The sequence below is a fragment of the Selenomonas sp. oral taxon 136 genome (genome assembly GCF_001554015.1).
GTDB lineage: Bacteria > Bacillota > Negativicutes > Selenomonadales > Selenomonadaceae > Centipeda > Centipeda felix.
Map to the genome: position 1 here is coordinate 230,687 of NZ_CP014239.1, position 115,343 is coordinate 346,029.

The window sequence follows — 115,343 nt, forward strand, 5'->3', positions numbered from 1 at the left end:
CGCATCCGCCACGAGCATATCGCTCGCCATCTTGTAGCTGATGCCGAAGAACACAAAAAATCCGATGAGCATCACAGGCAAGATAGATACTAAAAACTTTGTTCGAATTGATTTGAATTGCATAATGACCCCCCCCCATTCATAACCCCGCTATAGAAATATTACCACGAGCTTTAATCCTTTGCAAACATTTTTCAGAGGCAAAGTGCTCCTATTACGGAAAAAATGGTTTCTTTTCGGCTTACTATGACAGAGTGAGCGAGTTGTGTTATAATGTGCTCGTGTATTTTCCCTTTTAAGAAGCGATACGACGAAACGAAAGGATTAGCTATATGGCTGTTCACGTCATTAACGAGTCGCGGCGCTGCCTTCAGTGCAAAAAGCCGCTGTGCCGCCTACAGGGCTGCCCCGTGCAGACGAATGTTCCTGAGATGATCCGCCTCTTCCTCGACGGGAAGATCAACGAGGCGGGTGCGATGCTCTACGACAACAACCCCATGAGTGTGTTCTGCTCCCTGGTCTGCGATCATGATGCCCAGTGTGAAGGGCACTGCATTCAGGGACGGCGCGGCGCGCCCATTCAGATCTCGAGCATCGAGCACTACATTTCGGATACCTATCTCGATAAGCTTGTCCTCGCACGCAAGTCCTACAACGGACACAATGTCGCTGTCATCGGGGCAGGACCTGCAGGCATTGTTGTCGCGGTCAAGCTGGCACAGGAGGGATACGGTGTCACCATCTTCGAGCGGATGCAGAAAATCGGCGGCATGCTGCGCTACGGCATTCCGGATTTTCGCCTGCCGCCCTCGACGATTGACCGCTATGCCGAGAAGCTCCTGACGCTCGGCATCCACATCCGCCCGAATACAACCATCGGCGGTGCAATCAGCGTGGATGACCTCTTCCGCGACGGCTATGAGGCAATCTTTATGGGCACAGGCGCATGGCGCGCCAAGAGTCTCGGCATTCATGGCGAGACGCTCGGCAACTGCCACTTTGCCGTCAACTATCTCCAAAACCCCGACGTATACCATCTTGGCGACCGCGTCGCTGTCATCGGCTCGGGCAACTCCGCGATGGATGTTGCGCGTACAGCAATCCGCAAGGGGAGCCGCTATGTCACGATCTACGCACGGCGCAACGGCATCTCCGCGAGTGAACGCGAGCTGGAATACGCACTCATGGACGGCTGTGAGATCCAGTATGCAAAGGGCATTCACTCCGTCACCCCCGAGGGTCCCATGATGTACGACCGCGTCTTTGATGAGAACCAGAAGCTTATCAGCGAGGGGGAGCCATATCTCATCCCTGCCGACAGCACAGTGATTGCGGCAAGTCAGGCAGCGAAGGATAAAATTGTACGTTCGACGACCGGCATCAAGCTCAACGAAAAAGGACTGGTCATTGTCGATGAGGACGGCATGACCGGCCGCGACGGTGTATTCTCGGCGGGCGACGTTGTGTTCGGCCCATGGAATGTCGTGCAGGTCGTCAAGGAGGCGAAACATACCGCCGACGCCATGATCCGGTACCTGAAAGCGCGCGAAGCCAACGTGTAACCGCCAAGAACGCCCGTATTTCCCCAAGAAGAAAGGAAGAGTGCCATGAGCATGAACGATCACGAGATCACTGACCTCGTCCGTCAGATGGCAAAGCCCCCCGCGCCCCCCACCTACACCGATGCTGATGTGGAGGAACTGGTGCGGATGCATGCAGGCGGACGCCACAAAATGCGCAGTGAGGCGGAGATCCTCGCACGCTATAATCTCGGCCGCAAGCAGTACAAGCAGCTAAAACACAGCCGCGAGAACAACCGCGAGCAGCAGCAGATGCTCTACGCAGAGCTGAAGGTGCTCGGCTGGATTCTCGGACGTAAGGAGCGCGAGGTCGTCACGGAGATCAATCAATGAAGCTGAGCCATACAAAAGAGGATTTTATCAGAGCGGCAAAAACAGCAAATCTCGTCACCGTCTCCACGGAGCTGACGATGGATCTCGACACGCCCGTCTCCATCTACTATAAGCTGGTCGGCGAAAAAAAAGGCTACATCATGGAGTCCGTCGATACGACACAGCAGCAGTTCGGGCGCTACTCCTTCATCGGCGGCGAGCCATTCGTGCGCGTGCAGGTCTTTGCTGACAAGCTGCTCATCAACGAAAACGGCCTGATGAAGAGCATCTCGGGTGCACCGCATGATACGATGAAGAAATACGCGGCGCACTTTACCCCTGCGGAGGACAAGGAACAGCTGCCGCTCGTCCACGGCGGACTGGCAGGCTACTTTTCATACGAAATGGCTGCGACATTTGACCGCGTACGCGGCGTTCATCTCGGCGGTGAGCATCTGCTCGGACAATTCATGATGTGCCGCTATCTCGTCGTCTACGATGCTCTGCGCAACAGTGCACGTCTGCATTACCTTGCCGACATCAAGGAGGGGGATGATGCGGGCGATCTGTATGACGTGATTGCCGACCGCCTCTCTGCCATGCGCAGCCGTCTTGCCGCCCCCTGTACCCTGCCCACAGCACCGCCGAGCAAACGGTCAGCGCCCATTGACTTTATGTCACGCTATGGGACGGCACCGACGGAGTTTCTGGAGACGGTCAAAGCGGTCAAGGAGCATATCTATGCCGGCGACATCTTTCAGGCAGTGCCCTCCTTCCGCTTCCGTGCCAAGATCACGCGCCCGCCGTTCCTCTTCTATCGACGGCTGCGGCAGGTCAACCCTTCCCCCTATATGTTCTACTACAACTTCGGCGCAGTTAAACTCGTCGGAGCATCCCCTGAGATGCTGATCAAGGTGGCGGGCAGCACTGTCTATACCTACCCCATCGCAGGAACGCGAAAACGCGGTGCAAGCGACGAGGAGGATGCGCGTCTCGCTGCTGATCTGCGTGCAGACGAAAAGGAATGTGCCGAGCACGCCATGCTCGTCGACCTCGCACGCAACGACCTCGGCCGCATCAGCGTCCCGGGCACGGTGCGCGTGCCAAAGCTGATGGCGGTCGAACGGTTCTCCCACGTCTCCCACATGGTGAGCAGTGTCGTCGGTGAAATCGCCCCGCATTACGCACCCATGGACGTCCTGCGTGCCACATTCCCTGCCGGCACGGTCAGTGGTGCGCCGAAGCTGCGCGCCATGGAGATCATCCACGAGCTCGAGCCGCAGGAACGCGGCTTTTACGCAGGAACGGTCGGCTACGTGGACTTCCGGGGCAATATGGATATGTGCATCACCCTGCGCACCATGTGCATTGAACACGACGATACGGCAATCATCCAGGCGGGGGCCGGCATTGTCAAGGATTCCGTGCCCGAAAAGGAATACCTCGAGATCCTGCAGAAGGCAAAGGCTCTCTTCGAGGTGGTAGAGGAGGTCGAGAACAATGCTGCTTTTGCTTGATAACTACGACTCCTTTACCTATAACATCTATCAGCTGTTCAGCGACATCGGCGCGCAGGTCGAGGTCGTCCGCAGCGACAAAATTTCCATCGATGAGATTCGCGCGAAAGACTACCGCGGCGTCATCATATCGCCTGGTCCGGGTATTCCGCAGGACGCGGGCATCTCCGAGGAGGTCATTCGTCAGCTCGGCGGCGAGATCCCGATTCTCGGCATCTGTCTCGGACATCAGGCCATCGGCGAGGTCTTCGGCGGACGCATCGTCCGTGCGGGAGAAATCGTCCACGGCAAGGCATCTCCCATCTGCCACTGCGGCACAGGGCTCTATCAAGGTATTCCTGAACATACGCAAGTCGCCCGCTACCACTCTCTCATTATCGAGCGTGAAAGCCTGCCCGATGTGCTGGAGGTGACGAGTCAGCTGGATAACGGCACCATCATGGGCGTACGCCACAAGACCTTCCCCATCGAGGGCATCCAGTTCCATCCCGAATCCATTCTTACGCCTGATGGGCGTGCGATGATGAAAAACTATCTAAAAGACATCGGTGCAGTATGAGCGAAAAACGATATGACGACATCCTCCTCATCAGCGACCTCGATGGGACACTGATCCCGCGCCATGAAGCAATCGCCCTCGAAAATCGCACGGCGCTCAACGCATTTACAGCAGCAGGGGGTGCCTTTGCCGCTGCGACAGGACGTACCCCCGAGGCAGCACGCCCCTATTTGGACGGCATTATGGTCAACGCCCCGAGCATCTTTTTCAATGGTGCAATGCTGAAAGATCTGACGAAAAATCATGTACTCGAGGTACGCACCTTGGACGGCGACCTCTGGCGCACGTTCGCCGCGCGCATCCTCTACCAGTTTCCGCGTGCCTGCGTCGAAGTCTACACGGAGGGACACTGCCACATCATCAGCCCCGAGGCCAATGATGACCCGCGCCTCACGAATGAGTTCTACAACGTCAACCATACGGAACTCCGTGCCGTGGAAGACGAGGCATGGCTCAAGTTCTTCATCTGCGACGCCCCCATCAATCTCAAATTTGTCGAGCGGCTCGCAAAGGAACTTGGCATCGACAAATGCTCCACATCGTTCTACTCGGAGGCGAACTACCTCGAATTTGTCCCGCCCGGTACGAGTAAAGGCGCGATGGCAGAGGTGCTGCGGACGATGCCGCAGTATGCGGGACGCCGCATCATTGCCTGCGGTGATTACGAAAACGACGTTGAACTTTTACGTATGGCAGACATCGGCATCGCCCCCGAGGACGCAGCCGACGTGGCAAAGGAGGCGGCAGACCGCATCGCACCGCCCTGCCGCACACCGCTTATCCCATGGATTCTGCGCGAGGTACTATAAAAATTAAGAGCAAACGAATGGGACAGATGCAGAAAGAACTCCTGCACCTGTCCCATTCTTTTACTCTTATGTGCTTCGCAGCGTCTTCTCCGTCCAGAAGTACGCGATCGCGACGGGAATACCAGCACCGATCCATGCGAGGGGATTGGCGAGACACGCGCCGAGAAAGCCGAGATGGGCGCAGAGGAAGATCGCCGCACCGGCACGCATGACAAGCTCCATCGCCCCCGCGATCGTCGGGACAACGCTCTGCCCGAGCCCCTGCAGGACGTTGCGGTAGACGAGCAGGACGGCGAGAATAATGTACGTCGAACCGTTGACAGTGAGGAAGGTCTGCCCATAGGCAATGACCTCCTCTGCCCCCTGTGCATCTGCGCCGACAAAGAGTGCGAGCAGATGCGTCCCAAAGACGATAAGCAGAATACCGATGGCGACGGCAAAGGCGGCAGACATCTTGAGACAGGCGTGCACACCCGCACGGATGCGCACATACTGCTGTGCGCCGTAGTTCTGTGCCGTATACGCCGCCATGGCATAGCCAAAGGAGAGCATGGGCATGACGGCGACGGCGTCGATCTTCTGTGTTGCCGCGTATGCCGCCACGGGCAGTGCGCCGAGGTTGTTGAGGGCAACTTGGAGGATGATGGCACCAAGGGCAATCACGGAGGACTGCAGCCCCATCGGAAGCCCCAGCCGCAGATGCGCAGCGAGGAGCGAGACATTGGGCTTCCAATCCTGCCACGCGGGGCAGAGTGCAGGGATGCGCCGCCGTATGTAGCGGAAAAAAACAAGCATGCCGATCGCCTGTGCAGCGACCGTCGCACCCGCCGCGCCTCGGATGCCCAAATCCAGCAACAGAATGGCAATCGGCTCAAAAACGACATTGATGGCAAGGGTAATGCCCAGAATGACTGTCGGTGTCGTACTGTCCCCAAGGGCACGGATAAGACAGTTCTGCAAATAGAGCAAAAGAAATACCATCAGCCCCGCAAAGATAATGGAGAGAAAGTCCACCGCCCCGTCTAGAATCTCAGGCGGGGTCTCCATAAGAATGAGCAGTGTCCGTGTCAGCGGCAGGACGAATGCGGTCAGGAGAAGCGCTGTCAATATGCCGAGCAGGATACACGTCGCCGCACTGCAGCGCACGCCCGCCGCATCGTCCGCGCCGAACCGCTGTCCCGTATAGATGGTGATCCCCGTGCAGAATCCCATAATGAAGCCGAGCGCGAGGAACATGAGACTGCCCGTACAGCCAACGGCGGCAAGTGCATTCACCCCAAGGAATCGCCCGACGATGAGCGTATCGACAAAGGAATAGAGCTGCTGCATCATATTTCCTGCAATCAGAGGCAGCGCAAAGAAAAAGATCAGCCGTGCGGGGTCACCCGCCGTCATATTCTTCGTCATTCGAGATACCTCGTCACAATGGTACGCAGTTTCTCTTGAAAGTACACAGTATTCGTATAGAGCACCCCTGCGTTTGGCGCAAACTTGATGAGATATAGCTGCGGACCACCGCTCACCCAGAAGTCCGTGGGGTACGGGGTCACCGTGATGCCCTGTTTTTCAAAGTTGAGCACGGCGCGCGGCAGGTGGAACGCCGAGGTCACGAGAATCGGGTGCACAAAGCCCTCACGCTGCAGGATCTCCGCTGTATAGCGTGCGTTCTGCCCCGTCGTGAGGCTGCGCGTCTCCACATAGATCATATCATCCGGCACATTGAGTGAGCGCAGGACGCGCCGCGCAATCTCTGCCTCAGAACCCGTATCACTGAACACCTGCCCGCCCGAGAGCAGGATCGGCAGATGTGTGCGCAGATGAAGGCGATACACCGCGAGAAGGCGCGAGGACGGGCTCTGCGCGAGCATCCCCATGCCGTCCACATCCTGCACATCTGCGATTGCTCCGCCGCCGAGCATGATGATGACATCGCCCTGCGGCGCCTCGGGCACGGGATACGTCCGCTCGAGCTCCCCCATCAGGCGATCCGATACAGCACCGATGGAAGCCAGATAGAGCACAAGTGAAAGGGCGGCAAGCAGCCCCGCTGCACGATGTTGATTTCGTTTTTTCCATAAATAGACGGCGATTCCAATCATCGCGAGAATAAAGATCCCCGGCGGCAAAATCCACGCCGCCCCAAATTTTAAAATGTAAATCATAAAAAGGAAAACACGCCTCCACCGCGAATATTTAGAATATAGCACGTTCTTCTGCGTGCTTTATCGTTCATTGTATCAAATTTTATGTGTAATGACAAAGGAGAGATTCACTTATGGCAATCATCGCATCCGAGCACATTGATGCCGAGAAGCGCTTTGGCGGCAACGGTACGATCCACATTCAGAAGCTCCTCACGCCGAAGGAACTGGACGGCAAGTGCGCCATGTTCGCGCGTGTGACGATCCCGCCCCATGCGTCGATGGGCGCACACAAGCACGAGGGCAATACGGAGACGTATCACATTCTCTCGGGGCGTGCCCGCTACAACGATAATGGCAAGGAGATCGAGATTGGTCCCGGCACGACGACGTTCTGCGGCGACGGCGAGATACATGCCATCGCCAACGCCTCCGAAACCGAGGATCTCGTCTTTATGGCGCTGATTATCAATAAATAATTTCCGTAGAAAAGCGACTGCTGTACGTAGTTCCCCTTCGTACAGCAGTCGCTTTTGTATTGTATGGATTCACTCATACCGCAGTGCATCGATCGGGTCAAGGCGGGCAGCTTTGCGGGCAGGATAGATGCCGAAGAAGAGACCGATCCCAACAGCAAAGGAAAAGGAGACGAGGATCGGCAGTATCTCAATGGAGGTCTTGAGTTCACCAAAGCTGCCAATGAGCTTCGAGAGAGAAATGCCGAGCGTAATGCCGATTACGCCGCCGACGATTCCGATGACCATGGACTCAATCATGAACTGCATGAGGACGTTTGACGAGGTAGCGCCAAGTGCCTTGCGGATGCCGATCTCGCGTGTGCGCTCCGTGACGGAGACCATCATGATGTTCATGATGCCGATGCCGCCGACGAGCAGCGAGATGCCCGCGATCGAGCCGAGGAGGAGCGTCAGCATATTCGTGTTTTCGGTAAAGCTCTCCATGAGGCTGGTCATGTTGCGGACGTTGAAGTCATCCTCCGCACCCGTGCGGATGTGATGCCGCTGACGCAGGAGTGTCTCAATGTCCGCCTGTACCTCATCCATTTTATCAGGCGAGGAAACCTGTATGTTGATGGAGTGCACATACGTAATGGCAAGCATGCGCTCCTGCGCCGTCGTCAGGGGGATGTAGATCACATCATCCTGATCCTGTCCGATGGACTGCCCCTTGCTCGCCGTAATGCCGATGACCTTGAACGGCTGATTGTTGATGCGGATATTCTTTCCGACAGGATTCTCCGTGCCAAAGAGATTGGACGCAACCGTCGGACCAATCACGGCGATACGACTGCGTTTCTGCATATCACTCGTCGTGATGAATGTCCCATTCTCCACCTTCAGCGAACGGATCTGCATCAGTTCCGGGGTGACTCCCTCCACCTGCGTATTCCAGTTGAGGTTGCCGTTCACGACCTGATAGGAGCTCGAGACGGTGGGCGATACATAGTCAATGCCTTTGATCTTGCTCCGAATCGCCTTCGCATCGTCGTATTTCAGAGACTTTCGCGTGCCCGCCTTGCCGCGCACACCGCCCTGATTGGACGAGCCCGGCATGACGATGAGCATATTCGACCCGAGACTCGCGAAGGAGTCCGAGACACTCGTGCGCACGCCCATGCCGATAGAGACCATCGCGATGACCGCGCCCACGCCGATGATGATGCCAAGCATCGTGAGGAGGGAGCGCAGCTTGTTGGCGAGCAGTGCATTCACCGCCATGCCGAAGCATTCCTTAAACAACATCCATCACGACCCCCTTCCCCTCATCACGCGTGATCTTCCCATCACGCACGAGAAGCTGCCGGCTCGCGCGCAGGGCGATCTCCGGTTCATGGGTGACGAGGATGATCGTATGTCCCTTTTCGTGCATTCGCTCAAAGATATCCATGATCTCCGTCGTGGACTTCGTATCGAGGTTGCCCGTCGGCTCATCCGCCATGATGATATGCGGATCGTTGACGAGAGCACGGGCTATGGCGACGCGCTGCCGCTGTCCGCCCGAGAGCTCGTTCGGCAGATGCTGTCCGCGATCGCCAAGCCCCACGGCGGCGAGCATCTCCTGTGCGCGCTCCGTCCGCTCGTGCCGTCCCCAGCCCGCATAGACGAGCGGCAGAGCGACATTGTCGAGTGCCGAGATGCGCGGCAGCAGGTTGAAGTTCTGAAAGACGAACCCAATCTTCTTGTTGCGTGTCATGGCAAGTGCATCGTCGTCGAGGCCCGCTACCTCATCGCCATCGAGCCGATACGATCCCTCCGAGGGACGGTCAAGGCAGCCGAGGATGTTCATGAGCGTGGATTTGCCCGAGCCGGAAGGTCCCATGAGCGCAGCGAACTCCCCGCGCCGGATATCGAGGTCGATGCCGTCCAGTGCGGCCAGCATCTCACCGCCGATGCGGTAGACCTTGCGGATGCCGCGCAGGCGAATGGTGCTCGTCTCTTTGCTTTGCATCATGACCTCCGATCACATCGGCGGCGGTCCGCCATGATCCTTCGTACTGCTCGTCGATTTCTTCGCCGTATAGCTGTTGACGATGCGCTCGCCCTCGCTCAGCCCCGACAGGATCTCGACATACTCGTCGCTGTAGATCCCCGTTTCGACATACCGCTGTTCCTGTGTCCCGTCATCGTTCAGCACGAATACATACGGCCCTGCCGCATCTGTCTTGAGCACAGAGAGCGGCACGACGAGAGCGTTATCCTTATCTGCCGTGTCGATGACGACGCGCGCCGTCATCGCCGGGAGGAGCAGATTGTCTGGATCATCCACATCCAGTGTGACATAGTAGTAGATGACGCTCGCACTCGACGTGGCGGAGGAAGAACTCGACGAGCTCGTATCCCAACTGTTTGTCACATCCGTCTGCGAGATCTTGGAGACGCGTGCCGAAAATGTCTTATCCGTAAAGGCATCCACACTGAATGTCGCGCTTTGGCCGATGCGAATGTTGCCGATGTCCGTCTCGTCCACCTTCGCCTTGATCTGCTTCTTTGAGAGGTCTGCAATGCGCATGATGACCGTCGGATTATCCGAGCCCTGCACCGCCATCGTCCCTGCATTCTTCGGTTCGCCGACAACCACGCCCGAGATCGGTGCGGTGATGATCGTCTCATTCGCGTCGGAGTTCGCCTCCTCGAGTGTGGACTGCGCCGTATCGTAGTTATACTCTGCATCCTCAAGATCGGATTTCGACTTTGCGCCGATGCTCTCGAGATAGCTCATACGGTTGTACTTCGCACGCGTATTCGTTACGCGGTACTGTGCCTGATCACGCTTTGCCTCGTAGTCTTTGCCGTCGAGGGTGGCGACGATCTGCCCCGCCGTCACGGTATCGTTCTCTTTGACGAGCACGGAACTGATGCGCGCCGTGATCTTCGAGCTGACCTCAACGGAGTCCACGGGGCGAATCGTTCCTGTCGCCTCGACGGTGGACTTGATGTTCATGCGCTCGGCAACGACGGTCGAGACCGCCTTCGCCGCTTCCTGTGCTGCACTCTGCGTGTAATACCAGTAACTGCCGCCGACAATCAACGCCATTGTCAAAGCACCGATGCCGATGATCGTTCGTTTCCTCATGGCTGTGCTCCCCTCGCTGCCGTATCCGTCCCCTCAGCGTAAGCCGCCTGTGCCGCCGTACGCTCCTCATCCGTCACAGCAGGCAGTCCCTCTGCCGCTTTGTGCTCCTCTGCTGTGAGCTCCTTCCCCATCAGGCTCTCCACCTGCGCACGATAACGCGCATAGTCATATCGTGCACTAAGCGCATTCTGCCGTGCTGTTGTGAGGGCCGTCTGTGCGTCAAGAATATCAAGGAGTATGCCCTCGCCCGCACGATAGCGTTCCGAGGCGATACGGTAATCCTCCTCTGCCTGACGCACGGCATCCCCCGTCGAGGTAAAGCGCTGCTCCGCCTCTCGCATATTGAGATACGCCTGCCGCAGATTCAGATCAATGCTCTCCTCTGTTTTCTTGACATTCAAGAGGGCAATGTCACGCTCCGCCTCCGCCGCGTCGATGGCACCGCGCGTCACGCCACTGTCGAAGATGTTCCAGTTCACACCGACCGAGGCAGACACATCAGAGGACGTATCGCTGTACGGACGAAACTGGCTCGTCAATCCCGTGCCGAGGGTCAGATTCACCGTCGGTTTCTTCCCCGCGCGCGCGATGTCAACCGCCAGCTCGCGCTGCTGCAGCGTCTCACGCTGTGCCACGAGGTCAAGCCGCGTGCGCTGTGCGTAGGAAATGCAGTCCGTCAGTGCCGTGCCAAATGGCTCGTAGGTGACCTCTGTCGTCAACTGCAGTGGCTCGGATCGGTCAATGTTGAGCAGATTGCGTAGGGTCGCGAGGTTCACCTCGTAGTTGCTCTCGGCACGGATGAGCTCCTGCCGTGCATTCGACAGCTCCACCGAGGAACGGATCACGTCGATTTTGGCCTGTGCTCCTGCCTCGTAGAGTGCGCTGACATTCCGCAGATGAGCATCGTACTTGTCCACGCTGTCGCGTTGGACGTCGATCTTCTTCGCTGCCTCTGCCGCGTTCCAGTAGGCGGCAATCACCTCGTATTTCAGCTCCTCACGCGCACGCTCCGTTGTCAGGCGCGCCGCATGTGCACCGATCTCCCCCGCACGAATCCGCGCCTCATTCGCTCCGCCGCTGTAAAGGGGCAGACTTGCCGAGAGGCTGATCCCGTTGCTCGCCTGCTCACTCGCGTCGCTCGCCTTCGACGTACGCAGACTATCGCTCGCTCCGACCGAGATGCTGTTCTTGCCGCGTGCCTGACGCAGTGTGGCATCGGCCGAGCGTTCCCCCTCGCGCGTGATGCGCAGTCCCGTATTCGCCGAAAGTGCCGTGTCGATCGCATCTTCGAGGCTGAGCCGCATCGCATCCGCAGACAGCGGGAATGTCAGTACTGTGCCCACGAGAAGCGCAGCAAGAGCACGCTGGCGCCTGTTCTTCATCATAACCACCTCAACGTATGGAATTCCTTTTCATCCCGATAAGAATGCGCCCATGCTACAGCAAGGGCGCTATATTCAGCTTAGCATACGGTTAGTTTTTTCTTAAGGAATCACAGATAAAATGAACTCTATCGAATTGACGCAGCTTTTTCGCCGAAGTGCGGGCAAAAATACGTCAAGATGATAACGATGAATTTATTTGTGCTTCATTAAAAACTCGGATGCTCCTCCAGATACTTCTTCGCCGCCTCGAACTGGACATCCGTCGTGTCCTGCGGCGAACGCTCGACGACAATATCCGGTGTAATGCCCGTGCCGTCGATGGAGCGCCCATTCGGCGTAATGTACTTGGCAATCGTCAGTTTCAGCCCATCATCGTGGAAGAGCGGCATCACTGCCTGCACTGACCCTTTCCCATAGGAAGTCGTGCCGATGATGGTCGCCGCGCCCGTATCCTGCAATGCCCCCGCCAGAATCTCCGATGCGCTCGCACTGTTCTCATCGATGAGCACAACAATCGGATACTTGCGTGCTTCGAGATGCGAGCGGTAAACCTCCGTATCTCCGTCACGGTTGATGACGGAGACAATCGGCCCTGCCGGTACAATCTGCTCGGCGACGGCAACACAGCTCGTAATCAATCCGCCCGGATTCTCACGCAGATCGATGATGAACGAGGTCATGCCCGCCTCACCGAGACGCGCCATCTCTGCGGCGAACTCATCGCCCGTGTGCTCTGCAAATGAAGCGATGCGGATGTAGCCGATCGTCGTCCCGTCGAGCATCACACCGCGCACGGAGTGTACCTGTATCACATCGCGCGTGATCGTCACATCCTGCTCTGCGCCGTCATGCAGGATGCGCAGTGTCACCTGCGTCCCAACCTCACCGCGGATACGGAGCGCGACCTCCTCGCTCGGCAGCTCGCTCGTCGGCACACCGTCCACAGCGAGGATCTCATCGCCCGCGCGCAGTCCCGCGGCCTCACCGGGCGTTCCGTCAAGCACGGAGATGATCTTTACCGTCCCATCCTTAAAGCCCATCGTCACGCCGATCCCGCCAAACGAGCCCTCCGTCTGCTGACGCAGCGTCCGGAACATCTCGGGCGGCATATAGACCGAATGCGGATCGCCGAGAGAGGCAACCATCCCGTCGATGGCACCATCCACGAGTGTACTGGTGTCGGGCGCGTCCACGTAACGCGACTGGATGAACTTCATCACGCCGAACAGACGGATAACATCATCGCCATAGATGCCCATCGAGCGCAGGAATACCCCCGCCGCAAGCACCGTCAACATACTGCCGCACAGAACCGAGATCATGGCGGTCAGAACAATCTTTTTTTTGCTCATATCCTCTTCAATTCATTGATGAGCGGCGTTACGCCTGCTTACAAATACGACAGCGGATTGACCGGCTCACCGTTTTCACGTACCTCAAAGTGGCAGTGCGGACCCGTCGAGTTGCCCGTAGACCCGCAGTAGGCGATCACGTCGCCCTGCGAAACGCTTTCACCCACACTGACATTCAGTGACTGACAGTGTCCATACAGCGTTGATATGCCGCCGCCGTGATTGATGATGACGGCGTTGCCATAGCCCGAGATCCAGCCAGCATACTCCACTGTTCCCGCCTGTGCCGCACAGATTGCATCGCCGTAGTCGCCGCCGATGTCGATGCCGCTGTGGAAGCGCTGTGCGCCCGTGATCGGATGAACCCGCCAGCCAAAATCCGACGTGATCGGTCCGCCCAGCGGCCAGATCATCGCGCCCGAGCCCTGCACGGGGAGGTTGCGCAGACCGCTGCGCTGCAGCATCCGCGTGATGCGCTCTGACGCCGCGCGTGCCTCGTCCTGCTTGCGCTCGATGGTCGCCTTATCGTACTTCATCTGCTCGATGATTGCACGCTGTTTCTCGACCTTATCCTCCATCGCGAGACGTGCCTCGCGCGCCTCCTTCTCGAGCGGCTCCTGTGCCGCCCGATCCTTCTCCAGCTCCTCCTTGAGCGCACGCATCGCATCGCGGTCGGCAAGCACGGCATGAACGAGATCATAATCCTGCTTGATGACACGCTTCAGAAGATCCATGCGCGTGAGGAAATCGGAGAAGTCCTTTGCCCCGAACAGCACATCGATATAGGAAATCTGCCCGTTGATGTAGATATCGCGGACACGCTTCCCGAGTGCCGCACTCTTGCGGTCATACTCGCGTTCTGTGACAGCGAGCTTCTCCTCGTTCTCCTCAAGGCGTTCAAGCGTCTTGTTCAGCTCCGCACGACGTTCTTTATGCGTCGCGATTGCCGCATTTGCTTCCTCATCCAGAACCCGCTTCTGCTCCGAGAGCGAGTTGATCTTTCCCGCCAGCTCATCGCTCTGGCGTCCCAGATCCTCTGCCTGTGCATCGTAGCTGTCGCGCTCCTCCTCGAGGCTCGCCGCCCACCCCTGCCCCGCCGTAAGGACGGAGACAGCAAGAGAGGCACAGAGGATACGTTTTGTCACTGCATTCATCGCTTACACCTTCAGGAAACGCTTCAGCGACACCCACGCACCTGCCGCGCCGATCGCCATGCCGAGCAGGACGATCACAATCCCCACATACGTCATAAACGGCGACTGCGGAATGAGCGGGAAGAACGCCAGTGTATCGTATACCTTGTTGACGACGCCTGCGTAGAAACTGCGCAGGACAAGAGCGGAAATCACACCGCCGATGAAGCCAAGCACAATGCCCTCCAATACGAACGGCCAGCGGATGAACTCATCCGTCGCACCGACATACTTCATGATGGCGATTTCGCGCCGCCGCGCAAAGACCGTCAGGCGGATCGTATTCGCGATGATAAAGATCGTCGCACCGCCGAGCAGGAGGATCAGGAGAACGCCGAAGAGACGCACCAAACGCGTGATATCAAAGAGATGCTCCACCACATCCTGCCCGTATTTCGCGGACTCGACGCCACCCATGCGCTCAATCTGCTTTGCCGCCGTCTCTACCATATCCGGCTGACGCACAGTCACTTCGTAGGCATTCGGCAGCGGGTTCTTGTCACCGAGCGCATCGAGCAGATACTTCTGCTCTCCCAGCCGCTCGGAGAGACGCTCCTTTGCCTCGTCACGTCCGACGTACTTCACGGACTCGATGCCCTGGAGCGCCTTGATCTTGGCACCGACATCCTGCTCTGCGTCCTCGCTCAGATCGTCCTTTAGATAGACGCTGATCTGCACCTGCGACTCGAGCATCGACGCCGCGCGGTTCATATTGAGGGCAAGGATGAGGAATACGCCTAGGATAAAAAGAGAGACAGCGACCGTACCGACCGCCGCAAACGTCATCCAGTTGTTGCGGCGCAGGGAGCGCAGAACCTCCTGCACATAGTACTCCGCCGTCCTAATTTTCATATCCGTACCCCCCGCGCTGCTCATCGCGCACGATCTTGCCGTCCTCAATGGCGACAACACGGCGCTGCATCGTATCGACAATGTTCTTATCGTGCGTTGCCATGACAATCGTCGTCCCTGCCGCATTGATGCGCTTGAAAATATCCATAATATCCCAACTCGTCTCCGGGTCAAGATTTCCTGTTGGCTCATCGGCAATGAGGATTGCAGGATCGTTGACGATAGCGCGGGCAATCGCCACGCGCTGCTGCTCACCGCCCGAGAGCTGTGAGGGGAAATCGCGGTACTTGTCACGCAGTCCGACGACGTCGAGCACAGCGTTAACGCGCCGCTGAATCATTTGGCGCGGTGCCTCGATAACACGCATAGCGAAGGCCACGTTCTCATAGACCGTCTTATCCGACAGGAGGCGGTAGTCCTGAAAGATGACCCCAAGACCGCGCCGCAGATACGGTACGTCAGTCATATCCATGTGCACTACATCATGTCCGTTGACGAAGAGCTCGCCCTCCGTCGGCAGCTCCTCACGAAGCAGCATCTTGATGAACGTGGATTTCCCCGCACCGCTCACCCCGACGACAAAGACAAACTCCCCCTTGACAATCTCAATGCTCACATGGTCCAGTGCCACAGCACCATTCTCATATACCTTCGAGACATTTTTCATTCGAATCATGCGGTTCGTCTCATTCCTCTCCAATGCCAGCGCATGCATCCCAGCATATACGCTAAAAAAACATTTTTCATTATAGCACAAATTGAAGAAACCACAAAATATTGCGTTGTCTTTTTCTCGCGCACATGATATCCTCTTGCTCATGAGAATTCATTTCATTGATAGGGATACTACACCATGATCCTGAAAAAAATCTTTTTCTCTATTCTCGGATTTCTCAGCTTTGGGCTCGGCATTCTCGGGGCATTTCTCCCCATTCTCCCGACCGTTCCCTTCATCCTGCTCGCTGCGTACTGCTTCGCGCGCAGCTCCCGCCGCCTCGAGAACTGGCTGGCTACGACGCGCATCTACCGCACAACACTGCTTCTCATGCGCCAAGGGCGGCGCGGCATGACGCCGATGGAAAAACTCCGCATCATGCTTCCAGTCACTACACTCATGGGGATCTCCTTTCTTCTCGCCGATCACCTGCACGCACGCATCGCCATCGGCGTTGTATGGACGGCGCACGTTCTCTTCTTCCTCTTTCGCGTGCCGAACAGATAGTATCCTTCATTTATCATGATAACTTTTATCTTTTTCTAATATATACTTGACAAAAAGTCGAAGATTCGATAGCCTATACTTATCATATGATAATTTTTTCAGTGATTGGACGAGGGCAATGATATGAATTTCATCTTTGTATCTCCGCAGTTCCCACACGTCTACTGGAACTTCTGTGACCGCTTGAAGAAAAAGGGGGTAAACGTTCTCGGCATCGGCGATACACCCTACGACCAGCTCACGCGCGAGATGCGCGAGGCACTGACCGAGTACTACTTTGTCCCCGCACTCGACGACTATGACCAGATGCTGCGCGCCGTCGGCTTCTTCACGTTCAAGTACGGACGCATTGACTGGCTCGAGTCCAACAATGAGCACTGGCTCATGAATGACGCCCGTCTGCGCACGGACTTCAACATCCGCACGGGCTGGCAGAGTGCAGACATGGAGCACATCAAGAGCAAGTCCGCCATGAAGGCATACTACCAAAAAGCGGGCATCCCGACGGCACGCCTCGTCCGTGCGACCACCCTTTCTGCCGCCGAGGAGTTTCTCGATACTGTCGGATACCCCGTCATCGTCAAGCCAGATATCGGTGCAGATGCGACGGGCGCTTACCGCATCGACACGCATGACGAGCTGCGGCATTTCTTCGCGTCAAAGCCCGACGTCCCCTATGTCATCGAGGAATTTGTCGCAGGCGATATCTGCTCCTACGACGCCATCGTCGATGCAGATGCGAACCCGATCTTTGAGTCCATGACCGTCTGGCCGCCGACCGTTATGGACATCGTTCTCTATCAACTCGACCTCTCCTACTATACGGTACCCACTGTCCCAGACACGGTAAAGCAGATGGGACGCGCTGCACTGAAGGCGTTCCGCGTACACAGCCGTTTCGTCCACTTTGAATTCTTCCGCCTGACCGAGGCAAAAGCAGGGCTCGGCGCCGTCGGCGACTACGTCGGGCTCGAGGTCAATATGCGCCCGGCGGGCGGCTACACGACGGATATGACGAATTTCGCACACTCCACCGATGTCTATGAAATCTGGGCAGACATGATTACGGCAAACCGCCGCCTCCTCCCCGACTGCGGCGTACACTGCTGCTGTGCCTACGCGGGACGGCGTGATTTCCACCGTTATGTACACACACGAGGAAATCCTCAGCCGCTACGCGGACAGCATCGTCATGTGCGAGCGTCTGCCCGAGGTCATGTGGCCACAGATGGGCAATCAGATGTATATGGCAAAACTCCGCGATCAGGAGGAAACGGATGCGTTCATCCGATTCGTGCAGGAACGCGTGAGAAAATGAACTGCTGCACGTCTCCCTATCGCTTCGCAGCGCCCCTTCCCCCTAAGCAGCAAAAGAATCACAAAAATAGCCTATGGTACGAAGTTTATTGTTTCGTGCAATAGACTTTATTTCTCATTCAATTTCGCACCCAGCCGTACTGCGTGAGATTCGAGGTATAGTGCAGGCGGTCGACAAAATCCTCGTTTGTCGCCCCCGTACGGAAGATCGGTACGCGCTCGAGGGCGAAGACGTTGCTGTTGCGGTCAACGTTGCTGTACTTGACCGTAAAGCCTGCCTTGTACCCTGCCTCCTTCGCGAGCTCTGCGATATGCAGATCGTGGACGCCCGTCGGATAGGCAATGAACTCGACGGGATGTCCCAATTCGCTCTCCGCCTGCCGCTTGGACTCCACAAGCTCCTCACGAATACGATCATCTGACAGCTCCGGCAAAGCCGCGTGCGTCACCGTATGCGACTCAATCGTGACACCGCTCTTTTCCATCTCACGCACCTGATCCCATGTGAGATAGCCCTTGCGCTTGCTCAGGAAACCCGTGACGACAAAGACCGTCGCCTTGAGGTGATACTTTTTCAGAATGGGAAACGCATTGGTATAGTTATCAACGTAGCCATCGTCAAACGTGATGAGCACAGGACGCTCGGGCAGAGACTCCGTGCCTGCCAGATAGTCGTAGAGCTCATCGGGGCTGATCGTGTGATAGCCATGATCGACGAGATACTTCATCTGCCAGTCAAAATCCGATGGCTCAACCGCAAGAGAGAGGAACCGCGAGTTGATCATGTGGTAGTTGAGCACGGTCACCTTCACATCGTCCTCGGGGGGCGGCGGAGGTGAGGGCGCAGGCGTTTCCTTCGGATGTCCAATAATGAGCAGGACGCCGAGAAGAATGGCAAGGACAGCAAGCAGCGACCAGAACTGCCGTCCGCCGATCATCTGTTTTATGTTCACGCCATCCCCCCGTCAGAAAATTATTCTCTTGACATTTTACTTGGATTTTGACGGGAAATCAACACGGGCACAAAAAAAAACTGCCAGACCGGCAGTCTTCATAGTGTCGCTCAGAATCACAATACCGCCGAAATGCGGGAAACGTATCGAGTCAGCATGACTGAGATTTATTTTTTCGCCCAGACCACTGCCATGAGATCCTCATACACGGTCTCGAGCTGCTGCACGAGAATCGGCAGGAGCGTCTGAATCATGCGGCTGTCGAAGGTCTCATCGACAAACGGGATACAGACATCGAGATAGATATTGCCATCTTCGCGGAGATAATATTTGAATATCTTGTACTCCGCGTTGAGCATATTGAGGTGGCTCTTGATGCTGTCGATGTTCTTCTCGTTGATGCCCGTCGCAACCTGCGTGCGGATGATCGTAAAGATGCTGTCGTCGATGAAGATCGCCATCGGCAGAATCTGCCCCTTCGCCTCGATGCGCGAGCGGAAGATCGTCGTGTGGAACTCATCGGAAAGTGCCTGCGACTCAAAGAAATTGATGTCATTCTCCTTGAGGAATGCTTGGAACTTTTCCGCCTTTGTCGCACCCTCTGCGGCAGCAGCTTCCTTCTTCTCAATCAGCTTCTCTGCCTGCTTTTCGAGCTTCGGCTCTTTCTCCGTGCTCTTTTCCATGTAAATATGCCTCCCTTATCCGTTATGAGTAAATACTCCTATGACTATTTTACCATAGTTTTTCATCTATTTGCAAGAAAAAACCGCTGCCACGCGGTTTTTCTTCAAAAGCCGTATGCAGCGGTATCGTTCATGTCAGGCCGTTCTTTTGCGCAGAATGAACGCACGCACGAAGAGTGCCGTAAAGAGTATAGCGAAGCCGATGCCCGCCGGATAGGTAATGTTCGTCGGCAGACCAAACCCCTCCGGTGCCTGCAGGAGGTATGTTGTCGTCACCGCCGACATAAAGATCGCAGGCACGAGTGCAATCACGTATGCATATGAGCCCGGTTTATTGAGGTAGAGGTATGCCGTGCCCGTCCAAAGCATAATCATCGCGAGTGTCTGGTTTGCCCACGAGAAGTAACGCCAGATGATGGAGAAGTCCATCTGCGAAAGAATCAAGCCGATGGCGAGCATCGGCACAGCGATCACGAGACGCTTCGACGCTTTCTTCTGTGGAATATCCATCCAGTCGGCAAGCGTCAGACGTGCCGAGCGGAAGGCCGTATCGCCCGAGGTGATCGGGCAGGCGATAACGCCCAGCATGGCAAGAATGGCCCCGATGCTGACCCCGCCGACACCGATTGCCCCCATGAAGCCGTTGCAGACCTCGTAGACAACGCCGCCGGGGCCGGCCTCCTTGAGTGCCGCGCCAAGTCCCGGTGTACCATCGTAGAACGTCGCGCCTGCCGCCGCCCAGCAGAGCGCGATGATGCCCTCAGCGACCATTGCACCGTAAAACACGGGGCGTCCCATTCGCTCGTCCTTCAGACACCGTGACATAATCGGCGACTGCGTCGCGTGGAATCCCGAAACCGCACCGCAGGCAACGGTGATGAAGAGCAGCGGCCAAATCGGGAGGTGCTGCGGATGCAGGTTCTCCAGCGTCATCTCGGGCATCGTATGTCCGCCGACTCCGAAGAGCATTCCGCCCATGATGCCGAGTGCCATGACGATAAGGCAAATGCCAAAAAGTGGGTAGAACCGAGCGATGATCTTGTCAATCGGGAGCAGGGTTGCCAGCGTATAATAGATGAAGACGACCGCGAGCCAGAAGAGCACCGCCTGCCCCGTCAGCTTGGAAAGCAGCATCGCGGGTCCCGTCATGAATACAACACCGACGAGAACAAGGAGAACAATCGAAAAGATACGCATGATCTGAAGCATGATATGCCCCAGATTCTTACCGACAATCTCCGAAAGGCTCTTGCCGTCCTCACGGAACGAAATCATGCCCGAAAGATAGTCATGCACACCGCCCGCAAAGATCGTACCGAAGACGATCCAGAGGTAGACGCTGGGCCCCCAGAGCGCTCCTGCAAGCGCACCGAAAATTGGACCAAGTCCTGCAATATTGAGGAGCTGGATGAGGAACACCTTCCACGTCGGCAGCGGGATATAGTCCACACCGTCCTCCAAACGAATCGCAGGCGCTACCTCCCCCGTACGCCCGAATGCCCGATCGACGATTGCTCCATAGACGAGGTATCCAACGATAAGCGTTGCGAGCGCGCCAAGAAATGTAACCATTGCTTGTCACTTCTTCCTAAAATAAATACATGATATGCCGGTGTGCACCGGCCCCCCCCCCCCATGTCTGCCCTCCTTCCGTACAATGATAAAGAAGCCCCTTAAAATCAGTCCCAAAGAATTATCGGCTTCTTGGCAATTATCATATCATAACTCTCTTCTCTTGTCTAATCCTTTCGATGTGCTATAATCAAGAATACACTGTGTATGTGTTTCTACTTATAGGGGAGGGGTTTCTATGGGACTTGATATTCTTCTATTCCTTCTGCTGGGGCTCTTCGTGGGCACGTTCGGCACGCTGGTCGGCATCGGCGGCGGACTGATCTGCGTGCCGATCTTCATCTTCTTTCTGTCGGACGGTGGAATCTATCCATACTTTCACACGGCGGCTCAGATCACGGGCACATCGCTCGTCATCGTCTGCGCCAATGCGCTCTCGGGGACATTTGCCTACATCCGTCAAAAACGCGTCTACTTCGCCGCAGCAGTCCCCTTTGCTCTTGCGACACTGCCCGGCGCGTTCCTCGGCTCATACATCGTCGATGACTTCACGGGGCCGATGCTCTACATCTCCTATGGTTCGTTCCTCCTGCTCATGGCTCTTATGATGTACTGGAATGCCATGAATAAGAAGCACGCGGATGTGCACACCCTGCCTGCAGACTTCACCTTCAACCGTTCCCTCGGCGTTGGGGCAAGTGCAGGTGTCGGCTTTATCTCGAGCATCTTCGGTATCGGCGGCGGCGTGATTCACGTCCCCCTCATGGTCTACCTGCTCGGCTTCCCCGTCCACGTCGCAACGGCGACCTCGCATTTCGTCCTCGCCTGCTCCGCGACCTTCGGCGTCATCAGCCATGTCTGGCTCGGTCATGTCATCTGGACGCCCGCCATCTGCATCTCCATCGGTGCCGCCATCGGCGCACAGATCGGAGCCGCCCTCTCGAAAAAGACAAAATCCAAGGTCATCCTCGTTCTGCTTGCTCTCGCCATGTTCGGGCTCGGACTCCGTCTGATCTGGATGAGCGGTATGCTCTGATCTGTCCATCAAAAAAGAATCGCCTCGGCATGAGGCGATTCTTTTTTTCCGCTCTGTCTATTTCGATCAGATCGGCTTGATCCCATACTGTGCAGCCTGTGCGGACTCGACTGCCTGATGTGCTAGGTCAATCGAGAGCCCGAGGGTGCGCATGATCTTGTCGGGGTTGTGGAAGCCCATGCCGTTCTCGGCAGCGACCCAATCCCAATACCACTGTGCTTCGCGGAGCTTCGCACGGGCATCTTCGAGCGATGCGTCGGGCACGCCCGCATCCATCGCAGCCTTGATCGTAAGATGTGCCTTTGCGACCGACTGTCCCGCGATGCGCTGAACCTTAAAGGTATTGTCATGGATGGTCTTGACGCGGGCGACGAGGGTCTCCTCGCTCTCATCATGACACTTCAGACATGCTTCCTTCGTGTACTTCAGCGGACTCGACATCCAGTGCGATGTGTACTTCTTGCCTCCGTCACGCATATAGGGCATGTGGCAGTCCACGCAGGTAACACCGGCGTCGGCATGAACGCTCGTCGCCCACGTCTCGAATTCCGGATGCTGCGCCTTGAGCATCATCGTCTTGGAGTCGGGATGCATCCAGTCACCCTTGAATCCGCCTGCCTGTCCGGTCTGATAGAACTTGTACTCGGACTCGGCATCAAGGCCGTTGTCGTACGGGTGGTTCACACGTCCGTCCTCAGCGGTGAAGTAGTACTCCGTATGGCACTGCGCACAGACATAGGCGCGCATATCATTATGTGATGCGGCATTGACGTCAACACCACGGCGTGCCATTGCCTCGACGAAGCCCTGCTGATAGACGCGCAGCTGCATCGTATCGGGATCGTGGCAGGTGGAGCAGCCAAACCACTCATCGTCGGTGATGGGAGCCGCAACTTCATCAAACGGCTTCGATGCATACGCCCATCCACCTTCTTTGAAGTACACATCATAAACATACGAACCCTTGCACTGTAGACAACTCCCCTTCTGTCCCGGAAGCCTCTTCGTATGCAGGAGATCGTAGCCCGCATACGTATGCCCGCGGTCATCGTCATACTGAAGGGCAAATTTGTAGCCCTTGAAGTTCTCGAGCATCTCGGGCTGGTGCTCCAGATGACTGTTGCCCTCCATGCTGCCGCCGTAGCCCGTGGGCGACGGGGTTTCCTCATTGTTTTTCATGAAGGAATTGTACTGGAGCGGATAGGCATCCTTATACGCCTCTTTGCCGATCTTGGCTTCCGTTCCGCCTTGGATGGCGACCAGCTTTACGCTGTCGTCATTCGGCTGCGCACCGATACGAACGGCAACGAATCCAAAGAACAGGGCACAGACGCCGGCAACACCCGCAATGATTTTCTTTCTGTTACTCAACTCTTATCCCCCCTTCTAAAGGATTGGAACCATGTGGAATCCGGCTGTGACACTTCGTGCAGGTCGCACTTCCGTCCTTGCCCTTATCCACGCATACATTGCCCATTGTCGAGCTGTGACAGCGCAGGCAGTTGCTGTTGACGATATCCCGCCCATGATCCGAGATCTTGATGTGCACGGGGTAGTCGTTCAGCACCTGATGCAGCGTATCGTGCATACCGGTCTGCCCTTTTTCCATATAGTAAATGGCAACATTCTCGTGCGGCAGATGGCACTCCACACAGGCAACGTCCGCATGGGTCGACATGGCATGTGTCGCCGCTTCGTGCTTCATGGCGTGACAGGTTCCGCAGAATTTCGGTGATGCCGACGCCTTGTCCATGACCATACCGCCCGCAACGACGATGATGCCCAGAACAAATGCGCCGATGACGCAGCGGAGTGTGTTCTGCTGCACGAACTCCTTCAAATTCATGTGTCCTTCCTCCCTTCTATGATTTCTTACCGAGCGGATCTTCCGCGTCACCCCCTTTGGCAGGACTTACCGTCTGCCGTGCCGCGACGAGACCGCCGATTGTCACGAGCACACAGGCGAGCCACAGGAGCGATATACCAGGCTTCGTACTGATGGAAGCCGTCACCGGCATCGCCATCTCCTCCGCCAAGGAGGGCAGAATCTCCAACCGTATATCACGCTCATCCGCAGATACACCCGTAAGGCGTATGCGGAATTTGCCATTCATCACATCGACCGGGCGGGATGTCCCTCCCGTATCGGTGGCAAGTATCGTTGGTTCGGCCGTATCCACTGCCTCTCCGTCCGTCAGCTCGATCTGCGCTGTGACGAGAGTCTTTCCGCCGCCCTGCGGTTCAAAGGATACGCCCTCATAGCGGTAGGCATAGTCGTTGATGCCCATAACCGTCCTGCCGCGCCGCAGGATCATCTCATCGTGCTCTGCCGTTGTCGGCGTTGGAGCGATGTAGAGATCCCCCGCAAGACTTCTGGCAATCGCAGGCTCACGTGCCGCATCCTCACCGCTCCCGCGCAGTTTCGTGACTGCTTCGGTGGGCGTTCCGTCCACCTCGTAGCGATAGGACTTTTCCTTGCCGCTGTCGGCAAAGTTCTGTCCGCGATAGACCACTGTGTGTCCATAGACCTCCTGCGGAACATCCGGCGTCAGATCGACGGAGGTCGTCTGACTGCCGCTGCCCGAGAGGATAAAGGCGAGAAGTGCCATGCCTGTACCAACGTGAGCAAGCAGTCCCCCGACACCGATCTGATGCCGACGATAGGTCTCAGCAGCCGCAGCTGCAGCAAAGAGCGCAAAGGATGCGAGAAGGACGGAGGGGATGTCCGTGACGCCGACTGCCCCCGCTGCGACACCGCCGAGCACGGTGAGTGCGAAGATCCAGTAGGGACGCTTCCCCATCTTTCCGCTCCACGACATGAGTGTGCCGAGCCCCATCAATAGGGCAAGCACAATGGCAATCGGCAGGGTCGTCCTCACGTAGTAGCTCGTATCCACCGCCGCACTCTCGCCCATGAGCCCCGAGATCAGCGGCATCGACATACCGAAGAACACGAGAACCGTGATGAATACGAGGAGCAGCATGCCGAGCAGGATGAGGAAGCTGCGGCTGCGATGTTCGCTGTAGATTGCTCCCTGCGGAAGACGATCCATCTGACGCACAAGGACGATGAGTCCAAAGAGCAGGATGATGCCATTCGCAAGGGCGATGTAAAAGCCGATGTCCGACCCTGCAAAGGAGTGTACGGAGAAGTCTCCGAGAATACCGCTGCGGGTCAGGAACGTCCCATAGAGGACGAACGCGTAGGAGAATACCGCAGCGAGATGGACGAGATAGAACGCGCCGCGCCGCGTACGTGCGACGGCAATCAGATGGAGCAGGATACAGGAGAGCAGCCACGGTACGAGCGAGGAGTTCTCCACGGGATCCCAGCCCCAGTAGCCGCCCCAGCCGAGCACCTTGTATGCCCAGTAGCCGCCGATAAAGATGCCTGCGCCGAGAAACGACCACGCGATGAGCGTCCAGCGGCGCATCGGTGCGAGAAAGCCCCCGTCGGCAGGGCTGCGCATCATGCTCTCAAGCGAGTAAACAAAGGGAACAGCGAGGAGTGCATAGCCGATGAAGATGATCGGCGGATGCACGGCCATCCACGGATCCTGCAGCAGCGGGTTCATCCCGTACCCGTCGGGCATAATATGCTCGGCGGGAGCAAAGGGACTCTTGATGAATACGAGAATGACGAGCATCGCCGTCAGGAGATGATAGATGATCCGCCCCGTCGCCGTCAGACGGTTGGTGCAGACCATATACGTACCAACAAGTGTGTGAATGAGGAGCCAGAGGAGGAACGAGCCCTGCTGCCCTGCCCAGAATGCCGAGATCTTGTAGACCAGCGGCAGATCGATGGAGGAGTAGCTCGCCACATACGAGTAGCTGAAATCATTGGACAGGATGATGGCGAAGAGAACGGCGGATGCACCAACGGCAGCAAGCCCTGCGAGGATGGCAGAGATGCGGCTGCCGCGATCACTGTCCTTGGCATCAAAGAACACTGCACTGAGTGCAAAGAGAAGAACAAAACCTAAGAGTACCGTACCGATCATGCGCGAGCCTTTCCTTTTTCTTCCTCATATTTGGACGGGCATTTGATGAGCAGCTTATCCGCTGCAAAGGCATCGCCCGTATATTTCCCAATGGCGACAACGTGATATGCGTCGTCGAACGTATCCGGCTTTGCTCCCTTGTACCGTACGAGCATCGTCTCTCCTGTATCCTCATCGGCGATGGAAAAGACAAAATGTCCATCTTCCATGTGCGGGGCAACCGTGCCGTCGGGGACGCCCTTGACCTGCACATTTCGCTGTGCGGCGCGCGCGTCTGCTACACTGACGTACGGTGTGACCGAGTCGGTAAAGAAGTAGCCGGCATAGCCGATAAATCCCAGAATCAGAATGAGGAAAAAATATTTACGCATTGGGTTCCCCCCGTTTCATCAGCCAAATGTAGATCAGTGTCATATCAATCAATGCAAGCACGAGTGTCCCGAGCATCACTGCATCCATATCGATGCGTCCTGTCTCATTGAGGACGGGGGATGGATGGAGAGAGAAGAACATCCGCGGCAGGATAAAGACCAGAAAAGGAACAGCGATAAAGGAGAAGAGCGCATACACGGCAGAGGAGGAGGCACGGGCGCGTTCGTCCCGCATCGTCATGCGCAGTGTCACGTATGCGGCATAGATCAGCAGGAGGACGAAGATCGTCGTCTGCCGGGGATCCCAGTTCCAGTAGGCGCCCCATGTCAGCTTGGAGAAGACAGCCCCGCTCACCGTCGCCATGAGGGTGAAGATCAGACCGAGGATGGCAGAGCGGGCGCTCTTTGCGTCATAGTGCAGCTCCCTCGTCTTCAGATAACGTGCGCCCCAGTAGGCAGCACCGAAGAATGCGACGACGGCGACCCATGCCGTTGGAATGTGAAAGAATGCGATGCGCACATAGTCCCCCAGCCCTTCCGCGGGCGGAACGATGAAGAACACGGCACCGAGCGATGCGAGTGTCAGCACGGCAATCACTCCGACAAGCATTAAGACTCCTATCTAACTCTCGATCCAGAGAGAATCAAACAGTATCGATGCCCCCACTGTGAGCATCATATCGTAGAGGGCCATACCGCCAAGGAGCGCCGGCTCTCCTCCACCCGCCGAGAGAGAGATCGCAGGCAGGAGAATCGGCAGCATCGACGGAAGCAGGAGCACGGGAACGAGCCCGCCGCGTACGCTTGCCCCTGCGGCGACCGCCGCGAGGAGCGTATCGGCCGCTGCCATGCCCCAAAGTCCCAGAAGCAGTGTCCCGAGAAAAACGGCATTGAGGACGAGCGGTGCATCCATCAAAATGATCACAAGGGGCAATGTAATGACAGCGAGCACGATGAGTGTGACGAGATGTGCTGCCATCTTGCCGAAGAGCACGGCCTGTGCCGGAACGTAGATCCGAAGAAAAAGCAGTGTTCCCGCGGCCTCCTCCTCGGCAAAAAGCCGTTCTCCCTGCAGCGTCGCTGCAAAGAACAGGACAATCCAGAACAGCGCTGCAGCAAGGCGGACATCCATCGTCCCCCACGCGAGCGACATACTCATGAACGCAATAACCGTGAGTGCGAACATCCCCATCGTGACATAACCCGCACGGTGGCGTACGCCGTCACGCAGTTCTTTAGCAGCAACGTGCAGAACTATCGGTAAGATCGATGCACGCATCTGCCGCCTTCCTTTCCTCCGGTTCGTTTGTCGCCCACAGAATGAGCCGCCCACGCTCTGCCGCACGCCGCGCCTCCGCGGTGAGCAGCTCCCGTCCGTGCACGTCGAGGGCAAGCCCCGGCTCATCGAGGAGCCAGACGGGGGCGTCTGCTCCGAGGAGAACGGCAAGACGTACACGCTGACGCATGCCCGTCGAGAGTTCCCCCGCCATGCGCGGCAGCACCTCGGACGGCAGTCCCACACGCTCCAAGAGTTCCCCCAGCAATCCATCCGCTGGGCAGATCCCGCGTGCGGAGAGAAAGAAGGTCAGATTCTCACAAACGGAAAGGCGGGTATACAGCTCCATCTCGGGTGTCGCCATCGCGAGAATGCGGCGATAGTCCGCTCCGCAGATCGACTTGCCGTCCAGCGCCGTCTCAATCTTCCCTTTCGTCGGAAGGATCAGACGGCCTGCGAGACGGAGCAGCGTCGATTTGCCGCTCCCGTTCCCCCCCGCAACGGAGGTAATGACGCCGCCATGAAAGGAACATGTCAGCTGCCGCAGGATTTCATGGGATCCGAAGCTGTGACTGACTTGATTAAAGGAGATTTCAACCATATTCATTCCTTCCATAACTTTGATTTATTGTAACACGTATCTGAATAGAATATGAAATACTTTTTTTGTATAAAATATTTTTATGTGTGTAGACTATTTCAAAAATGAATTCAGTTCATATCGCGTGATTATTGAAGAAAAAGAAGTATCCGAACGCTTCTCGTCACGTTCCGAATACTTCTTCTCATTTTCAACGATATATAATATTTATCACACATGTGTGATCTTCTTTATGCTTCATTACTTTTTCATACGCACTTCTCCAAAGACGGCAGACATTGGCATCCCGTCAAGCTCCGCATCAATGGCGGCGACCTCTCCTGCCGAAAGCAGGATAGCGGCGGCTCCTGCATTCTCCGTCAGCCGCGCACGCTTGCGCGTTCCTGGGATCGGCACAATGTATGGCTTTTTGCAGAGCATCCACGCGAGCGCAATCTGTCCGCTCGTCGCTCCCTTTTCCTCCGCGAGCGTACGCAGGAGAGCGAGAAGCTCTGCATTCTCCGCCATCGCCGCTGCGCTGAACTGGGGCATACGCGCACGCATATCCCCCTCTGCAAAGGCCGACGTCCTGTCATACGCACCGGTCAGCACGCCGTTGGCAAAGGGCGAAAACGCGACAAAGCCGATTCCCAGTTCCTCGAGAACGGGGAAAATCCGCTCATGCGCGCGCGCCATCATGGAGTAACGATTCTGCACGGCAGTCAGCGGACAAACGGCGTGCGCACGGCGAATATCCTCCTCCGAGGCCTCCGAGATCCCCCAGTGGAGAATTTTCCCTTCCTTTATCAGCTCTGCCATCACACCCGCGACCTCCTCAGCAGGAATCTTTGGATCGACGCGGTGCTGATAGAAGAGATCGATGTGATCTGTCCCAAGCCGCTGCAGAGAAGCATCCACCGATGCGCGGATCACCGCAGGGCGTGCGTCGGGGACGATGGGGCTTTTGCCCTCTTTCAGCAGGCTCATATCGAAATGGATCCCGAACTTCGTCGCGAGGACGACCTTATCCCGATACGGCGCAAGGGCTGCGCCGACCAACCGCTCGTTGTCATGCGGATCATCGGGCGTACCGTATACCTCCGCCGTGTCAAAGAGCGTGATGCCCATATCTACAGCAGCGGCGATCAGCTCGCGCATCTCCTTCTTGTCGGCAGGCGTACCATAGCTCTGACTCATCCCCATGCAGCCAAGTCCAACGGATGAGACCGTGAGATTTCCCAGTTTACGATAGTTCAATGTAAATCCTCCCTATATAGATGCCGAAGAAGCATTCTTCCTCCATTATACCATAGGAATCTGCAGATAAAAAAGGATGACGATACCTCGATTGTACCGTCATCCGATGAGAGAAGCGCTGATCCCTCATTGGATCAGCGATTCCTTGGCATTTAGGAAGCACTGATAAATTCGGCACAACCATCTTGACGCATCTTTTTCGCCCGCTTTTCGTTAGCAAATCCTCCACATAGCCCTCGCTATGCGTCCGGTTTGCTGCCTCAATCGGACAAAAAATCTACGCCAATCTGGCAGACCTCATTTTATCAGCGATTCCTTTACTTTTTCAGTGCTGCATTCTTCTCTGCGACGAGCTTGAACAGCTCTGAGCCCGCCGGAATCTCCGTGAAGTACGTGAGTGCTTTCTCGAAGCCGTGCTCCTTGAGATACGTCTGCACCTCGACTGCCTCAGGATCCTCCGCGTAGTCGAAATGGAGGGCGGCGGCGATGACCGTCGCGAGTGCCTCTGGTTTTTTCCCGCGTGCGACGAGCTGATTGGCGGGCGAGACGAGACGATCCTTCGCGCCGAGCTTACGCTTCGGCCCGCGTGCAACGCGCGTCACAGCATCGGAGAGATGCGGATTCTTGAACCGCGACTCTGCCGTACGGATGTATTCTGCATGCGCTTCACGGTCAAAGCCGTATTTCTCGATGAGCAGTTCACTCGTCTCCGCCCAGACGCAGCGGACAAACGCGACGATCTCCTCGTCCTGCATCGCCAAGGCGATGTCCTCGATGCCCTTCAAATACGCCATGTAGGCAATGGAGGCGTGTCCCGTATTGACGGAGAACAACTTGCGCTCGATGTAGGCTTCGAGGTTATCGACCCACGTCAGCCCCTCGATCTGCGGCTCTGCACCGACGACACCCGTGCGGTCGACGTCCCATTCACAGAACGGCTCAACCTTCACGAGCAGCGGGTCCTCGTTGTGCTGAATCGGCACGATGCGGTCAACCGCCGCGTCAGGGAATCCGATGCAGCGCGCAGCTTTCTCCTTGATATCGTCAGCGAGATGCTCATAGACAAAATTCTTCAGCACCGTCGAGCCGCCGACCATATTCTCACACGCGATAATGTTCAGCGGTGCATCCGTCTTTTCAAGTCGCCGCACAATCCCCTTGGCAATGTTCGGTGCAATGAATTTCAGGATATTCGGCCCGATCGCCGTGGTGACAATGTCCGCCGTAACGAGCGCGTCGAGCAGTGCCTCAAGATCTTTGTTGCTGTTGATCGCCTTGACGTGCTCGACATGGATTTTTTTCGGCGTATCGCCGACCACCTCGATGTCGTAAGAGCGGCGCGCATTGATCTCATCCACCAGTGCATCCGACACATCGACGAAGGTGACCTCATAGCCCGAGCGCACGAGCAGTTCCCCGATAAAGCCGCGGCCAATGTTGCCGCCGCCGAAATGGATTGCCTGTTTCATGGTCATGTCCTTTCAATCCGCTTTCGTAAAGACGTGATAGAGTTCATCGGCACTCTTCGTCTTGAAGAGCTGCTCGAGCTGCTCGTCCGTGTAGTCGCCGACCATCGTTGCGATATTGGCAAGGATCGCAAGATGATCGTTGCCGACGCCCGCGATGCCGATCACGAGATATGCCGTCTCATCGCCGAACTTCACACCGTCGGGATACTGACAGACGACGATGCCCGTCTTCTTGATCGTATCCTTGACTGCGTTTTCTCCGTGCGGAATGGCAATTCCCTTGCCGATGTAGGTGGAAAGATCATGCTCGCGGTTGAGCATGCCCTGTACGTAGCCCCCATCAACATAGCCGCTCGCGGCGAGCATTTTGCCAGCCGCCGTAATCGCTTCCTCACGGCTGACCGACGGGAGTCCGATCCTCACGTTTTCCTGACGCAGAACATCTGCGCTCACCGTCTCTGCTGCCTCTTCCTGTGCGCCTGCGTCCGATGCAGAGGTCTCCACTGCCGCCTCTTTCAGGCGAGCCGTAACGATCTCATAGACGTTGTTCTGCGTAAAGTCGCGCACCCAGATATGCTCTGCCTGCGGCGAATCCGCAAGGGCACGCTCTGCGAGTTTTTCATGCGAGATGACCAGCTGTGCTTCCTGCGGGATTGCACCGATGGCGCAGTTCGTCACAGAGATATCCTTATAGCCGTCCTTCTTGAGTTTCTTGCGCAGTGCTGCCGCACCGAGTGCTGAGGAGCCCATGCCCGCATCGCAGGCGTAGACGATGACCTTCAGATCCTTGCCCGCAACCTTCTTCTCTGCGGGCAGCTCCTTGCCGCGATTCTTGCGCTCTGCCATGTCCTCACGCGCCGACTCCAGCGATTCATCTTCGACGTCCTTCGACATCTTGATAAAGACAGAAGCAACCGCGCAGGATACCGCCGTCGCTACGGCAAATGCCGAAAGATTTGCAACAAGTGCCGAGGTGTTCGGGGTCATCGCGATAATCGCGAAGATCGAGCCCGGAGAGGACGGAGCAATCAGACCGCCGCCGAGGAGGCCAAGCGTAAAGACGCCGGACATACCACCTGCGATCGCGGCGATGATGAGGATCGGCTTCATGAGGATGTACGGGAAGTAGATCTCGTGAATACCGCCGAGTACGTGGATAATCATGGCTCCCGGCGAGGACGACTTAGCCATGCCCTTGCCGAACATCCAGTAGGCAAGCAGAATACCAAAGCCGGGCCCGGGGTTCGCCTCGAGCAGGAAGAACATGGACTTGCCGTATTCCTGTGCCTGCTGAATGCCGAGCGGGCTAAGCACGCCATGATTCAGTGCATTGTTGAGGAAGAGCACCTTTGCGGGCTCAATGATAATGGATGCCAGCGGCAGAAGTCCTGCCGCGACAATCGCCTCCACGCCGCTGCGCAGGATGTTGTTTGCGCCGCTGACCACTGGGCCGACCACAGCAAAGGCGATCATTGCGAGGATACCGCCGAAGATGCCGAGCGAGAAGTTGTTGACGAGCATCTCGAATCCGCCTGGGATGCTGTCACGCACGGCATTGTCAAACTTCTTGATCAGATAGCCACCCAGAGGTCCCATAATCATGGCGCCGAGGAACATCGGAATCTCCGAGCCCGCGATGATGCCCGATGTGGCAATCGCTGCCATGACGCCGCCGCGGTGTCCGTAGACTGCTGCACCGCCGCTGTAGCCGATCAGCAGCGGGATGAGCCACTTGCTCATCGGTGCGCCGACCTGTGCCAGATACTCATTCGGCATCCAGCCCGTCGGAATAAAGAGTGCCGTTAGAAAGCCCCATGCGATAAATGCGCCAATGTTCGGCATCACCATGCCGGACAGGAAGCGGCCAAACTTCTGCATGGCCTCCTGTGCCCCTCCGCCTTGCTGACTCATAAAAATCCCCCTTTGTAAAAGCAGAACGATATGGAGCATTTCAGCCCCGTTATTTGTTGAATCACTGAATTTATCAGTGATTCTTTACAAGAGTTGTTCGAGATGTTCCCGAAAATGCTCTTCCAAAACGTATTCGAGCTCGCGGCGTATCCCCGCCGCATCCCCGCGCGCGAGGATGTCGGAAAACGTCGGGCGGTCTGCAATCTGTGCTGCAACATGCCCGAGTATCTGCCGTTCCATCTCCGCCTCTCCCGCCGGCACGAGCATGACCAATGTGGTCTGTACGGCACCCCCTCCGTAAGGGAGCGGATGCGCAAGATGCATAACGCCGAAGCGCGCTCTCTCCTGCCGCGCAAAACACCCGTGGAGAAGAATCATCTGCGGCGCAGCCCACGTCGGAGCGATGTTCTCCCGCCGCAGGAGTTCGTCGGCAAAATCTTTCGCCGCCGCATCCTCTGCGAGGAGAAGATGCGCCGCCGCATTGGCAAGCTGTTCAATGGACGCCGCCGATACATTTTCCTGCAGTTGAAAGTCCGTGAGCAGATCGCAGATCAATCCGCTGCGGCGATGAATCTCTGCCATCACTGCAGGGAACGGCAGTGACGCGGGATCCGCCGGCTCCTCCGCATGATGCACGCTGCAGCCGGCAAGAACGGCATCGATCTGTGCCCGATCCGCTGCCGTCAAAAACACACTGACAACAACGACCGGAACAGGAAGCGTCGGAAGCGGCACCGTGGAGACCACGAAGTCCGCTGAGCGCCGCAGGATCTCCTGCGCAGTAAGGGCAAGCGAGGAGACGACACCGACCACACGAACCCGCTCGTAGGATCGGCGCAGCCGGCTTGCAAGCAGGCGGCTCGTCCCAAGCCCTGTCGGACAGGCGACCAGAACACGCGCGGCGGGGTGATCCCCGCCCGCCTCCGTCAGTGCCGCACCGATGTGAATTGCAATATAGGCAACCTCATCATTGGGTACCGGCATCCCTGCCTCCTCCTCCATCATGGGAATCGCATGCCGTGCGATCTCCATGAGCTCCGGATGTTCTTCCTCCATCTGCGCGAGCAGCGGATTGCGGATATCCATGTGGAGTTTCAGACGATGCAGTGCCGGAGCAAGGTGATTCACGAGCCCCGTGAGCAGCGTACGGCTGCGCATGAGCGGCGCACCGCTCTTTTCAGAGGCGCGCCGCATGATCGACTGCGCGATCTGCACCAGCCGGAAATTATCCACGCGCCCGCCCCCCGAGGGGAGGGTCATGCCGCGCGCACCGAGCAGATGCATGGTGATATAGCCGATCTCCGCTGCGGGGATGGAAATGGAGAATACCTCCCCCATCCGCACCGCAATCGTCTCTGCCACAGAAAATTCTTCGGTATCCTGCAGCTCCTCCAGCGTCCCCGCATCCATCGCAATCGTATCGCCCTGCTGCAGCCGCCGCACGGCGAGCGCGAGGTGGACAACAAGTCCGACGCGTGCACTGTCTGGGATGTGCCGATTCTGCGTCTCCGCCGCAACAGCGTCATCAATGCGGCGGATCTGTGCGGGATCAACGAGACCGAGCAGAGCTCGATCCGCCGCATACGCCGTCCCCTCATCAGCCGCATCGTCTCCGATGAGGGCAAGGAGTTCCTTTTCATCCACATCGTCGTGGATGATGCGAACCAGTGCACGGCGGATATCCCGTTCCGCCCCTTCGACGTAGACGCCGAGTCCGGGACGGCGCACGAGTGTGATCTGCTGTGCGGCGAGCCACGGCTGCAGGCGATCGAGATCGTGACTGACGGTACTGTCGGTCACGTGCAGAAGATGCGCTAGAGTAAAGAGCTTGAGCGGCTCGTCCGCCATGAGGAGACGCGCGATCAGGATGGAACGCCGCTGATCGGGCGTCAGTGTGCTGTGCACATCCGCCAAAGAGAGCTCCGTGCGCAGATGTCCAAGCGCTGCGGCATCCCCACAGAGCATGAATCCCGCCCCCGTGCGCCGAAGGAGCATCACGCCATAGGACTTCAGTGCCGTCTCGATCCCGTGCATCTCGCGCGTCACAGTGCGCGCGCTGACACCGAGCTCTGCGGCGATATGTTCGGCAGTCACATAGCCGTATGCGGCAAGAAGCAGAGACAGTATCGTCCGCATACGTGCCGTCAGTTCCATGTGACCGCCCCCTCTCGCCCCCTGACAGGCCTCATTATAACGAATGGGATTCATCATTGCAATGAAAAGACCTTGCCCTTTGTCATGAAGGGCTATGGACAAATAAAAAGAGCCGATGCACCATGGCACATCAGCTCTCACAAATTCAAGTAAAATCCAGTCCCGGCACAGCATTCAGATAGAGATCGCTGTACTTGCCTGCCGCCGCCTGATAGGCACCGCGGCAGGCAATCATGGCGGCGTTATCCGTGCAGAGGCGCAGCGAAGGATAGAGATAGCGGATGCCCTCCTGCTCTGCCCTCATACGGAGCTGCTGCTCGAGGGCGGCATTTGCCGCAACGCCGCCGGCAAGGACGAGGGTATCCCGCCCCGCCGCATGAATCGCCTCGAATGCCTTGTGAACGAGCACCTCAGTGACGGCGGCCTGAAACGATGCCGCAATATCTGCCGCGCGGAGTTCCCGTCCCTTCATGCGCTGACCGTTGATGTAGTTCAACACGGCGGATTTCAGACCGCTGAAGCTGAACTCATAGTTTCCCTCCTGCGCGAGCGCGCGCGGAAAGTCAATCGCCTGCGGATCCCCCGCACGTGCGAGTCGATCGATCTCAGGGCCGCCCGGATAGGGAAGGCCGAGCACGCGCGCGACCTTATCAAACGCCTCGCCTGCCGCATCATCACGCGTACTGCCCATCAGACGGAACGTCTCATAGTTCGCCACATCGACGAGTGCCGTATGCCCGCCCGAGACGACAAGCGCGATAAAGGGCGGCGTGAGATCGGGGGTCTCGATGAAATTCGCAAAGATATGCCCCTCAAGATGATTCACACCGATGAGCGGCACGTCGAGCGAAAACGCCAACGCCTTTGCCGCCGACACACCAACAAGCAGCGCCCCCACGAGTCCAGGGCCATACGTGACAGCGATCTGATCCATCGCCGCAAGCTCCGCTTTCGCCTCGTCGAGTGCCTGCTGGACGACGGGCAGAATGCTCAGGATATGGTTGCGCGAAGCAATCTCAGGAACAACGCCGCCGTATTTCTGATGAATCGGTATCTGCGTTGAAATTACGCAGGACAGGAGTTCACGTGTCCCACGAAGTACGGCTGCCGATGTCTCATCGCAGCTTGTCTCAATCCCGAGCGTCAGTCTCTCTTGCACATCTTTCATCAGACAGTGTATCCCTTAATTTCGTATTCCACATGAGAATGGCATCTTCGTTGTTGTCCTGATAGTAGCCCTTGCGGATACCGATCTCCACAAATCCCAGCCGCTCATAAAGACGGCGGGCGGGCAGATTCGACGGGCGCACTTCGAGGGTCATACGCTCGACGCCGCGCTCCGCTGCCGCGCGCATCAACGCGCACATGAGCAGACGCCCATAGCCCCTGCCTCGCTGCATCGCTGTCAGCGCGATATTCGTGACCTGTGCTTCCTCAAAGGAGATCCAGCAGCCGGCAAAGCCGATCACTGCCGTGCCCTCAAGCGCAACGATATAGCAGGCAAAGTCATTCGACGCCTCGCGCCAAAAATCCTCGCGTGACCACGGTGTCGGAAAGCTCTCTCGCTCAATGCACGCCACGGCGTCCGCATCCTCCGGAGCAAGCGGACGAAAGGAGATCATGATGCCGCCGCTCCGCCATGCCGCTGCTCCCACAGCACCTCTGCCTCACTGCGGCGCAGATAGAGCGGTACCGCTGTCACGGGGTCGTCCGTCTCCCCCCGCTGCAGCCTGGCAAGTCCTGCCAGCCCCACACACGCCGCACGCGGCATGCGCAGATGCAGGGGAGCAATCCCGACATTGGCAGGAAGCGCAGGGAAATCGTTCCGCCGCGTGGCATCGCCAAGCAGAACGGCGGGCAGCTCCGTTCCCGCGAGTGCGTCGAGTACCTCGGTCAGCGGCAGGATGGAGAGTGGATGCTCCTCAGAAAGGCGCACGCCCTCCCCCTCGGGACGCCACCTGAATTCCTGCACGTAGACGTTGCCTTTCTGCGCATCCATCATCGGGAGGATGCGCAGCCCTACAGACCCCGCATAGTGACAGGCAAGTGCCTCCAGTGTCGGCACGCAGATCATGGGGATGTTCAGGGCGTACGCCATCATCTTTGCCGCCGCAAGACCAATGCGCAGCCCCGTGAAGGACCCCGGCCCGATACTGACGACAATTCCATCGAGTTCCGTTTTCTTGGCACGTGCCATCTGCAGAGCCAGCTCGATATGCGGCATGAGTGTCTCGGAGTGCGTCAATGCGCCCTGCATACTCACCTCAGCGGCGACACGCTCCTCAGAGAGCACCGCTACGCTCGATACCTGCGAGGACGTATCAAGGCTCACGATCAACAATGCGTTTCAACTCCTCCAAGAGCGCCCTGCTCTTTTTTCCCTTGGCGACGAAGGTAAACTGCCGCTCCTCATCGTTCAGCGCTTCAATGCGCACGGAGAGATGATCTGCGGGCATGGCATCGGGGAACTTCTCCGCCCACTCGATCAGCACAATTCCCTCCGTCGCCTCTGCGTACTCATAGAAGCCAATATCCTCCAGCTCCTCCTCCGACGTGATCCGATAGAGATCGAAGTGCACGATCGGGCACGCTGCCTCATAGATGTTCATGAGGTTGAAGGTCGGGCTGGTCACATCGCTCTCCACGCCGAGGGTACGGGCGAGGGCACGCACAAAGAGGGTCTTGCCTACGCCGAGTTCTCCATCGAGGCAGATGACCGTTCCCTCACGGATGATTTTGCCGATTGTCCCCGCTAAATGTGCCGTCTCTTCCGGTGAATGCGTAACACAAGTGAGCATAGTTCGTCCCCTTATGAAAAAATAGCGACTTAGGGAATCGCTGAATGTATCAGTGCCCCATAGTTCTTACTATTATAGCATGACACAGGAAATTGCGCAAAGAAAACGCGGACAGAGATCGTCTCCGTCCGCTATTCCGGCAGGCGCACGGTCATGCAGCCGCCCGCTGTGTCAATGTTCTGCACCACGGTGCGCAGTGCGGGTACAAGGAGTTCGTGCCCATCGGCATTCCGTACCGCATAGACATCGTTGCTGCCCGTCCGCAGAACATCCGTCACCGTACCGAGTTCATTTCCATCCTCATCGCGCACCGTGAGGCCGACGATGTCGAACACATAATACTCGCCCTCATCAAGCGGTGCCGCTTCCGCACGCGGCACCGTCAGCACACGTCCCGTGAGGCGCTGTGCCGTCTCACGCACATCGTATTCCCGAAAATGCATGAGAATATTCCGCCCCTGCGGCTTGACGGCAGTGATATGAAGGAGCTCATCCCCTGCCAGCACCTCCCGCATCTGTGCAAAGCGCTCGGGGAAATCCGTCAGGGGAATAATGCGCAGATCGCCGCGCACGCCGTGCGGTGCGCCGATGCGGCCGATAACGATGCGCTCATCAGGAACGGATCGCGACAATCTTGTCATCCTCCACCAGGATCTCGACGTTCATCAGCTCACGCATATCGTCGCCGACCTTCGCCTCAACCTGACGCTCAAGCGTTCCCTGCACGATCTCCGCTCCCTCAGCAAACTTCTGCAGCTCCTCCTGATGGGCACGCGTCTCCTCGACGTAGTCGACGCGGCGCTGACGCTCCTGACGAATGTTATTGATGTTCTGGATTGCCTGCGGGGTGAGTTCGCCCTGCTCGGCTTCCTGCATCACGCGCTTTTCCTGAATGCCAAGCTGCTGAAGTTCGAGCTCCGCACGGCTGAGTCCTTCCTCCATCTCCTTGAGCATTTTCGCACGCAATTTTTCCGTCAGCTTCGCCTTAACGGTAACGGGTACCTTGATTGAAATAGAATCCACTCTAATCTCTCCTTATGAAAAAACGACGGAATATATGCCGCCGTTTTACAGGAGTGCACCTCATCGGCACTCCGCCCGGCTCAGCCGATCTCGACTGTCGCCCGCTTATTCTCCTTCGTGGCAGCGGCCTTGACAACACTGCGAAGCGCCTTTGCGATCCGCCCCTGTTTGCCGATGACCTTCCCCATGTCATCCTCCGCCACACGAAGTCTTAAAATGATCTCCTGATCATCCTGTGTTTCGTCAACGACGACAGCTTCCGGATGATCTACCAAGGATTTCGCAATAACCTCGACTATCTCTTTCATGCGCGTCGTCTCTCCTCATCGCCGTGTGCGCACGCGACGGGAAGTCCTCTGCGGGAGAGGATATCCCCCCATCGAATCGCGCGTCACGCATCAGTCCTTCTGACGCTTTGCCTCAGCAAACTTCGCCATCGTGCCATTCTTGCTCAGAATGTTCTTGACGGTGTCCGTCGGCTGTGCGCCCTTCTTCATCCAATCAATCGCCTTCTCCTCGTCGATATTGACGAGTGCGGGCTGCTTCGACGGATCGTAGTTTCCAAGGATCTCGATGAATCGCCCGTCGCGCGGTGCACGCGAATCAGCGACTACAATGCGATAGAAGGGATTCTTCTTCGCGCCCATACGGTTCAAACGAATCTTGACTGCCATAATTTCACCACCTTTCGTTGGACTCTGCCGCACTACCTAAAGAACGGCATCTTGGGGAGTCCCATGCCGCCCATGGACGGCATGGCTGGCATCCCGCCCTTCCCCTTCATTTTCTTCATCTTCTTCATCATCTTGCGCATTTCGCCGAACTGCTTGAGCAGTTTGTTGACGTCCTGCACGCGCGTCCCGCTGCCGGCGGCAATGCGCTTGCGCCGACTGCCGTTGATGATCGTGATGTCTGCGCGCTCCTTCGGCGTCATCGCGCGGATGATCGCTTCAAGCCGGCGCATCTCTTTCCCATCGAGGTCAAACTCCTGATCGCCGAGTTTCTTCTTCAGACCGCCCATTCCCGGGATCATGCCGAGGATGTTGCTGAGCGAACCAAGCTTTTTAACCTGCTGCATCTGATCGAGGAAATCATCGAGCGTGAAGTCGTTACGGCGGAGTTTCTCCTCCATCTTCTTCGCGTTCTCGAGATCGAAGTTCTCCTGTGCCTTCTCCACGAGGGAGAGCACGTCGCCCATGCCAAGGATACGCGACGCCATGCGGTCAGGGTGGAAGACCTCGAGCGGCTCGAGCTTTTCGCCCATACCGACGAATTTCAGGGGACAGCCCGTCACCGCCTTGATGGAGAGCGCCGCGCCGCCGCGCGCATCGCCGTCCAGCTTCGTCATGATGACGCCGTCCAGGCCGAGCGAGGCGTCAAACGCCTCGGCGACGTTCACGGCTTCCTGTCCTGTCATGGCATCCACGACGAGGAGGATTTCATGCGGCTTTACTTCCGCCTTGATGTCGCGCAGCTCCTGCATGAGGGTCTCATCAATCTGCAGGCGCCCCGCCGTATCAATGATGACAACGTCGTTGGCGTGAGAGGAAGAATGTGCGATTGCCGCACGCGCAATGGCGACGGCATCCTCCTGTCCCTGCGAAAAGACGGGCACATCGACCTTGCCGCCAATGACCTCAAGCTGCTTGATGGCAGCGGGACGATAGATATCGTCGGCAACGAGCAGCGGACGCTTGCCCTGTTTCTTGAGCATGAGCGCGAGCTTGCCTGCCGAGGTCGTCTTGCCCGAGCCCTGCAATCCGACGAGCATGATGACGGTCGGTGGGTTGGGGCTGATGTTGAGGCGGCTTTCCGTTCCGCCCATCAGCGCGGTGAGTTCCTCATCGACGATCTTGACAACGGCCTGTGCCGCCGTCAGCGTGTCAAGCACCTCCTGCCCGACGGCTCGCTCCTTGACGCGCCTCACGAAGTCCTTGACGACCTTGAAGTTGACGTCCGCTTCCAGCAACGCCATGCGCACCTCGCGCATCGCATCGTTCACGTCGTCTTCGGTCAGCTTGCCGTGCCCGCGCAGCTTCTTAAAGATCCCCTGCAGGCGGTCGGACAGATTCTCAAAGATCATTCTCCCACCTCCTTCGTATCATCCTGTGATGTGTATTGTTCCAGTTCATCCGCGATGCGGCATACATCGGTGCACGCAATCGGTTCTCTGAGTGCACGCAGCTCCGCACAGACGGCAGCGATCGACCGCTCCTGCTCCTGTTGACGAGCAAAGAGCCCCAGCGTCTCCTCCATCTCCGCCAGTGCGCGCTCTGCGCGGCGAATATTGTCATGCGCCGCCTGCCGGGTGATGCCGAGCTCCTCGCCGATCTCCGCGAGCGAGAAATCCTCTGCAATGTGCAAGCGCAGACATTCGCGCTGCTTTCCCGTCAGAAGGCCTCCATAGAAATCGTAGAGCTTTGCTCGATAGTAGAGCTGATCCAATCCGTTCCTCCCCTCCCACCACGCTCTGCGTGGTCTCCCTTCCCCGCAGGCGGAGCAGGCTGTTATGGGAGATACTTGTGCAAGTATAACGGGAAACAAAGAACCTGTCAAGTATTTTTCTTGACAGGTTCTTTTATCTTATCTTTCAGCGGCAAAATTTCTCGAGTGCCTCGGCGTGATCGGTCACGAACTCGACCGTGCCGAGATACTCACCGGCCGCATCGTACATTGCCTGATAGTGTACGCGAATCGGACGCTCGCGGATGTAGCGGTGCACAATCATCTGCGTGCGCTTCTTCGCCTTGAAGTCCGCAATCAGATTGCGCACGACGGGAATGATCTCGGGCGGATGGCAGTTGATCACGTCACGCCCGAGCGCGGACATGGGACGCGTGAAGACCTGCCCCTCGTTGGTAAAGAAGCGGACGACGTCGTCCTTGTCGATGAAGGTGATGTCAACGGGCAGGAGTTTGAAGATCGCCGTCAGCTGCTCCATTGTGAGCGTGCCCGTTGGAAATTGAAGCACTCCCCCAGACGGTGCATCGGCAACGCGCGCCGCCTCCTGATCGAGCCATGCCTGTGCCTCCGGCCACGCGGGAAGGTCAACGCCGAAGGACGATCCCATCGTCACGAGATCGTGGTAGGCGCGGTACCACTCCATCTGCGTAAAATACCGCAGGCTGAGCGGGAACAGGATGCGCTCCTCCTTAAAGGTCATCTCGCGCACGCGCTGTACGAGATCACGAATGCGCGACTCGTAGAGCGGCAGTGTCTCTGCATCCGCCTTGAGTGCCTTGATGATCATGCTGAGCTCGCGCTTCATCTCATCGTCAATGCCCCACATCACCTGCGACGGCCCGGTAACGCCATAGTCATAGAGCACCGGCATCAGCAGCTCTTCCTTTTTTATGTAGTGCATCCGCAGATCGCCGAGGGAAAGCATGTGCGTCAGCATGACATCCATGCGCTTCGCGCCGTCCAGCTCCGCCATAATCGTATCGAGCAGCTGTTCAAGAGCGTGATTCTCCGCGCGCAAAATCGTCAGCGGATGTCCCTCGGGCAGTGCGTCCATATCATTCGGGTCGACCGATGCTGCCTGCGCGTGAATCTCATCATGCGAAAGCGCACCTGCGGGCGGAGCAGACGCCGTCCCATGAAAGAGCGCGGAATGCACGTCACAGAGGCGCTGCACCTCACTGACCGGCATGCCCTCCTTGATGAGGGATTGCTCTGCATCCATGATCTCATGAGCCTCGACGTGGCTGAACTCCTTGACAAAATCCTTGCGGACGGAGTCCAGTTCCTCCCCATCCGACAGGCGCTCGATAAAGCCGCGCAGACGTCCCTGCCGCGACTGTGCGTCGTCACTGAGCACGGTATAGCCGTGCTCCTCGAAGGCAGCAATTACCTTCGCGAGATCAATTCCCTTCACCGCCGCGCCGCGCGGGATCGTCATGATGCGCCCCATCACGTTGAGCGCAACGGGATTGGTGATCTCCTTGAAGCCGACCTCCGCCATGATCTCCCGCACCTCGGGATATTCCTCCACCAGTTCGGCAACGCTCTTCTTCAAATCCAGTGTCTTCTCCATAATGAAAGCCCCTTTATATCAATTATAATTTTCACCTTGATGTGACAATTATAATGCAGGAGGGTGAAGAAATGCTGTAACCGTTGGTACGGAAATTAAATAGGGAGCAACATGAAGGAAAACACTCCTTCATGTTGCTCCCTATTGTGCCCCTTCCACCGCTTCGTGGTCCCCCTTCCCCGCAAGCGGGGCAGGCTTTTGGATTACGGCATATTCGCTTCCCCCGTCGCAACGAGGGAGGCAGTGATCCGATCGTGGCTCTCGCTTACAGCGTCTGAAACGTAAATGCCGTTCCGTCGAAGCCAAGCTCGACCGTGTCACCGCCGCGCACATCGCCTGCGATGATCTTCTTCGAGAGCGCCGTCTCGATCTTATGCGTGAGGAGACGCCGCAGCGGGCGTGCGCCAAAGTCGGGATCAAAGCCTTCCTTCGCAAGTGCCTCCAGTGCATCATCCGTCCACGCGAGTGCGATGTCCACCTGACGCTCAAGGCGTTTGCTGAGCGACTTCAGCATGATCGCCGCAATGCGCTTGACATCCTCCTGTGTGAGTCCTTTAAAGACGATGGTGTCGTCGACGCGGTTCAGGAACTCGGGGCGGAAATACTCCTTGAGCAGTGCCTTCACTGCCGCCGTTGCCTCCGCATAGTCCTTGCTGAGAATCTCATGTGAGCCGAGATTGCTCGTCATGATGATGACGGTGTTCTTGAAGTTCACCACACGCCCCTTGCCGTCCGTCAGGCGTCCATCGTCGAGGATCTGAAGCAGCACGTTGAACACGTCGCGATGCGCCTTCTCGATCTCATCGAGCAGAATAACGCTGTACGGACGACGGCGCACTGCCTCGGTGAGCTGACCGCCCTCGTCGTAGCCGACGTATCCCGGAGGCGCACCGATGAGACGTGAAACACTGTGCTTCTCCATGTACTCGCTCATGTCGATGCGGATCATGCTCCGCTCATCGTCAAAGAGCGACTCCGCAAGGGTCTTGGCGAGCTCTGTCTTGCCGACGCCCGTCGGCCCAAGGAAGATAAACGAGCCGATCGGACGGTTCGGATCCTTGATGCCGGCACGTGCGCGCAGAATCGCCTCGCTGACGGCGGTCACCGCCTCATCCTGTCCGACAACGCGCTCATGGAGCACATCCTCCAGACGGAGCAGCTTCTCGCGCTCGCCCGTCATCATCTTCGTGACGGGGATGCCGGTCCAGCGGCTGACGACGCGGGCAATATCCTCCTCGCCGACCTCCTCCTTGAGCATCTGTTCACCGTCCGCCTTTGCAGCGAGTGCCGCTTCCTCGTCGGCGAGCTTCTTCTCAAGCTCCGGCATCTTGCCGTATTTCAGCTCCGACGCACGGGCGAGATTCTGGGCGCGCTCGGCCGCCTCCATCTCGCCGCGCACCTCGTCCATCTCCTTTTTGATGGCACGTACGCGCAGGATCGCCTGCTTCTCACCTTCCCACTTCTCTTGGAGCTTCTGCTCCTCCGCGTGAAGTCCTTTCTTCTCGGTGACAAGTGCCGCAAGCTTTTCCTTCGAGTCCTCGTCTGTCTCTTTCTTCAGTGCTTCTTCCTCGATGTCGAGCTGGAGGATTTTGCGCCGAATCTCATCGAGCGGTGCGGGCATGGACTCAATCTCCGTGCGCAGCTTTGCCGCTGCCTCATCGACGAGGTCAATCGCCTTGTCGGGCAGGAATCGATCGGAAATATAGCGGTCAGAGAGCGTCGCCGCTGCAACGAGTGCTGCGTCGCGGATGCGCACGCCGTGATGCACCTCATAGCGATCCTTCAGGCCGCGCAGGATGGAGATGGTGTCCTCCACCGTCGGCTCGCCGACCATGACGGGCTGGAAACGCCGCTCAAGTGCTGTATCCTTCTCGATGTACTTGCGGTACTCGTTCAGGGTCGTAGCGCCGATGCAGCGAAGTTCCCCGCGCGCGAGGAGCGGCTTTAGGAGGTTGCCCGCATCCATTGCTCCCTCGGCAGCCCCCGCGCCGACGACCGTGTGCACTTCGTCGATGAAGAGGAGGATCTGTCCCTCAGACTTTGCGATCTCGTTGAGAACGCCTTTGAGGCGTTCCTCGAACTCGCCGCGGAATTTTGCTCCCGCGACGAGCGCCCCCATGTCGAGCGAGTAGAGCGTCTTATTCTTCAGCGACTCGGGGACATCGCCCGCCACGATGCGGCGTGCCAGTCCTTCGACAATCGCCGTCTTACCGACGCCCGGCTCACCGATGAGCACAGGGTTGTTCTTGGTGCGGCGCGAGAGAATCTCGATCGTGCGGCGAATCTCCTCGTCGCGGCCGATCACGGGGTCGAGCTTGTTCGCACGTGCCGCCGCCGTAAGGTCGCGCCCGTATTTCTCAAGCGACTGATAGCCCTCCTCGGGATTGTCGCTCGTCACGTTTTGCTTGCGGTTCTTCTGGATGGCATCCTGTACGCTGCTCTTCGTCAGACCGAACTCGCGCGCAATCGCCTGTACCTCCTCGCTGCCGTCCGTCACGATGGCGAGCAACAGATGCTCCGTCGATACGTAGTCGTCCTTCATGGACTTTGCGAGCTCCTCGGCACGTCCGAGCACGCGCACCATATCCATCCCCATGCCAAGGCGGTTCGAGCCGTGTACGCTCGGGATGGAGGCGAGCTCCTTCTCCAGACGAGCCTTGAGCATCGGCAGATCCACACCGCAGACCTCAAAGATCGTTGCGAGCAGTCCCTCGGGCTCTTTGGCAAGTGCGAGCAGCACATGTGCCGACGTGATTTCCTGATGATAGCGCATCGCCGCAATCTGCTGTGCCGATTGGAGCGCAGCCAGCGTCCGCGCAGTATATTTATCCTGTTCCATAGGTATCCCTCCACTGTTTTCCTGTTTGATGGTTCTATTATAACAGATAAGGTCAAAAAGTCAAATATGATTTTTGTTTTTTTGACTTTTATGCAAAAAAATCTGCCGACGTGCGGCAGAGTCCATTTTTTAGATGTTTAGGGAAGCACTGATAAATTCGGTACGACCATCTTGACGCATCTTTTTCGCCCGCTTTTTGTTAGCAAATCCTCCACATAGCTCTTGCTATGCGTCCGGTTTGCTGCCTCAATCGGACAAAAAATCTACGCCAATCTGGCATACCTCATTTTATCAGCGATTCCCTAGATCATATTCTTCTTATAGCTGTCGTAGAGTCCCTTCAATTCCTCCATCTTCGCGTACATCTCGAGCTGCAGCGCCGATGCCGTTGCATCATCGCCGTCATTCAGTGCCTTGATCAGCAGGGTAAAGAGCGCCTTGTCGTCAATCGTATCCTTTGCGAGGTAGACGCGCAGGTCACGAATTTTGTTCCACATATAGGCATCCTGATCCGTCACGAAATCGCTCTTGATCTCCGTCATACGGCGAACGATATCGCGGTTCTCCGGAATGATGCGGCTGATCAGCTCGATCTTCCAGCGCAGGAGAGCACCGGTACGGAACGAGTCAATGATGCGCGGCGTCAGCGTTCCGCCCGCCGTGATGACCGCGAGCTTCTTCTCGTTGTGCTCAAAGCCGAGCATGTTCTCCCAGACCGTCGCGGGCGGCTTACCAAAGCGTGCATCGCGCTCCTCCGCCGTATAGTGCTCAAAGACATCCTCCTCGCTCCGATAGGCGCGGTCTGTCTCGAGGTAGAGCCCCTGCTCACCCGGCTGCTTGGAGAGCTCGGCGAGCAGTTCCTCTGCCGTGCGCCCCTTCGTGTGCAAAACGCCGTCGAGGATGGCGAGATACGAGGCGGCGAGGACGAAGTACGTATTCGAGTACGGATTCGTCGCACGCAGCTCAAAGCGCGTAGCCAGTGGATTCTTGATATCGCGGATGAGGCTCACGAGCACCGTGCGGTTGCGCGCGGGGATCGCAGGCGTCGCGCCAAAGGACGTAACAATGCAGACCGGCGCCTCAAAGCCCGGCTTCAGGCGGTTGAATGCGTCATTGGTCGCCGATACGAACGGATTGATGACCTCGTAGTTGCGCAGGAGTCCCATGAGTGCGCCATAGCCGACGGCGCTCATATAGTGTGCATTCTGGTCGTCTGCTGCAAAGAGGTTGTGGCGTTTGCCGTCCTTTGTGATGGCCGCGAGGCTCAGATGGGTATGCTCGCCATTTCCCGCCAGACCGATGAGCGGCTTTGCCTTGAAGTTCACCTCAAGCCCGTAGAGACGGAAGATCTCGCGGACAAAGGTACGGATGAAGAGCTCGTTGTCCGCCGCCTGTACCGCATCGTCATATTTCCAGTCGATCTCGATCTGCTCGCAGACATGGGTCATGCGGCCGGTATCGTCGATCTGCGCCTTCACGCCGCCGACCTCTTTATGCCCCATCTCCATGTGGAACCCATATTTTTCGAGTTGGATCAAGCACTCCTCAAGCGCCGAGCGCACGGCACCGTGCGTCCGCTCCCAGTACTGCTCGTTCATCACCTGCGACGCCGACATCTCCTCAATCGAGGCATTGTCGTCGAGCGGCGTTTTGACCCAGAACTCGAGCTCTGTCGCGGAGGTGAATACGATATCCTCAATGTCCGCACCGTTCAGACTCGGCGCCGCAGAGATCTTCGGATTCTCATGGAAGAACTTCAGCAGTTCCTTCTTTACATAGACAAGCGTATCCGTGAGCACCGCGCGGGGATCGACGCGCTTTCCCTCATGCACGACGAAGGACGGGATGCGCAGCGTGCCGATCGGCAGCCCCGTATCCTCATCCGAGCTCTCAGGATTATAGTCCACAAACCAATTGACAGAGGGGTCAACAGGGAGATCCACCTTGGCGTTTTCGATCGTTGCAATCTTCGGCAGAACAACCGAGGAGCCGTCCGTCTGCACGGCCGTACCATTGTAGAAAGCGTCGATATCGTCGAGAAAAATCTGTACCGGAATCTTCTCATCTGTATCATTTCCCGCCATATCAATGCCGACGAGTGAGACGAATCGCACCTCGGGATGTGCTTTCAGTTGGGCGACAATTTCCTCACGCGGCGTATGGGCAGGAATTTTGTAGAGAAGTTCATTCATCATGCATACCATCCTTTTCCTAGAAGATATCGAAGGGGTTCTCCCGTCCACGCGGTAAAACCACGCGCCCATCTTACCATTTTTCAGCGTGGATTGTAAAGCGATTGAGAAATGTATTCACACGATTAATAATTCCCTAATACCGTCTACTGCCGATTCCACGCACACAGCCGACGCTCTGCCAGATCGAGCAGGATGAAGAGCAGCAGTCCGATTGCACTCAGCACGACGATGCCGGCGTACATATCGAGGTAGTTCACGCGCAGCCACGCGTCCATGATGTAGTAGCCGATGCCGTACTGTGTGCCGAATGTCTCCGTAAAGAAGAGGACGGAGATCGCCGTTGCCATCGCCACGCGCACAGCCGTGATGAACTTCGGCAGCGAGGCGGGCACAATGATGTGGCGCACCATCTGTCCGAATGACGCGCCGAGCACGCGCAGCGGGAAATACGTGGCCGGCGGAATCGCGGCAACGGCATCGCGCACCGTGACGATCACCTGAAAGACGATGATGAGAAAGACCAGCAGCAGCTTGCTCGTCTCCCCGACGCCAAAGAGCAGCATGACGACGGGCAGGAGTGCGATCTTCGGGATGGGGTAGGTCAGATAGAGGATCGGGGCAAGGAGATGATTGACGCGCCGAAAATAGCCCATCAGGATGCCAAGCGGATAGCCGACGGCAACGGCGGCAAGCACGCCCACAGCAATCCGCATCAGGCTGTACGCCGCGTGAATGGCAATCGTCCCTGTGAATGTCGCTGTCAATCGGAAAAACACCTGCACGGGCGATGGGATCACAGGCTTTTGAAAGAGCTCCGCCGCGCCCGCCCAAAGGAGAATACAGGCGAGCATCCCGACGGCGATCATCCGCAGTGAGAGTTTCTCCATCATGCCCCCTCCCCAGCGATCTTTTCGCGCAGTGTCTGCCCCATGGCGGAGAACGCCGGAGACCCACGGCGTGCGGTATCACCGACAAACGCGTTGTCGATCACCTCGACGATACGGCCGGGTTTTCCGCACATGACGGCAATGCGGTCGGCCAGCATCAGTGCTTCCTCCACGTAATGCGTCACGAGCAGGGTTGTCACCGCATACTTCCTGCGGAGGGAGAGGAACACCTCCTGCATCGCCTCGCGCGTAATCGCGTCGAGCGCGGAGAATGGCTCATCCATCAGGAGCAGGTCGGGGGCGAGAAAGAATACGCGCGCCAGTCCGACGCGCTGCTGCTGTCCGCCCGACAGCTCATGTGGATAGCGCGTCAGCAAGTCTTTAAGGCCCAGCTCATCGACCAATGCGTCCAGCCGCTCCGCATCTTCATCGCGGCGAATGCCCTTGATCTCTGCCGCAAGCAGGATATTCTCGCGCACGGTTTTCCATGCAAGGAGCCCATAGTTCTGTGGGAGAAATCCGATCCGCAGGGCACGCGGATCAAGGGGTGCACCGCCGCAGGTCACCTGCCCCGATGTCGGATGAAGAAGTCCTGCCCCAACGCGCAGGAGCGTCGACTTGCCGCAGCCCGATGCCCCGATCAGTGCGAGCACCGTGCTGCGCTCCAGCTGTACGGACACATCCGCGAGCGCATGGACCTTATCGTCTCCGCACCCGTAGTCCACAGAGACATCCTTAAAACAGAGCACGCATTTTCCTCCTATGCACGCCGTGCATGACACCTGCATCCACACAGAGGAGCTGCCACTGCGTCATGCCTCGGCATTTCGTTTCTCATAGACACCGCTGAGGATGTCCTCCCACCACGACGTATGGTCACGATACCACGCAACAACCGCCTCAATGCCGTCATCGAACTTCGTCTGCGGCTGCCAGCCGAGTTCCCGTCCGATCTTGGTCGGATCGATGGCATAGCGGCGATCGTGCCCCTTGCGATCCGTGACGTAGGAGATCTGTTCCTCTCCCCTGCCCAGAACGCGCAGGATCGTACGGACGACATCGATATTGGAGCGCTCATTGTGCCCGCCAACGTTATAGACAGAGCCTTCCGCCCCACGGCGCACAATCGCATCAATGGCACTGCAGTGATCGTCCACATGCAGCCAGTCACGGACGTTCTTTCCATCGCCGTAGACAGGGAGCTGTTCCCCCTTCATGGCGCGGATGACCATGAGCGGAATCAATTTTTCGGGGAACTGGAACGCACCGTAGTTATTGGAGCAGCGCGAGATCGTCACGGGAACGCCATAGGTACGCGCATACGCCTGCACGAGCAGATCAGCCGACGCCTTGGAGGAGGAGTAGGGACTGGACGTGTGCAGCGGCGTCTCCTCTGTAAAGAGGAGATCGGGACGATCCAGCGGAAGATCGCCATATACCTCGTCTGTCGATACCTGATGATAGCGTTTGATGCCATATTTGCGGCATGCGTCGAGCAGGATGCTCGTGCCGATGATATTCGTCTGAAGGAAAATCTCGGGCGTCTCAATCGAGCGATCCACATGTGATTCCGCCGCGAAGTTCACGACCACATCGGGCTTCTCGCGCGCAAAGAGTGCATCAACCGCCGCGCGGTCGGCAATGTCGCCGCGCACAAAGGTGAACTGCGAGGACTTCCTTGCCTCGGCAAGAGTCGCAATATTCCCCGCATAGGTCAGAGCGTCATAGCAGACGATCTGATCCTCTGGATGCTCACGCAGTTCATAGTAGACAAAATTGGCGCCGATAAATCCTGCGCCGCCCGTAACGATCATCTTCATGGCTGATTCCTCCGCATCGTTCTATATCCTCTTTTATTTTCGACGCGCCTCACGTTTTCCCTTTTTCTGATTTACAAGAAGCAAACACATGTGCTATGATAGAACTAAGGAGGAATACCGCATGACGAACCGCACCTACATCGCAATCGATCTAAAATCCTTCTATGCCTCGGTGGAATGCATCGAGCGCGGTCTGAATCCGCTGACGACGCATCTCGTCGTCGCAGATGAAAGCCGCACGACGAAAACGATCTGCCTTGCCGTATCCCCTGCGCTCAAAATGCACGGCATCGGCGGACGCCCGCGCCTCTTTGAGGTCGTCCGCGCCGTGCGGGACGCAAACGCCAAGCGGAAATACCGTGCGCCGCAGCACAGGCTCACGGGTGAGACAACGGATGCGACAGAGCTCGCCGCATCTCCGCACCTCGGCATCGCCTACCACATCGCCCCGCCGCGCATGGCACTCTACGTCGCATACAGCGTGCGCGTCTATGAGGTCTATCTGCGGCATATCGCGCCGGCGGACATCCACATCTACTCCATCGACGAGGTGTTCATCGACGCGACGAGCTATCTGGACACCCTGCATATCTCCGCACACGACTTTGCCCTGCGCCTCATCCGCGAGGTACTGCAGGAGACCGGTGTTACCGCGACCGCCGGCATCGGGACGAATCTCTACCTAGCAAAGATCGCCATGGACATCGTCGCCAAGCGCATGAAACCCGATGCGGACGGGGTACGTGTGGCACAGCTGGATGAACTGAGCTATCGGCAGGCGCTCTGGGCGCATCGCCCGCTCACGGACTTCTGGCGCATCGGCAGGGGCTACGCTGCAAAGCTCGAGGCAAACGGCCTCTATACCATGGGCGATATTGCACGCTGTTCCCTCGGCAAGGCGTCTGAGCACTATAACGAGGATCTGCTCTATCGTCTCTTTGGGGTACAGGCAGAGCTACTCATCGACCACGCTTGGGGTATCGAGACGACGCGCATGGAGGACATCAAGCACTATCGCCCCAGGTCGCGCAGCATCCACCACGGACAGGTGCTGCAAATGCCATACGCCACCGACAAGGCGCGTCTCGTCGTGTGGGAGATGACGGATGCGCTCGCGCACGATCTCGCCGTAAAGCACCTCACCTGTGACCGCATTGAGCTGACCATCGGCTACGATGTGGAGTCCCTCACCCGCCCGGAGATCCGTTCTCTCTACCACGGCCGTATTCGGACAGATCGATACGGCCGCAGTGTCCCGTGGCCGTCACATGGGCACTGCACCGTGGAGCGCGGTGCGCCGCCGCGTGCATTGATGAACGCATTGACCCATCTCTACGATACGATTGTGAACCCGCATTTGCTCATCCGACGCATCACGATTTCTGCGCAGCACCTTCGGACGCTTGAGCAGGACAGTACTGATGCGGAGCAGCTGGATCTATTCTCTGCCGACGAGGCCGCAGGCACTGTGTTGACGGCGAAGGAGCGTCGTGCACAGGAAAAGGAAAAGGCACTTCATGCCGCCGTTGTTGCCATCAAGCAGGCCTATGGGAAGAATGCCATCCTGCGCGGGGCAAACTTTATCGACGGGGCAACCATGCGCCAGCGCAACGGACAGATCGGCGGACACAAAGCATAGCGTACGCACGGATAAAAGGAGGCACGACCATGCAGCGAAATATCCATGACTACGATGACATCATCCATCTTGCGCGGCCGATCTCCCGCACCCATCCGCCCATGTCACGGCACGACCGTGCGGGGCAGTTCGCCCCATTTGCGGCGCTCAACACCCTCCATGCCGCCACCGCGCGCGCAGAGCTGCGTCATGCGGCACAGTATGAGGAGTATGAGAAATACGATGAACCGCCTGCGTAAGCAGGCAAATTTGACAATGGGCTGTTGCACGAAGCTGAAAACTTCGTACAACAGCCCATTCTTTGTGCCCCTTCCCCGTGATAACGGGGAAGGCTTTTGGGAATAACAGCATATAGCTTCCCCCGCACTTTGAGGGAGTGGCGAGCATAGCGAGCCGATGGGGGCGTGCAGCCGCTCTTCTTTGCCTTATTGGTACGATCTCATTCGTCTGCCAGCTCCGCGAGTGTCTTCCCGCCGTAGAGCCCCGTCCAATCGTCGGAGAATGCCTGCACCGCATCTGCAACGACCTGCTTGACAAAGATGCCGCGCAGAACATCAGGCGCCACGGTGACGGAATGCGCACCTGCGAGAATTGCACGATCGATCTGGGCGGGCTGCTTGAAGCTCGCCGCAAGAATCTCTGTCTCATAGCCGTAGTGGGCAATAATGCCGGCAATATTCCCGATCACAGACGCTGCATCGACGCCGAGCGCCTCCATGCGGTTATAGTACGGGGCAATGCAGTCCGCGCCAGCCTCCAGAGCCATGAATGCCTGATCCATCCCGTAGACGACCGTCGCCGTCACGTTTGCCCCCTGACGGCGAAGGGCTTTGATGACCTTGACCCCTTCAAAGTCGACGGGAACCTTGATGAATACCTTCTCATCAACATGGCGAAACACCGCCTCTGCGTCGCGCATCATCCCGTCATAGTCCGTCGCCGTCACTTGAATATGCAGGGGGCGAAGCTTTCCGATGATGGAGCGAATCTCACGCATGTGGGCAAAGAACGGGACACTCCCCTCCTTCTTGACGATGCTCGGGTTGCTGGTTACACCGGCGATCGGCAGATATTCCGAAAGCGCACGAATCTCATCGAGATTTGCCGAATCAATCAGATACTTCATGGTATAGGATCTCCCTTCACATGGCAAAGCCCACCGACTTCACAGCGGTGGGCAATATTGTTCCCTTAAGCATCGAGTGCCTTGCGCATCGCAGCGATCAGCTGGATGCCGCCGTCGATATCACCGTCGAGAATGTGCTTGACGACTGCACTGCCGACGATCACACCATCTGCCTGCTTTGCGGCGCGTGCGGCAGCCTCGGGCGTACCGATGCCGAAGCCGATGGCAAGTGGGATATTCGTATAGCGGCGTGCGGCAGAGCAGACCTTCCCGATGATGCTGTAGTCGATCTCCTTGACGCCTGTGACACCATAGTTCGAGACGCAGTAGACGAAGCCCGCCGCATGACGGCACGTCTCCGCCATGCGCGCCTCCGTCGTTCCCGGCGTGATGAACTCCGTCAGTGTAAAGTCATGCACATCGCAGATGCGGCGCATTTCCTCCGACTCTTCGTGCGGAACATCGGGCAGGATCACGCCGTCCATCCCCGCTGCCTTGAAGTCCGTGACAAAACGCTCAAACCCATAGTGGTTCACCATGTTGATGTAGCCCATGCCGACGATGGGGATCTCCGAGTGTCTGCGGATCTCCTTGACGATCTCAAGTGCCTTCTTCATCGTCATGCCGTTCTTCAGTGCCTCGACACTTGCCGCCTGAATCACGGGGCCATCCGCCATGGGATCGGAGAACGGCAGGCCGAGCTCGATGAGATCGGCGCCCGCCTCCTCGGCACGGCGTACGATGTCCACGGTTGCCTCCGCACTGGGGCACCCTGCCGTCACGTAGATGTAAAGCCCTGTCCGCCCGTCGGCGCGGAGCTTTGCGAGTTTTTCATTCATCCGCTTGCTCATGCGATGTCCTCCCCCAGCTCCTTTGCCACCATCTGCACGTCCTTGTCGCCGCGTCCTGAGAGACAGACGACAACGCGCTCGCCCGCCTTGGTCTTGGGCATCAGCGTCTCCAGATACGCCAGTGCATGCGAGCTCTCGAGCGCGGGAATGATCCCCTCGATGCGCGAGAGACGCTGGAATGCGTCGAGTGCCTCTCTGTCCGTCACGGAGACATAGGTGACGATGCCCTCGTCCTTAAAGTAGGAATGCTCCGGACCGACCCCGGGGTAGTCGAGCCCTGCTGAGATGCTGTACGCCTCAATGACCTGCCCGTCCTCATTCTGCAGGAGGTTGCTGTACGCTCCGTGCAGGATGCCCGGCGTACCGCCGCCGCTGAGCGTCTTGGCATTGTCGCCGTCCGCATCGCTGCGCCCGCCGCCCTCGACGCAGAACTTCTTCACGTCGGCATCATTGCGAAAATCATAGATCGTACCGATGGCGTTGCTCCCGCCGCCGATGCAGGCAACGAGATAGTCGGGTTTCGCGTGGAATTTCTCCTCTGCCTGTGCGCGAATCTCCTCACCGATAACCTTCTGGAAGTCGCGCACCATCATCGGATAGGGATGCGGACCAACGGCGGAGCCGATGACATAGTAGGTATCCGTGATGTTCGTCGCCCAGTAACGGATCGCCTCGCTCGTTGCATCCTTCAGCGTTCCTGTACCGCTCGATACGGGGACGACCGTCGCGCCGAGCAGACGCATACGGAACACGTTGAGCTTCTGCCGCTCCACGTCAAGTGCACCCATGAAGATGCGGCATTCCATTCCAAAGAGTGCCGCCACCGTCGCCGTCGCCACACCATGCTGCCCCGCGCCCGTCTCTGCGATAATGCGCTTCTTGCCCATGCGGTGTGCAAGGAGTGCCTGGCCGAGCGCATTGTTGATCTTATGCGCCCCCGTATGAAGAAGATCCTCGCGCTTGAGATAGATGTCCGCCTTGCCGTAGTGCTTCGTCAGCCGCTCGGCAAAATAAAGATTCGTCGGACGCCCTGCATACTCCTTGAGGTAGCTGCGGTACTCCGCCTGAAACGCCGCATCGTCACGGTATTTCAGATATGCCTCTTCCAGCTCATTCAGTGCCGGCATCACAATCTCGGGCACATACTGCCCGCCATAGTCGCCGAATCGTCCCTTCTTGCTCATATATTATTGCTCCTTCGTCTCAACATCAACCAGTTCTCTTGCAAACGCCCCGACATCCGCCGCACGCACCAATCCCTCTCCGACCAGCACGCCTTTGCACCCTGCCGCACGAACGCGTTCCGCATCCGCACGGGCAAAGATGCCGCTCTCGCTGATGAGCGTACGATTCTTGTCTGCGTAGGGCAGGAGGGCGAGCGTCGTCTCCACGCTCGTCTCAAAGGTCACGAGATTGCGGTTGTTGATGCCGATGAATTCTGCCGGCGTTTCCTGTGCAGTTTCCAAATCACGGCGGTCGTGCACCTCTACAAGAGCGTCCATCCCAAGACTCCACGTCAGGTAAAGCAGCTGCTTCAGCTGCTCCGGCGTGAGGATGCGCACAATCAGCAGAACGGCATCCGCGCCCAACGCACGCGCCTCGTAGACCTGATAGGGATCGATGATAAAATCCTTGCGCAGGAGTGGTGTATTCACACGCGCACGCACAGTGGAAAAATCCGCGTTGCTGCCGAGAAAATGCGGATCGGTGTGCACAGAGAGCACGGCCGCGCCTGCCGCCGTATAGATATCGGCGAGTTCCGTGACCGTGTGCGCCGTCGTCAGCCGTCCCTTAGCGGGCGACTGCAGCTTGCACTCGGCGATTAGCCCCCAGCCATGCCATCGGAAGTGCTCCGCCATGCGGAACGTTCCACAGGACAGATCCCGTTTCAGTACATCGAGCGGCACGGCTTCCTTCGCCGCCGCGACAATGCCGCGCTTCTTCGCCACAATTTCAGCAAGTATGTCGCGCATTGTGCACCTCCTTCAAATGATTCATTCTGCGCCTTTCGGCGTATTTGTCTATCTTAGAGGAGAATGCGGCATTTGTCAATGAGAGGGCGCACATGGCCGTGTACCGCTCGCGTTCACGCGGGGCAAATACATCATCGGTGTGCATGTACCGCCGCCATAAACGCTGTGATTTTTGCCTTGGATTTCACGCCGTCCTCCTCCAGCCCTCCCGATACATCAATGCCGAATGGATGAAAGGTCTCGACGGCCTCCCCGACATTCGCCGCCGTGATGCCGCCCGCAATCAGTACGGGCTTCGTGACGCGCGCGATCTCCTGTGCCGCTTCCTGCCAGCGAAATGTCCGCCCCGTACCGCCTGCCGCCCCCTTCACGTAGCTGTCTACGAGAATGATCTCCGCAGGATAGGCGTTCGCCGCCTCCGCATCAAAGTCGTCCCCATAGCGGTACGCCTTGATCACGGGGCGCTCTGCCATGCGTGCCATCTCTGCCGTCTCATGGCCGTGGAGCTGCACATAGTCCAGCCCCACGGCAGCGGCAATCCGATTCACCTCCGCCATCGGCGCATCGACAAAGACGCCTACCTTCTTCACATGCCGCATTTCCCGCGCAATCTCGCGCGCCGTCTCCGGCGTGACATAGCGGCGACTGCCCTGCGCGAAGATGAACCCGATGTAGTCCGCTCCCGCCGCCTCTGCCGCGCGTGCCGCTGCTGCGGTCTGCATGCCGCACATCTTCACCCGCATACCATCATCACCCCTCCGATAAAAAACTGCTGTACGAAGATAGAAAGGCCTTCGTACAGCAGCGTTATTTGTTAGGGAATCACTGATAAAATGAGGTCTGCCAGATTGGCGTAGATTTTTTCGTCTAAGCGAGGTGGAAAACCGGACGCAGGGTGGTGCTCTGTGGAGGATTTTCCGCCGAAGTGCGGACAAAAAAGATGCGTCAAGATGGTTGTACCGAATTTATCAGTGCTTCCCTAGTTCAGCACAATTTTGCTGTAATCTGCCGTCTCCAGCAGATAGTCGTCGATCATCTTGAGGAGCGACAGGCGATTCTCCTTGACGCGCGCGTCCTTGTCCATGACCATGACCGCATCGAAGAATGTGTCGATCGCCCTCCCGAGTGCCTGCTCGGCGGGAAGCGTGTCCTCGCCCTCCGCGCGTGCAGCCGCCGCGGCCTGATAGGCGGAGAGCAGCGCGCCCTCTTCCTCTGCCTGGAACAGCGCGGGATCCACCGTACCGCCCGTCACACTGCGGGCGATGTTCCCGACACGGACAAAGGACTGCACGAGCGCATCGCCCCCCTCCGATGCGAGCAGACGCTCCACATAGGCGGCGCGCACGGGGACATCTGCGACAAGATCCACATCGCCCAGCACCGCCTCCTGCACATCGTAGCGCACACCGCGCTCACTGAGGACGTTCTTCAGGCGCAGACGGATAAAGTCCGCCACATAGACCTGCATCTTATCCCGAAATTCTTCAAGGTCGTAGAGATCACACGCCTCATCGACAAGGTCGGAGAGAAGCATCGTGCTCTCCTGCTCGATCAACATGAGAACGAGCCCGAGCGCCTGACGGCGCAACCCGAAGGGGTCCTGCGAGCCCGTCGGAATCCTGCCTTGGCTGAACGTCCCGACAATATTGTCGATCTTATCTGCTACACTGAGGGCAACGCCGAGCGGCGTCTGCGGCAGCTCGTCCCCCGCAAAACGCGGCATATACTGCTCGTCAATGGCACACGCAACAGCAGGGCTCTCCCCATCGAGCAGGGCGTACTCACGTCCCATGATCCCCTGCAGCTCCGTGAACTCCGTCACCATGCCCGTCACGAGATCGGCCTTCGAGAGCTCGGCGGCACGCCGCGCATCGGCGAGAGCGGTGCCATCCGCATCACCCGCCGCCATCTCCTCGACAATCGCCGTCGTGAGCGCCGTGAGACGCTCCGTCTTTTCGTACATCGATCCGAGCCCCCGCTGGAACACGACCGTCTTGAGCTTTTCCCGATGCTCTGCAAGGGATTTTCTGCGATCCTCATCGAAGAAGAACTGCGCATCGGCAAGACGTGCCCGCAGCACGCGCTCGTTGCCGTGTGCCACGACATCAAGATGTGCCTTCCCACCGTTGCGCACCGTGATAAAAGCGGGCAGTAGGCTGCCGTCCGCCGCCTTGACGGGGAAATAGCGTTGATGGTCGCGCATCGGCGTAATCACCGCCTCGGAGGGGAGCGCCAGATACTTCTCCTCGAACGAGCCGCTGAGCGCCGTCGGATACTCCACGAGATAGAGCACCTCCTCGAGGAGGTCGGGCGTGATCTCCGCCGTGCCGCCGCACGCCTTTGCCGTCTCTGTGATCTGTTCGCAGATCATGGCGCGCCGCCGCTCGGGATCGACGATGATATACGCCTTCTCGCACGCCGCCTCGTAGTCCGCCGCCGACGTGATCACGAAGTCCGCCGGTGCGAGCGTCCGATGCCCGCGCGAGTGATTCCCGCTCGTCACTCCGGCAAGTGTAAAGGGCACGATCTCTGTCCCATAGAGTGCCACGAACCAGCGAATCGGGCGGATGAATCGGAAGTCCAGATCCCCCCACCGCATGCTGTTCGGCAGCGGAATCGCACGCACGAGGTCAGGCAGGAGCGAGGTCAGAAGCTCGGCCGTCGCTGCACCACTCTCATGCACGGAGGCATAGACATAGCCGTCACGCTGAATGAGGGCGGACGGATCGACGCCCTGTCCGCGCGCAAACCCCGCACCCGCCTTCGTCGGGTTTCCGTCCGCATCAAAGGCAATGGCGACGGATGGACCGCGCGTCTCCGTATTGACGTCTTCCTGCCGCTCTGCGAGACCCATCACAATGAGGGCGGCACGGCGCGGCGTACCGAGTGTGCGCACCTTCTCATAGGAAAGGCGGTGCTCCTTCAGCATCGTCTCCGCCAGCTGCGCCAAATCCTCCAGGAGGTGCGGCATCACATGTGCCGGAATCTCCTCCGTTCCAATTTCAAATAACAGATCCCGCTTCATGCCTTCCCCTCCTTTTTCAACAGCGGATACCCCAGTTCCTCACGCTGGGCGAGATACGCCTCCGCGCAGAGACGCGCGAGTTTACGCACGCGCCCGATGAACGCCGTCCGCTGGGAGACACTGATCGCCCCGCGTGCGTCGAGCAGATTGAACGTATGCGAGCACTTCAGCACGTAGTCATGCGCTGGATGCACATAGCCTGCCTCGATGACGCGCATCGCCTCCGCCTCGTACTTGTCAAACAGGTCAAAGAGCAGCTTCTCGTCCGAGAGATCGAACGCATACGAAGACTGCTCAAACTCATTCTGGTGGAACACATCGCCATAGGTCACATCATCCGTCCACGCGATGTCATAGACGTTCTCTACGCCCTGAATATACATGGCAAGACGCTCAAGCCCATAGGTGATCTCCACGGAGACGGGCTTTACATCCTGACCGCCAACCTGCTGGAAGTACGTGAACTGCGTGATCTCCATCCCGTCCAGCCAGACCTCCCAGCCAAGTCCCCACGCGCCCAGCGTCGGCGACTCCCAGTTGTCCTCGACAAAGCGGATGTCATGCTCCTCCGCGTGAATGCCGAGGCGGGCAAGGCTCTCAAGGTAAAGTTCCTGGATATTGTCCGGCGACGGCTTCATGATCACCTGGAACTGATGATGCTGATAGAGACGATTCGGGTTGTCTCCATAGCGTCCGTCCGCCGGGCGGCGCGAGGGCTCCACATAGGCGACATTCCAGGGCTCTGGCCCAAGAACGCGCAGGAACGTCCACGGGCTCATCGTCCCTGCGCCCTTTTCTACATCATAGGGCTGGGCGAGGATACAGCCCTGCCCCGACCAGAACTCCTGCAGTGTGAGGATAACCTCTTGAAATTTCATGCAAACAACCCCTCCAACAAAAAAACCGCGTATACCCTATTAAGAATACGCGGTTTTGAGAAAATAGCAAGACCTATTTAAAACTGTTCCGCAAACTCTGCAAAATAGTCGCCTGTCCTTCATTGATATCCTTATTCCATCGGCCATCATAGGCTCGATCGCCGGACGGAAGCAGGGCACACACAATGATGAGGAGGATAAAGGCAACGACGATACCGCCGATGATCTTACGCTGATAGGTGCTGCGCGCCTTTCGTACGCGCTGAAGCCGTGCCTCGAACTCCTGCTGTTTGCGCTCGCGCATCGACTGCATCGCCGCCTCCGTTTGACTCTTTTTCTTTGCCATACAGCATGCCTCCCTGCATATTAATCAAACAGGCTCTGTTCCTCATAGACCGGCTCTTTCATCTTTTGGTAGCAGAAGAGCGTCGCGAGCGTGTCCGCGAGTGCGCCGTGCGCCACCGTGTTTCCCCAGTCGTAGCGGTAATAGTCCGCACACTCCGTCAGCTTCCACCATCGGTAGCCGCCGCGCCGTGCATCGGGGACTTTGCGGAACGCCGAAAAAGCAAGCATCACATCATGACGGTTCGGGTTCGTAATGCGGATCCCCGACTGCGCCAGAAGGCGAATATCGAACTCGATGTTATAGCCGACAAGGAGTGTGTCCGGCGCATTGAAGAGACGTTCCAGCTCCTCACGATGCGCGAGAATGGGGTCACAGCCCGCGACCATCGCCGGCGATATGCAATTGATGCGCTCGGCATCCGGCCACTCTGCCTTACGCGCCGGCGCATACATACCGTCGACCATCGTCTCACCCGCGCCATTCACAACAGCGAGGGTCAGTACTTCATCATCACTGCGAAAGCCGGTCGTCTCCGTATCAAAGACCAGAACCTTTTCTTGCATCAAAAGCCCTCTTTCTTCTGGTTATTTTATCCCAATTATACACGGCTTTCGTCATGATTATTATACAACAGACGGAATCATCTGTCAAGAAAACGCGTCACAAGACGCCCATCATCACAGGGTTGAGGGCAATTTGCGGTTGCAAAAGAACGGGTTTTACGCTAGAATACTTTTATAATATATAGATTATTTCTATAGCTTAAGTCTATTCACTGTTAATCCATCCTATGATTGAAAGGAGTCTTTTATGAACGCCATCAAACTCCGTGACAATATCTACTGGGTCGGCGCCATTGACTGGTCCATGCGCAGCTTCCACGGCTACGATACGCAGCGCGGCTCATCATACAACGCCTACCTCATCATTGACGATACGATCACGCTGATCGATACGGTCAAGCACGGCTTTGAGGAGGAGATGCTCGCGCGCATGTCCTCCGTGATCGATCCGTCGCAGATCAACTGCGTCATTTCAAACCATGTAGAGCCGGATCACTCCTACGGCGTCTCCCTCATCTCCTCCCTCGCGCCGAGCGCAAAGATTGTCACGAGTGCGCCGAACGGACTCAAGGGGCTGCGTGCCTACTATGGAGAGCTCCCCTATGAAACCGTCAAGGCAGGCGACAGCATCTCGCTCGGCAAGCGCACCCTGCAGTTCATCCCGACCCCCATGCTGCACTGGCCCGACAGCATGGTCACCTACTGCCCCGAGGAGAAGATTCTCTTCTCGAACGACGCGTTCGGACAGCATCTGGCATCGGGCAAGCGCTTCGACGACGAGAATGACCTTGCTATCCTCTGTGAGGAGGCGAAAAAATACTACGCCAACATTCTCTTCCCGTACGGGGCACAGGCAAAGGCGGCACTCAAGGCACTGCACGGGCTCGACATGGAGATGATCGCCACGGGACATGGCATTATCTGGCGTTCCCATATCCCTGAGATCATCGAGCGCTATAAGCAGTGGTCGAGCGGCGAGACAGAGGAGCGCGCCGTCATCGTTTTCGACAGCATGTGGCACTCCACCGAGGCGATGGCGCATACGATTGCTGAGGCGTTCATCGACAAGGGGTACTCCGTCGGCTACTATGACATCAAGAAGAACTCCCATGCGGACATCATGACGGATATCCTCACGAGCCGCTATCTCGCCGTCGGTTCACCGACGCTCAACAACACGATGCTCCCGACCATCGGCGGTTTCCTCTGCTATATGCGGGGACTCGCACCGAAGGGACGCAAGGCTTTCGCCTTTGGCTCCTATGGCTGGGGCGGGCAGAGCATCCAGCAGATTGAGGACGAGCTGAAGGCGGGCGGCTGCGAGATCGCCATGGACAAGGTACGTATCCTCTACGTTCCGTCCGAGGAACAGCTCAAGGCACTCCACGATCAGGTGATTGCACTCTAAGGAAGCACTGATAAATTCGGTACAACCATCTTGACGCATCTTTTTTGCCCGCACTTCGGCGGAAAATCCTCCACAGAGCACCACTCTGCGTCCGGTTTTCCACCTCGTTCGGACGAAAAAATCTACGCCAATCTGGCAGACCTCATTTTATCAGTGTTTCCCTAAAAAACATAGAACCCCCGAAGGCTCAAGATAAAAGCCTTCGGGGGTTTTCTATCCATATCACTCTTCCACAAAGTACTGCATCGATGTCTTCTTCCACTCTTTCTTGGTGTAGAGCATCGCGCGATCCTCGATGCCCGTCGCGGCTGCGAGTTCTTCTGCAATCTTCTCGCACTCCTCACGGCTGAAACCATGGATCATCGTATAGACATTATAGCGCCAATCCGCCGTACGATTGCGGTCATAGCAATGGGAGACGCGCTCGTGCTGCGCCATCCGCCGCGCCACTTCGTCCACGCGCGCGTCGGGGACATTCCAAACACAGAGGCAGTTGGACGTAAAGCCGACCTCGCGGTGACGGAGAACCGCGCCCATCTTCCGGATCTTCTTTTCTGCAATCATACGCTCCACACGCTGCAGAAACTCCTCCTCGCTGATGCCGATTTCCGCCGCGAGTGCCTTGTACGGCTCGGCGACAAGCGGAAACTGCCCCTGCAGGAGGCGGATGATCTTACGGTCGAGAGCATCGACCTCGATTGCTTCGCCCATAGATATGCCTTCCTTCCTGCATCAGTTCAGCTTAAACTGCACGTTGATCTTATATTTCTTATTCGCTTTCAGGTCCATCAGACGCTCCACCCCGGGCAGCGCCTTGATCTCTCCGATGATCTTCTCCTCCGTCGCCTGCGACGGTGTCATGAGCGTAAACCATAGGTTATACCTGCCCTCGCGCTCATAGTTATGCGTCACGCCCGTATAGCGATTGACCGCCTGTGCGACGGACGAAAGCTGCTCCGGTGTCACACACAACGCGATCAGTGTCCCCTGATAGCCAAGGCGTTCCGAGTTGAAAAATGTCCCAATGCGCCGCAAAAATCCGTCCGCCTTCAGGGCGTCCAGCCGCTCAAGCACATGCTCCTCCGTCGTTCCGAGCATCTCGGCGAGACGCGCAAACGGCCGCGAACACACCGGCAGGTTGCCCTGCAGGAGGTTCAGCAGCCGTTTGTCAAATTCTGTCAGTTCTGCCATTGAAGTCTCTCCCATATACCGTGCACCATCTTCATGCACCGGTATCGGATCGTCTTGCTCATGGACAATCGTATCATAGGACACAGGCACAAAAAATGAATGCGATTCACTTCTTTACGTGCCTATTCTAACAGATATTCCTTCATCACGTCAAGGAGTTCCGTACGCCCTTCGTTTTTCGGCACGGAATATGGCAGAATCGAAAGATCAGGAACGTCGAGCGTCCTGCGCATCAGGGACAGCTGTTTTTGCCGTGCCGTGCGCCCAAGCTTATCCGCCTTCGTGGCGATGACCAGCACAGGTATATCATGCGATACGAGCCACTCAAACATCTTTCTGTCGGAGGGCATGGGGGCATGACGAATATCGAGCAGGAGACAGACAAAGTGCAGATTCTCTGCATGGAGAAAGTACTCCTCGATAAACTTTGCCCATGTCTTTCGGCTCTCACGCGCCGCCTTGGCATAACCATAGCCCGGCAGATCGACCAGGTGTACAGGATGCCGCTCTTCCCCACCGTCGATGCGCATGAGCAGCTCATAGAAGTTGATCGTCTGTGTCTTCCCCGGTTTCCCCGAGACATGGGCGAGTTGGCGAATGCGTGTCAGGGAGTTGATGAGAGACGACTTCCCGACATTGGAGCGTCCGATGAAGGCGACCGCGGGACGCTGTTCCTCGGGGTACTGATCGCGCCGTACCGCAGAGGCAAGATAGGCAGCCTTTGTAATGACAACCGGCTCAGACATGCTGCACCTCCTAATTATACAGCGCGACCTTCAGTACCTCGTCCATGTGCGCTACGGGTACAAACTCAAGTGACGCACGCACCGCATCGGGAATATCCTCGATATCGCGTTCGTTTTCCTGCGGCAGGACGATGGTATGCATACCCTCGCGATAGGCAGCGAGCGTCTTCTCCTTCAGCCCGCCGATCGGCAGCACATTTCCGCGCAGCGTGATCTCCCCCGTCATAGCGACATCGGCGCGCACCTTGCGCCCCGTGAGTGCTGAGATCATCGCCGTCGCCATGGTGATGCCCGCCGAGGGGCCGTCCTTCGGAATCGCCCCCTCGGGCAGATGGATGTGTATGTCGTCCGTCTCGTAGAAGTTCTCTGCCAGATGGAGCGCATCCGCACGGCTGCGCACGTAGGAGAGTGCCGCCTGTGCCGATTCCTGCATCACGTCGCCGAGCTGCCCCGTGAGGATGAGTTTGCCCTTCCCGCGCAGGATGTTGACCTCCGTCCGCAGCACGTCGCCGCCGACCTCCGTCCACGCAAGCCCCGTGACGACACCGACGAGGGGCTTCTTCTCCTGCCGCGCCGGATGGTACTTCGGACGTTCCAGAAACTCCGTAAGATTCGCCTTCGTCACGGCGATGGGCGGCGTCTCCCCTTCGACGATGCGCCGTGCTGTCTTGCGGCAGAGCTGACCCACGACGCGCTCCAGCTCGCGCACCCCCGCCTCGCGCGTATAGGAGCGGATGAGCACAGGATAGACGCCTGCACTGATGCGGATGTCCTTTGCCTTCAGCCCGTTCTGTATGCGCTGACGCGGCAGGAGATGCCGCCGTGCGATCTCGACCTTCTCCATCTCCGTATAGCTCGAGAGGTTCAGGATCTCCATGCGGTCACGCAGCGGCGCAGGAATGCGCGCGGGGTGATTTGCCGTGACGATCCAGAACACCTGCGAGAGGTCAAACGGCAGCTCCACGAAGTGATCGCTGAACGTGCAGTTCTGTGCAGGGTCAAGAACCTCAAGAAGCGCAGCGGAAGGATCGCCATGAAAGTCCATGGCTATCTTGTCTACCTCATCGAGGAGAAAAACGGGGTTCTTCGTACCGGCACGGCGAATCCCCTCGATGATGCGGCCCGGCATCGCGCCGACATAGGTGCGGCGATGCCCGCGTATCTCCGCCTCATCACGGATGCCGCCGAGCGAGATACGGATGAACTCCCGCCCCATCGCACGGGCAATCGACGCTCCGAGCGACGTCTTGCCGACACCGGGTGCACCGACGAGGCAGAGGATGGGGGCATTCTGCTCCGGTGCCAGCTGACGCACGGCAAGATAGTCGAGGATGCGCTCCTTGATCTTTTCGAGTCCGTAGTGATCGCGTTCGAGCACAGCGCGCGCAGCATTCATATCGACCGTCTCTTTGGTCGTGTGCATCCACGGCAGTTCGATCAGACAGTCCAGATAGCTGCGGATCACACCGACCTCGGCACTCATCGCAGGGCTGACGTCGAGGCGGTGAATCTCACGCTCGATGGTCTCGCGTACGGCATCGGGGTACGCCCCCTCCGCGAGAGCTGTGCGATAACAATCCACATCAGCGGACTTATCCGCATCGTCGCCGAGCTCCTTATGGATTGCCTTGATCTGCTCACGCAGATAAAAATCGCGCTGAACCTTGTCCATCTGCTTACGTACACGACGGTTGATCTTCTGCTCGATCCCCATGATGTCCAGCTCATAGACGAGCACCTCATAGAGACGATGCAGGCGTGCGCGCACATCAATGGTGGCAAGGATATCCTGCCGCACCTCATGCTTCAGGCTCAAATGGCTCGCGATAATATCCGCCAGACGTCCCATGTCCTCCATGATTGAGATCGACACCAGCGCCTCGGACGGAATCTTATGAGAGAGCTTCACCCACTCCTCGAATTTGCTCGTTACCCCGTGAACGAGTGCCTCCATATCCTTTGTGGAGGGCGTTTCCACACTCTCCTCGTCAATCACATGGACATCCGCCTCCGCATACGTCTCCCCCTCGCGGATCTCCATGATCTCCGCACGCTGCTGTCCGTCCACGAGAATCCGCAGCACGCCCTCGGGCAGGCGCAGAAACTGACGGATCTCCGCAACTGCACCGACATCATAGAGGTCTGCCGCCGTCGGGTCATCCAGTTCCGGATCCTTCTGTGAGACGACGAGAATCCGACTGTCTCCTGCAATCGCAGCCTCGATGGCGGCAACGGAGCGATCGCGTCCCACGTCGATGTTGACCATCATGTGGGGATAGACCACAAGTCCCCGCAGGGGAAGCAGCGGCAGTGTTTGTTTTTCAGACATGGTCGCGTTCCTTCCATCTATAGAAAAAAGGAGCACCGCACGCTGCAGGCTCCTTTCATTGGTATGTCGATATGTGTCAAAGGAAACACAGAGACCTTTAATTGGCGGCTGCCATCTTCTGTGCGCCCGCACCGTCGATGGTGAGGATCGGGTCACTGTGGTTGACAATGACGTCCTTCGTGACCTGACATGCTGTCACGCCATGGATCGACGGCACCTCATACATGACGTTGCGCATGATCCCCTCGACGATGGCACGCAGACCACGCGCGCCCGTCTTATGCGTCAGCGCTTCCTTCGCGATCAGGTGCAGTGCATCCTCCTCAAACGTCAGACGCACACCGTCCAGTTCGAGCAGCTTTTGGAACTGCTTGACAAGAGCGTTCTTCGGCTCTGTCAGAATGCGAACGAGTGCCTCCTCATCGAGGGAGTTCAGCGTGACTACGACAGGCAGGCGCCCGATGAACTCGGGAATCAGCCCATTCTTCATCAAATCCTCGGGAATGATCTTGCTGAGCGACGCCCCCACGGTAACGCGGCGCTTTGAGCGCACCTCGGCACCGAAGCCCATCTGCTTCTTTCCGAGGCGCGATTCGATGATCTCCTCAAGGCCATCAAACGAACCGCCGCAGATAAAGAGAATGTTCGTCGTATCGATCTGCAGGAGTTCCTGCTGCGGATGCTTGCGCCCGCCCTGCGGCGGTACGGAGGCCGTCGTCCCCTCAAGGATCTTGAGCAGTCCCTGCTGAACGCCCTCTCCCGAGACATCTCGCGTGATGGAGGGGTTCTCCGATTTGCGCGCAATCTTATCGATCTCGTCGATGTAGATGATGCCGCGCTGTGCCTTCTCGATGTCGTAGTCTGCCGCCTGAATCAGCTTCAGCAGGATGTTCTCGACATCCTCGCCGACATAGCCGGCCTCCGTGAGAGAGGTCGCATCGGCGATGGCAAACGGCACATTCAGGATGCGTGCCAGCGTCTGCGCCAGCAGAGTCTTGCCGCTGCCCGTCGGACCGATCATGAGGACGTTCGACTTGCGCAGCTCCACATCCTCGTTCTTTCCCTGACCGGCATGAATACGCTTGTAGTGATTGTAGACCGCCACGGAAAGCGATTTTTTCGCCTCATCCTGACCAATGACATATTGGTCGAGAATGCGGCGGATCTCCTTTGGCTTCGGAATATCCTTGAGTCCGACATCAATATCGTCGCCAAGTTCCTCCGCAATGATCTCATTGCAGAGTTCGATGCACTCATCGCAGATATAGACGCCGGGCCCCGCCACGAGCTTCCTTACCTGCTCCTGCGTCTTACCGCAGAACGAGCACTTGAGCTGACCCTTGTCGTCCGCCCCAAATTTCATCGCATGACACCCCCTCAGGCCTTGCTGTCAGCAGATGTATCCTTTGGTCGGAGGACAACCTCATCAATGAGGCCGTATTCTTTTGCCTCCTCCGCCGACATGAAGTTGTCGCGTTCCGTATCAACGTTGATCTTCTCTGTATCCTGCCCCGTGTGATGCGCGAGGATTTCGTTGCCGACCTCACGCAGGCGCAGGATCTCCTTCGCCTGGATCTGGATGTCGGTCGACTGTCCCTGTGCGCCGCCAAGCGGCTGATGAATCATAATACGGGCATGCGGGAGGGCATAGCGTTTTCCCTTTGCACCCGCCGTCAAAAGAATCGAACCCATGCTCGCCGCCTGTCCAACACAGATCGTGGAGACATCCGGCTTGATGTACTGCATGGTATCATAGATGGCAAGTCCTGCCGTCACAACACCGCCGGGGCTGTTGATATAGAGGTGGATATCCTTATCGGGATCCTCTGACTCCAAAAAGAGCATCTGCGCAACAATGACGTTGGCGACGCTGTCGTCAATCGGTCCACCGAGGAAGATGATGCGCTCCTTCAGCAGGCGGGAGTAAATGTCATAGGCACGCTCCCCGCGTCCGGAGGTCTCCACCACCATCGGTACATAGTAACTCATACGTTCCTCCCCGCAGGAGCTTTCTTACTCCGTGATATTGTCCACGATGAACTGCGCCGTCTTCTTGCGCAACACCGTCGCTGCAAGATCGCTAACGCGCCCCTGCTCCTTGATGATCTTCTGAACCTGCTTCGGCGTCGCACCATAGGACAGAGCCATTGCGTAGACTTCCTGATCGAGATCCCTTCCCTCGACCTTGATGTCCTCTGCCTTGGCAACCTCCTCGAGCATGAGATCGGTGCGCACGTTCTTTTCCGCCGTCTCGCGGTACTCGTCGCGGATGCGCGCCATGTCGAGCCCGGCGTACTGAAGGTACTGCTCAAGGCTCATTCCCTGCTGCTCAAGACGCATCGCCATTTCCTGGATCATCGCCGTAATGCGGTTCTCGACCATCACGGGCGGAATCTCCATCGTGCAGTTGTCCGTCGCCATGTCGATTGCCTTTGTGCGGCGCTCATTCTCTGCCTGACGCTCCGCCCCCTCCTGGAGGTTCTTGCGGATGTCCTCGCGCAGCTCTGCGAGCGTCTCGAACTTGCTTGCCTTCTTGGCAAACGCATCGTCCAGCTCAGGCAGCTCGCGCGACTTGATACTGCGCACCGTGCACTTGAAGACAGCCGCCTTTCCCTTGAGATTCTCCGCGTGGTAGTCCTCGGGGAACGTGACGTTCACCTCGCGCTCCTCGCCGACCTTCGCACCGATGAGCTGATCTTCAAAGCCCGGAATGAACGAGCCCGAGCCGATCTGGAGCGGATAGTCTTCGCCCTTGCCGCCCTCGAACGGTGTTCCGTCCACAAAGCCCTCAAAATCAAGCGTAATGAAGTCGTCCTTCTTGACCGCGGCATCGGCAGGGGCGTCGATGAGCGTGCCCTGATGCTGGCGCATCCCCTCGATCTGACGATCGATGTCCTCCTCGGAAACCGAGACGGCAGGCTTCTCGACCTTGAGCCCTTTATATTCGCCGAGTGTGACCTCGGGACGCTGCGTGAACTTTGCCGTAAATACGACATCCTTGCCCTCCTCGAGTGTCACGATGTCGATCTCGGGGCGCGTCACAGGCTCCATGTTCTGCTCGGTCAGCGCTTCATCGAACGCCTTCTGTGCAACGCTCTCGAATGCCTCCTGAAGAATGGCCTCCTTGCCGACAAAATTCTCGACAATCTTGCGCGGTGCCTTTCCCTTGCGGAAGCCCGGGATATTCACGCGTCCCGCAAGACGCTTTGCCGCGCCGTCCGTCGCCTGCTCCAGCTTGTCCTGATCCACTTCAATCGTCAGAGTGACCTCACGGTTCTCCCCATGCTCTGCCGTAACCTTCATTGTATGAAACAACCTCCTGCTTCTTTCCATTGGGGGGCGCGCTGCACCCTCCGATTTGCGGGCATACAAAGAGAGCATTCCCGCCATTTTACTAGTATCCTATCACAAAACAGCCAAAATGACAAGCACAGCTATTTCAGCAACTCTGTCATGCGCGGCAGCGGCTCAGAGAGATCCATGTGCCCCGAGAGAGTTTCCACATCCTCTCCCTCAATGCGGATGCGCACCTTTTTCACCTCAGGGAAATCCGTGAGCGTGTTGACGATTGATCCGACGAGCATCTCTTCCCCCGTCGACCCACCGTTGAAATTCTTCTGCAGCTCCTTGGAGAAATCCACCGTGGCGACACCGTCCTGAACCTTGACACTGCGCAGCTTCACGTGTTTCGGGAAGACATTCGTCTGCCCCTTCTCCGTCGTGCCTGCGAGCAGGGACTTCAGCGCTGCCGTATACTTATCCTCGCTGCCGAGTTTTACCGTACGGCTGTCCGCCACCAAGCCCATACCGTCATTCTTCGGGTAGTAGACATTCACCTTGACCTCTTTGTCCTTCGCCGCTGTGTCGTCTACAGCAGCCGCCTTCGTCTGTGTCTGCTGTGACTCTGCGGCAGGCGGGGCAGACGTCTTTTCATCCGCACAGCCCGCTGTGAGCAGAAGTGCTGCGCAGAGCGGCGCACCCAGCAGACGTGTGACATGTTGCGCGTGTTGGAACATTTCCGATTCTCTCCTCATTCCTCAAAATAGCGTGCAATCGCACGAAAGAGTGCCTGTGCCAGTGTCTCCTGATAGGCAGGATCCGTGAGCAGCTGCTCCTCCTCGGGATTCGAGATAAACCCCAGTTCCGCAAGGGAGGCGGGGATATTCGAATGCTTCAGGACGTAGAACTGCGCATGCTTGACACCACGGTTATAGAGCCCGCCGGCCGCAGCAAGTTCCTCGTTCAGCAGCACAGCGAAGCGTTCATCCGCATCCGTCTTGGGATAGTAGTAGGTCTCCATCCCGTGTGCATCCGGATTACTAAAGGAATTGCAGTGCACGGAGAGGAAGAGCTCCGCCTCCTCATGCGCCGCCACAACATCCACACGTGCCTGCAGTTCGCGGGAAGCCGAACTGCCCGCATACGCGACGTCCACATCGTCCGTCCGCGTCATGACAACCTGCGCACCCGCCTTGGTCAGGAGGTCGCGCGTACGCAGGGCGACGGCAAGGGCGACATCCTTCTCGCATGCGCCCGAGGAGCCGATTGCCCCTGTATCGCTGCCCCCATGCCCGGGATCAATGACCACCGTATGCCCCATGACCGCCTTGCTGAGTGCGTCTCCGGCATCCGCAAAGATATCAATCACGAGCCGCTCGGTGTTCTCCTCACGTCCCGTCCCCGGGACGGTATACATGCGATAGGCATCCGCACTGCGAAGATCATGCCCTGCATAGATTCGCAGTGCCGCACGACGATTCTCGCGTGGGATAACGACAAGCCGCTGCAGCACCGCTCCATCGAGAGCGATCTCATGGGGAAGATGCTCATCCAGCGCAACATCCTCCAGCTCGACCAGCAGCTGATGGTCCGCATGGTATCGCTCCGACAGAGCGTAGTGCAGCCCCGCCTTCTTAACGGTGATCTCTATGCGCTGTGCCGCGCGCCCGTCCACCTCCACCGCATGGCTTTCAATGCCCGTAATGCGATGGAGGCTGCCTGCTGCTTCTCCCGCTCCACCGAGTAGAAGCAGCAGGCAGACAAAAACCGCTGCGGCAAGCAGCGGTCGCATCCACAGATGAACCCTGTTCTCGATCGTCAATGCCAATCTCGCCCCCTATTTAGCCTTTCAGCAGCTCCAGTGCCTCATCCTCAGCGGCATCCGTTGCCGCCGCGTCGCGTTCTATCGCCAGCTTCAGATAGTCGCCCTCTGCCGCATCATTCGGCAGGAACGCACGCGGAAAATTCACCTTGACCATGGAATCTCCGAGGAGAAGCACGGCAAGATCTCCTTCGAACCGATCCAGATACGCAGAAATCATTGTTTCTCTCCTCTCTCCGGCGTGATATGGTAGTCCTTTCCATCACTCGTAAGGGTAATCGTGCCATTCTCCGCCGTCACATAGATGTCCAGATTCATGGCATGGTACTTCTTCATCGTCTCCTTATGCGGATGTCCATAGTCGTTGTTTACACCGCAGGAGATGAGAGCCGCCGCAGGATGGACGGCGCGCAGGAAATCTGCCGAGGAGGAAGTCTTGCTGCCATGATGGCCTGCCTTGAGGACGGTGCTCTGCACCGTTCCCTGCGCCCCCGCAAGGATATCCTGCTCCTCTTTCTTTTCTGCGTCGCCCGTAAACATCATGGAGAAATCGCCAAAGACCAGCCGTCCGACAACGGACTCGTTGTTCGGATCGTGCTTGTAGCCCTTGACGCTGCCCTGCTGGACAAGTGCCGCCGACGGGGCGAGCACCTCAAAGACTGCCCCGCCGCCGAGATCCACGCGATCTCCCGTACAGAGCCCCTTGCGCGCAATCCCCTTCGCCTTCAGCTGTTTCATATAGCCAATGTAGACACGTGACGTTGACGGCATCCCGTTGTCATAGACCATGCCAATCGGATATTTATCAATCAGCATCTCCATCCCGCCGATGTGATCGGCGTGGGGATGGGTCAGGATCACTGCATCGAGTTTTTTGACCCCCGCCTTGTCCAGTTCGGCACGGAGCTTATCCCGCTCGTCCAGATCACCCGTGTCGATGAGGACGTTCTGCTCTGCGGTCTGAATGAGGATGGCGTCCCCCTGCCCAATATCGAGCATCTTGACCGTGAGTGCCTGCTGCTGCACAGGCGCAGTCGAGGATGTCTCATGCGACGCTCCTGCACACCCGCCAAGGAGCGCGGAGAGCAGGAGCAAAAGGCTCACGAGAAATGCCATGTGATGTTTCATCTGCACGTCAGCCTCCTACGAACGAAGTGCCAGATTGATCAGGAAGGCAATCGAGACGAGATACATGATCCAGCTGACCTTTTTATACTGCCCCGCACAGAGCTTCATGACCGTGTAGCTGATAAAGCCGAAGGCAAAGCCATTGGCGATACTCGACGTGAGCGGCATCATGATGATCGTAAGGAAGACGGGCAGAGCATTCGTGAAATCGGAGAAGTCAATCTTTCCGACCTCGGACATGAGCAGCGCTCCGACTAGGATGAGGGCAGGCGCGGTAGCAAATGCCGGCACGAGCCCGATCAGCGGCGTAAAGAGCAGCGCCGCCAGGAAGAGTACGCCCGCCGCAACGGCGGTCAGCCCCGTCCGTCCACCGGTGGCAATACCAGCCGCGCTCTCGATGTAGGAGGTGACCGTCGACGTACCGAACATGGCGGAGACCATCGTCCCGACTGCATCCGTGGTCAGTGCCTTGTCGATGTTCTCGATGTGTCCGTCGGGGCGCACCATCTTTGCCTTTGTCGTCAGACCGATCAATGTGCCCATATTATCGAATAGTTCCACCACGGTGAACGTGAAGATAATCGAAACGAGGCCGTAGTGCCATGCGCCTGCGAGATCGAGTTGCCCGAACGTCTCCCCCATGTGCGGGAGCGAGGTGCTCACGATATCCGTGATTCCCTTCGGTGCCGGCGTCATCCCGAGGATCATGGCGAGGATGGTCGTCACAAAGATGCCGATGAGGATCGAGCCATGCACGTTGCGCGCCGTCAGCGCCGCCGTGAGGAGCAGACCGAAGAGAGAGAGTAGTGTCGTCGGCGCGGTGACGTGACCAAGGGAGACATAGGTCGCAGAGTTCTCGACGATCAGCCCCGTCCCCTTCAGCCCGATGAACGCAATAAAGAGTCCGATGCCCACGCTGATGGCGTATTTCAGGTCACGCGGGACAGCATTGATGATCGCCTGTCGGAGTCCGCTAACCGTCAAAATCAGGAAGAGTACGCCCGAGAAGAACACGGCACCGAGCGCTACAGTCCAGTGCAGTCCGAGAACGCCGCAGACATAGTAGGCAAAGAACGCATTCAGCCCCATGCCCGGTGCGAGCGCGACGGGATAGTTCGCAAAAATGCCCATGGCGAGCGACGCGAGTGCCGCGATCCAGATCGTCGAGGCAATCGCCGCCTCCTTCTGGATACCGGCGTCCGCAAGTATATTTGGATTGACAAAGAGAATATACGCCATGGCAATGAACGTCGTCATGCCCGCGAGTAATTCCGTGCGCACGGTCGAGCCCTTTTCCCGCACTTTAAAAAATCGTTCGACAAAGGACGGCGGCGTGCTCTGCATCTCCATAGAAGCATCTCCTTAAATTAAAAAAACCCGACGCAGACCGGGTAATAAAAAATGGCGGAGTGGGAGAGATTCGAACTCTCGCAGCGGTTACCCACTCTAACGATTTAGCAAACCGTCCTCTTCAGCCTCTTGAGTACCACTCCATATTCACTTCACGCTTTCTCTGCGACAAAAGCTATATTAACAGATGGATTCATGCTTGTCAAGACAAAAATAAGGGAAGCACTGATAAAATGAGGCCTGCCAGATTGGCGTAGATTTTTTGTCCGATTGAGGCAGCAAACCGGACGCATAGCGAGGGCTATGTGGAGGATTTGCTAACGAAAAGCGGGCGAAAAAGATGCGTCAAGATGGTTGTGCCGAATTTATCAGTGCTTCCTAAGGACGGCCATACAAAACCGCAGGATTCCGTAGGCAGTCCATTATCATTTTATGCTTTGATGTCGAGATTGCTTCCGACATGCTGTGGCGCACGCGGGCTGATTGCATAGGCCGCCTTTGCCTGCTCCATGCGCTGGCTCGTTGCCTGGGCGCCATACTGCTGTGCTTCACGAAGGGACTTCTGGAAGCGGCTCGTGCCCAGCATCGCAGGATCCATATTCTGCGCCGCCTGCTGCGTGGCGCGTGAGGTAACCTGCTCCGCCGTGCGGATAACCGTCCGCTGCGTCTGCTGGAACTCACTCGTCCCTGCCTTCGTGCCCGAACCGAACTTCGAGTCGCCTATAACCGCCTTGACCTCGTCCATCTTGGCCTGCGTCGCCTGGGCACCCATCTGCTGTGCCGAGCGGTTCGACTTCTGGAATGCACTCGTGCCCAGCATTGCAGGATCCATGTTCTGCGCAGCCTGATGTGTGGCGCGCGACGCGCTCTGCTCGCCCGTGCGGATGACGGTCCGCTGCGTTTGCTGGAACTCACTCGTCCCTGCCTTCGTGCTCGAACCGAACTTCGAGTCGCCTATAACCGCCTTAACCTCGTCCATCTTGGCCTGTGTCGCCCGACCACCAAGTTGATGGATTTCACGGTTTGACTGTTGGAAAAGACTTGAACCGAAGCCCCCTCCTATGGCTGATAGTGCCATATTGGATCCCTCCATTTCCTCTCTGCATCCCATATTCCCTTGGGATATTACGTCCCCATTATAAGCGACGGATACGCATTATGCAACAAGAAAAGAGCGGTACGATACCGATCTTTGGCCAACTGCCCTGTATTTCCGGTTACGTTGCTGAGGCTGTGATACGGCCGACGCGCACCACTTCAGAGATCTGCACCTTATGCGACTGTCCATTGACATCGGCGATAATGCTCGGTGCACCGTCTGTGATGCTGACCCCGATGACCTTGCCTTCAAAGTTCTGCTTCGTTACAGCACCATCTTTTCCCTTCGTCTCTGTAATCCACTGGATTGGCTGTCCAATCATCGAACTGAGCTGTCCGATCAATACCGAAGAATCGATATTGTCAACAATCTTGCTGACCTTCTCCAGCCCCTTGGAGACATTCGTCATCTGCTCGAGCGCGGAGAACTGTGCCAGCTGCGAGAGATACTCCGCATTGTCCTGCGGATTAAGCGGATCCTGATAGCGCATCTGCGTTACGAGCAGCTGCAGGAACGCATCCTTGCCAAGAGCGCTGTTGTCCTTCTTTCCGGCCTTTGCCTGGTTCTGGGCCGCCTCATAGTCGGAGACCTTCTGGATGACGCCGCCGACATTGATGGTATTCAGTGGGTTTGTACTTGCCACTTTTTTTCCTCCTCACATGGTCAGACGCGATAGTCCACACCGTCTGCCGTTACGCCGCCAACGCTTTCCTGTATCGATGCGGGGGTAACGCCATCATCGACGATTTCCCCGTCGAGATAGTCGTCGGCATCACCGCGTGCGTAGACCTGTGTCTCACTGTGCCCTGCCTGATGCTGCTGCCATGCTTCCTGCCCTTGTCCCTGGGGCATCTGCCCATCGGCAAGTCCCGTATAGACGCCGACGCGATCCACCTTGATCCCCTGCGTGTTCAGCTCCTGCCGCAGCTGGACGAGCGAGTTCTCGATCACGCTGCGCACGTGGGCGTTGTCGCTGTGGAAGGACGCCTGTACCGCACCGTCCGAGCCGACGGCAACACGCAGTGTCAGCTCGCCGAGATGCTCCGGCTTCAGGCGAATGATCATCTGCGTGTCGTTCAGGGTACGCAGAAGCCGTGCCTGCTCGACAATCTGACGCGGAATCTCGTAGTCGGTCTGCGGGCGCTGCGGCACTTCTGCGGCGGGTGCTGCCTGCTCCGTCTGGACGGGAGGCGTCTCCGTCTGCACAGAGGCCAGCTGAACGGGCGTCTCCGCCGTGCGCACTGTCGTCTCAAAGGAGACGTTCTCATGCGTCGGTGCTGGCTGGGGGATGCCGCTCTGCATCGGCTGCTGGTTCTGCTCCGCGTTTTCTCCGCTCATGTCACGCTGCATTGCATCGTGGCGCATCGTACGCTGTGCGAGAACATCGAGCGGGCTCGGTGCAGGCTGCGTTTCCTCGGTAAGATGCTCACCGACCAGCGCCGCCGCACTCTTCTCCCGCGGCAGAGTCTGTTGCTCCTGCATCGCGGAAACGGCCGCTGCCTGTACCGCGGGCTGCTGCACAACCGTCGGCTGCTCCGCAGGTGCTGCGGGAACGGGGTCCTCCTGCACGACGAGCTGCGATACAGGGGTCTCATCCGTCACCGCGACCGGTACCGTCGCTGCATCCTCCGCAGACGGCAATGCTGCTGCCTGAAGTGCCGCACGCAGCTGTGCGGGCATCGCCGCATCGAGCGCTGCGAGACGCGCCGCCGCAGCGGCAGGTGCATCCGTCTGTGCCAGCATGACAGCGGTATTCGCCGTCTCCTGCGTCAGCGGTTCACCGGCTAGGGCGCAGAGAAGCGCGTTTCCCTTCTCATCGGTCTGCGGCATCTGCTGCAGCAGATGCTCGACCGCCGTCTGCAGCTTCGTATCACGCAGCTGCTCAGCGGTCAGCCCATAGCGTTCGAGAATATCCGCCAGAGCCGGCGGCAGCTCCCCCTCCGCCGGGGTGCTCTCCACGGGAACCTGCTCCACATCTGCCGGCAGGAGTGCTGTGAGCACGGTTGCCGCCGCTGCGGAGGCTATGGCTGTGTCCTCGGCGGACACGTCCTTCAAGGCGTCGCTTTGCCCTTTTGCCGCAGGCATGGACGCTGTTTTTTTCACATCCTGTGCGTTCTGCGCCATCCCGTCCGTCCCCGTCGCCGCAGGCTTATCCTGTACGGCAGACAGCGAGGAATCACCGGTCTGGATCTTGGTCGCATCTGCACTCATACCCTTTTTCTGCAGTGCGCCCATCGTATCGCTAAACGTATTCTTCCCTGAGGTTGTCTGCGTACGACTGCCCGCCGCTGCGCTGCGCGCTCCCTGCACGCCCGCTGCCGTCGATGCGCCGTCCGTGGTCGATACCGCCATAAGATTTCCGGCATTCATCTACACATCACCTCTTCAATCTCTTTATCGTGGAAATCTTATCTTTTCTTAAATATTTTTTGGCATCGCACACTTTAAGGCATCGCCAATCGTCTCTGCACCGAAGAGTTCCATCCCTGCGAACTTGCCTTTTAGCTGACGGTAGTTCTTCATGGGGATCACGGCGGCGTGAAAACCAAGCCGCTGCGCCTCGATGATTCTCTGCTCCGCCTGTGAGACGGCGCGCACCTCCCCTGAAAGCCCCACCTCGCCGCAGACGACCATCTGCGGGCGCGGCAGACGTCCTGCAAAGCTCGATGCCATGGCAACACAGAGGGCAAGATCCGCCGCCGGCTCATCGAGACGGATACCGCCCGCGACTTTCACATAGACGTCCGCGGCGCCGATCGACAGACGTACGCGCTTTTCGAGGACGGCGAGCAGCAGCTGGATCCGCTTGACATCCACGGAGTCCGCCGTACGACGCGGCGGCTGATAGGGTGTCGGGGCGACCAGCGCCTGCACCTCGACGAGCAGAGGACGCGTCCCCTCCACCGTCGGCACAATGACCGAGCCGCTCTCGGGGGCGCGCTCGGAGAGAAACAGCTTCGACGCATCGGGGACATCGACCAGTCCGACATCCCGCATTTCAAAGAGCCCCAGCTCGTTCGTGCTGCCAAAGCGATTTTTTACGGCGCGCAGTACGCGATACTCCGCATTTCGCTCTCCCTCAAAATAGAGCACCGTATCGACGATATGCTCGAGGACACGCGGGCCCGCCAGGCTTCCCTCCTTCGTTACATGGCCGATGACAAAGACGGCAATCCCCGCCGTCTTTGCGACGCGCATCAGCTCCATGGCGCACTCGCGCACCTGCGAGACGCTGCCGGGCGCACTCTCGATGTCGGGACGGTACATCGTCTGGATGGAGTCGATGATAAAGAGCGCGGGCTTAACATTTTCTACGTGTGCGCAGATTGCATCAAGATTCGTCTCGCTGACGACGAGCAGCTCATCGGCAACGGCCTGCAGACGATCGGCACGCATGCGGATCTGCCGTGCGCTTTCCTCGCCCGTCACGTAGAGGACACGGCGTCCTGCCCGCGCTATATCCGCCGATGCGCGCAGGGTAAGGCTCGATTTCCCGACGCCGGGATCACCGACGACGAGCACCATCGCTCCCGGTATCACACCGCCGCCGAGAACGCGGTCGAGCTCCCCCGAGCCCGTCGAAAAGCGCGGCAGATCCTCTGCGCGGATCTCCGCAATCGGCTGCGGCGGCTCACCTGACGAGGCGGTACCGCGCCGCTCCTCCGCCGGCGGAGCAACGACCTCCTCCACCATCGTATTCCATGCGCCGCAGCCCGGACATTTTCCCATCCATCGCGTATTGTCGTAGCCGCAGTTCTGACAAACGTACATCGTCTTTTTCTTCTTTGCCATAAGATCTCCATCGAAAGAACACGAAAAAGGGACTGTTCCCCCCATCGCTCGCTATGCTCGCCACTTTCCCCGCAAGCGGGGGGAAGCTACATGGCGTTATCCCAGCCTTCCCCGTTATCACGGGGAAGGGGAACCGCGCAAGCGGTGGAAGGGGCACAAAGACGGGGCTGTTGCACGAAGTCCCTCGCTTCGTGCAACAGCCCCCATTCACCGCAGTAAAATCATTCGCCGCACTGACCGTGCGAGCCAGAACAGCGACCATGCGAAGTTGACGAGAAAGTCCCCCAACATCCCATCCGCGAGTGCGGCGCAAGTACGTTGCGTCCCTCACGTTTCATGGCATGGTTCCTTCTTATTATTCTTCTTCGTCCGTCGATTGTGCGTCTTGTCCTTCTTCACGAAGTCCAATCCATCACCGAGCTTTCGCACGGAGATGACATCCCCCGCCGCAAAGTCACGGGCGAGCAAACGCTCTGCCAGTGCATCTTCGAGGTTCTTCTGGATGGCGCGCCGCAGCGGACGCGCGCCGAACTTGACATCCGTCCCCTTTGTGATGAGTACGCGCTTCGCCGACGGGCTGACCTCCATGTTGATCTCCTGCTCCGCAAGACGCAGCTTCACATCGCGTAGGAGAATGTCCACAATCTTCGTCAGTTCCGGCTCACCGAGCGCATTGAATACAATCATATCGTCCACGCGGTTGAGGAACTCGGGGCGGAAGATCTGTCGCACCTCATCGAGGACGCGCTTTTTCGCCTGCTCCTCGTCAGATCCTGCCGTCCCGCCGACGGCAAAGCCGATGGTGCCGCGGGTCGAGCGCAGATGATCTGCCCCCGCATTCGAGGTCATGATGATGATGGTATTGCGGAAATCCGTAACGCGCCCCTGTCCGTCCGTCAGGCGGCCGTCCTCCAGTACCTGCAGCAGCATGTGGAAGACATCGGGGTGAGCTTTCTCCACCTCATCGAAGAGAATGATGGAAAAAGGCTTGCGCCGCACGGCGTCGGTCAGCTGGCCGCCCTCCTCGTAGCCGACATAGCCCGGAGGCGCGCCGACCAGACGTGCCGTCGTATGCTTTTCCATGTATTCAGACATATCGAAGCGGATGATCGCATCCTCGGTGCCGAACACCGACTCAGCGAGTGCCCGCGCCAGTTCCGTCTTGCCGACGCCCGTCGCCCCGAGGAAGAGGAACGAGCCGATCGGACGACGCGGATCCTTGACACCGGCACGCGCGCGGCGGACAGCACGCGCCACGGCATGCACCGCTTCGTCCTGCCCGATAACGCGGCGGCCGATCTGCGACTCAAGTGCCAACAGGCGGTCGGATTCCTTGACCGCGATGCGCTGCACGGGAATGCCCGTCCACTGAGCCACCACAGCCGCAATATCGTCCTCCGTCACGCGGATCTCCATGCGTGCATCCTCGCCCTTGCGGGATGCATCGAGCTTCGCGCGCAGATCCTTCTCGCGGTCGCGCAGGTGCGCTGCCGCCTCATAGTCCTGCTTGCTGACAGCGGCATCCTTCTCCTTGACCACCCCTGCGATCTCACGGCGCAGGCCGACCAGACGATCCGTCCCGCCCGCACTCTTCATGCGCACATGGGAGGATGCCTCATCCATCAGATCAATCGCCTTGTCCGGCAGGAAGCGATCCGTCAGGTACCGCTTCGAGAGTCGCACGGCCGCCGTAATCGCCGTATCCTCGATGCGCGCATGATGAAACTCCTCATAGCGACTGCGCAGACCGAAGAGAATCTGCTCCGCATCCGCAGCATCCGGCTCATCGACCGTCACCGACTGAAACCGCCGTGCGAGCGCGCTGTCTTTCGCAAAGTACTTCTTGTACTCGCTGAGCGTCGTTGCCCCGATAATCTGCATCTGACCGCGCGCAAGAGCGGGCTTCAGGATGTTTGCCGCATCGAGTGCGCCCTCGGCACCGCCCGCACGGATGAGCGTGTGAATCTCATCGATGAAGAGAATGATGTTCTTCGCCTTGATGACATCATCCACCACATTTTTCAGACGCTCCTCAAACTCACCGCGGTACTTCGTACCCGCGACGAGTGCCGTCATCGACAGCGTCACAATGTGCTTGTCCTCAAGCAGAAAGGGCACCTCTCCGGCGGCAATGCGCCGTGCCAGTCCCTCGGCGATGGCCGTCTTGCCGACCCCCGCCTCACCGAGCAGGAGCGGATTGTTTTTCGTCCGCCGTGCCAGAACCTGAATCACGCGATCAATCTCCGCCGTACGGCCAATCACGGGGTCAAGACTTCCTGCCCCGGCCGCTGCGGTCAGATCCGTGCCAAACTTTTTCAGTGAGGCGGGCAGCCCCTTGCGCGTGTCCTTGCCGCTCTTGCGGCGCGCGAATTTCTCTTTGACCTCATCCTCCGTGTCGTCCATCTTGGCACTCACCTCGCTCTGCAGAGCCTCGATATCGACGTCGAGATCCTCCAGTGTACGGACAGCCGTCCCCTCACCTTCGGAGAGCAGACTGAGCAAAATATGCTCTGTTGTCACGAAGGAGCGCGCTTCACGCGCCGTATCAATCGCCCCCTGCATGACGCGCTGTGCGCGCCGCGTGTAGTAGGGCGTCTCCTCTGGGGTCAGGACGTCTTGAAAACCGTCCCCCTCCCGAATCACCTGCTCTGCGCTGTCGTAGTCCACGCCGAATTTATCCAGCGTCTCGGCGGCAATCGTATCGCGCATGTGCAGAATACCGAGCAGCAGCTGGCCGGTACCGATATACCCCTTGCCGCGCCGCTGTGCAATATACTGCGAAAACTCCACGGCCTTAATCGCCGTCTGCGTAAAAAATTGACGGTAGTTCAAGCTGTTCCCCTCCTTACCCCTGTGTTCTGTATCGATCTAAAATCGCGCGCACACGCGCTGCGCGCATGCCAGCGATCTCCCCCGCGGACTGTTCCGCCCCGCCTGCCATATACCGAAGATAGGCATCGCGCGCCGCAACCATGATCTCACCGTAGCAGTCCCCCGACACCCCGGTGATGATCCCACGGTCTATACCATAACGCACACGCGAGAGCAGGTCAAGTGTTTCCTCCTCTGTCAGTGACCTTGCATACGAAAGAATTCCGAATGCACGCCAAACGCCATCCTCAACACTGTCCTTTCCGACGTAGGAAAGTGCCTTGCGTGCACGCCGCTCATGTGCGGTGATCTCTCCCACGGCAGCGCGCAGGTTCTCGATGATCTCTGCCTCTGCATAACCGAGGGTGAGCTGATTGGAAATTTTATAGAGATGCGCGCCCTCGCCGCCCCCATAAAGCGGCTGAACGGCGAGGCCAAGCTGCGGAAACGAATGACTGATGTTCTCGATGTTGCGCGTATAGACTAGCCCCGGCAGATGGACGACGACCGAGGCGCGCAGTCCCGTGCCGAGATTTGTCGGCTGTGCCGTCAGATAGCCCATGCGCTCGTCGAAGGCAAGATCCAGCTTCGCCTCAATAAAGTCGTCCACCTTCGCCGCCGTGCGAAATGCCTGCGCAACGGACAGACCGGGCGTCATCACCTGTATCTTGAGATGATCGTCTTCATTGATGAGAATGCTGATTCCCAGATCGGCACTGATGTAGGCTGCGCGCTGCGGCTGCCCCGCAGCGAACTTCTCACTGATGAGCCGCTTTTCGATCAGCACCGCCCGTTCTGCATCCGTCAGCGCGTCGACAGCGATGCGCTCAAACGGCTGCCCGAACACTGTGCTGATATTGGCCAGTGCCTCATCCAGGATGCGCCGTATCTCCGCCAGCTGATCCTCATCGGCACGTCCCGGAAACGGCAGGCGCAGAAGATTGCGGGCAAGGCGTACGCGGCTCGAGAGCACGACATCGGCATCCTGTCCCCCCGCAGCAAACCACGGAAGCTGCTCCGCACGCAGGAGATCCTCAAGCGCCATGACTGCTCTCCTCCATCCGCTGCTCCAGCGAGCGAATCCGGTCGCGCAGCTCTGCCGCCTTTTCATACTCCTCATGGGCGACGGCTTCCTTTAGGCGCGTGCGGAGCTGCTCCGCCTCACGGCGCAGCATGATCCCGCTGCCTGAGCGGCGCGGAATCTTTCCACGGTGAATACTCGCTCCATGGATGCGCCGCAGGAGCGGCGCGAGCTCATGATGAAATGTCTCATAGCAGACCGAGCAGCCGATCTGCCCCGTCTTCGAGAGATCGTCAAAATGCATCCCGCAGTTCGGACAGGTAATGCGCGGTGCATCCTCCTCCTCTGCGTTCTCCTCCTGATTGCTGCCAAACAGTCCCTTCAGGAAGTCATCCGCCGAAACATTCTCCTGCTGCGCGCGAAGGATCGACGCACCGTAGCGCGTGGCGCAGCTCATACATATATTCTTTTCACTCTTGCCGCCCGGCCCGATCTGCACGATGTGCACAATCGCCTCATTGCGGCCGCATTCCTCACAGATCATCAATGTGTCCTTCCCAATGGTCTCCGCCGTCTTCTATCTATGTTATCGAACGGCTACGTAAATTTCTCCAGTGTCAAAAACATCGTCTTTAACATTTGGACGCGCTCCTTCGCATCGAGTGACTCCGCATGAAAGAGCCCTGTTACCATCTGCAGCATCAATGCTGCTTCACGCGTCTCAATCATCCCATGCTGCATGAGATAGCGCAGCATGGCCTGTACGGACTCGCAGTCCGTATTCTCGTCGATCTTCGACATCATATCCCGGTAAACCAGATCATGGAGCGGCACCTGCACAATGCGGATGAACCCGCCTAGGCCACGCCGTGACTCCACCACGAAGCCCTTATCCTGCGTAAACCGCGTTGAGAGCACATAGCTGATCTGGGACGGTGCACACGAAATCTCATCGGCAATATCCGTCCTGCGCAGTTCGACCTTCCCGTCCTGACGGGCGGCCAGCTGGCGCAGGATATAGGATTCTATCATATCGGCAATGTTGCTCATCATACCACCTTCTTTGTGTTCTTTGCATATTTGATATTATTATATTTGACTTTTTGATTTTTGTCAAATATATCTCAAGGAATCGCTGATAAAACAGTCCCTTGGATTGGTGCGGATTTTTTGTCCTGTCAAGGAGACAAACCGGACGCATAGCAGAGGCTATGTGGAGGATTCTAGGGCACAGACAGGGCGAAAAAGATGTACTAAGACGGCGTTGCTGAATTTATCAGTGCTTCCTTAAAAACACGAATGCCGCAGGGCGTCAGCGTTGACGCCCTGCGGCATTCAAATTTCTCTCTCGATCAGTTTTTACAGGTGGAACTTCTGCACCTCGTTCTGGAGTTCCTGTGCAAGCGTCGCAAGCGTATTGCTTGCATCTGCCATCTCGTGCATCGCAGCAGCCTGCTCCTCCGCAGCTGCCGAGATGGTCTGCGTATCATCCGCTGCCTTGCGCGAGATGTCTTCGACGCGCTTCAGCGATTCGATCATGTCATCCCTTGCCTTGCTGACAACACCAACTTCGTCCGAAGCAAGGCGAATGTTCCTGCCAAGTTCCGTAAAATTCTCCGCCACAGTACGGAACGCCTCACCCGAGGACGCAACGACAGAGGCCCCCTCATCGACGTTCTCATTCCCCTGACGGATGGCGGCAACAGCATCTGCCGTATCGTTCTGAATGAGGTGGATGAGGTCGGCGATGTTCTTTGCCGACTCGCCCGCCTGCTCTGCGAGCCTGCGGACTTCCTCCGCGACGACAGCAAAGCCGCGTCCTGCCTCACCAGCGCGTGCCGCCTCGATGGCAGCGTTGAGCGCGAGGAGATTCGTCTGCTCGGAGATCCCCGATATGGTGTCAACGATCGATCCGATCTCATCGGAGCGCCTGCCAAGGGCCTCAACAAGTCCTGCTGCTGCGCTGACCTGCTCGGCAAGCTGATTCATTTTATCCGACATTTCATCGGCATTAGCAGCGAGGTGATCGATCATATCTGTCTGTTTCGCTGCTCCCTCTGCAAGCGAGGTGGTGTTCTGTGCGACATGCGTAATGGATTCGAGGGTCTCCTGTGTGCTCGCCGTCAGCTGCTCCGACGACGCCGCAACAGTCTCTGCCGACCGGGAGACATTCGACATGACCTCACGCAGACGATTTTTCATCGCGTTTGCACTGTGTGCAAGTATACCGATCTCGTCTTCGCGGGATTCGTCCAGATCAGCAACGCGAAGATCGCCCTTTGCAATCCTTCCCAGGCTCTCGGTGAGTGCCTCAATAGGCTTCAGTGATCTGCCGATTGCCACATAGGAGAGCACACTCAGAATGAGAATGACGAGGATAGAGGCGACGACCGTAACCATGAGGAACTGATGGCGCACATCATTCATGACATACGAGCCGATACCGACGAATAGCATGCCAATCGCCTGATTGCTCGCATTTCGCAAAGGTACGTACGCCCCCAGATAGTCGATGCCGTCAATCGCTGCCATACCGCTGTGTTCCTTATTCCCTTTAATGACAATATCGGCCACCTCTGCGCTCGCCTTTGTGCCGACATTGCGTTCTCCGTTTGCCTTCTTGAGGTTCGTCGAGACACTGACATCCTCTGCAAAGAAGGTGACGTGGCCCTGACAGATCTCGCCGAGTTTGTCGGCAACCACCTGACTGTCGCCGAAACGGTGATCGCCCTTATAGAGCTTTCCGTCCTGCAGCGACCAATCCCCCGGGTAGCGGACATCCATGTTTTCAAAGATCAGCTTGACATTTAATACTGCCTGTGTCTGCAGGGCAGAGTTAAAGCCGCTGTTGGCACTCTCCCATCCGATCAGTGCCATGCAGACACAGATCAGCACCACACACAGATCAGCACCACACACAGATCAAAAAACAAGACAGATTTGGTTCTAAGTCCCATTTCTTACACTTCCCCCTTAATGGAATGATGCAGCATTCTCCGGCCAAAGCACCGAAGCCGTCGATTTCCATATCAGCTCCCATGGCCGACATAGTAAGTTAAGTATAGTATATCCATATTTCATACTGCTATAAAGATGTTTATTTTTATTCTTATGGAATTACAGATCGAAACTCCGTCTCTGGATTGACGCAATTTTTGTGATTGAAACGAAAGGGATGCGATTCGTCAACTTTATTGAAGCAATCGTAAAGGAATAGGAGAAAAGAGGTCGTCACGAGCTGAATCCCCCCACATATTTCACAACACAAAAAATCTGCACGAGCGGATGTCGTGCAGTCGGAGATAGCTCAATACCGCCGTAAAAACTCACGGCCAAAGACGGTAACGGTGTAGTAAAAACCGATGAGAAATGGAAGATACTCGGCGATGAGCCGCCAGCAAACGGCAACGATGCCAACCGTCCCCGCAGGGACGACGGAGGAAAAGAGGAGGACGAATCCGCCCTCAGCGATGCCCGAGCCGCCCGGCGTTGGACTAAAGTAGAGGAGCATATTGAGAAAGATCATGCGCCCCATGACGGTGTACCAATCGGCATCCGTGACGCCGAGCCCCAGTAAGAGACATGGCACAACGGCGTAGATACAAAGGAGGTTCAGCCCGGACTCGACGAATACCACGAGCATCTGACGCGGCGCGTCGAGCAGAAGGGAGATGGCGCTCTTCGTGTCGCGGTAGAAGGCAAAGAGCTTGCGTCGCCGATGGTCGCGCAGGCGGCGCGCGATCCGCACGACGAGATAGTCCAGATAGCCGCGCCGTGCGCTGACGACGATGAGAATGATGCCGACAAACGCGGTGAGGGTAATCGCCATGAGAACATCGTTCGATATCCCCGGGACAATGCCCTCATCGTGCAGGAAGATCAGCGGCATGCAGAGGGCCAAAAAGAAGATCGAGAGCAGCGTGCGCACGATGACGAGCACGGCCGCCTTCCCCGTAGGCACACCCGCATGGCGCAGGAACATGACCTGTGCTACGGCGCCGCCCGTTGCACCAGGGGTCAGAAGGGCGAGAAAATAGTTGCCGAAGATCACCTGCACCGCCTGATAGAGTGTAATCCGTTCATTTGAGATGCGGACGAGATGCATCAGGCGGCTGCCGTCAAAGAACATTCCAAATGCGATAGCGCAGAGCGCGAGGGCGAGCGACCACGGCTGAAATTGATTCAGATTCTGCAGCGTATTGATGTCCACCGTCGTGTAGATGACGGCGGTCGAGATGCCGACGACGAGAATGAAAAGGAGGAGGAAGCGTCGTATGAATTTGCGCATAATCTGCCTCTCCTCCCCTTTTCTCTAATTCAACCATTCTTCATGTGCCGCAAAGGCATTGTGGCTGTGGATGGACTCCTCATTCTCACAGGCGAGCGAGAAGTACGCAAGCCCCGGCAGGTGCCGGAGAGCAAGGACTGTATCACGCAGGATATCCTCGACAAATTTCGGATGCTCGTACGCTTCCTCTGTGACGTATTTCTCATCGGCGCGCTTCAGCAGCGGATAGATGGGCGCAGAGCCCTGCTGCTCGAGAAGCTTCGCCAGATCCTCGATGTAGATGCACGGCACGCTCTCGTGGAAGCGAAGCCGCACGCATGCCCGCGAGCGCTGATTGTGTGCCCCATAGGAAGAGATCTCCTTGCTGCACGGACAGAGCGAGGTGAACGGCATGGACAGTCCCAGCTCAAACTCCATCGGCAGCCCGCGCCGCTTGCGTCCCGTAAAGGACGCATCGACATCGAGGAGGGAGGTGCGTCCGCTGACGGGCGCTCTCTTTTCGAGGAAGTAGGTAAATGCGAGCCGCACCTCTGCCGCCTCGGCGTGGAGACGATCAAGTGCCTCCGTGAGCATCGCATCCATCTCCTCCTCGGCGAGAGGCTTCTCGCTCCACGGAAGCAGAATCTCGAGGAAACGGCTCATGTGCGTTCCCTTGAACTCCATCGGCAGGGAGACGGTGAAGGTAATCGTTGCCAGCACCTGCTGATAGCCGCCCGCCTGTTTTTTGATGAGAAAGGGAAGGCGTACGTCCTTGACCCCGACGCGCTGAATGGCGATGCCGCGCCCGTCCTCCCTGCTCTGTACGTCCTGCATCAGTTCTTCCCCTCAGCATACGGGATGGGATCATGCAGACCTGCCTCAGCAAAGCCGCGCAGCCGCAGAAGGCAGCTGTCACAGACGCCGCACGCCACAGAGCCGCCCTGATAGCAGCTCGTCGTCAGGGCGTAGGGCGCGTCGAGCGCATCGCCGCGGCGGATGATCTCCCCTTTGGAGAGATGCTGGAGCGGCGTCTCGATGACGATGCGCCGTCCATTCTCTGCCGATGCCGCCGTCGCCGCATCGGCCGCGCGCTGAAACGCCGCAATAAATGCGGGGCGGCAGTCGGGATAGCCCGAGTAGTCCACAGAGTTCACGCCGATGTAGACGTGCGTTGCGCCGACGCGCTCCGCATAGCCGACGGCGTAGCTGAGGAAGATGAGGTTGCGAGCGGGCACGTACGTGACGGGTATGTCCGTCCGCTCCGCGTCGCCCTGAGGGACATCAATGGCACTGTCGGTCAGCGCCGAGCCGCCGATGGCGTCCATATTCGTTTCGATGATGAGATGCTCTGCCGCATGGTAGTGAGCGGCAATGCTCTTTGCCGCATCCAGCTCACGACTGTGGCGCTGATGATAGTTAAAGCTGATCGGATAGAGCTCCTGTCCCGCCGCATGGGCGATCGCCATGCAGGTACAGCTGTCCAGTCCGCCCGAGAGCAGGATGACCGCGCGTTCTCCCATACTGTCCCCCCTCTCTCAATCAGCCGCGCAGCGACGCGATGGCGGCAGATACATCGGCCGCACCGTAGATATACGATCCGGCGACGAGCACATTCGCTCCCGCAGAGCGGACGGACTCCGCCGTCTCTGCATTGATTCCGCCATCGACCTCAATGTCGACATCCAGCTCATTCCCCTCAATCGTATGGTAGAGGGCATGTATCTTCCCGAGCGTGTTCTCGATAAACTTTTGCCCGCCAAAGCCGGGGTTCACCGTCATGAGGAGCACCATGTCGACATCGTCGATCAGCTCCTCGAGCGTGTAGATGGAGGTGCCGGGATTCAGTGCGATGCCCGCACGGCAGCCCGCCGCCTTGATCTGCTGGATGACGCGGTGCGCGTGACGCGTTGCCTCGACATGAAAGGTGATGATGTCCGCCCCCGCGCGCGCAAAGCTCTCGATGTGCGTCTCGGGGTGCTCAACCATCAAATGCACGTCAAAGACCGCCTTGGACACCTTGCGCAGGCTCTCAACCACACATGCACCCATCGTGATATTCGGCACAAACGTCCCATCCATCACGTCAATGTGGATGTACTCTGCTCCCGCTTCCTCGACGCGGCGCACCTCTGCCCCGAGATTCGCAAAATCCGCCGAGAGGATGGACGGCGCAACAATCGTCGGACGCTCAACGTGGATATGTGCCTCTTCCTCCATGATCTCTTCTTCGTATTCGTGTTCATGTGCCATGGATCTGTCTCCTATTTTCTAGCCGACCGAATTTCTTTGAGAAGTGCAATGTAGGCATCGTACCGCTCACACGCGAGCCGCCCCTCCTCTGCCGCCGCCTTGACGGCACAGTCCGGCTCATGACTGTGGCTGCACGGCGTAAAGCGGCATCCCAGAAAATGCAGGAACTCAGGAAAGCAGCCCGCGAGGTCGTCCGCTGCGACGCCCGTCAGTTCCTGCTGGGTAAAGCCCGGCGTATCGACAACATAGCCGTCCGCAAAGGGAAGGAGTTCGGCGCGGCGCGTCGTATGCCGCCCGCGTCCGATTTTCTCACTGACTGCCCCCACCGCCAGACCGAGGGACGAATCCATCGCATTGAGCAGGGAGGATTTTCCTGCGCCCGATGGCCCCGCAAAGACGGTGATCTCACCGCTCAGTCTTTCCCGCAGTGCCGCAATGCCCGTCCCCTCCGCCGCCGAAACGGGAAGGACAGAATACCCCGCCGCCTCGTACGGCGCGCAGAGGCGCGCTGCTGCCTCCCCGTCGATCAGGTCAATCTTGTTGATGCAGAGCACGATGTTCCGTATGCCGCTGTGTTCGGCGAGCACGAGAAAGCGGCTGACGACAAGCGGGTGCGGGTCAGGTGACGCCGCCGCCACAGTGATGACGATCTGCGTGAGGTTCGCCACGCGCGGACGCGCGAGGAGGGACGTACGCGGCTCTGTCCCCTCGATCACGCCTTCACCGTCTGCGCCGCACGCTACGTGCACAACATCGCCGGGAAGCAGTGCATCCCGCCCGCGCATACTCTTTCCGCGCAGCTTGCATAGCATCTCCGCACCATCCACAGAGACGTGGACAACGCTGTTGTAGACCTTCAGAATCCGTCCGTACTGATGCACAGCCACCTCCCTACTCTGTCTTTTCCGTCTGGATACGTCGTCCCGCAGAGCCTTTATCGCTCTTCTTCGGTTCGCTGTTTTTCCCGCTGCTCTTCGTCTCAGCGCCCTTGCCGCTCGAAACGGTCAGGCGCACAGCTGTGCCGGCCTCCGCCTCCGTCCCCGCCGCAGGCGACTGACGGATGACCGTTCCTTCCGCCTGCGTGCTCGTTTCCTCCGCCGTGCTGCCGACCTTCAGGCCGCTGCCCTCCAGCATCGCGCGTGCGCGATCGAGCGGGACGCCCTGCACATCGGGAACAGCGACCTTCTTGACCTTCTGTCCCTTGCTGACGGTGATATCGACACTCTGCCCCTTGCTGATACGCGACCCGCTGCGCGGATCCTGCGAAATGACCGTACCGCTGTCCTCATCCGAGTACGTCTCGTATGCCGAACCGAGACGCAGGCCCATCTTTTCGAGCTTGCTGATCGCGTCTTCTTTTTTCAGTCCGCGCAGGTTCGGCATCTCAATCTCCTCGCCGCCCTTGCTGACGTAGATGGTGACCGTACGCTCTTCCTTGACCGTCACGCCCGCCTCGGGGGTCTGTGAAACGACGATGCCGACAGGCACAGACGCATCATAGGTCTCCGCCACGGTGACACGCAGATGCTGATCCTCGAGAATCTGACGCGCGAGTGTCAGCTGTTTTCCCGTCACATCGGGCACAGTGACCTCGACCGAGCTCCAGAACTTGCCAAAGCTGAGGAAAAATCCGGTGAAAAAGCCCAAGAGAAGCACGAGGACAATGCCGAACTTAAACTTCTTTTTCTGATAGAACGGACGCTCATTCGTCGGTACGGGTTCCGCATCATCCTCCATCGGCACGGCAGCGTGAATTTCCTGTGCCTCCTGCGGGCTGAGGACGCGCGTCGCATCCGGATCAAAGGCGGGGACGGCGGTCGTCTGATCGCCGCGCAGCAGCTGCTCCGTATGGGCGATATCCGCCGCAAGGGTGCTGCTGTCCGGCCGCTGTGCGGGATCCTTCGCCATCATGCGTGCCACGAGGGCCTCAACGACGGGAGGAATGCCGGGCACGAGGCGGCGAAGCGGCTGCGGCTCCTCTTCGAGATGCTTGCGCGCAATGCTCACCGCCGTATTGCCGTCAAAGGGAATATGCCCCGAGAGCATCTCATAGAGGACAACGCCGAGGGAGTACACGTCGGACTTCGGCGTGATGATCGTGCCTCGCGCCTGCTCCGGGGAGAAGTAGTGCACCGAGCCCATGATGTTGTCGTTGTATGTCATGGTGGACTCGGTGACCGCGCGCGCGATGCCGAAATCCGCCACCTTGACATTTCCGTCGGGCATGACGAGGATGTTGTGCGGCTTGATGTCGCAGTGCACGAGATTGTTCGCGTGCGCCTGTGCCAGTGCACCGGCAATCTGTTTTGCTATGTGGAGTGCCTGTGCCACAGGCAGCGCTCCCTCTTCCTTGATGCGTTCCTTCAGTGTACGCCCCGGCACATACTCCATGACGATGTAGTGACGCCCTTCAGCGACACCGACATCGTAGACATTGACGATGTTGGGATGCGTAATGCGCGCCGCAGCCTTTGCCTCACGCTGGAAGCGACCGATAAACTCCGTGTCGTGCTCATACTGCTGATGCAGAATCTTTACGGCAACCGTGCGTTCCAGGAGCTGATCTTTCGCCCGATAGACATCTGCCATGCCGCCGCTGCCTACGAGCATCTCCAGTGCGTAGCGTCCATCCAAGACACGCTCGACCATGTTTGTTCCTCCTATCGCCTCTGCCTGTAGGGGGAGGCTCGATGTATGAGGGTGTCAGCCCTCGAAATACGTACGTATGATCTGACGGGCGATACCCGCCGCGGCTCTGCCGCCGAATCCGCCCTCCTCCACGAGGACGGAGAGGACGATCTTGCGTCCGCCGCGCTCTGCCGAGCCGATAAACCATGCGTGATCCGTACCGGTGGCGTTCTCCGCTGTACCGGTCTTGCCCGTCACGCGCACGCCCGCGACATCTGCCGCCGTGCCTGTCCCGGAGGCGACAACCCCCGCCATGTCCCCGTCGATGATGCCCGCACGCTCGGGGGTCGTCGCCGTCCGCCATACCTTCGGGCTGGATGTCTCCAGTGCGATTCCGCCCGTCGTCAGGACGGCATCCACGAGGTAGGGCTGCATGATACGCCCGCCGTTTGCGAACGCATCGGCAACGAGTGCCATCTGCAGCGGCGTGACGAGCAACTGCCCCTGCCCGAAGCCGAGCTGAGCGATCTCCCCATCACTCAGCCCTCGCAGGGAGGGAACGTGTGCCGCCGCCATGGAAACCTCCGGCGCGCGCAGCTCTGCCCCGATCCCGAAGCGGTCAAAGGCATCGCTGAGCCCCTTGTCCCCCATGCGCATAGCTAGGGTCGCAAAGGTGATGTTGCACGATTCGCGCAGGGCATCCGCCAGACGCAGACGCCCGTGTACCTCGCCGTGCGGCTCATGCAGGACATAGTCCCTGCCGATCGCGAGCTCACCCGTGCAGTCGAAGATTTCGTCCGTCGTCGTGACGCCCGTGGCGAGCGCTGCATCGGCGACCAATGTCTTGAAGGTCGAGCCGGGCGGGTAGAGCCCTTGCGCGGCACGATTCACGAGCGGGCTGTCCGCACGCGACGAGAGCGTATCCCATGAGCGCTCGGTCACGGACGGGTCAAAGGACGGCGTACTCACCATCGCTAGGAGGGCGCCCGTCTCCGCATCCATTACGACGACGGCACCACGGTGCTCGCCGAGGGCACGGTACGCGGTCTGTGAGAGCTCCGCATCGACGGTGAGGCGGACATCATAGCCCGCATCGGCGCGGAGCAGGGTGCGTAGCGGCCCCATGCCCGCGACATCGTTCGTCACACCGCTGAGCGGCGTTCCCTCCGTCTGTTCGATGCCCGTCGCCCCATGGCGATCCGTGCGGTAGCCTGTCACAGGGGCGAGCACAGCGCCATAGGGATAGGAGCGGTTTCCTGCAGCATCGCTCTCCGCGAGAACGCGCCCCGTATGATCGAGGATGCGCCCGCGCCGTATATCCTCCTCCATGAGAGCAGAGCGCATATTGAGCGGATGCGCAGCGAGCGACGCGCCGTCCCACACAGAAATCTTGACCAGATAGAGAATCTGGACGGCGATGAGGACGAGGAGGCAGGCTGCCGCCGCTGCGATATGGCGGCGCATTTTTCCATCCGTCATGATGCCGCCTCCTTGCGTGGGGCAGAGAGCGCAGTCAGAATCCCGAGAAAAACAAAACTCGCCGCCATCGAGCTGCCCCCGTAGCTGACAAATGGCAGGGTAATGCCCGTCAGGGGCAGGAGCTTCGTGACGCCCGCCACGATGATGAACGCCTGCAGCAGGAGCGCGACCGCAGCCCCCGCAGCGAGGAGCGTCTCCTCCATCCGCGTCTGCCGCAGCGCGATCTGAATGCCGCGCCAAAAGAGCAGCGCATACGCCATGAGGACAAAAACGGCACCGATCAGCCCAAATTCCTCGGCAATCGCCGAAAAGATAAAATCGGTGTGCACCTCGGGGATGAGCCCGGGATGACCTTCGGAGAGCCCTGTCCCCCAGATGCCGCCGCTGCCGATGGCAAAGAGGGATTGGACGATCTGATACGACATCCCGTTGGGATCTGCCCACGGGTGCATCCAGATATCAAAGCGCACGCGCACGTGCCCAAAGAGCATATAGCTGAGTGCCGCCGCAGCCAGAATGAACACGCCGGCGAGGAACACATACGACTTGCGCCCCGTCCCCATATAGGTCATGACCACCGCCATGCCGAAGAAGAAGAGCGCCGCGCCAAGGTCATGTGCAATAACAAACATCAGCACCGAGAGCCCCCAGAGTGCCACGAGCGGCGCGATAAAGCGCACGGGCGGCAGATGAAGAAAGGCAACGCGGCGCGCCGGCAAGGTCAGCACGGCATGATGATCGGCAAGATACGCCGCGAGGAAGAATACGAGAAGAATTTTCCCAAACTCCGAGGGCTGCACAGAGAATGCTCCAAATGCCAGCCAGTTCTTATTGCCGCCAATGGAGACGCCAAAGAGCAGCGGCAGGAGCAGAACGATGGTCGTTGCTGCACCGAGCACATAGGGGTAGGCGAGCATCCGACGCAGCCGTACCCAAAAGAGGAGCACCAGCATCCACGCGGCGGTGCCGACACATGCCCAGCGCAGCTGGGCGGCAAAGAGATCGGGCTTCAGCCGCGCCACCTCGATGAGCCCCACAGCGAGTAGTGTATAGGCAAGGGCAAGCGGTACCGTGTCCAGATGACGCCGCGCCGCCAAGATGTACCCCGCCGCACCGCAGAGCACGAGGACGCCGAGATCGGGCAGATAGGGCAGATCTCGCTGCCAGTCAAAATGCCACCCCGGCTGTCCCGCCCCATGCTTCAGCAGGAGAACACCGAGCCCGCAGAGGAGAATGCCCAGCGGGGCGAGTCTCGTCTTGAGCATCATGACGGATCACAGGCGATGACAATCGCCGTCACATTGTCCGTTCCGCCCGCATCGAGGGCACGCTCCACCATCTGCCGCGCTGCATCGTCGGGATTCCCGCCGAGCAGCGCACACAGATCCGCATCCTCCACCATATTGGTCAGACCGTCCGTGGCGAGGAGGAAGCGGTCTCCTGCCATGACGGGGAACGTATCTCCATCCACGTGCAGGCGCTCCTCGACCCCGACGGCACGCAGCAGATAGTTCTTGCGCGGATGATGCTGCGCCTCCGCCTCGCTCAGTTCCCCACGGGCAACCAATTCCTCCACGTAGGAGTGGTCGCGCGAAATCCTGCGCAGCGCCCCGGCGCGCAGGAGATAGAGACGGCTGTCACCGACGTGCGCATAGCACGCCGTCTGCGCCTCCTCGTCGATATGGAGCACCGTCGCCGTCGAGCCCATCCCCTCATAGGCGGAGTTCTTGGCGGCAGCATCCAGCACCTGCTGATTGGCGCGCAGGACGGCACTCTTGAGCGCTGCCGTGTCAATGGGCTCTCCGGCATTTGCCATATCATGCACAGCGGCGACGACGATGCGGCTTGCCACCTCGCCTGCCGCGTGTCCGCCGAGCCCATCCGCCACGACGTAGACAGCGGGCGAAAACACGCCGCAGCTGTCCTCGTTCGATGTGCGCACGCGTCCGATGTCCGATGCGCTTGAAACCTCGATCATGTATTTACCTCTCAAACCGCAGCGACACAGCACCGATGCGCAGGACATCACCCGCACGCAGATAGGCGCGCCCGCTGAGCTGACCGTCGTTCAGATACGTGTGATTCCGACTGCCGAGATCCTCTGCAATATACGCGTTCTCGCGCTGATAAATCAGGACATGATGATGCGAGACGAAACTGTCGTCAAGAACGATGTCATTGTCCGGACTGCGCCCGATGGACAGCTCATGCCCCACGGGATAACGCCGCCCCTCCAGCCCCTCGCCGGCAAGCACGACAAGTGCCGCCGCCCCGGCGGTCTGCGCCGGCGTGTGCGGTGCTCGTATATCGGCACGCAGCGCCGTGGACATCTGCCGCCCAAGATGCAGGACGGCATAGGCGAGCCAGAGCAGCGCGCCGTATTCTAGGACAACGCGCAGTGCTTTCAGAACCAGTGCCGGCATCAGCGCACCTCATAGCGGAGCGCCGTCGTCCCGAGGCGGATCTCATCTCCATTCCTCAGGCACTGCATCTCTCTCCGCTCTCCGTTGATAAATGTACCGTTGCGGCTCTGCGCATCGTAGAGAACATGCCGATGCCGCTCGTAGGAAACCCACGCATGCACGCGGGAAATATTGCTGTCCGTCAGGATGAACTCATTGCGCGGCATCCGCCCCATATAGATCTTGCGCTCGCCGAGCGGCATCACAACGCCCTCATCCGCCCCGCTGAGTACCGTGAGCTCTGCGAGCTCATGCTCGGGCGGCAGATCGAGACAACGTCCATCGCGCAGGGATGGCCGCTCAAGCACGATGGTCTGCGCGAGCGTGTCATGTGGAACGGGGTCACTCGACTCCGTTACGTGATCCCGCTGCATCCGCCCCACCAGACGGTATGAGCCCGCGCGCAGGGACGCGTCAACGTCAAACGAAATGCTGAGCCGCCCTTCCATATAGAGATCCTCACGGATGATACAGCGCTTGAGTGCCGTTCCCAGCTCATCCACCACACGGTGGGAGCAGAGCCGCTGATAGTCCTCCGTCCCGAGAGAGATGATATACGCATTGGCAAGAGAGGCGCTGTTCTGACGCTTCGCCTCTTTTTCCAGCCCCTTGATCAGTTCCACGGGTTCCAGATGACTGCTGAACTTGCGGTTAAAAAAACCTTCAATGTGATCCCCCAGAAACGATTCCACGCGATCCATCATCGTGCATCGCTCTCCTTTGGTCGCAAAGCACAGGAAAATCCACATGCTTCATAAGAATATAAAACAACTTCTATATCATAGCATAAATCTTGAAAAAATTATAGTCCTGCGTCCATCAGCCTGCTGCGGAGCTGCCCACATGCCGCCTGAATGTCCGTCCCCATCTCACGGCGCACGGTTGCGGTGATGTGCCGCTCCTCCAAAACATGCTGAAAGCGGCGCACGGTCCCCTTCGACGGGCGAAGAAGGTTTCGCTCGACGACAGGGTTGATTGGGATGAGATTGACGCTTGCCAGCTGTCCGCGCAGGAGGCGTGCGAGCTGCTCTGCCTCGCGCACGCCGTCATTCACATCACGGATGAGGATGTACTCGTAGGTCACACGCCGCTTCGTCCGCGCCGCGTAGAGCTCTGCCGCCCGCAGCACCTCCGCCATGGGGTACATGCGGTTGACAGGCATCAGCGAGGAACGCAGTTCCTCCGTCGGCGCGTGAAGCGAAATGGAGAGCGAGATTGGAAGCCCCTCCTCCGCAAGGCGCAAAATTCCCGGAACAATCCCCGAGGTCGAGAGCGTCATCCCGCGATAGCTGAGCCCGATGGTCTCCTCCGCATGCAAAAGGCGCAGCGCGCCGATTACGTTATCGTAGTTCTCCATCGGCTCGCCCGAGCCCATGACAACAATGGTATCGACGCGCGCGCCCTCCTGCCGCAGGTAATCCGCCATGCCAATCACCTGCGCGGCGATCTCCCCCACGGTCAAATTACGCGCCAGACCGTGCAGCGTCGACGCGCAGAATGCACAGCCCATGCGGCAGCCCGCCTGCGTCGAGACACAGACACTGTTGCCATAGGGATGGCGCATAAGCACCGTCTCCGCCGTCTGCCCATCGGCAAACGCATAGAGCAGCTTGATCGTCGCGCCGTCTGCCGACGTCAGGCGCGCACCGACCTGCGGCCGCTCGATTGAAAAGCGTTCCGCCAGCTGCGCGCGCAGCAGCTTCGGCAGATTGTCCATGACATCAAAAGAGACCGCGCCGCGCTGATACATCCAGCGGATGATCTGATCGGCACGGAAGCGGGGAATCCCCTCCTCGCGGAGGGCATCGGCAAGCTCTGTCTTCGTCCATCCAAAAATATTCATCGGCGTCTCATACGGGCGATAAAGAAGCCGTCCGGCCCGCCCGTCTCCGGCATGATCTGTACCATGCGATCTGCTGTTTTTTGCTCCGGCAAAAATGCCCCCGTCTCCTCGAGGACGAAGTCCTCATGCCCGCGCAGAAACGCCTCTACCACGGCGGCATTCTCGCTGCGCTCCATCGTGCAGGTACTGTAGACGAGGACACCGCCCTGCTTCACTGTCCGCGCCGCACTCGCCAAAATCGCGAGCTGTAGCGGCGGCAGGGTCTTCGCGTCCGACGGGCTTTTGCACCAGCGTGCATCGGGTTTGCGACGCAGGACGCCGAGCCCTGAGCACGGCGCATCCACGAGAACACGGTCAGCACACACACCATAGTGCGCACCAATCTCACGCGCATCGAGGAGCTGCGTCTCGATGATGGAGATGCCGAGCCGCTCCGCGTTGCGCATGATGCGCCCCAGCTTTTCCTCATAGATATCAAACGCTAAAATGCGCCCGCGATTTTCCATCCGCTGGGCGATATGCGTTGTCTTGCCGCCCGGGGCGGCACAGGCATCGATCACCGTCATGCCGGGCTCTGCGCCAAGGATATACGCCACGAGCATCGAGCTCTCGTCCTGCACCTGCGCCAGCCCCTCGCGCAGGGGTGCGAGCGCATCGAGCGCCCCGTGCGTGCGCAGGAGAATGCCCTCGGGAACGCGCAGCGACGCATCGGCGCGAACGCCTGCCGCCGTCAGTCGCTCCATGAGGGCAGTGCGGCTCGTGCGCAGGGTATTCGTCCGCAGCGTGAGCGGTGCACTCTCATTGTCGCAGCGGCACAGCGTCTCCGTACGTTCACTGCCATAGTCGCGCAGCCACCGCTTCACCATCCACACGGGATGCTGCATCCGGAGGGCAAGCGAGCGCGCATCGCGACCCTTCGGCAGAGCCGCGCGCTGCGGCTTGCGCAGCGCTGTCCGCAGGACGCCGTTGACAAAGGACGCCGCGCCCTTTCCGCCGTGTTTTTTTGCGAGCTCCACCGCTGTGTGACAAACGGCGGACGACGGAATTTTATCCATAAAGAAGATCTGGTAAAAGCCAAGGCGCAGAAGCTCGCGTATGGGCGGCTGCGCCTTTTTGAGATCGGCGACATAGCGGCGAATCATATAATCGAGCGTCTCGCCCGCCTTGACCGTGCCATAGACCAGCTCTGTCAGAAAACGGCGGTCGCGCTCCGTCATCTGTGCGATGCGCAGTTCCTCTGCCAGCGCCACATTAGCATAGGCCCCCTCACTGTGAATACGCAGGAGCACCTGCATGGCTTGCTCGCGTATGCGGTCGATTTTATTCGCATCGTACGGCTTTGGCATCTATACGTCCTTTTTCTTCGATTCGATGATTTCTTCCAGTTGACGGCGCACCTCCGCCATATCCACGCTCGTATTGTAGCAGGGACCGTTCGGGCGGATGTTGAGCACCCCGACGGCGGGAAGCGGAAAGACATCCTGGATGCCGCTCATCAGATCACGCTCACACGCAATCGCAAGCACCGCCTTCGGCCGCGTGTTGTAGACGACCTGCCGCGCCAGTGTCCCGCCTGTCGCGACAAAGAAATGGAACCCCATCTCCTCAGAGAGCGTGACGAGATCGCCAATGTTACAGCCGCCGCAGCGCTTGCAGTTGTTCGGGTCGCGCGTCACCTTGTGCGGGCAGCTCGCGAGCTGCAGGCAGTGCGGTGTTACGACGAGCAGGCGGTTGGCGGGCACGCGGATGTGCATGCGGTGAAAGAGCAGATTGCTGACCGCGATAAACGAGCCCTCCAGCCGACGACGCTTGACGCCAAAGAGCGCTCCAAGGCGTACGGCAGCAGGAAAGAGCAGATTGATCAGCTCATAAGTCTGTCGCTTCATCCACGGGAGGTACGGCAGCCCCGCGACGGCAAGCACCATGTTGAAGATGCCGAAAAAGGACAGGAGTACCGCGCCCGTCAGCAGAGCACCGATCGCCCACGGCAGAAGCGGCTGAATGCGCTCGAGCCCCGGCACGCCGATGTACCAAAGGCCAAAGAGAAGTACGGCAGCAAGCAATGTCACGAGCAGGAGCATCCCGATGAAGAGACGCTTCTTTGGCCGTGAGGGCAGGCGAATCGTCTTCTTCTCCCCCGCCTTGTCGCCGTTGACCGTCAATGTCTCCGTACTCATGATGTAAAACGTGCTCCTGTGGTCAGTGCAAAGCCGTTCAAAAAGTCGGATGCCGCCATCATCCGTTTCCCGGGTGCCTGAATTTCCGTCACCTGCACGATCTCATCGCCCGCTGCGACGCGCAGGCCTGCCCGCCGATCTGCCGTGAGAATGGTGCCATGCGGCGCATCGGTCCGCTCCCCTGTGAGGGACAGCATACCGATCTTATACAATGCGTCACCCAGATGTGTCTCCGCATAGGGCACAGGGTTCAGCCCGCGCACGAGAGCATCGAGCTCCCGTGCCGTGCGTGACCAGTCGATCTGCGCCGTCTCACGCGTAATGCGTGCAGCATAGGTGCTCTCCCCCGTCTGCGGCGTGCGGATAAGCGTCCCTGCCGCAAGCTGTTCCAGCGTCTCCACGAGGACTGCCGCCCCTGTCTCCATCAGGGCATCGTGAAGGGTTCCATACGTCGTATCCGCATGGATGGGAACCTCGCGCTGCAGAAGCATATCCCCCGTGTCGAGTCCTGCGTCCATCTGCATGGTCGTAATCCCCGTCACGGCAGCACCGTCCATCACCGCGTGCTGAATCGGTGCAGCACCGCGGTACAGCGGCAGCAGGGATGCGTGCACATTGATGCAGCCATGCACGGGGATATCCAGAATCTCCTGCGTCAGGATCTGCCCAAATGCCGCCACCACCGCCACGTCGGGACGGAGGACGCGCAGCTCTGCGGCAAAGGCCGCATCGCGTGCGCGCGCAGGCTGAAGAACGGGAATATCACGCGCGAGTGCCCACGCCTTAACCGGAGAGGGGCTGAGTTTCTTCCCGCGCCCGCGCGGGCGATCCGGCTGCGTGACGACAGCGGCGATATCCGTGAGATCGCGCCGCTCTGCCATCGCCGCAAGAATTCCCACGGAAAAATCCGGCGTCCCCATAAAGACGGTACGCATCGGCGTCATGCCTCTTCCTCCTCCTTGCGCAGGCGCACGGCAATATCGATGAAGAGCCGCCCCTCAAGATGATCGCACTCATGCTGAATACAGCGTGCCAAGAGTCCCTCTGCCGTCAATGTGCGGCGACGGCTGCGGCGGTCGGTATACTCCACCGTCACGCGCTCCGCGCGCTCCACATCGCCGTAGACCTTTGGCACAGAGAGACACCCCTCCGATTCCGTCACGCTGCCCTCGCGCATGGTGATGACAGGATTGACGAGCTCCAAGAGTCCGTGCTCATCCTGCACATCGATGACAACGATGCGCAGAGACTTCCCCACCTGCGGCGCAGCAAGGCCCACGCCGTCAGCGGCGTACATCGTTTCCGCCATATCGTCGAGCAGCTGCCGATGCCGCTTTGTAAGCCGTTCAATCGGCTCCGCCGTCTGTTTCAGGACGGGATCGCCCGCCTTCTTGATGTCAAGTATCGCCATAGTATTCCTCATGTCAGGCGCAGATGATAGATCCGCACCGCATTCTCATAAAATACCGCATCCCAATGCTCCTCGGGAATGAGGAGCTTCGTGAATGCAACATAGTCGCCGAAGTTCGCCAGCGGCCAATCTGTGCCGAACATCAGCCGATCGTACGCGTTCAGATACGCGAGCCAGCCGCGCAGCTGCTCGATGTAGAAATGCTTCCGCGCACAGAAGCGGTCAAAATCCGCAATCTTTCCCTCGAGCATCCCCGAGAGATCGGCGGTAACATTCGGGTTTTTCTCCATCACTGCAATGGCATCGATGAAATACGGCTCACCCAGATGGCACATGACGAAATTCACCTGACGGAACTTCGTCGCCGCCTCATCCATGACATTCGGATGCGCATACTTCAGCAGTGCCTTCTCCGTCGCTGTCAGTCCCGTATGTACGGCGACGGGCTTTCCATACCGTGCCGCGAGTTCGTAGACGGGGGCAAGCATATCGTCATAGAGATAGAAATAATTGTAGCCGGGATAGAGCTTGATGCCGACGCAGCGCTCACTGCGAAGATGCTGCTCGAGTGCAGGAAGGAGCCTATCAATGCGCGCGGCACTCATCTCCGTCTGCCCGCCGTCGCCCACGATCCCGACGCAGTAGTGAAAGAGATCGGGATAGTTCGGCGCGAGCTCCTCCACAGGGAGATTGCCCATGATAACACCGTGGACAATCCCCGCCGCACGGCAGTCGCGCCGCAGAGCCGTCTCCGTGTTCTCGTGCCCCGCCGCGCGTGCGACGGTATCAAAATACTCCCCTCTGCCATAGTGCAGATGGGCGTCAATAATCTTCATCGTCTGTTGTTCTTCCTCAGAGGAATCACTGATACGTTCAGCGATCCCTTAATTCCTGTGATCGTTTTGTTTTAGTTTACCATATCCGTCAATAGTTTTTTCGAGGGGAATCATACGCCAAGGGTTTTATCCGTGCTCTCCCCTAAAGCATATCCATCATCCGATGGGTCTGCGGGATCACACGCACATGCGCAAGGCGCCGCAGAGCGTTCCCCTGCCATGCGAGCAGCTGCTCAGGCGAGGGCTTCGTCCATCCGCCGTAGGGCGTCACGGGCTGCAGAATCAGCATCGTCTCCGGGGCGATATCCGCCACGAGGCGAATGGCGGTATCGACTTCGCCGTCAGGGCTCTCCGCCGCGACGACAATCTTGACCCACGTATCCTTCGCCTTTGCGATCTCCAGAAAGCGCACATGCGCATCCCAGACGGGATGTGTCGTCGCAGAGGGCAGCTTGATGTCCATGCTGATGCCCGCCACGCAGTCAATGCACTTCTTCAGCTCCTCATGGAGCGTTCCGTTCGTCTCCAAATAAATCGGCAGATGCACATGCGGCGCCAGTGCGCGGATGAACGCTGCGTGCAGCAGCGGCTCTCCGCCTGTAATGCTCAGTGCCTGATGCGGTATCCCCGCCGCCGCGATCTCCACCAGCTCCGCCGCACGCTGCGGCGAGATGGGATTCGGGTAAGGGACAAGATGATACGTCCCCGCCCCCTCCTCCACGACACAGTCGGGGTGCATCCCAACCGCGCTGTCCGTATCGCAGTAACTGCAGTGAAGATTGCAGCCCTCAAGGCGCATGAAAACTTGCCGGCAGCCGACGTATTTCCCCTCGCCCTGAACCGTCGAGAAAATCTCGATGATGTTCTCATCCATGTCAGTCCCTCTCGTACGTAACAGATGATTTTGGCGTCTCCCAGACGGTCAATGCAGCGAGATGCGCCGCCGTCGCCGTAACCTCAGGACGCACAGCAAGACGCTCAAAAATGATTCGCGCCAGATTCTCCGCCGTTGGATTCACCTCACCGTCAAACGGCGGAAGCTCATTGATATAACGGTGGTCAAATGCATCCAACACCGCCATCAATGCTGCTTTCGCGGTCTTGAAATCGATCAACATGCCGAGATCGTCGAGCTCTGTCCCGCGAAAGGCTGCCTCAACGACCCAGTTGTGTCCATGCAGACGGTCACATTTCCCGGGATATCTGACAACACGGTGTGCTGCTTCAAATGCGCCCTCAACGCGCAGTGTATACATTCTATTCTCCTTCGTTTGTCAAAAGGGGCTGTTGTACGAAGCAAAACCTCGTACAACGCCCCTTCTTTGTGCCCCTTCCACCGCTTGCGCGGTCCCCCTTCCCCGTGATAACGGGGAAGGCTTTAGGAAATAATGGCATAACAGCTTCCCCCGCTGCTGACCTGTCGAAAAAGCAAGCCCCAAGGGGCGCAGCTTATTCGGAAACAGGTCGCATGGGAAAACGTCCCAAGAACACAAGCGTCAGCGATGTGTGATTGGTTGACGTTGACCGCTAGCGGGGGAAGTGGCGAGCGCAGCGAGCCGATAGGGGGACGTGCGAACCCCTTCTCGATGCCATTATTTCACATCGCTCATCACTTCATCCATGCTCATGGCACGTGTATGCTTCGTATGGCTCCACTCATGCTCATTGCGGTGAATGAATCCAAGGAAAATGATCGGAATCCACGAGTAGATGAACACGGGATAAAGGAGCAGATAGAACCATGCCTTCAGCTTGGCACGCACCTTGATAAGGATAATCATGGGCAGGAGATACTGTCCGATCATGATCGCTGTCATCAGCTGTGACGGCAGAAATTTATAAATGCTTGTGTAGAAGGGTGGAAACGCCAGCTGTACATAACTGATGATGATGAAGAACGTCGAGATCATGAGAAAATGCGGCTGCAGGAGATAGATGCAGCCATCCCAGATGCGTATGTCGCGGCGTTTCCATCCCTCGCGGATCATGGTCGGGATGAAGCGGTGCGCCACGTCAAACTGTCCCTGTGCCCAGCGTCTGCGCTGGTTCCACGCCTGCTTGAACGTGAGCGGCTTCTCATCGTAGACCACGGCGTCATGCGCCCACGTCGTCTTGATGCCCTCGGCAAGCAGCTTCATCGTGAACTCCATGTCCTCGGTAAGGCAGGTCGCGCGCCAGCCGTGCCGCTTCAGCACGTCCGTCGTAATGCACATGCCCGTACCGCCGAGGCACGCCGAGAGACCGATGTTCGTCTTTGCGAGATGCGAGATATGGTCGATGACCCAGAACGCGATGGCAAATGTCCCCGCCACCCATGTGTCGTATGGATTCTTCGCATCCAGATAGCCCTGAATGACCTTGTCGCCCTTGAGGAGGCGGTTGTTCATCTCCTTGAGGAAATTCGGGTGCACGAGGTTGTCCGCGTCGAAGATGGCGACGGCATCGTACTCCTTGTCCATCGCAAAGAGCTGCTCAAACATCCACTCAAGGGCAAACCCCTTGCTCTTCTTCGTTGGATGCGTGCGCGTGCAGACAATGGCGCCCGCCTTCTCCGCGATCTCCCCCGTATTGTCCGTACAGTTGTCCGCAATGACATAGATGTCGTACAGTTCCTTGGGATAGTCGAGCCGCTGCAGATTTTCGATGAGCTGCCCGATGACCGCCGCCTCATTGTGCGCGGCGACGACGACAGCAAACGTCTTCTCCGGTGTCAGGATTTTTTTCTCCCCATGCCGCCACAGACAGCAGAAACCGATGAAGAAAAAATACAGCGTGAAGAGCAGAAGGAGGATCTGCATTGGCACCATAATGATGTCAAAGACATGTGCCGGCAGATAAGGCGAGAGTGCATGAAAGATCTCTGTCATATCAGCTTTCCCTCGTCCGCATCGTCAGCGCAGTCACATGGTTGACGATGCCAAAGAGCGCATACGCCGCAAAAATCGCCGTAAAGACAGCGGGCAGAACAGCCGTCCGTCCGACATAGAGGATGCCGGCGAACACGATGAGTGCGACGAGCTTCGATACAAAGTAAATCCGTTCTCCGTCCCCCTTAAAGTCCGGATAATGGACGTGACTGACCATCAGATAGCCCGTCACGGCGACCGCGGCGGGATAAAGGAGCCCATAGCCGGCAGGGTTGATGCCGAGCGAGAGAAAGAGCCACGCCGACATGGCGACGAGATTCCCGCCCGCCGGAATGGCGAGCCCCATAAAGTAGCCATGCACCACATTGGCGTTCACATTGAAGCGCGTAAGACGCCACATCCCGCAGAGTGCAAAACAGATCGCCGCCGCTGCACCGACGAGCCCGTAGGAGAAGAGAGCCAGTTTCCACGCGAGCAGCGCGGGGGCGATGCCGAATGAGCCGAGGTCGCAGAGGGAGTCCATCTCCTTGCCGAACTCACTGGAGACGCCGAGCGCACGCGCCACGCGTCCGTCCATGCCGTCCGCGACCAGCGCGAGCAGAATGAAGATCGCCGCCCAGTCAAGATGGCCTTCTGCCGTTGACAGGATGGAACACATACCAAAGAACAGATTCATCGCCGTACACAGATTCGGCAGAAATCGTCTGTAATTCATTCGCCTTCAAGCCTCCCCAGGACAGTCCTGCCGCCCTGCACTTTTTCGCCCTCCCGCACGAGGATCTGCGCCCGCTCAGGCATCACGATCTCAAGGCAGGAGCCGAAGCGGATCATGCCGTAGATGTCTCCTTGCTTCATGCGGTCGTCGAGCGTCACCCACGAGACGATGCGCCGCGCGAGGATGCCCGCGATCTGCTTTACCGTGATGCGCAGATCACCACGGTCAATGCCGATCAGATGGTGTTCATTTTCAAAGCCGACCTCGTCCTTGTAGGCGGGACGAAAACGACCGCAGTAGTATTTCTGCAGCTTGATTTCCCCATTGATCGGACTGCGGTTGACGTGCACGTTAAAGACCGACATGAAGATGACGATCTTGTTGCACGGCTCTCCAACGAAATCATCCACGCCCACAGAGGAGATCTCCGTCACCGTGCCGTCGGCAGGCGACAGAATATGATGTTCGTTTGCGGCGATCGTACGTGTCGGGCTGCGGAAGAAATAGGCAAAATAGCACGCCAGCACGACGAACGGAAGCGCGGCATACGGATGCGCAAAGTATCCAAAAATAACCGCCAAAACGAGTGCGGCGCCAATAAACTTATAGCCTTCACTGACAATGACCACGCAGACGCGCCTCCTTTTTCTCTCACATTATAATGGAAAGCCTATTCTTTGTCCACAGATACGGCTCTTATTTTCGCGATGCGTGCACTTTCAGGACGAATTTCGGCAGCGCCAGCAACCGACCTGCACGTTTCGGCTGCATCAGCCCGCGGAAGAGCCATTCCAGTTTTGCCTTCTGCATCCAGTGCGGTGCGCGCTTCATCACGCCCGCCATGACGTCGAGCGTCCCGCCGACGCCGATGGCGACGGGAACATCAAGCTCTGCGAGATGCGCGGCGATCCACTTCTCCTGCTTCGGCACACCGAGCGCGACGAGCAGGAGGTCAGGGCGTGCTGCGCGAATCTCCGCAATGATCGCCGCATTGTCCGCAGGGGAAAAGAACCCGTTGCGCACCCCCACGATCTCGATGCCGGGATAAAGCTGCTCCGCCTTTGCCTTTGCCTTCTCCGCAACGCCGGGCGCAGAGCCGAAGAAGTAGACGCTGTGCCCCTCGGCAGGGGCACAGCGCAGCAACTCCTGCGCCAGATCGTAGCCCGCGACGCGCTCGGGCATCGCGTGCCCGAGGTGACGTGCCGCCCAGACCGTCCCTGCCCCATCGGGCACAACGAGTGCCGACGCATTCAGGATACGGCGCAGCTCCTCATCATGCGTCGCACGCATCAGCATCTCGGCATTCGCCGTCGCAACCATAACGCCCGCACGCGTGTCCATGGCACGGCGCACGACATCGACAGCCTCCGCCATCGTGACGGCATCGACATCGACCCCCAGGATATTCACCCGCTCTGCCAAGCGCAATTCCTCCTTCTGTCTCGCGAAAAGAGAGCGTCCGCATGGGACGCCCTCGAAATGCTTCGTCGTACCGTTTTACCGTGCAGCTTCGTCTGCCTTCTTCTTCGGCGCAGCCGTGCGGATATAGAGCTCACGCAGCTGCTTCTCATCGACGGTGGCGGGTGCTTCGCTCATCACATCCGATGCGCTCTGTGTCTTCGGGAACGCAATCACGTCACGGATGGAGCGGCGCTTTGCCATCAGCATCACGAGACGATCGAGGCCGAAGGCGAGTCCGCCGTGCGGCGGCGTGCCGTACTCGAAGGCATTCATCATAAAGCCGAAGCGTGCGCGTGCCTCCTCCGGCGTGAAGCCAAGTGCCTCAAAGACTTGTTCCTGCAGATCACTGCTGTAGATACGCAGACTGCCGCCGCCGATCTCGACGCCGTTCAGCACCATGTCATAGGCATTTGCCTTGACGCGGCCGGGGTCGGACTTCAGGAACGGCACGTCCTCATCACGCGGCGCGGTGAACGGATGGTGCATCGCCTTGTAGCGCTTCTCCTCCGCACTGTACTCGAACATTGGGAAGTCCACAACCCAGAGGAAACGCAGCGCATCGGGATCGATCAATCCACGGCGACGGCCCATCTCAAGGCGCAGCTCGCCGAGTGCCTGTGCCACAACGAGCGGCTGGTCGGCGACGACGAGGAGCAGATCCCCCGTCTTTGCCCCGACGGCATTCTTGATCGTCTCAAAGGTCTCATCGGAGTAGAACTTCTTGAAGGGCGACTTTACCCCCTCCTCCGTGTACTGAATCCACGCTAGTCCCTTTGCACCGTAGCCCTGCACATAGGAGACGAGGCCGTCCAGCTCACGGCGCGGAATATTCGCATAGCCCTCGACGTTGATGACCTTCACGCGGCCGCCTGCCTCCATGACGGCGTTGAATACCTTGAAGTCCGAGCCGCCGACATAGTCCGTAATGTCCTGCAGCTCCATGCCGAAGCGCAGATCGGGCTTGTCCGAGCCGAAGCGATCCATTGCCTCATCCCACGACATGCGCTGGAAGGGCGTCTCGATCTTCGCGCCGATGCTCTTTTCAAACAGCTCTTTGACCATCCCCTCCATGAGCGTGAGGATGCTGTCCTGATCCATAAAGGACATCTCGATATCGAGCTGCGTGAACTCAGGCTGACGATCGGCGCGCAGATCCTCATCGCGGAAGCAGCGCACGATCTGGAAGTACTTCTCAAAGCCCGAGACCATGAGCAGCTGCTTGAAGATCTGCGGGGACTGCGGCAGCGCATAGAACTCGCCCGGATTGAGACGGCTCGGCACGAGGAAGTCGCGTGCCCCCTCGGGCGTGCTCTTGCAAAGCATCGGCGTCTCGATCTCAAGGAACCCGTTACGGTCAAAGAAATCGCGCATGATCTTCGTCACGCGATGACGCAGGATCATATTCGCCTGCATTTCGGGGCGGCGCAGATCGAGGTAGCGATAGCGCAAACGAATCATCTCGTCCACATCGACGCCATCCTGAATATAGAACGGCGGCGTCTTTGCCTTGTTGAGAATCCGCAGCTCGCTGACGACGATCTCGATCGCCCCTGTCGCCATGTTCGGATTGACCGTCTCCGCACTGCGTGCGCGCACCGTGCCGCGCACGCAGAGAACGAACTCCGAGCGCAGCGTCTCCGCCTCGTGGAACGTCCCCTCTGCCATTGCCGCCTCATCGAAGACGATCTGCACAAATCCCGAGCGGTCACGCATATCGACAAAGATCAGCCCGCCGTGGTCACGGCGGCGCGATACCCAGCCGCACAGCGTTACTTCTTCACCCACCTGCTCCTTGCGCAGTATGCCGCAGCCATGTGTCCGTTTCATTCCCTGCATCGTTTCCATCTCAGACCTTCACCTCAGAAATCATCTTTTCTACCAAATCGTCAAGCGCACAGGTCTCCTGCGCACTCTCCGCCATATCGCGCACGACCGCCGTATGCGCTGCCAGCTCATCCTCACCGAGGATGACGGCATAGCGCGCACCGGATCGATTCGCCTGCTTCATCTGCGCCTTCATGCTGCGCCCCGCGTAGTCCATGAGGGCACGCACACCGCCGTGACGCAGCTCATGCAGCAGGGGGAATGCCGCCTTTGCCGCCGCATCACCGCGCGCGATGAGGAATACATCCGCGGCAGGCGGCTGCACCGGCAGGAGATTCTGCTGCTCCAGTGCGAGCAGGACGCGCTCCAATCCGGCCGCAAAACCGACGGCGGGGGTGGGATTCCCTCCGAGCTCCTCGACCAGTCCGTCATAGCGTCCGCCCCCCGCCACGGCACTCTGTGCACCGAGCGGCGGATAGGCAATCTCGAACGCCGTCCGCGTGTAGTAGTCGAGTCCCCGCACAAGGCGCGGGTCGAGCTCATAGGAAACGCCTGCCGCCGTCAAATGCTGCTGCACCTGCTCAAAATGCTCGGTGCACGCAGGGCACAGGCAGTCTGTAATTGCGGGAGCCCCCGTCATAAACGGCTGCTCCGCATCCCGCTTGCAGTCGAGGATCCGCAGCGGGCTGCGTGTATAGCGATCCTTGCAGTCATCACAGAGCGTGGGCAGATACTCCTTAAAGTACGCCTGCAGACGCTCCCGATAGACAGGGCGGCAGGCGGGACAGCCGACGGAGTTCAGCTTCAGCGTCAGCCCCGTCAAACCAAGTACCGTCAGAAAATCATACGCGAGGAGGATGACCTCGGCATCCAGCGCGGGGCTCTCCTCGCCGAGTGCCTCCACGCCGAACTGATGAAACTCACGCATCCGCCCTGCCTGCGGGCGGTCATAGCGAAACATCGATCCGATGTAGAAGAGCTTCTGCAGACCGCCATCCGCATAGAGTTTGTTTTGCAGATAGGCGCGTACGGCAGACGCCGTGTTCTCGGGACGCAGCGTCAGACTGCGGTCGCCGCGGTCGGAGAAGGTATACATCTCCTTGTCCACGACATCCGTGCCGTCGCCGATCCCACGCTGAAAGAGCTCCGTGTGCTCGAACATCGGCGTGCGGATTTCACCGTAGCCATAGCGGGCACAGAGATCGCGGATCACATGCTCGACATGTGTCCACGCACCGACCGCGTCAGGCAGTATATCCTTCGTGCCGCGCGGCGCATTCGTCAGCATCAGTGCTGTTCCTCCTCGTATTCCGCGCGCAGGAGCGCACGGCGCTTTTCAATATAGACGTCAATGTCGCGCAGATAGGTCACAAGATCCTTTGCATGAAAAGCAGAGTGCAGGCGTCCGCTGCGCACGCCGATCACCTTTGTCGCGGCAGCGCCGCCGATGCCGATGATCGTCTGCCGCTCCTCCATGATGCGGATGTTGTAGATGCTCTCCGCACCGGGGCGGGCATAGCCGACGTTCTCCAGATCGCCGCTCATATAACCCTGCCGATAGAGATAGTAGGGATGGTAGCCCGCCGCACGGACGGCAGCCGTCGCCGCCGCACTCATGCGCATCGTCTCCGCATCAGACGGCAGAGCGACATGCTCCGTCTCCATCATAAGGCGCAGCCGCGAGCCGCGCTTCAGTGCAAGTGCGTGGAGGGTGATGTCGTCCGGGCGGAGGGCTGTCACCGCCGCCATCGTCGCACGGACATCCTCTGCCGTTTCGCCCGGCAGACCGAGGATCACGTCCATATTGATGTGCACGTCCATCGACGCACGGATGTCCTGCACCATGCGCACAATATCGGACGGCGTATGATGCCGTCCGATGCGCTCGAGCGTCCGCTCCTGCATCGACTGCGGATTGACACTGACGCGCGTCACCCGATATGCCTTCATCGCTGTGATCTTCGCCGCGCTCATGCTGTCGGGACGTCCTGCCTCCACTGTGAACTCACGGACAGAAGATCTATAGAAAGCATTATATACCATTTTGAGCATTTCGGCAAAAAAAACATCGGGCAGGCTCGTCGGCGTCCCTCCCCCGATGTAGATGCACCCGACGGTCAGCCCCAATGTGCGCACATCCTCTGCAGCAGCGGCAAGATCGCGCGCGAGCACATCCATAAATGCACGCAGCGTATTCTCCCCCGGCAGGAGATGCGAGGGAAAGGAACAGTAGAGGCAGCGCGAGAGACAGAACGGAATGCCGACGTAGATGCCCACCGTCCGCGCGTCCTCATGCGCGAGAAACGGAAGCTGACGCACGGCAACCTCCGTCATGAGACGTGCCTTCTCCGCACTGCAGAAATAATCCTCCTGCAATCGCTGCACGGCAGCGTCGGGCGTCATGCCGCCCCGCAGCCAGCGGTGCACGATCTTCGTTGGGCGCACCCCATGCAGGATGCCCCACGGGGCAGGCGGCAGGGCAAAGCGGACACGGAAAAACTCGTAGAGATTCCGCTTGATCGTGCGGTGCACCGCTGCACGCGGCAGTTCATCCGTGCGCCCCCCAGAGGAGAACGAAAGGCACTCACAGCGCCCATCCAGCGCATAGAGCCAGACCTCCGTCATAACAGAAGGCGGCTCACTGCCCGACGGCCGGTTCACCACCGACAGCTGGGCGTAATCCGCCTCTCCTGCTGTTCCGACGATCTCCACCTTGAAGAGGTTCAGTACCTCATGCACAACCTTGACGATGACCTCGCTGGGATGATTGATGGTGAGCGATCGTATTTTCACGCTTTTTTCTGCTTCTCCCGGCACTTCTTGCAGATGCCGAAGAACTTCGCCTGATGATTCTCCACCAAGAAGCCCGTCTTTTCGAGAATATCCTGTTCCAGATGATCGAGCATATCCTCCTCGAACTCCGAGATCTCCTTGCACTCCGTGCAGATGAGATGATGATGGAAGTGCTGGTTCGGGTCGATCGGATTCAGCTCGTAGGAATACGACCCCTTGTTGCGCTTGTCGAACTCCTTGCCGAACTCGATCTTCTGCAGAATGCCGAGCGAGACCAGAATCTCCAGACTGCGATAGACCGTCGCGAGTCCGATCTCCGACTCCGTCCCGCGCAGAATGTCATAAATCTTCTCCGCGCTCAGATGCTCGCTCGGATGATCCAAAATGACCTGCAGCACAATCTGCCGCTGCGGCGTCATCTTGCGCTGTGTCGCCTGCAGACGCTTCTTCAGATCTTCCATGGTATATGTCTCTGCCATATCTCTTCCCCCTCGATCCACCAAGTGGGTCACAATGTATTATCACAATCAATGAGAATAGTATATCACAGTGCGCAAGTTTTTACCATAGTTTATGAAGATAAGGTTTTATGATAAACGTTGCAGACAAGACTATGGCCGCAGACAAGACGATGAAGATCTGCCCTCACTCCGCGATGCGGCGCAGCGTCTCCATGAGGAATTTTGCCTCGGGAACGATCGCCGCGATTTCGATGCGCTCCTCGGGCGTATGGATGCCGTGTGCCGTCACGCCGACAGACACCATGTCGAGCGCAGGATTTTTCGATGCATGCCAGCTCGTCTCAAGCCCCGCATGGATGCTCTCGATCTTCATCGGTGTACCGCCGTTCTGCGCCGCATAGACCTCCGCCATGATCGTCCGCAGTTTGCTCTTGGGGTTCTCACGCCATGCAGGAGATGCCGTTCCAACAACGAGGGAAAAGCCCGTCAGTGCCGCCAGCGTCTCTGTCTCGCAGACGATCTCGTCCAGTCGCTCATTGACCGAGGAGCGCGGGAAGAACGCGACGTGCACCTCGTTCTCATCCATGCGGACAACGCCGAGGTTTGCCGAGGTCTCCACCCCGCCCGTCTGCGTATGTGTCATGGCATGAACCCCCGTGCGAAGGAGGACGAGGAGGTCGATGAGGGCGCGCTGTTCCTCCTCGCCGATGACGCGCCCCGCCTCATGTGCAGGATGCAGCGTAAATTTCATCGCGGGATCGGCCTCACCATAGATGGCATGAAAGCGTTTTTCCTCCGCCGCCAGCAGACGGGCAATGCTGCGCTCATCCATCGCCGTGCGAACGATTGCCTCTGCCGTCGGCGGAATCGCGTTGCGCGCCGTCCCGCCCGTGAGGGAAACGAGTTCCACGTCCCCCTCCTGTGCCAGCGCATGAAGTGCCAGCGCCAGCGTGCGGATCGCATTGCCGCGCCCATCGCCGATGCGCTCGCCCGAGTGACCGCCGCGCAGCCCCTCAGCCGTAATGCGATAGGCGGGCAGATCGGATTCTTTTCGCGTCAGCGCACGCGTATAGTCGAGATTGACACTGCCCGCACTTCCGACCGTCATGATGTGATAGTCCTCCGAGTCGCAGTTGATCAGGTACTGTGCATTCTTCAGATGATCTGCCGAAAGATGCCGTGCCCCCGTCATGCCCTGTTCCTCATCCACCGTGATGATGGCGCGCAGCGGACCATGAGCCTCCGTGCACTGCATCGCCGTCACGATCTCCGCCACGCCGATGCCGTCGTCTCCGCCGAGACTTGTCCCATCTGCCGTGAGATACTCCGCCGTCCGCTGCATCTTGATCGGATCGGTCAGCGGGTCATAGGAAACACCCGGCTCAGCCACGCAGACCATGTCCATGTGTCCCTGCAGGATCGTGCGCGGCGCATTCTCCTTTCCCTTCGTCGCAGGAAGCTCCGCGATAATATTGAAGTGCTCATCCTGCGTCACCGTGCAGCCAATCTCCTCAAAGTGTTTTTTCAGATAGTCACTGACCGCCTTCTCGTGCCCCGAAGGACGCGGGATATGCGTCAGTGCCTCGAACTCCGAAATGACCTTTTCCAGCAGCTTTGCATCATCCATCATAAATTCCTCCCATCAAAATTCCTTCCCATTATAACACAGAATGCAAAAAATGGGGCTGCTGCATGAAGTGACAAACTTCGTGCAATAGCCCCTATGCCATATTCGTCTCTTTTACTTCTTCGCCTGCTCTACCGCCTTTGTGACCGCTTCCTTGAACTGGTCATAGCTGACAGTCGCTCCTGAGACAGCATCCACCTTTGCGAGATCCTTCGTCGCGGTGAGCTGCTCGCCGTAGGACACAATCGCCTTGTAGGCGTTCTGTGCCTTCTTCTGCGCGCCCGGCTCCTTCCCCTCGCCGTAGTGCTCGTCCTTCTGCTTGCCCTCTTTGTCAATGCTCGTGTGAACAACCTTCTCGATCTCACCGTTCTTGATCGTCAGTTCCACGTGCGAATGTCCGAGCTTTTCGTTCTCGCTGCTGTCTGCCGCATAGGTGCCGTCCTTGACGCCCGTCATATCGAGCGCGGCGGTTTTCTGCGGCTCCTCCTTCGGTGCCTGTTTCTCCTCACCGCAGCCCGCTGCAAGGACAGAGACCCCCAGCAGAAGTGCAATCCCGAGGCTAAGTTGTTTCTTCATCGTTATTCCTTCCTTTCCCGCATGTGTCCATGCTCAATGATGACACAGCGCTCCGCCTCTTCACCGACTTCGGCAGAGTGTGTGACCGTCAGAATCGTGTGGCCCTCATCGTGCAGCTCATGGAAGATCTTCATGACAAGGTTCTGGTTCTTCTCATCAAGGTTGCCTGTCGGCTCATCCGCAAGGATGAGGACAGGATAGTTGATGAGTGCACGCGCAATGCAGACGCGCTGCTGTTCGCCGCCCGAAAGCTGACTGGGAAGATGGCTCGCACGGTCAGCGAGTCCGACGCGCTCAAGTGCTGCCATGGCTTCATCACGGTCGGGCATGCTGTGGTAATACTGCGCGACCATGATGTTCTCGACTGCCGTCAGATAGGGAATCATGTGGAACTGCTGGAACACGATGCCGATCTTGTCGCGGCGGAAGCGTGTCAGCTCCTCGCGTGTGGCGTTCGTCAGCACGTCGCCGTCGAGAATGACCTCGCCGCTCGTCGGACTGTCCATACAGCCGATAATGTTCATCAGCGTTG

114 protein-coding genes, 1 tRNA gene and 1 pseudogene (2 of these 116 running past the window's edge) are annotated in these 115,343 nt (G+C 58.3%); 13 read left to right on the forward strand and 103 right to left on the reverse strand.

Annotated elements, in window-relative coordinates; all coding sequences use genetic code 11:
- Positions 1–123, reverse strand: partial view of a methyl-accepting chemotaxis protein gene (locus AXE86_RS01015; protein WP_061943722.1) — the 5' end (the start) only. 1,884 nt of this gene lie to the left of the window's left edge; the window shows 123 of its 2,007 coding nt (coding positions 1–123); its start codon is at positions 121–123; its stop codon lies off the left edge, out of view.
- Between the two features lie 209 nt (positions 124–332).
- On the opposite strand from AXE86_RS01015, the gene AXE86_RS01020 reads away from it, so the two are divergent.
- From AXE86_RS01020 to AXE86_RS01040, 5 genes are read left to right on the forward strand one after another with little or no spacing between them, the layout of a single operon-like run.
- Complete coding sequence (locus AXE86_RS01020; protein ID WP_061943725.1) at positions 333–1,562, forward strand: FAD-dependent oxidoreductase; 1,230 nt, start codon at positions 333–335, stop codon at positions 1,560–1,562.
- A 45-nt stretch (positions 1,563–1,607) separates the two neighbouring features.
- Positions 1,608–1,913 carry a hypothetical protein gene (locus AXE86_RS01025; protein WP_061943728.1) on the forward strand — a complete coding sequence of 102 codons (306 nt, stop codon included), beginning with the start codon at positions 1,608–1,610 and terminating at the stop codon, positions 1,911–1,913.
- Entirely contained in the window at positions 1,910–3,409 is a 1,500-nt protein-coding gene (locus tag AXE86_RS01030; protein ID WP_061943731.1) for an anthranilate synthase component I family protein, read from the forward strand. Before AXE86_RS01025 ends, AXE86_RS01030 begins: the two co-directional genes overlap by 4 nt.
- On the forward strand, positions 3,393–3,968 hold the full coding sequence (locus AXE86_RS01035; protein WP_061943734.1) for an anthranilate synthase component II: 576 nt from the start codon (positions 3,393–3,395) through the stop codon (positions 3,966–3,968). The genes AXE86_RS01030 and AXE86_RS01035 overlap by 17 nt, the downstream gene beginning before the upstream one ends.
- Positions 3,965–4,777 (forward strand): HAD-IIB family hydrolase, encoded by an 813-nt coding sequence (locus tag AXE86_RS01040; RefSeq protein WP_061943736.1) that lies wholly within the window; start codon positions 3,965–3,967, stop codon positions 4,775–4,777. Before AXE86_RS01035 ends, AXE86_RS01040 begins: the two co-directional genes overlap by 4 nt.
- Positions 4,778–4,843: 66 nt before the next feature.
- Here AXE86_RS01040 and AXE86_RS01045 read toward each other — a convergent pair whose 3' ends face one another.
- Entirely contained in the window at positions 4,844–6,184 is a 1,341-nt protein-coding gene (locus AXE86_RS01045) for an MATE family efflux transporter (RefSeq protein WP_061943739.1), read from the reverse strand.
- Positions 6,181–6,939 carry a YdcF family protein gene (locus tag AXE86_RS01050; RefSeq protein WP_061943742.1) on the reverse strand — a complete coding sequence of 253 codons (759 nt, stop codon included), beginning with the start codon at positions 6,937–6,939 and terminating at the stop codon, positions 6,181–6,183. Before AXE86_RS01050 ends, AXE86_RS01045 begins: the two co-directional genes overlap by 4 nt.
- 113 nt (positions 6,940–7,052) lie before the next feature.
- Here AXE86_RS01050 and AXE86_RS01055 point away from each other — a divergent pair, with 113 nt between their 5' ends.
- Complete coding sequence (locus AXE86_RS01055) at positions 7,053–7,397, forward strand: cupin domain-containing protein (RefSeq protein ID WP_061943745.1); 345 nt, start codon at positions 7,053–7,055, stop codon at positions 7,395–7,397.
- Between the two features lie 69 nt (positions 7,398–7,466).
- Here AXE86_RS01055 and AXE86_RS01060 read toward each other — a convergent pair whose 3' ends face one another.
- The 8 genes from AXE86_RS01060 to ftsE form a co-directional block, all read right to left on the reverse strand.
- Positions 7,467–8,681 (reverse strand): ABC transporter permease, encoded by a 1,215-nt coding sequence (locus AXE86_RS01060; RefSeq protein WP_061943748.1) that lies wholly within the window; start codon positions 8,679–8,681, stop codon positions 7,467–7,469.
- The gene (locus tag AXE86_RS01065; protein ID WP_040572634.1) at positions 8,671–9,387 is read right to left on the reverse strand and encodes an ABC transporter ATP-binding protein; all 717 of its coding nucleotides are present in this window, start codon (positions 9,385–9,387) and stop codon (positions 8,671–8,673) included. Before AXE86_RS01065 ends, AXE86_RS01060 begins: the two co-directional genes overlap by 11 nt.
- A gap of 12 nt (positions 9,388–9,399) precedes the next feature.
- The gene (locus tag AXE86_RS01070; RefSeq protein ID WP_061943751.1) at positions 9,400–10,512 is read right to left on the reverse strand and encodes an efflux RND transporter periplasmic adaptor subunit; all 1,113 of its coding nucleotides are present in this window, start codon (positions 10,510–10,512) and stop codon (positions 9,400–9,402) included.
- Positions 10,509–11,897, reverse strand: coding sequence for a TolC family protein (locus tag AXE86_RS01075; protein WP_157064390.1), 1,389 nt, complete (start codon positions 11,895–11,897; stop codon positions 10,509–10,511). Before AXE86_RS01075 ends, AXE86_RS01070 begins: the two co-directional genes overlap by 4 nt.
- Positions 11,898–12,103: 206 nt before the next feature.
- On the reverse strand, positions 12,104–13,249 hold the full coding sequence (locus tag AXE86_RS01080; RefSeq protein WP_061943754.1) for a S41 family peptidase: 1,146 nt from the start codon (positions 13,247–13,249) through the stop codon (positions 12,104–12,106).
- A gap of 38 nt (positions 13,250–13,287) precedes the next feature.
- Complete coding sequence (locus AXE86_RS01085) at positions 13,288–14,403, reverse strand: murein hydrolase activator EnvC family protein (RefSeq protein ID WP_061943757.1); 1,116 nt, start codon at positions 14,401–14,403, stop codon at positions 13,288–13,290.
- A gap of 3 nt (positions 14,404–14,406) precedes the next feature.
- Positions 14,407–15,294, reverse strand: a complete 888-nt coding sequence (ftsX, locus tag AXE86_RS01090; protein WP_009442650.1) for a permease-like cell division protein FtsX — start codon at positions 15,292–15,294, stop codon at positions 14,407–14,409.
- Complete coding sequence (gene ftsE, locus AXE86_RS01095) at positions 15,284–15,970, reverse strand: cell division ATP-binding protein FtsE (protein ID WP_061943760.1); 687 nt, start codon at positions 15,968–15,970, stop codon at positions 15,284–15,286. The genes ftsX and ftsE overlap by 11 nt, the downstream gene beginning before the upstream one ends.
- A 177-nt stretch (positions 15,971–16,147) precedes the next feature.
- Between ftsE and AXE86_RS01100 the strand changes: the two genes are divergently transcribed.
- Both AXE86_RS01100 and AXE86_RS01105 read left to right on the forward strand, forming a co-directional pair.
- A complete protein-coding gene (locus AXE86_RS01100) occupies positions 16,148–16,516 on the forward strand; it encodes a YbaN family protein (RefSeq protein WP_061943762.1) in 369 nt (122 codons plus the stop codon).
- Positions 16,517–16,639: 123 nt separating this feature from the next.
- Positions 16,640–17,834 (forward strand): annotated as a pseudogene (locus AXE86_RS01105) (ATP-grasp domain-containing protein).
- A gap of 118 nt (positions 17,835–17,952) precedes the next feature.
- On the opposite strand, the gene AXE86_RS01110 reads toward AXE86_RS01105, so the two are convergent.
- From AXE86_RS01110 to AXE86_RS01120, 3 genes are all read right to left on the reverse strand, one after another.
- Entirely contained in the window at positions 17,953–18,786 is an 834-nt protein-coding gene (locus AXE86_RS01110) for a polysaccharide deacetylase family protein (RefSeq protein ID WP_061943765.1), read from the reverse strand.
- A gap of 167 nt (positions 18,787–18,953) precedes the next feature.
- Positions 18,954–19,469: a hypothetical protein gene (locus AXE86_RS01115; protein WP_061943768.1), complete on the reverse strand. Its 516-nt coding sequence runs from the start codon at positions 19,467–19,469 to the stop codon at positions 18,954–18,956.
- A 135-nt stretch (positions 19,470–19,604) separates the two neighbouring features.
- Positions 19,605–21,041 (reverse strand): carbon starvation CstA family protein, encoded by a 1,437-nt coding sequence (locus AXE86_RS01120; protein WP_050343476.1) that lies wholly within the window; start codon positions 21,039–21,041, stop codon positions 19,605–19,607.
- Between the two features lie 238 nt (positions 21,042–21,279).
- On the opposite strand from AXE86_RS01120, the gene AXE86_RS01125 reads away from it, so the two are divergent.
- Complete coding sequence (locus AXE86_RS01125; protein WP_009442659.1) at positions 21,280–22,077, forward strand: sulfite exporter TauE/SafE family protein; 798 nt, start codon at positions 21,280–21,282, stop codon at positions 22,075–22,077.
- Positions 22,078–22,143: 66 nt separating this feature from the next.
- On the opposite strand, the gene AXE86_RS01130 is transcribed toward AXE86_RS01125, so the two are convergent.
- The 28 genes from AXE86_RS01130 to rfbB form a co-directional block, all read right to left on the reverse strand.
- Entirely contained in the window at positions 22,144–23,448 is a 1,305-nt protein-coding gene (locus AXE86_RS01130) for an ammonia-forming cytochrome c nitrite reductase subunit c552 (RefSeq protein WP_061943771.1), read from the reverse strand.
- Positions 23,441–23,923 carry a cytochrome c3 family protein gene (locus tag AXE86_RS01135; protein WP_009442660.1) on the reverse strand — a complete coding sequence of 161 codons (483 nt, stop codon included), beginning with the start codon at positions 23,921–23,923 and terminating at the stop codon, positions 23,441–23,443. The genes AXE86_RS01130 and AXE86_RS01135 overlap by 8 nt, the downstream gene beginning before the upstream one ends.
- A gap of 16 nt (positions 23,924–23,939) precedes the next feature.
- Entirely contained in the window at positions 23,940–26,081 is a 2,142-nt protein-coding gene (gene ccsA, locus AXE86_RS01140) for a cytochrome c biogenesis protein CcsA (RefSeq protein WP_061943774.1), read from the reverse strand.
- Positions 26,078–26,452: a cytochrome c maturation protein CcmE domain-containing protein gene (locus tag AXE86_RS01145; protein WP_061943777.1), complete on the reverse strand. Its 375-nt coding sequence runs from the start codon at positions 26,450–26,452 to the stop codon at positions 26,078–26,080. The genes ccsA (AXE86_RS01140) and AXE86_RS01145 overlap by 4 nt, the downstream gene beginning before the upstream one ends.
- Positions 26,445–27,062, reverse strand: coding sequence for a cytochrome c biogenesis protein CcsA (ccsA, locus tag AXE86_RS01150; protein ID WP_061943780.1), 618 nt, complete (start codon positions 27,060–27,062; stop codon positions 26,445–26,447). The genes AXE86_RS01145 and ccsA (AXE86_RS01150) overlap by 8 nt, the downstream gene beginning before the upstream one ends.
- A gap of 12 nt (positions 27,063–27,074) precedes the next feature.
- Positions 27,075–27,731 carry a heme exporter protein CcmB gene (locus AXE86_RS01155; protein ID WP_061943782.1) on the reverse strand — a complete coding sequence of 219 codons (657 nt, stop codon included), beginning with the start codon at positions 27,729–27,731 and terminating at the stop codon, positions 27,075–27,077.
- Complete coding sequence (locus AXE86_RS01160; protein ID WP_198145298.1) at positions 27,688–28,329, reverse strand: ABC transporter ATP-binding protein; 642 nt, start codon at positions 28,327–28,329, stop codon at positions 27,688–27,690. Before AXE86_RS01160 ends, AXE86_RS01155 begins: the two co-directional genes overlap by 44 nt.
- Positions 28,330–28,569: 240 nt before the next feature.
- Positions 28,570–29,565 (reverse strand): aldo/keto reductase, encoded by a 996-nt coding sequence (locus tag AXE86_RS01165; protein WP_061943784.1) that lies wholly within the window; start codon positions 29,563–29,565, stop codon positions 28,570–28,572.
- Positions 29,566–29,882: 317 nt separating this feature from the next.
- The gene (locus AXE86_RS01170; RefSeq protein WP_061943786.1) at positions 29,883–31,034 is read right to left on the reverse strand and encodes a mannitol-1-phosphate 5-dehydrogenase; all 1,152 of its coding nucleotides are present in this window, start codon (positions 31,032–31,034) and stop codon (positions 29,883–29,885) included.
- Between the two features lie 12 nt (positions 31,035–31,046).
- The gene (locus tag AXE86_RS01175; protein ID WP_061943790.1) at positions 31,047–32,945 is read right to left on the reverse strand and encodes a PTS mannitol transporter subunit IICBA; all 1,899 of its coding nucleotides are present in this window, start codon (positions 32,943–32,945) and stop codon (positions 31,047–31,049) included.
- A gap of 84 nt (positions 32,946–33,029) precedes the next feature.
- Positions 33,030–35,099, reverse strand: coding sequence for a BglG family transcription antiterminator (locus AXE86_RS01180; RefSeq protein ID WP_061943793.1), 2,070 nt, complete (start codon positions 35,097–35,099; stop codon positions 33,030–33,032).
- A 145-nt stretch (positions 35,100–35,244) separates the two neighbouring features.
- Positions 35,245–36,267, reverse strand: a complete 1,023-nt coding sequence (gene tsaD, locus AXE86_RS01185) for a tRNA (adenosine(37)-N6)-threonylcarbamoyltransferase complex transferase subunit TsaD (RefSeq protein WP_039980942.1) — start codon at positions 36,265–36,267, stop codon at positions 35,245–35,247.
- Positions 36,230–36,721, reverse strand: coding sequence for a ribosomal protein S18-alanine N-acetyltransferase (rimI, locus tag AXE86_RS01190; protein WP_039981577.1), 492 nt, complete (start codon positions 36,719–36,721; stop codon positions 36,230–36,232). The genes tsaD and rimI overlap by 38 nt, the downstream gene beginning before the upstream one ends.
- A complete protein-coding gene (gene tsaB, locus AXE86_RS01195) occupies positions 36,718–37,440 on the reverse strand; it encodes a tRNA (adenosine(37)-N6)-threonylcarbamoyltransferase complex dimerization subunit type 1 TsaB (RefSeq protein ID WP_061943796.1) in 723 nt (240 codons plus the stop codon). Before tsaB ends, rimI begins: the two co-directional genes overlap by 4 nt.
- The gene (gene tsaE, locus AXE86_RS01200; protein ID WP_061943799.1) at positions 37,421–37,897 is read right to left on the reverse strand and encodes a tRNA (adenosine(37)-N6)-threonylcarbamoyltransferase complex ATPase subunit type 1 TsaE; all 477 of its coding nucleotides are present in this window, start codon (positions 37,895–37,897) and stop codon (positions 37,421–37,423) included. The genes tsaB and tsaE overlap by 20 nt, the downstream gene beginning before the upstream one ends.
- Positions 37,898–38,028: 131 nt before the next feature.
- Positions 38,029–38,538, reverse strand: coding sequence for a ribosome maturation factor RimM (gene rimM, locus AXE86_RS01205; protein WP_061943803.1), 510 nt, complete (start codon positions 38,536–38,538; stop codon positions 38,029–38,031).
- On the reverse strand, positions 38,510–38,920 hold the full coding sequence (locus AXE86_RS01210; RefSeq protein ID WP_061943806.1) for a YlqD family protein: 411 nt from the start codon (positions 38,918–38,920) through the stop codon (positions 38,510–38,512). The genes rimM and AXE86_RS01210 overlap by 29 nt, the downstream gene beginning before the upstream one ends.
- Before the next feature lie 80 nt (positions 38,921–39,000).
- Positions 39,001–39,228: a KH domain-containing protein gene (locus tag AXE86_RS01215; RefSeq protein ID WP_006306836.1), complete on the reverse strand. Its 228-nt coding sequence runs from the start codon at positions 39,226–39,228 to the stop codon at positions 39,001–39,003.
- A 90-nt stretch (positions 39,229–39,318) separates the two neighbouring features.
- Positions 39,319–39,594 carry a 30S ribosomal protein S16 gene (rpsP, locus tag AXE86_RS01220; protein WP_006691291.1) on the reverse strand — a complete coding sequence of 92 codons (276 nt, stop codon included), beginning with the start codon at positions 39,592–39,594 and terminating at the stop codon, positions 39,319–39,321.
- Positions 39,595–39,626: 32 nt separating this feature from the next.
- On the reverse strand, positions 39,627–41,003 hold the full coding sequence (gene ffh, locus AXE86_RS01225; protein WP_061943810.1) for a signal recognition particle protein: 1,377 nt from the start codon (positions 41,001–41,003) through the stop codon (positions 39,627–39,629).
- Positions 41,000–41,365, reverse strand: coding sequence for a YlxM family DNA-binding protein (gene ylxM / locus AXE86_RS01230; protein ID WP_061943812.1), 366 nt, complete (start codon positions 41,363–41,365; stop codon positions 41,000–41,002). Before ylxM ends, ffh begins: the two co-directional genes overlap by 4 nt.
- A 145-nt stretch (positions 41,366–41,510) precedes the next feature.
- Positions 41,511–42,956 carry a DUF438 domain-containing protein gene (locus AXE86_RS01235; protein ID WP_061943815.1) on the reverse strand — a complete coding sequence of 482 codons (1,446 nt, stop codon included), beginning with the start codon at positions 42,954–42,956 and terminating at the stop codon, positions 41,511–41,513.
- 265 nt (positions 42,957–43,221) lie between these two features.
- Positions 43,222–45,795 (reverse strand): ATP-dependent chaperone ClpB, encoded by a 2,574-nt coding sequence (gene clpB / locus AXE86_RS01240; protein WP_061943818.1) that lies wholly within the window; start codon positions 45,793–45,795, stop codon positions 43,222–43,224.
- A gap of 137 nt (positions 45,796–45,932) precedes the next feature.
- A complete protein-coding gene (locus AXE86_RS12980) occupies positions 45,933–46,058 on the reverse strand; it encodes a secretion protein HlyD (RefSeq protein ID WP_071884734.1) in 126 nt (41 codons plus the stop codon).
- A 39-nt stretch (positions 46,059–46,097) separates the two neighbouring features.
- Positions 46,098–47,987: a glutamine synthetase gene (locus AXE86_RS01245; protein ID WP_061946907.1), complete on the reverse strand. Its 1,890-nt coding sequence runs from the start codon at positions 47,985–47,987 to the stop codon at positions 46,098–46,100.
- Between the two features lie 146 nt (positions 47,988–48,133).
- The gene (locus AXE86_RS01250; RefSeq protein WP_061943821.1) at positions 48,134–48,880 is read right to left on the reverse strand and encodes an ABC transporter permease; all 747 of its coding nucleotides are present in this window, start codon (positions 48,878–48,880) and stop codon (positions 48,134–48,136) included.
- Positions 48,877–49,665 carry an ABC transporter ATP-binding protein gene (locus tag AXE86_RS01255; RefSeq protein WP_061946908.1) on the reverse strand — a complete coding sequence of 263 codons (789 nt, stop codon included), beginning with the start codon at positions 49,663–49,665 and terminating at the stop codon, positions 48,877–48,879. The genes AXE86_RS01250 and AXE86_RS01255 overlap by 4 nt, the downstream gene beginning before the upstream one ends.
- A gap of 24 nt (positions 49,666–49,689) precedes the next feature.
- Positions 49,690–50,697, reverse strand: a complete 1,008-nt coding sequence (gene rfbB, locus AXE86_RS01260; protein WP_061943824.1) for a dTDP-glucose 4,6-dehydratase — start codon at positions 50,695–50,697, stop codon at positions 49,690–49,692.
- Between the two features lie 121 nt (positions 50,698–50,818).
- Between rfbB and AXE86_RS01265 the strand changes: the two genes are divergently transcribed.
- Both AXE86_RS01265 and AXE86_RS01270 read left to right on the forward strand, forming a co-directional pair.
- On the forward strand, positions 50,819–52,336 hold the full coding sequence (locus tag AXE86_RS01265) for a Y-family DNA polymerase (protein WP_061943827.1): 1,518 nt from the start codon (positions 50,819–50,821) through the stop codon (positions 52,334–52,336).
- 29 nt (positions 52,337–52,365) lie between these two features.
- Positions 52,366–52,575: a hypothetical protein gene (locus AXE86_RS01270; protein WP_009442682.1), complete on the forward strand. Its 210-nt coding sequence runs from the start codon at positions 52,366–52,368 to the stop codon at positions 52,573–52,575.
- A gap of 200 nt (positions 52,576–52,775) precedes the next feature.
- On the opposite strand, the gene AXE86_RS01275 is transcribed toward AXE86_RS01270, so the two are convergent.
- From AXE86_RS01275 to AXE86_RS01315, 9 genes are all read right to left on the reverse strand, one after another.
- On the reverse strand, positions 52,776–53,462 hold the full coding sequence (locus AXE86_RS01275; protein WP_061943830.1) for a fructose-6-phosphate aldolase: 687 nt from the start codon (positions 53,460–53,462) through the stop codon (positions 52,776–52,778).
- Positions 53,463–53,527: 65 nt separating this feature from the next.
- Positions 53,528–54,313 carry a tryptophan synthase subunit alpha gene (gene trpA, locus AXE86_RS01280; RefSeq protein ID WP_009442684.1) on the reverse strand — a complete coding sequence of 262 codons (786 nt, stop codon included), beginning with the start codon at positions 54,311–54,313 and terminating at the stop codon, positions 53,528–53,530.
- The gene (trpB, locus tag AXE86_RS01285) at positions 54,310–55,497 is read right to left on the reverse strand and encodes a tryptophan synthase subunit beta (protein WP_009442685.1); all 1,188 of its coding nucleotides are present in this window, start codon (positions 55,495–55,497) and stop codon (positions 54,310–54,312) included. The genes trpA and trpB overlap by 4 nt, the downstream gene beginning before the upstream one ends.
- 3 nt (positions 55,498–55,500) lie before the next feature.
- Positions 55,501–56,286, reverse strand: a complete 786-nt coding sequence (gene trpC / locus AXE86_RS01290; protein WP_061943833.1) for an indole-3-glycerol phosphate synthase TrpC — start codon at positions 56,284–56,286, stop codon at positions 55,501–55,503.
- A gap of 131 nt (positions 56,287–56,417) precedes the next feature.
- On the reverse strand, positions 56,418–57,029 hold the full coding sequence (locus tag AXE86_RS01295; protein ID WP_061943836.1) for a phosphoribosylanthranilate isomerase: 612 nt from the start codon (positions 57,027–57,029) through the stop codon (positions 56,418–56,420).
- A 236-nt stretch (positions 57,030–57,265) separates the two neighbouring features.
- Entirely contained in the window at positions 57,266–59,311 is a 2,046-nt protein-coding gene (gene glyS, locus AXE86_RS01300) for a glycine--tRNA ligase subunit beta (RefSeq protein WP_061943839.1), read from the reverse strand.
- Positions 59,308–60,189 carry a glycine--tRNA ligase subunit alpha gene (glyQ, locus tag AXE86_RS01305; RefSeq protein ID WP_061943842.1) on the reverse strand — a complete coding sequence of 294 codons (882 nt, stop codon included), beginning with the start codon at positions 60,187–60,189 and terminating at the stop codon, positions 59,308–59,310. Before glyQ ends, glyS begins: the two co-directional genes overlap by 4 nt.
- A 73-nt stretch (positions 60,190–60,262) precedes the next feature.
- A complete protein-coding gene (locus AXE86_RS01310; protein WP_083501137.1) occupies positions 60,263–60,535 on the reverse strand; it encodes a cell-division initiation protein in 273 nt (90 codons plus the stop codon).
- A gap of 20 nt (positions 60,536–60,555) precedes the next feature.
- Positions 60,556–61,098 carry a 3'-5' exonuclease gene (locus tag AXE86_RS01315; protein WP_061943845.1) on the reverse strand — a complete coding sequence of 181 codons (543 nt, stop codon included), beginning with the start codon at positions 61,096–61,098 and terminating at the stop codon, positions 60,556–60,558.
- Positions 61,099–61,345: 247 nt separating this feature from the next.
- On the opposite strand from AXE86_RS01315, the gene AXE86_RS01320 reads away from it, so the two are divergent.
- Positions 61,346–62,506 carry an FprA family A-type flavoprotein gene (locus AXE86_RS01320; protein WP_061943847.1) on the forward strand — a complete coding sequence of 387 codons (1,161 nt, stop codon included), beginning with the start codon at positions 61,346–61,348 and terminating at the stop codon, positions 62,504–62,506.
- Between the two features lie 222 nt (positions 62,507–62,728).
- On the opposite strand, the gene ahbB is transcribed toward AXE86_RS01320, so the two are convergent.
- The 21 genes from ahbB to AXE86_RS01425 all read right to left on the reverse strand — a co-directional run bounded on the left by ahbB (position 62,729) and on the right by AXE86_RS01425 (position 84,184).
- Positions 62,729–63,217, reverse strand: a complete 489-nt coding sequence (gene ahbB, locus AXE86_RS01325; RefSeq protein WP_061943851.1) for a siroheme decarboxylase subunit beta — start codon at positions 63,215–63,217, stop codon at positions 62,729–62,731.
- A gap of 21 nt (positions 63,218–63,238) precedes the next feature.
- On the reverse strand, positions 63,239–63,697 hold the full coding sequence (ahbA, locus tag AXE86_RS01330; protein ID WP_039980954.1) for a siroheme decarboxylase subunit alpha: 459 nt from the start codon (positions 63,695–63,697) through the stop codon (positions 63,239–63,241).
- A gap of 122 nt (positions 63,698–63,819) precedes the next feature.
- Entirely contained in the window at positions 63,820–64,443 is a 624-nt protein-coding gene (gene yihA / locus AXE86_RS01335; protein WP_009442694.1) for a ribosome biogenesis GTP-binding protein YihA/YsxC, read from the reverse strand.
- Positions 64,444–64,453: 10 nt separating this feature from the next.
- Positions 64,454–66,772, reverse strand: a complete 2,319-nt coding sequence (lon, locus tag AXE86_RS01340; RefSeq protein WP_061943853.1) for an endopeptidase La — start codon at positions 66,770–66,772, stop codon at positions 64,454–64,456.
- Positions 66,773–66,869: 97 nt separating this feature from the next.
- Complete coding sequence (gene clpX, locus AXE86_RS01345) at positions 66,870–68,135, reverse strand: ATP-dependent Clp protease ATP-binding subunit ClpX (RefSeq protein WP_050343407.1); 1,266 nt, start codon at positions 68,133–68,135, stop codon at positions 66,870–66,872.
- A gap of 14 nt (positions 68,136–68,149) precedes the next feature.
- A complete protein-coding gene (clpP, locus tag AXE86_RS01350) occupies positions 68,150–68,761 on the reverse strand; it encodes an ATP-dependent Clp endopeptidase proteolytic subunit ClpP (RefSeq protein WP_009442697.1) in 612 nt (203 codons plus the stop codon).
- 24 nt (positions 68,762–68,785) lie between these two features.
- Complete coding sequence (gene tig / locus AXE86_RS01355) at positions 68,786–70,075, reverse strand: trigger factor (RefSeq protein WP_061943856.1); 1,290 nt, start codon at positions 70,073–70,075, stop codon at positions 68,786–68,788.
- 131 nt (positions 70,076–70,206) lie between these two features.
- Positions 70,207–70,788, reverse strand: a complete 582-nt coding sequence (locus AXE86_RS01360; RefSeq protein ID WP_061943859.1) for a GerMN domain-containing protein — start codon at positions 70,786–70,788, stop codon at positions 70,207–70,209.
- Between the two features lie 14 nt (positions 70,789–70,802).
- Positions 70,803–71,843, reverse strand: coding sequence for an N-acetylmuramoyl-L-alanine amidase family protein (locus AXE86_RS01365; RefSeq protein ID WP_061946910.1), 1,041 nt, complete (start codon positions 71,841–71,843; stop codon positions 70,803–70,805).
- Between the two features lie 49 nt (positions 71,844–71,892).
- Positions 71,893–72,093, reverse strand: coding sequence for a DUF3006 domain-containing protein (locus AXE86_RS01370; protein ID WP_006691385.1), 201 nt, complete (start codon positions 72,091–72,093; stop codon positions 71,893–71,895).
- Positions 72,090–73,001 carry a ComEC/Rec2 family competence protein gene (locus AXE86_RS01375; RefSeq protein WP_061943861.1) on the reverse strand — a complete coding sequence of 304 codons (912 nt, stop codon included), beginning with the start codon at positions 72,999–73,001 and terminating at the stop codon, positions 72,090–72,092. Before AXE86_RS01375 ends, AXE86_RS01370 begins: the two co-directional genes overlap by 4 nt.
- 15 nt (positions 73,002–73,016) lie before the next feature.
- Entirely contained in the window at positions 73,017–74,351 is a 1,335-nt protein-coding gene (locus AXE86_RS01380) for an NCS2 family permease (RefSeq protein ID WP_061943864.1), read from the reverse strand.
- A gap of 52 nt (positions 74,352–74,403) precedes the next feature.
- Positions 74,404–74,494: transfer RNA gene (locus AXE86_RS01385), tRNA-Ser, on the reverse strand.
- A gap of 287 nt (positions 74,495–74,781) precedes the next feature.
- A complete protein-coding gene (locus AXE86_RS11830; protein WP_232294897.1) occupies positions 74,782–75,330 on the reverse strand; it encodes a hypothetical protein in 549 nt (182 codons plus the stop codon).
- A gap of 238 nt (positions 75,331–75,568) precedes the next feature.
- Positions 75,569–76,093, reverse strand: coding sequence for a flagellar hook assembly protein FlgD (locus tag AXE86_RS01395; RefSeq protein WP_061943867.1), 525 nt, complete (start codon positions 76,091–76,093; stop codon positions 75,569–75,571).
- Between the two features lie 20 nt (positions 76,094–76,113).
- Positions 76,114–77,820, reverse strand: coding sequence for a flagellar hook-length control protein FliK (locus AXE86_RS01400; RefSeq protein WP_061943870.1), 1,707 nt, complete (start codon positions 77,818–77,820; stop codon positions 76,114–76,116).
- A 48-nt stretch (positions 77,821–77,868) separates the two neighbouring features.
- Positions 77,869–79,242 carry a DNA repair protein RadA gene (radA, locus tag AXE86_RS01405; RefSeq protein ID WP_061943873.1) on the reverse strand — a complete coding sequence of 458 codons (1,374 nt, stop codon included), beginning with the start codon at positions 79,240–79,242 and terminating at the stop codon, positions 77,869–77,871.
- Between the two features lie 327 nt (positions 79,243–79,569).
- Entirely contained in the window at positions 79,570–82,074 is a 2,505-nt protein-coding gene (locus tag AXE86_RS01410) for an ATP-dependent Clp protease ATP-binding subunit (protein ID WP_061943876.1), read from the reverse strand.
- 13 nt (positions 82,075–82,087) lie between these two features.
- Positions 82,088–83,158: an ATP--guanido phosphotransferase gene (locus AXE86_RS01415; protein ID WP_061943879.1), complete on the reverse strand. Its 1,071-nt coding sequence runs from the start codon at positions 83,156–83,158 to the stop codon at positions 82,088–82,090.
- Entirely contained in the window at positions 83,148–83,678 is a 531-nt protein-coding gene (locus AXE86_RS01420; protein ID WP_061943882.1) for a UvrB/UvrC motif-containing protein, read from the reverse strand. Before AXE86_RS01420 ends, AXE86_RS01415 begins: the two co-directional genes overlap by 11 nt.
- 53 nt (positions 83,679–83,731) lie before the next feature.
- Positions 83,732–84,184: a CtsR family transcriptional regulator gene (locus AXE86_RS01425; RefSeq protein ID WP_061943884.1), complete on the reverse strand. Its 453-nt coding sequence runs from the start codon at positions 84,182–84,184 to the stop codon at positions 83,732–83,734.
- A gap of 106 nt (positions 84,185–84,290) precedes the next feature.
- Here AXE86_RS01425 and AXE86_RS12990 point away from each other — a divergent pair, with 106 nt between their 5' ends.
- Positions 84,291–84,425, forward strand: coding sequence for a secretion protein HlyD (locus tag AXE86_RS12990; protein WP_071884668.1), 135 nt, complete (start codon positions 84,291–84,293; stop codon positions 84,423–84,425).
- Positions 84,426–84,493: 68 nt separating this feature from the next.
- Here the strand turns inward: AXE86_RS12990 and AXE86_RS01430 are convergent, their stop codons facing one another.
- The 31 genes from AXE86_RS01430 to AXE86_RS01580 all read right to left on the reverse strand — a co-directional run.
- Positions 84,494–86,011 carry a methyl-accepting chemotaxis protein gene (locus AXE86_RS01430; RefSeq protein WP_083501199.1) on the reverse strand — a complete coding sequence of 506 codons (1,518 nt, stop codon included), beginning with the start codon at positions 86,009–86,011 and terminating at the stop codon, positions 84,494–84,496.
- A 430-nt stretch (positions 86,012–86,441) separates the two neighbouring features.
- The gene (locus AXE86_RS01435) at positions 86,442–87,422 is read right to left on the reverse strand and encodes a lysylphosphatidylglycerol synthase transmembrane domain-containing protein (protein WP_009442715.1); all 981 of its coding nucleotides are present in this window, start codon (positions 87,420–87,422) and stop codon (positions 86,442–86,444) included.
- 24 nt (positions 87,423–87,446) lie between these two features.
- Positions 87,447–88,235, reverse strand: coding sequence for a GTP cyclohydrolase FolE2 (folE2, locus tag AXE86_RS01440; RefSeq protein WP_061943890.1), 789 nt, complete (start codon positions 88,233–88,235; stop codon positions 87,447–87,449).
- Complete coding sequence (queC, locus tag AXE86_RS01445) at positions 88,235–88,921, reverse strand: 7-cyano-7-deazaguanine synthase QueC (RefSeq protein WP_061943892.1); 687 nt, start codon at positions 88,919–88,921, stop codon at positions 88,235–88,237. The genes folE2 and queC overlap by 1 nt, the downstream gene beginning before the upstream one ends.
- A gap of 19 nt (positions 88,922–88,940) precedes the next feature.
- Complete coding sequence (rpe, locus tag AXE86_RS01450; protein ID WP_061943895.1) at positions 88,941–89,651, reverse strand: ribulose-phosphate 3-epimerase; 711 nt, start codon at positions 89,649–89,651, stop codon at positions 88,941–88,943.
- 11 nt (positions 89,652–89,662) lie between these two features.
- Positions 89,663–90,532: a ribosome small subunit-dependent GTPase A gene (rsgA, locus tag AXE86_RS01455; protein ID WP_061943898.1), complete on the reverse strand. Its 870-nt coding sequence runs from the start codon at positions 90,530–90,532 to the stop codon at positions 89,663–89,665.
- Positions 90,533–90,542: 10 nt separating this feature from the next.
- A complete protein-coding gene (pknB, locus tag AXE86_RS01460) occupies positions 90,543–92,300 on the reverse strand; it encodes a Stk1 family PASTA domain-containing Ser/Thr kinase (RefSeq protein WP_061943901.1) in 1,758 nt (585 codons plus the stop codon).
- Between the two features lie 54 nt (positions 92,301–92,354).
- Positions 92,355–93,758 carry a peptidoglycan D,D-transpeptidase FtsI family protein gene (locus tag AXE86_RS01465; protein WP_061943904.1) on the reverse strand — a complete coding sequence of 468 codons (1,404 nt, stop codon included), beginning with the start codon at positions 93,756–93,758 and terminating at the stop codon, positions 92,355–92,357.
- A complete protein-coding gene (locus AXE86_RS01470; RefSeq protein WP_061943906.1) occupies positions 93,755–95,026 on the reverse strand; it encodes an FtsW/RodA/SpoVE family cell cycle protein in 1,272 nt (423 codons plus the stop codon). The genes AXE86_RS01465 and AXE86_RS01470 overlap by 4 nt, the downstream gene beginning before the upstream one ends.
- The gene (locus AXE86_RS01475; protein ID WP_061943909.1) at positions 95,023–95,736 is read right to left on the reverse strand and encodes a Stp1/IreP family PP2C-type Ser/Thr phosphatase; all 714 of its coding nucleotides are present in this window, start codon (positions 95,734–95,736) and stop codon (positions 95,023–95,025) included. Before AXE86_RS01475 ends, AXE86_RS01470 begins: the two co-directional genes overlap by 4 nt.
- 4 nt (positions 95,737–95,740) lie before the next feature.
- Positions 95,741–96,181, reverse strand: a complete 441-nt coding sequence (locus AXE86_RS01480) for an FHA domain-containing protein (protein ID WP_061943912.1) — start codon at positions 96,179–96,181, stop codon at positions 95,741–95,743.
- The gene (locus AXE86_RS01485; RefSeq protein WP_061943914.1) at positions 96,181–96,924 is read right to left on the reverse strand and encodes an FhaA domain-containing protein; all 744 of its coding nucleotides are present in this window, start codon (positions 96,922–96,924) and stop codon (positions 96,181–96,183) included. Before AXE86_RS01485 ends, AXE86_RS01480 begins: the two co-directional genes overlap by 1 nt.
- Before the next feature lie 98 nt (positions 96,925–97,022).
- A complete protein-coding gene (gene rlmN, locus AXE86_RS01490) occupies positions 97,023–98,063 on the reverse strand; it encodes a 23S rRNA (adenine(2503)-C(2))-methyltransferase RlmN (RefSeq protein ID WP_061943916.1) in 1,041 nt (346 codons plus the stop codon).
- A complete protein-coding gene (gene rsmB, locus AXE86_RS01495; protein WP_061943918.1) occupies positions 98,060–99,409 on the reverse strand; it encodes a 16S rRNA (cytosine(967)-C(5))-methyltransferase RsmB in 1,350 nt (449 codons plus the stop codon). Before rsmB ends, rlmN begins: the two co-directional genes overlap by 4 nt.
- On the reverse strand, positions 99,410–100,240 hold the full coding sequence (locus tag AXE86_RS01500) for a DUF116 domain-containing protein (RefSeq protein WP_061943919.1): 831 nt from the start codon (positions 100,238–100,240) through the stop codon (positions 99,410–99,412).
- Positions 100,237–101,175 carry a methionyl-tRNA formyltransferase gene (gene fmt, locus AXE86_RS01505; protein ID WP_198145299.1) on the reverse strand — a complete coding sequence of 313 codons (939 nt, stop codon included), beginning with the start codon at positions 101,173–101,175 and terminating at the stop codon, positions 100,237–100,239. The genes AXE86_RS01500 and fmt overlap by 4 nt, the downstream gene beginning before the upstream one ends.
- 5 nt (positions 101,176–101,180) lie before the next feature.
- Complete coding sequence (gene def / locus AXE86_RS01510) at positions 101,181–101,651, reverse strand: peptide deformylase (protein ID WP_061943924.1); 471 nt, start codon at positions 101,649–101,651, stop codon at positions 101,181–101,183.
- A gap of 8 nt (positions 101,652–101,659) precedes the next feature.
- Positions 101,660–102,487 carry an amidohydrolase family protein gene (locus AXE86_RS01515; RefSeq protein ID WP_061943927.1) on the reverse strand — a complete coding sequence of 276 codons (828 nt, stop codon included), beginning with the start codon at positions 102,485–102,487 and terminating at the stop codon, positions 101,660–101,662.
- Positions 102,488–102,629: 142 nt separating this feature from the next.
- Positions 102,630–103,361 carry a 7-carboxy-7-deazaguanine synthase QueE gene (locus AXE86_RS01520; protein ID WP_061943930.1) on the reverse strand — a complete coding sequence of 244 codons (732 nt, stop codon included), beginning with the start codon at positions 103,359–103,361 and terminating at the stop codon, positions 102,630–102,632.
- Between the two features lies 1 nt (position 103,362).
- Positions 103,363–103,743: a 6-carboxytetrahydropterin synthase QueD gene (queD, locus tag AXE86_RS01525; protein WP_061943933.1), complete on the reverse strand. Its 381-nt coding sequence runs from the start codon at positions 103,741–103,743 to the stop codon at positions 103,363–103,365.
- 336 nt (positions 103,744–104,079) lie between these two features.
- On the reverse strand, positions 104,080–105,354 hold the full coding sequence (locus AXE86_RS01530) for a glycosyltransferase family 2 protein (protein ID WP_009442734.1): 1,275 nt from the start codon (positions 105,352–105,354) through the stop codon (positions 104,080–104,082).
- Position 105,355: 1 nt separating this feature from the next.
- Positions 105,356–106,069: a CDP-diacylglycerol--serine O-phosphatidyltransferase gene (gene pssA, locus AXE86_RS01535; protein WP_061943935.1), complete on the reverse strand. Its 714-nt coding sequence runs from the start codon at positions 106,067–106,069 to the stop codon at positions 105,356–105,358.
- On the reverse strand, positions 106,066–106,698 hold the full coding sequence (locus AXE86_RS01540; RefSeq protein WP_009442736.1) for a phosphatidylserine decarboxylase: 633 nt from the start codon (positions 106,696–106,698) through the stop codon (positions 106,066–106,068). Before AXE86_RS01540 ends, pssA begins: the two co-directional genes overlap by 4 nt.
- A 67-nt stretch (positions 106,699–106,765) precedes the next feature.
- On the reverse strand, positions 106,766–107,491 hold the full coding sequence (locus AXE86_RS01545) for a WecB/TagA/CpsF family glycosyltransferase (RefSeq protein WP_061943938.1): 726 nt from the start codon (positions 107,489–107,491) through the stop codon (positions 106,766–106,768).
- A 75-nt stretch (positions 107,492–107,566) separates the two neighbouring features.
- A complete protein-coding gene (gene aspS, locus AXE86_RS01550; RefSeq protein WP_061943942.1) occupies positions 107,567–109,375 on the reverse strand; it encodes an aspartate--tRNA ligase in 1,809 nt (602 codons plus the stop codon).
- 1 nt (position 109,376) lies between these two features.
- On the reverse strand, positions 109,377–110,642 hold the full coding sequence (gene hisS, locus AXE86_RS01555; RefSeq protein ID WP_061943945.1) for a histidine--tRNA ligase: 1,266 nt from the start codon (positions 110,640–110,642) through the stop codon (positions 109,377–109,379).
- Positions 110,642–112,147, reverse strand: a complete 1,506-nt coding sequence (gene hemZ, locus AXE86_RS01560) for a coproporphyrinogen dehydrogenase HemZ (RefSeq protein ID WP_061943946.1) — start codon at positions 112,145–112,147, stop codon at positions 110,642–110,644. Before hemZ ends, hisS begins: the two co-directional genes overlap by 1 nt.
- A complete protein-coding gene (locus AXE86_RS01565; RefSeq protein WP_006691428.1) occupies positions 112,144–112,626 on the reverse strand; it encodes a Fur family transcriptional regulator in 483 nt (160 codons plus the stop codon). Before AXE86_RS01565 ends, hemZ begins: the two co-directional genes overlap by 4 nt.
- A gap of 166 nt (positions 112,627–112,792) precedes the next feature.
- Positions 112,793–114,238: a beta-Ala-His dipeptidase gene (pepD, locus tag AXE86_RS01570; RefSeq protein WP_061943948.1), complete on the reverse strand. Its 1,446-nt coding sequence runs from the start codon at positions 114,236–114,238 to the stop codon at positions 112,793–112,795.
- Between the two features lie 111 nt (positions 114,239–114,349).
- Positions 114,350–114,811 (reverse strand): FMN-binding protein, encoded by a 462-nt coding sequence (locus tag AXE86_RS01575; RefSeq protein WP_061943951.1) that lies wholly within the window; start codon positions 114,809–114,811, stop codon positions 114,350–114,352.
- A 2-nt stretch (positions 114,812–114,813) separates the two neighbouring features.
- Positions 114,814–115,343 carry the 3' portion of an ABC transporter ATP-binding protein gene (locus AXE86_RS01580; RefSeq protein ID WP_006691431.1) on the reverse strand. 130 nt of this gene lie beyond the right edge of the window, so 530 of the gene's 660 nt are visible here — the last part of the coding sequence; its start codon lies beyond the right edge, outside the window; its stop codon occupies positions 114,814–114,816.

Coding starts and splice junctions, on each gene's coding strand:
- AXE86_RS01065 (WP_040572634.1), bottom strand. CDS start 9,387: ATGCAAAGCAAAGAGACGAGCACCATTCGCCTGCGCGGCATCCGCAAG.
- trpA (WP_009442684.1), bottom strand. CDS start 54,313: ATGAGCAAGCGGATGAATGAAAAACTCGCAAAGCTCCGCGCCGACGGG.
- AXE86_RS01120 (WP_050343476.1), bottom strand. CDS start 21,041: ATGGTTACATTTCTTGGCGCGCTCGCAACGCTTATCGTTGGATACCTC.
- AXE86_RS01360 (WP_061943859.1), bottom strand. CDS start 70,788: ATGTTCCAACACGCGCAACATGTCACACGTCTGCTGGGTGCGCCGCTC.
- ahbB (WP_061943851.1), bottom strand. CDS start 63,217: ATGGGCGAAGCAATCGAGGTCGATGCTCTCGACCGTAAGATCATCCGC.
- aspS (WP_061943942.1), bottom strand. CDS start 109,375: ATGGAAACGATGCAGGGAATGAAACGGACACATGGCTGCGGCATACTG.
- AXE86_RS01420 (WP_061943882.1), bottom strand. CDS start 83,678: ATGATCTGTGAGGAATGCGGCCGCAATGAGGCGATTGTGCACATCGTG.
- AXE86_RS01430 (WP_083501199.1), bottom strand. CDS start 86,011: ATGGCACTGATCGGATGGGAGAGTGCCAACAGCGGCTTTAACTCTGCC.
- AXE86_RS01030 (WP_061943731.1), top strand. CDS start 1,910: ATGAAGCTGAGCCATACAAAAGAGGATTTTATCAGAGCGGCAAAAACA.
- AXE86_RS01180 (WP_061943793.1), bottom strand. CDS start 35,099: ATGGAACTGACGGCACGTATGCGGACGATACTGTCTCTGCTTCTTGCC.
- ccsA (WP_061943780.1), bottom strand. CDS start 27,062: ATGCTTGTCGGAGTGATTGCCGTGCTGACACTCGCATCGCTCGGTGCC.
- AXE86_RS01125 (WP_009442659.1), top strand. CDS start 21,280: ATGGGACTTGATATTCTTCTATTCCTTCTGCTGGGGCTCTTCGTGGGC.
- clpX (WP_050343407.1), bottom strand. CDS start 68,135: ATGAAATTTGGGGCGGACGACAAGGGTCAGCTCAAGTGCTCGTTCTGC.
- AXE86_RS11830 (WP_232294897.1), bottom strand. CDS start 75,330: ATGGACGAGGTTAAGGCGGTTATAGGCGACTCGAAGTTCGGTTCGAGC.
- AXE86_RS01320 (WP_061943847.1), top strand. CDS start 61,346: ATGAACGCCATCAAACTCCGTGACAATATCTACTGGGTCGGCGCCATT.
- AXE86_RS01500 (WP_061943919.1), bottom strand. CDS start 100,240: ATGAGTACGGAGACATTGACGGTCAACGGCGACAAGGCGGGGGAGAAG.
- AXE86_RS01035 (WP_061943734.1), top strand. CDS start 3,393: ATGCTGCTTTTGCTTGATAACTACGACTCCTTTACCTATAACATCTAT.
- AXE86_RS01470 (WP_061943906.1), bottom strand. CDS start 95,026: ATGATGCTCAAGACGAGACTCGCCCCGCTGGGCATTCTCCTCTGCGGG.
- AXE86_RS01135 (WP_009442660.1), bottom strand. CDS start 23,923: ATGAATTTGAAGGAGTTCGTGCAGCAGAACACACTCCGCTGCGTCATC.
- rpe (WP_061943895.1), bottom strand. CDS start 89,651: ATGGCACATGAACACGAATACGAAGAAGAGATCATGGAGGAAGAGGCA.
- rlmN (WP_061943916.1), bottom strand. CDS start 98,063: ATGAATATTTTTGGATGGACGAAGACAGAGCTTGCCGATGCCCTCCGC.
- pepD (WP_061943948.1), bottom strand. CDS start 114,238: ATGATGGATGATGCAAAGCTGCTGGAAAAGGTCATTTCGGAGTTCGAG.
- AXE86_RS01365 (WP_061946910.1), bottom strand. CDS start 71,843: ATGCGACCGCTGCTTGCCGCAGCGGTTTTTGTCTGCCTGCTGCTTCTA.
- AXE86_RS01270 (WP_009442682.1), top strand. CDS start 52,366: ATGCAGCGAAATATCCATGACTACGATGACATCATCCATCTTGCGCGG.
- AXE86_RS01480 (WP_061943912.1), bottom strand. CDS start 96,181: ATGCCGGCACTGGTTCTGAAAGCACTGCGCGTTGTCCTAGAATACGGC.
- AXE86_RS01485 (WP_061943914.1), bottom strand. CDS start 96,924: ATGATGGATCGCGTGGAATCGTTTCTGGGGGATCACATTGAAGGTTTT.
- AXE86_RS01020 (WP_061943725.1), top strand. CDS start 333: ATGGCTGTTCACGTCATTAACGAGTCGCGGCGCTGCCTTCAGTGCAAA.
- AXE86_RS01045 (WP_061943739.1), bottom strand. CDS start 6,184: ATGACGAAGAATATGACGGCGGGTGACCCCGCACGGCTGATCTTTTTC.
- rpsP (WP_006691291.1), bottom strand. CDS start 39,594: ATGGCAGTCAAGATTCGTTTGAACCGTATGGGCGCGAAGAAGAATCCC.
- AXE86_RS01565 (WP_006691428.1), bottom strand. CDS start 112,626: ATGGCAGAGACATATACCATGGAAGATCTGAAGAAGCGTCTGCAGGCG.
- ccsA (WP_061943774.1), bottom strand. CDS start 26,081: ATGATCGGTACGGTACTCTTAGGTTTTGTTCTTCTCTTTGCACTCAGT.
- pknB (WP_061943901.1), bottom strand. CDS start 92,300: ATGGTCGAGCGTGTCTTGGATGGACGCTACGCACTGGAGATGCTCGTA.
- rimI (WP_039981577.1), bottom strand. CDS start 36,721: ATGATCTCCTTTCGTCCGCTTGCTCCGGAGGATGCGGACGCCGTGGCG.
- AXE86_RS01465 (WP_061943904.1), bottom strand. CDS start 93,758: ATGACGGATGGAAAAATGCGCCGCCATATCGCAGCGGCGGCAGCCTGC.
- AXE86_RS01380 (WP_061943864.1), bottom strand. CDS start 74,351: ATGGAGATGCAGAGCACGCCGCCGTCCTTTGTCGAACGATTTTTTAAA.
- ahbA (WP_039980954.1), bottom strand. CDS start 63,697: ATGGCAGAACTGACAGAATTTGACAAACGGCTGCTGAACCTCCTGCAG.
- glyS (WP_061943839.1), bottom strand. CDS start 59,311: ATGAAGCGGGATCTGTTATTTGAAATTGGAACGGAGGAGATTCCGGCA.
- AXE86_RS01310 (WP_083501137.1), bottom strand. CDS start 60,535: ATGGCAAAGAAAAAGAGTCAAACGGAGGCGGCGATGCAGTCGATGCGC.
- AXE86_RS01425 (WP_061943884.1), bottom strand. CDS start 84,184: ATGAGCAACATTGCCGATATGATAGAATCCTATATCCTGCGCCAGCTG.
- AXE86_RS01145 (WP_061943777.1), bottom strand. CDS start 26,452: ATGCGTAAATATTTTTTCCTCATTCTGATTCTGGGATTTATCGGCTAT.
- AXE86_RS01060 (WP_061943748.1), bottom strand. CDS start 8,681: ATGTTGTTTAAGGAATGCTTCGGCATGGCGGTGAATGCACTGCTCGCC.
- rsmB (WP_061943918.1), bottom strand. CDS start 99,409: ATGCCAAAGCCGTACGATGCGAATAAAATCGACCGCATACGCGAGCAA.
- AXE86_RS01115 (WP_061943768.1), bottom strand. CDS start 19,469: ATGGAAAAGAGCACGGAGAAAGAGCCGAAGCTCGAAAAGCAGGCAGAG.
- AXE86_RS01050 (WP_061943742.1), bottom strand. CDS start 6,939: ATGATTTACATTTTAAAATTTGGGGCGGCGTGGATTTTGCCGCCGGGG.
- AXE86_RS01530 (WP_009442734.1), bottom strand. CDS start 105,354: ATGACAGAGATCTTTCATGCACTCTCGCCTTATCTGCCGGCACATGTC.
- AXE86_RS01235 (WP_061943815.1), bottom strand. CDS start 42,956: ATGGAGAAGACACTGGATTTGAAGAAGAGCGTTGCCGAACTGGTGGAG.
- clpB (WP_061943818.1), bottom strand. CDS start 45,795: ATGGAACAGGATAAATATACTGCGCGGACGCTGGCTGCGCTCCAATCG.
- tig (WP_061943856.1), bottom strand. CDS start 70,075: ATGAAGGTTACGGCAGAGCATGGGGAGAACCGTGAGGTCACTCTGACG.
- AXE86_RS01160 (WP_198145298.1), bottom strand. CDS start 28,329: ATGGTTGAAATCTCCTTTAATCAAGTCAGTCACAGCTTCGGATCCCAT.
- AXE86_RS01575 (WP_061943951.1), bottom strand. CDS start 114,811: ATGAAGAAACAACTTAGCCTCGGGATTGCACTTCTGCTGGGGGTCTCT.
- AXE86_RS01295 (WP_061943836.1), bottom strand. CDS start 57,029: ATGCGGGTGAAGATGTGCGGCATGCAGACCGCAGCAGCGGCACGCGCG.
- AXE86_RS01475 (WP_061943909.1), bottom strand. CDS start 95,736: ATGATCGAGGTTTCAAGCGCATCGGACATCGGACGCGTGCGCACATCG.
- hisS (WP_061943945.1), bottom strand. CDS start 110,642: ATGCTGACGAATGCGCCGCGCGGCACGAAGGATATACTGCCTGACGCG.
- rimM (WP_061943803.1), bottom strand. CDS start 38,538: ATGACAAGATTGTCGCGATCCGTTCCTGATGAGCGCATCGTTATCGGC.
- lon (WP_061943853.1), bottom strand. CDS start 66,772: ATGTCTGAAAAACAAACACTGCCGCTGCTTCCCCTGCGGGGACTTGTG.
- folE2 (WP_061943890.1), bottom strand. CDS start 88,235: ATGCAGGACGTACAGAGCAGGGAGGACGGGCGCGGCATCGCCATTCAG.
- AXE86_RS01250 (WP_061943821.1), bottom strand. CDS start 48,880: ATGATGGAGAAACTCTCACTGCGGATGATCGCCGTCGGGATGCTCGCC.
- glyQ (WP_061943842.1), bottom strand. CDS start 60,189: ATGAAATTTCAAGAGGTTATCCTCACACTGCAGGAGTTCTGGTCGGGG.
- AXE86_RS01400 (WP_061943870.1), bottom strand. CDS start 77,820: ATGAATGCCGGAAATCTTATGGCGGTATCGACCACGGACGGCGCATCG.
- rfbB (WP_061943824.1), bottom strand. CDS start 50,697: ATGAAGATGATCGTTACGGGCGGCGCAGGATTTATCGGCGCCAATTTT.
- AXE86_RS01245 (WP_061946907.1), bottom strand. CDS start 47,987: ATGAATGAACTTCTCTACAAAATTCCTGCCCATACGCCGCGTGAGGAA.
- AXE86_RS01100 (WP_061943762.1), top strand. CDS start 16,148: ATGATCCTGAAAAAAATCTTTTTCTCTATTCTCGGATTTCTCAGCTTT.
- AXE86_RS01040 (WP_061943736.1), top strand. CDS start 3,965: ATGAGCGAAAAACGATATGACGACATCCTCCTCATCAGCGACCTCGAT.
- queC (WP_061943892.1), bottom strand. CDS start 88,921: ATGGGAGAACGCGCGGTCATCCTGCTCTCGGGCGGACTGGACAGCTGT.
- AXE86_RS01415 (WP_061943879.1), bottom strand. CDS start 83,158: ATGGCGCTTGAGGATCTCCTGCGTGCGGAGCAGCTTCCGTGGTTTGCT.
- AXE86_RS01520 (WP_061943930.1), bottom strand. CDS start 103,361: ATGGATGAGAACATCATCGAGATTTTCTCGACGGTTCAGGGCGAGGGG.
- AXE86_RS01080 (WP_061943754.1), bottom strand. CDS start 13,249: ATGAGCAAAAAAAAGATTGTTCTGACCGCCATGATCTCGGTTCTGTGC.
- def (WP_061943924.1), bottom strand. CDS start 101,651: ATGGCGATACTTGACATCAAGAAGGCGGGCGATCCCGTCCTGAAACAG.
- pssA (WP_061943935.1), bottom strand. CDS start 106,069: ATGAATTACAGACGATTTCTGCCGAATCTGTGTACGGCGATGAATCTG.
- AXE86_RS01255 (WP_061946908.1), bottom strand. CDS start 49,665: ATGCAGGTGTCATGCACGGCGTGCATAGGAGGAAAATGCGTGCTCTGT.
- AXE86_RS01375 (WP_061943861.1), bottom strand. CDS start 73,001: ATGAAACATCACATGGCATTTCTCGTGAGCCTTTTGCTCCTGCTCTCC.
- ffh (WP_061943810.1), bottom strand. CDS start 41,003: ATGATCTTTGAGAATCTGTCCGACCGCCTGCAGGGGATCTTTAAGAAG.
- AXE86_RS01265 (WP_061943827.1), top strand. CDS start 50,819: ATGACGAACCGCACCTACATCGCAATCGATCTAAAATCCTTCTATGCC.
- queD (WP_061943933.1), bottom strand. CDS start 103,743: ATGTATACACTGCGCGTTGAGGGCGCATTTGAAGCAGCACACCGTGTT.
- AXE86_RS01085 (WP_061943757.1), bottom strand. CDS start 14,403: ATGAATGCAGTGACAAAACGTATCCTCTGTGCCTCTCTTGCTGTCTCC.
- tsaE (WP_061943799.1), bottom strand. CDS start 37,897: ATGCTCACTTGTGTTACGCATTCACCGGAAGAGACGGCACATTTAGCG.
- AXE86_RS01175 (WP_061943790.1), bottom strand. CDS start 32,945: ATGAGTCAGCAAGGCGGAGGGGCACAGGAGGCCATGCAGAAGTTTGGC.
- AXE86_RS01075 (WP_157064390.1), bottom strand. CDS start 11,897: ATGATGAAGAACAGGCGCCAGCGTGCTCTTGCTGCGCTTCTCGTGGGC.
- AXE86_RS01070 (WP_061943751.1), bottom strand. CDS start 10,512: ATGAGGAAACGAACGATCATCGGCATCGGTGCTTTGACAATGGCGTTG.
- tsaD (WP_039980942.1), bottom strand. CDS start 36,267: ATGAAAGATGTGCAAGAGAGACTGACGCTCGGGATTGAGACAAGCTGC.
- clpP (WP_009442697.1), bottom strand. CDS start 68,761: ATGAGTTACTATGTACCGATGGTGGTGGAGACCTCCGGACGCGGGGAG.
- AXE86_RS01435 (WP_009442715.1), bottom strand. CDS start 87,422: ATGCGCAAATTCATACGACGCTTCCTCCTCCTTTTCATTCTCGTCGTC.
- radA (WP_061943873.1), bottom strand. CDS start 79,242: ATGGCAAAGAAGAAAAAGACGATGTACGTTTGTCAGAACTGCGGCTAC.
- AXE86_RS01025 (WP_061943728.1), top strand. CDS start 1,608: ATGAGCATGAACGATCACGAGATCACTGACCTCGTCCGTCAGATGGCA.
- fmt (WP_198145299.1), bottom strand. CDS start 101,175: ATGCGTACCGTCTTTATGGGGACGCCGGATTTTTCCGTGGGAATTCTT.
- ftsX (WP_009442650.1), bottom strand. CDS start 15,294: ATGAAAATTAGGACGGCGGAGTACTATGTGCAGGAGGTTCTGCGCTCC.
- AXE86_RS01315 (WP_061943845.1), bottom strand. CDS start 61,098: ATGCAAGAAAAGGTTCTGGTCTTTGATACGGAGACGACCGGCTTTCGC.
- AXE86_RS01515 (WP_061943927.1), bottom strand. CDS start 102,487: ATGAAGATTATTGACGCCCATCTGCACTATGGCAGAGGGGAGTATTTT.
- yihA (WP_009442694.1), bottom strand. CDS start 64,443: ATGTCTGAGCCGGTTGTCATTACAAAGGCTGCCTATCTTGCCTCTGCG.
- AXE86_RS01370 (WP_006691385.1), bottom strand. CDS start 72,093: ATGATTTCTGCGTATCTGGATCGGTTCGAAGGAGATCTTGCCGTGCTT.
- AXE86_RS01275 (WP_061943830.1), bottom strand. CDS start 53,462: ATGAAGTATCTGATTGATTCGGCAAATCTCGATGAGATTCGTGCGCTT.
- ftsE (WP_061943760.1), bottom strand. CDS start 15,970: ATGATTCGAATGAAAAATGTCTCGAAGGTATATGAGAATGGTGCTGTG.
- AXE86_RS01055 (WP_061943745.1), top strand. CDS start 7,053: ATGGCAATCATCGCATCCGAGCACATTGATGCCGAGAAGCGCTTTGGC.
- AXE86_RS01170 (WP_061943786.1), bottom strand. CDS start 31,034: ATGAAACAGGCAATCCATTTCGGCGGCGGCAACATTGGCCGCGGCTTT.
- trpB (WP_009442685.1), bottom strand. CDS start 55,497: ATGAGCAAGAAGGGACGATTCGGCGACTATGGCGGGCAGTATGTGCCC.
- AXE86_RS01155 (WP_061943782.1), bottom strand. CDS start 27,731: ATGCGTGCATCGATCTTACCGATAGTTCTGCACGTTGCTGCTAAAGAA.
- AXE86_RS01215 (WP_006306836.1), bottom strand. CDS start 39,228: ATGAAAGAGATAGTCGAGGTTATTGCGAAATCCTTGGTAGATCATCCG.
- trpC (WP_061943833.1), bottom strand. CDS start 56,286: ATGCGCGACATACTTGCTGAAATTGTGGCGAAGAAGCGCGGCATTGTC.